Below are 111,464 nucleotides of genomic sequence, written 5' to 3'. Positions count from 1 at the left end.
CTGATCATCCTCTAAAACCAGCTATAGATCGTAGGCTTGGTAGGCCATTACCCCACCAACTACCTAATCTAACGCGGGCCGATCCTTTGGCGATAAATCTTTCCCCCGAAGGGCTCATACGGTATTACTCTCCGTTTCCAGAGGCTATTCCGTACCAAAGGGCACGTTCCCACGCGTTACTAACCCGTCCGCCGCTCACCCCGAAGGGCGCGCTCGACTTGCATGTGTTAGGCCTGCCGCCAGCGTTCGTTCTGAGCCAGGATCAAACTCTCAAGTTGAAAGGCCGTTGCCGACCTATCCTTGACGTTCGAACCTCTGCACATCCATCAGACCCGGCAAGGATCTGATGAGTCATCTGTTTGTCTGTGCTTCAGGTCTCCGAAGAAACCGAAAGCCGTACAAACAGTGAAGCTGACACTGGTCATCGGGCCGAAACCCTACCAGCGCGATATACAGACATCCAATCCGTCGAAACGAACCAAACCGCCCGCATATCTCTTCAGTTATCCAGCAATGTCAAAGAGCCATACACCCCAGAGAAAAAATCAGACCAACACGCAAATCCCTCTGCGCATCCGCCCAACAAATCCTCAAGATGCCCCAGTCTCTCCTGAGCGTCACAACCGTCTTTCCAGTCCGTCAGGCCGCCTCTCCAGCCCGTCACCACCGCCTCACCAGCGCCGGTGAAGGGGTATTTACGGATTAGGTCCGGGACCTGCAAGACCCATTTTCAAAAAACTTCCATTTTTTTCTCAGATGACGATTTTTCTATTAAATTACATTTAATTAGCGACTTCATCATGCAGCTTTCATCCAACCGTACGCCCATTTCGCCCCGAGAAACTTTCGCAAATGATGCCGCAGCGCGGAATCGCAGTGGGAATCCGCTGTCGGGACATGGGTCGGAGCATTCGCAGCAATACAAAAGGCCGCCCCGATCAATATCGGGGCGGCCTCCATGGGTCAGCGAACCTGCGGCTCAGACCAGGTCGAACCGGTCCGCGTTCATCACCTTGGTCCAGGCGGCGACGAAGTCAGACACGAACTTGCCGTCCGCATCCGCCTGCCCGTAAACCTCGGAAATCGCCCTCAGTTGCGAATTCGAGCCGAACACCAGATCGACGCGCGTGCCAGTCCATTTCACGTCGCCCGTGGCCCGGTCGCGGCCTTCATACACGCCCGGCTGGTCCTCCGCAGGTTTCCACTCGATTCCCATATCCAGCAGGTTGGTGAAGAAATCGGTGCTCAGCGCTCCGACCCGGTCGGTGAACACGCCATGCGTCGATCCGCCGTGGTTTGCACCCAGAACCCGCAGCCCGGCGACCAGAACGGTCATCTCGGGCGCCGACAGGGTCAAAAGCTGGGCCTTGTCCACCAGCAGGTCCTCGGGCGAGACGCTGTATTCCTGGCGCTGATAGTTGCGGAACCCGTCGACCATGGGTTCGAGCACCGAGAAGGATTCGACATCCGTCTGCTCCTGCGATGCGTCCGTGCGGCCCGGGGCGAAGGGGACCTCGACCTTGTGCCCGGCGGCAGCGGCGGCCTGTTCGACGGCGGCGACCCCGCCCAGAACGATCAGATCGGCCAGCGACACTTTCTTGTTTCCGCTTTGCGCCGCGTTGAACGCTGCCTGGATGCCTTCGAGGACCGAGAGCACCTGGGACAGCTTTTCCGGCTCGTTCACGGCCCAGTCCTTCTGCGGGGCCAGCCGGATCCGCGCACCGTTGGCGCCTCCGCGCTTGTCAGAGCCGCGGAAAGTCGAGGCCGACGCCCAAGCGGTCGAGACCAGCTGCGGGATCGTCAAGCCGCTGTCCAGAATCCGGGTCTTGAGGTCGGCGATATCCGCCGCGTCGATCAGGTCATGATCCACCGGCGGCACGTTGTCCTGCCAGATCAGCTCCTCGTCCGGCGCTTCGGGGCCGATATACCGGACCTTGGGACCCATGTCGCGGTGGGTCAGCTTGAACCAGGCGCGCGCGAAGGCATCGGCGAATTCTTCGGGGTTCTCGTGGAACCGCTTCGAGATCGGGCCATAGATCGGATCCATCCGCATCGCCATGTCGGCGGTCGACATGAAGATCGGAACCCGCTTCGACGGGTCTTCCGGATCGGGAGCCATGTCCTCGGGCTGGATGTCCTTGGGTGTCCAGACCCAAGCCCCGGCCGGGCTTTTGACCAGTTCCCAATCATATTTGAACAACACGTCGAAATAGCCGTTGTCCCACCGGATCGGGTTCGCGGTCCAGGCACCTTCCAGCCCGCTGGTGATAGTGTCGCGCCCTTTGCCCTTGCCGAAGGTGGACAGCCAGCCGAACCCCATCGCCTCGATCGGGGCGGCTTCGGGCTCGGGGCCCACATGGCTGGGATCGCCCGCGCCGTGCATCTTGCCGAAGGTATGGCCGCCCGCGGTCAGCGCCACCGTTTCCTCGTCGTTCATCGCCATCCGCGCGAAAGTCTCGCGGATGTCACGGCCCGAGGCCACCGGGTCCGGCTTGCCGTCGGGGCCTTCGGGGTTCACGTAGATCAGGCCCATCTGCACGGCGGCCAGCGGGTTTTCCAGCTCGCGGTCGCCGGTATAACGGCTGCCTTCGGTATCGCTGGTGGCCAGCCATTCGGCCTCGGGGCCCCAATAGATGTCTTCCTCGGGCGCCCAGATATCCTCGCGGCCGCCGGCAAAGCCGAAGGTCTTGCCGCCCATCGATTCGATGGCGCAGTTGCCGGCCAGAATCATCAGGTCGGCCCAGGAAATCTGGTTGCCGTATTTCTGCTTGATCGGCCACAGCAAGCGGCGCGCCTTGTCCAGGTTGCCGTTGTCGGGCCAACTGTTGAGCGGCGCGAACCGCTGGGAACCGGTCGAGGACCCGCCCCGACCATCCGCGGTACGATAGGTTCCGGCGCTGTGCCAGGCCATGCGGATGAACAGTCCGCCGTAGTGGCCATAGTCCGCCGGCCACCAATCCTGCGAATCCGTCATCAGATCATACAGGTCCTGCTTGAGCGCCTGGTAATCCAGCTTCTTGAACGCGTCGGCATAGTTGAAATCGGCGCCCAGAGGATTGCTGACCGGCTGGTGCTGATGCAGGATCGCCAGGTTCAGCTGTTCGGGCCACCAGTCCCGATTCGATCGGGTTCCGGCGCCGTGCATGATGGGGCATTGGCCCGTGTTGGGGGTGTCGCTTCCGTCCATCTCAATCTCCGATCCTGGCTGGTGTCAGTCTGTTTGCGAGGCAACCGTGCGAATGGCACGTCAAAAAGGGGCGGACCGCAGTCCGCTGGAATACCCCGAGTCATAGCAAATCCCAGCCATGAGAAAAAATTTTGTTTTCGGATTGATTTGATAGATATTGATTATGGCTCTGCCGGGTTCCTTCAAACCGATCCCCATCCACATGACGCGGCGTTCCCCAACGCCCAGATTGCCTTTTGCGGCCGGTGCTTCAAACTGCGGGCTGTGACGCGCGACACCGCGCGGGCCACAGGGGAGGATCGCCATGCAATTCGACTACGTCATCGTCGGCGGAGGGTCCGCGGGATGTGTGCTGGCCAACCGTCTGAGCGCCAATCCGGGCACGCGGGTCTGCTTGCTCGAGGCGGGCGGGGGCGGAAACGGCATTCTGGTCCGAATGCCCGCCGGGGTGGTCGCAATGCTGCCGGGGCGACCCAGGATCAACAACTGGGCCTTCGAGACGGTGCCGCAACCGGGGCTGGACGGCCGCAAGGGCTATCAGCCGCGCGGCCGGGCCCTGGGCGGATCCAGCGCGATCAACGCGATGCTCTATGTGCGCGGGCAACGGCAGGATTATGACGGCTGGGCCGATCTGGGCTGCGAGGGCTGGGACTGGGGCAGCGTTCTGCCCTATTTCAAACGGTCCGAGAACAACGAACGCGGCGCGGATGACCTGCATGGCGCCGACGGCCCGCTTCAGGTGTCCGATCAGAAAGAAGAACGCCCGATCACGCGCGCCTTCGTCGAGGCCGCCGCCCAGTTGCAGCACAAGGTGACCGACGATTTCAATCGCGGCGACAACGAAGGCGCGGGGCTGTACCAGGTCACCCAGTTCCATGACCCCGCCAAAAACGGCGAGCGGTGCTCGGCCGCCGCGGCCTATCTGTTTCCAGTCATGGACCGGCCGAACCTGACGGTCATCACCGGGGCGCAGGCGCGCGAGATCACCTTTGACGGCCACCGCGCCACGGGCGTGATCTATCGCCAGGGCAGTAAGGGCGCCGACCTCACCGTCACCGCCACGCGCGAGGTTCTGGTTTGCTCGGGCGCGCTGAAATCGCCGCAACTGCTGCAGCTGTCGGGCATCGGCGACCCCGAGGACCTGACGCCGCATGGCATCGCCGTCCGCCACGCGTTGCCAGGCGTGGGCAAGAACCTGCAGGATCACCTGGATTTCATCCTGGCCTACAAGACAAAGGACACAGACAATTTCGGCATCGGCGCCGCCGGTACGGTGGGGCTGATCAAACACCTCATGCGGTGGCGCAAGACCGGGGTGTCGATGGCTGCCACCCCCTTTGCGGAAGGCGCCGCCTTTCTGAAGACCTCTCCCGATCTGGACCGCCCCGACATCCAGCTGCATTTCACCATCGCGCTGGTGGACGACCACGCGCGCAAGCTGCATCTGGGCTATGGGTTCAGCTGCCATATCTGCAAGCTGCGCCCCGAAAGCCGCGGCACCGTCTCGCTGCACAGCGCCGACCCCTTTGCCGCCCCGGCGATCGACCCGGCCTATCTGTCCGACCCGCGCGATCTGGACACAATGATCAAGGGCGCGCGGATGACGCGCGAAATTCTCGAGGCTCCGGCCCTCGCCAAATACCGCCACAAGGAAATGTTCGGTACCGACACCGCCCGGACCGACGCGGATTGGGAAGGCCACATCCGCGCGCGGGCCGATACGATTTACCACCCCGTAGGCACCTGCAAGATGGGGGTGGATGACATGGCGGTGGTCGATCCACAGCTGCGCGTGCGTGGGTTGCAGGGGCTGCGGGTGGTCGATGCTTCGGTCATGCCGACGCTGGTTTCAGGCAACACCAACGCGCCCACGATCATGATCGCGGAAAAGGCCGCCGACATGATCCTGGCGGATGTGGCCTGATCAGTCGCCGTTCAACGCCTGATCCGCGTGCAGCGCCTCAAGGCCCACGCGATAGTTGGGGTATTTCAGCTTCACGCCCAGATCGGTCTTGATCCGGTCGTTCCGAACGCGCTTGTTCTCGTTGTAGAAGCTGCGGGCCATCGGCGTCAGGTCGGCCGTATCGAAATCCACCGCAGGCGGCAGCGGCAGCCCCTGAAGCTGCGCGGCATAGCCGATCACGTCCTGCGGCGGCACCGGTTCGTCATCGCAGACATTGTAGATCGCGCCCGGATCGGGACGGAGCATCGACGCCTCGAGCACCTGTGCGATGTCCTCGACATGAATGCGCGAAAACACCTGCCCCGGCTTGATGATCCGCCGCAGCCCGCCTTTCTTCAGCTTGGAAAACGGCCCCCGCCCTGGCCCGTAGATGCCCGCAAGGCGAAAGATGTGCAGCGGCAGGCCGGGAATTGCGGCCCAGTCCTGCTCGGCCTGCAACCGCCAGCGCCCGCGCTCGGCCGTCGGGGTCGCCGGCGTGGACTCATCGACCCAGCCCCCCTGGTGGTCGCCATAGACGGCGGTGGTCGACAGGTACCCGACCCAGTCGAACCGCCCGGCGCGGGCGGCGAGCTCATCCCGCAGGGCGACCAGAACCGGATCTCCCTTGGCCGTGGGCGCGGTCGAAATCAACAGATGCGTGACCCCGTTCAGATCGGGGTCCTCGCCCGGCCAGACCAGCGGTTCGGCCCCGGTGGCGCGGATGGCGTCTTTCTCGGCGGCATCGCGGGTGGTTCCGACGATGCGCCAACCCTTGGGGGCCAGCCAGCGCGACAGCGCGCGGGCGGTATAGCCGTGCCCGAATGAAAAAAGCGTTCCAGTCATGGCCCCTTGTTGATCGCGCCGCGGGCGGGATGCAAGCGCCGGATGGACGCACTTGATTCGAATCTCCGCCTGCGCCTTCATGGTGTGATGAGTGATGACAAACCCAGCCTGCACGCGGCCTATGCGCTGAAAACTCCGGCAGACAACAAACGGCTCTATGCCGAATGGGCGGGAGATTACGATCGCGGATTCGCCGCGCGCGAGGATTACCAGCTGCACATCCATACCGCCCGCGCCTTTGTCGGCGCCGGGGGGCAGGGTCCGGTGCTGGATGTGGGCGCGGGCACCGGCCTGTGCGGCGCGGTTCTGGCCGATCTGGGCGTGGGGCCGATCGACGCCACCGACATCAGCGCCGAGATGCTGGACAAGGCCATGCGCAAGGACATCTACCGCGACGCGATCGAGGCTGACCTGAACGAGGGCATCCCGGTTCCACGTGACAGCTATTCGGGCATCGTGTCGTCGGGCACCTTCACCCACGGCCATCTGGGCCCCGAGGTTCTGCCCGCCCTGCTGCGGGTGGCCCGGCCCGGGGCGCAATTCGGCCTGTCGATCAACGCCAAACACTTCGAGGCGCTGGGATTCGCAACCGCCTTCGACAATCTGCAGGCCGAGGGCCGGATGGAACATCTGACCCTGACCCCGGTCCGCATCTACGGCGACCTCGCCTCAGGCCCCAACAAGGGCGACACCGCCTATATCGCGCTGTTCGAAAAGGCCTGAGCGACGTCAGGCCAGTTCGTGTGCCGCTACTTCCCTTTCCAGACCGGGTCGCGTTTCTCGGCAAAGGCGCGGGCGCCTTCCAGATTGTCCTCGGAGCCATAGAGAACATCGACCGTGCGCAGCTGCCGCTTGGTGATGCGGTTCATGATGTCCTGGAACTTGGAATCCTCGGCCTCGCGCACGATCTCCTTGATCGCGGCATAGACCAGCGGCGGACCGCTGGCCAGCAGGCGAGCCAGCTCCCATGCACGGTCCATCAGCTGGTCGGCCGGGACGATCTCATTCACCAAGCCCCAGCGATGCGCCTCTTCGGCGTCGAACCAGCGGCCGGTCAGCAGCAGTTCCATCGCGATGTGGTAAGGTATGCGCTTGGGCAGCTTGACGCTGGCCGCGTCCGCCACCGTGCCCGAGCGGATTTCCGGCAGCGCAAAGGTGGCGTGATCGGCCGCCAAAATCATGTCGGCACTCAAGGCCAGTTCCAAACCGCCGCCGCAGGCAATCCCGTTCACGGCGGCAATCACCGGCTTGTTCATGTCCCGCAGCTCTTGAAGGCCACCGAAACCGCCGACCCCGTAATCCCCATCCACGGCATCGCCCTCAGCCGCGGCCTTCAGGTCCCAGCCGGGGCAAAAGAATTTCTCTCCGCCCCCCGTCAGGATCGCCACGCGTAGGCCCGGGTCATCGCGGAAGTCGCGGAACACTTCGCCCATCACCCGGCTGGTCGCCAAATCGATGGCATTCGCCTTGGGCCGGTCCAGGGTGACTGCCAGAATGGCGCCGTCGCGTTTGGTCTTCACTGGGTTCATGAGCTTGCCTTTCGGATCAGGGCATCAACCGCCACCGCGCCCGTCGCGGTGCAGATGAGGGGGTTGATTTCAACTTCGCTGACAGTGGCGGCATTGGCAATCACATAGGACTGCACCGCGTCGATGGCGTCGAGAATCGCCTCGAGATCGGCTGCGGACTTGCCGCGATAGCCCGCCAAAAGCGGGGCATAGGCCAGCTTGCCCAGCGCCGCCCGGGTTGCGTTACGATCCGAGGGCACCAGCAGCGACACGGTATCGCGCAGGATCTCGGTCAGGACGCCCCCGGCGCCGAGGGTCAGCACGAACCCATGCGCCGGATCGCGCGTGACACCGATCAGCAGTTCCGCAACACCGCCGGCCGCCATTTCCTCGACCAGCACGTCGGCGGTGCCCACCCGGCGGGCGGCGTCCGCGATTTCGCTCGCCTCCACGCCCAGCAGAACCGCGCCATGTTCGGATTTGTGCGCCAGCCCGACGCCCTTGACCGCGAAGGGGCCGGTCAGGTGGTGTGTCGCCTCTTCAGCCTGATCGGCCGGAAAGACCACGCTGCGCGGCACCGTCAGGCCGTGTTTCGCAAGCGCCTGTTTCGCCTCGGCCTCGGTCAGGGTTGTGTCCGCCTCCCGCTTACCGGGCAACTGGACAGGCGCGGCCGGCGCGGGCAGCGGGCGGGCGGCGGCCTCGGCTGCGGCCAACGCCTCGTGCAGGCCGGCAAAGGGAACCACGCCACCGTCCAGCAGTTTTTGCGCCACGTCTTCGGGCATCAGCTCGGGCAGGGTGGCCACCACGGCAAAGGGCCTGCCAGTTTCGCTTGAGCAGTTCAGCGCCGCCTGTGTTGCGCAGGCCCAGTCGGTGGCATCCGTATGCGGATAGTCCACAATCGACAGTGTCAGAGCCACATCCGGGCCCGTCATTCCTTTCCACGCCCGCGTCATCGCCTGAGTGTCTCGCCAAATATAGGTGTGGTAGTCGAGCGGATTTGCCAGCGCCACCATCGGACCCAGCGCCGTGCGCAGTTCTCTTCGCTGATCCTGTGTCAGCGGTGGAAAATGCAGATCCCGCCCGACCGCCATGTCGGCTCCCAGACTGGCTTCGCCCCCCGAACAGCTGATCATGCTCAGGCCGTTCCCGCGGAGCCTGCCGGCGACGTGGAACAGCTTGAGCGTTTCCAGGAAGCTTGGCACATCGCCCAGACGCGCGATTCCCAGCCGGTCCAGAAACGCCTGCGCCCCGGCATCACCGCCTGCCAGCGATGCCGTGTGCGAGATTGTTGCGGCTTGGGCATGTTCCGACCGACCCACCTTGAGCGCCACGATCGGCACGCCGCGCGCGCGCGCACGGGCGGCCAGCGCCTCCCATTTGCGCAGGTCGCCAAAGCCCTCGACATGCACACCGATGGCGGTGATCCGGTCATCCTCCAGCAGGGCCATGGCGATTTCGGCCTGGTGGGACTGTGCCTGATTCCCACAGGTCAGCATGAAAGCCAGCGGCAGCGCCCGGCGCTGCATGGTCATGTTGATGGCGATGTTTGAGCTTTGCGTCAGAATGGCGACGCCCCGCTCCACCGGGCGCATCCCGTGCTGGTCGGGCCAGATCGCCACCCGGTCCAGTCCGTTGACGAAGCCATAGCAGTTGGGGCCGAGGATCGGCATGTCCCCCGCTGCAGCCACAAGCTGCGCCTGCAAGTCCGGCCCGTCCGCATCCTCAGCCAGCGCCTCGGTAAAGCCCGAGGCGAAACACACCGCCCCGCCCGCGCCAATGCGGGACAGAACCTCGACCGCCTCGATGGTCGCGCGGCGGTTGATGCCGACAAAGGCCGCGTCGGGCGCTTGGGGCAGGTCTTCGATCGTGGCAAAGACGCGCTCGCCCGCCACCTCGTCGGCCTTGGGATGCACCGGCCAGACCGGACCGGTGAACCCCAGTTTCCGCACCTGCCGGATGACCTCGGCACACCAAGCGCCCCCGCCGATCACCGCCAGCGAACGAAACCCCAGCACCCGCCTCAGCGCGGCGAGTTTTCCCGGCGTGAGCACATCCGCCGCGCCGTTAAGACCCGGCGCCACGTTCATGCCCCCAACGCGCGCAGCAGGTCGCGGCTGATGATGTGGCGCTGGATCTCGCTGGTACCGTCCCAGATCCTCTCCACCCGGGCATCGCGCCAGAACCGTTCCAGCGGATAGTCATCCATCAGGCCCATCCCGCCATGCACCTGGATCGCCGCATCGGTCACCCGCGCCAGCATTTCCGAGGCAAAAAGCTTGGCCGAGGCGATCTCGCGGTTGGCGGGCAGGCCCTTGTCCAGCCGGTCGGCAGCGGCCAGGGTCAGCAGGTCGGCGGCGTCGATCTCGGTGATCATGTCGGCGATCTGAAAGCTGACACCCTGGAACTTGCCGATCTTCTGGCCGAACTGTTCGCGCGTGGCGGCATAATCCAGCGCATAGTCGAAGGCCCGCCGCGCGCGACCCACGCACATGGCGGCCACGGTGATGCGGGTGGCGTAAAGCCAGGTGTTCATCACCTCGAACCCGCCATCGACCTCGCCCAGCACCTGCGCGTCGGGCAGGCGGCAGTCGTCGAACTCCAGCACCATGTTCTTGTAGCCGCGATGGCTGACCGACTTGTAGCCGTCGCGGATGGTGAACCCCGGCGTGCCGCGATCGACCAGAAAGGCGGTGATGCGCTTCTTGGGGCCTTTCGGCGTCTGATCCTCGCCCGTGGCGATGAAGACGATGATGAAATCGGCGTGTTCCGCGCCCGAGATGAAATGCTTGGTGCCGTTCACCACCCAATCACCACCGTCACGTACGGCGGAACACTTCATGCCCCGCACATCCGAACCCGCGCCCGGTTCGGTCATCGCCAGCGCATCCATCTTCTCGCCGCGCACGGCGGGCATCAGATAGCGTTCGACCTGATCGCCCTGACAGGCCATCAGGATGTTCTGCGGCCGCCCGAAGAAATGGTTCAACGCCATCGACCCGCGGCCCAGTTCCCGTTCGACCAGCGCGAATTCCAGGTGGTTCAACCCAGCGCAACCCACGCTTTCGGGAAAGTTGCAGGCGTAGAAGCCCAGCTCGATCGTCTTGCGCTTGATCTCGTCGGCGATCTCTTTCGGCACCTCTCCGGTGCGCTCGACCAGCTCTTCGTGGGGATAGATCTCTTTTTCCACAAAGCTGCGGACGGTCGAGACGATCATTTCCTGTTCTTCGGACAGACCGAATTGCATGGCGGTTCTCCAAGTGCAGATGTTGCGAACAGCCTGACCCGTCTTGCGCGCGTTTTCATGCAGTAATAGACATTTAATATGCAGAAATGGACTAAATCGACCTCTGCGATGCAGCATTTCGGCGTGTTGCTGTTCGACGGGTTTTCGAACCACTGTTTGGCCAACACAGTCGAGCCGCTGCGCGCGGCCAACACGCTGTCGGGGCGCACGCTCTACAAGTGGCAGTTTCTGTCGCTGAACGCGGGGCCGGTGACCTCATCCTCGGGGCTGCAGGTGTCGCCGCATGACAGGCTCGGCAACGTGTCCGGCGACCTGCTGGCGGTCATGCCATCCTATGGCTTTCGCGATCACGGCGGCTGGCGCACGCAGGCCAGCCTGCGCGCCGCCGCGCAACGGTTCCGCATCTTGGCAGGCATGGACACGGGCAGCTGGCTGCTGGCCGAGGCCGGCTTGCTGGACGGGCATCGCGCGACCATCCACTGGGAGGAATTGACGGGGTTCTCGGAACGCTTCCCCGAGGTAGAGACCTGCCGCGAACGATACGTCATCGACGGAGACCGCATCACCTGCTCGGGCGCGATGGCGGCGTTTGACCTGGTGATGCACCTGATCGGGCGGGATCATGGACAGGCATTGGCGCTGGAGGTCGCGCAGCTGTTCATGACCCGCGATTCAGCCCGTTCACATATGGGCGGGGCCGGGTCGGCCAGCGCCTTCGTCAACAAAGCGTTGGCGCTGATGCAGGAACATCTGGAAACGCCCCTGCCCATCCCCGAGGTCGCACGGCGCGTCGGCCGCTCGCAAAAGGCGCTGGAATCGCGGATGCGGGCCGATCTGGGGGCCAGCCCCGCGCAGGTCTATCGCCGCCTGCGCCTGAACCTGGCCCGCAAGCTGGTATCCGAGACCGATCTGCCCATCGGCGAGATCGCCCTGCGCGCGGGCTATGACGACCCCAGCGCGATGACCCGCGCCTTCCGCGCCGAGTTCGGCACCTCGCCGCGCGCGATCCGGGCGGCCTCGTAACGCGGTCAGCCGCGCCCGCGATAGGTGGGAACGCCCTGATCGGGGATCCACACGCCCGGCAGCTCCGGCCCGGTCTGATAGAACACGTCGATCGGGATACCGCCGCGCGGATACCAATAGGCGCCGACACGTAGCCATTTCGGCTCCAGCACCTCTTCCAGCCGCTTGCCGATCGTGACACTGCAATCTTCGTGGAACGCGCCATGGTTGCGGAACGAACCCAGGAACAGCTTGAGCGACTTGCTTTCCACCAGCCAGTCACCCGGCACATAGTCGATCACGATATGCGCGAAATCCGGCTGCGCCGTCAGCGGGCAGAGCGAGGTGAACTCCGGCGCGGTGAAGCGCACGGCATAATCGGTGCCGGCCTGCGGGTTCGGCACCCGCTCCAGCACCGCCTCTTCGGGCGAGTTCGGCAGGTCGGTCTTGCTGCCCAGTTGGGTCAGGTTTGCGTAGATGTCTTGGTTTGCCATTGTTAGAGCCTCATACACCGCGCTTGTTGCCCCAGATCAGGACATGCAGCTGCGGCAGGATGGTGGGGGTGAACCAGCGGTCGCCGAGGGTCTTGTCGATCAGCCATTCATAGCGGGACATGATCCCGTCCATGTCGATCTCGGCATCCTCGGCGTCGGGTGGCGGCGGGGTGTGGTTGCCCGGTTGCAGATAGAGCGGCAGCGCCGGAAACCGCTCGGCCGCGGCGCGGGCCCAGCGGTAATCCTCATCATCGAAGACCACGATCTTCATGACGGTGGGCGCGCCGTCGGCCCGGGTGATGCAGTCCTCGAACCGCGCCCAGTCGACGGTTTCGCCGGACGAGGGCGGTTTCGGGCTGAGGATCAGGGTGGACAATTCGCGGAACCAGTCCTGCGCCACCGAGCCCTGGGTTTCCATCACGAAGTCATAGCCCTTGGATTTGCCCAGCGCGATCATCGGGCCGAAATCCTGAATGGCCGGGTTGCCGCCCGACAGCGACACGGTCAGGGGTGTGCCACCGGACAGGGCTTCGACCTGCGCCCAGATCTGTTCGGGGGTCATCGGCGTCCAGTCATGGCGATAGGCGCTGTCCACCGCATGCAGACTGTCGCACCATCTGCAGCGGTAATCGCAGCCACCCGCCCGCACGAAGACGGTCGGCACCCCGATCACGGCGCCTTCGCCCTGGATCGTGGGGCCGAAGATCTCGGCGATGCGCAGCGGTTTCACGGCCGATACTCCGCCCAGGTCTTGGGCGTCTCGCTGACCCGCACCGCGCTGGTCTGCGCCCAGCGCGCCTTGCAGAAGTCAAAGATCTCTTTCGCCAGTCGCTCCGATGTGACCATGTCATGCCCGAACACGTCGTTCAGGTGCCGGTGATCCAGTTCCTCGTCGATATAGGTCTTGAGCGGCTTCAGATCGCGGTAGTCCACCACGAAACCATTTGCATCCAGCTCTTCGGCGGCCAGTTCCACCTCGACGATGTAATTGTGCCCGTGCAGACGCGCGCAGGGGTGGTCGTCGGGCAGGTGGCACAGCTGATGCGAGGCCGAGAAGTGGAATTCCTTGGTGATACGGAACATCAGTGCCCCTCCACCGCGGCTTTCCAGAACTCGGGGTCGGCATAGACGGTCGGGTCTTCGACACCGGCGATGTGGAACGCCTCGCGCCGTTCGACACAGGTTCCACAACGGCCGCAATGGGTCTCGCCGCCCTTGTAGCAGGACCAGGTGTCGGCAAACGGCGTGCCGTGCTTTGCGCCCTCGGTCACGATGGCCGATTTCGGGATGTGGACGAAGGGCGTATAGAGTCTGACATTGGCATATCCGTCCAACGCCTTGGTCTGCATGACCTCGAAGGCTTCGGTGAATTCCGGCCGGCAGTCGGGGTAGATGAAGTGATCCCCGCCATGCACCGCCGTCGCCACGGCATCCGCCTGCTTGGCGGCGGCCACGCCAAAGGCGATGGCCAGCATGATGGCGTTGCGGTTCGGGACCACGGTGACCTTCATGTTCTCTTCGGCATAGTGCCCGTCGGGCACGTCGACGTCATCGGTCAGGGCCGAGCCCGACAGATGCTTGCCGATATGGCTCATGTCGATCAGGTCATGCGGCACGCCCAGCCGCTCCGCGCAGCGGGCGGCAAACTCGACTTCCTTGCGGTGACGCTGACCGTAGTCGAAAGAGATCAGGCCGATCAGGTCGTTTTCGGCGGCAACCTTGTGCGCCAGAGAAACCGAATCCAGTCCGCCCGAGCAGATGACGATTGTCTTCACTTTTCAGATCCTTGTTTTGTAAGCCGGGTAGGCTGCGACCGGCGCCCGGTTCATCCGGACCAGCGGCGTCTATCAGACCCCGCGCGGAAAGGTAAAGACCCTTCAAAACGGAAAGCCGCCCATCGGCGGCTTGTCCAGACGGTGTCACACCTTGAGTTTCGGCTGGTGCCCTTCAGCCGAACCGCCTTTTCTTGTAGGCGCGGGTGCGTTCCGTCGCCTCGGCCGAGCCGTCGTGATAGGTGCCGAACCACCGGTCGAAGGGAATCTCGGAAGTGCCATAGTTGCACTCGAAATACCGGTGGTGCAACTGGTGAAAAAAATCCCCCGCGCGCGCCGCTTCGGTTTTCCCCGCTTTCAGCTTCTCGAACCCCGAATGGGACAGGATCGGGCTGACCTGCTGGAAATAGACGTGAAACAGCAGATGCAGCGGGTGGGACGGCACGATCAGGTGGATGAAATAGGTCGTGAAATACAGCAGGTTCTCGTACCAGTGGTTCGAGATGCCCGACCACGGACCAACATTGACGTTCCGGTGATGCACGGCGTGCACATGCTTGAACAGTTTCGGATGATGCTCCAGCCGGTGCACCCAATAGAAGTGCAGCCCCGACCACATCGGGATGAACAGCATCCAGACCACGAACCAGACAGGTGCGCTGGCCCATGTGATGGTCGGCACCCAACCGTTGGCCATCACCCAGTAGATGCCCCATTGATAGACGGTCGCCACCGTCATCGCGCTGCCCAGGGTCCACCAGATGTTGTCCCAGACCTGGTTGTTGAAGGTGAAGATGCCGTTGTTGCGCGTCAGGTCGCGGCGGTCGAACTTCTTGTACATGCCCTGGCCCTTGCGGATGTAGAGCCACCAGTGCAGCCCACCCGCAACAAGGATCTGAGGCACCATGTTCAGCAGCCAGATGCGGAACATCCAACCAGGTGCGAAGCTCTGCATCGCCTCGAGCGGCGGCAGGAAAAGCACATAAGCTGTCAGCGCCAACACCATGCACAGGGTCAGCGCGGTGATCTGCAACCACGCACCGCTGTACCATTTCACTACCGCCATCGGTCTGGGCGGCCAGCTGAACAAAGGGTTCAACGCCACTGGATCAGATGGCCGATAGTGCCAGCGGGCAGCTTCGGGATCATGCGAGGCATCGGTCATGGCAAAACCCTCTAGGCGGCGTAATCCGAGCCTTCGGCATCCAGAACGGCCTTGATCTCGCGCAGATGGGCCTCGGCCTGCCCCGGATAGTTATCCAGCTCCTCCGCGGTCTTTTCGGCGATCTCGTCCGAAAGCAGCCGCAACGGCTGGCCCGTCTGAAGGGCGCGAACATAGGTCTCGGCGGCGCGCTCGAAATAATAGAGTCTATTGAAGGCATCTGCCGCATCGCTGCCGATCACCAACACACCGTGGTTGCCCATGATCATGACCTTCTTTTTCGGGTCGGACAGCATCGTGGCACAGCGCTCGCCCTCGCTTTCAAAGGCCAAACCGCCGAATTCCTCGTCGATGACATAGCGGTTGTAAAAGGTTGCTGTGTTCTGGTCGATCGGCGGCAGGGTGCTGTCGGCCAAGGAGGCCAGGACGGTGGCAAAGATCGAATGCACATGCATCACGCAACGCGCATGCGGGCAACTGCGGTGAATCGAGCCATGCAGACCCCATGCGGTGGGGTCCGGTGCGCCGGGCTTGCTCATCGTGTCGGGATCGTTGGCATCCAGCAGCAGAAGGTCCGAGGCACGGATGCGCGCGAAATGCATCTGGTTCGGGTTCATCAGGAACTGCGTGCCACCCTCGTTCACGGCAAGGCTGAAATGGTTGGCGACCGCTTCGTGCATGTTCAACCTTTCGGTCCAACGGAAGGCCGCCGCCATGTCCACGCGCTCCTGCCAATGGTCGATATTCGGCTTCAGATTGGTGACGCTCATCCGGAGGCTCCGTTCGGCTTGGGCAGAGGGCTGATACAAACCGTGCCGGGCCGGGGCGCAATTGACCAACGAAAAAATTGGCGTTTTGGCATTAGCTGAGCTTATGATTGGATTATGAAACCCCGGAACCCTCTTCCCCCGCTTGGCTGGCTGCGGACCTTTGAGGCCGCGGCCCGCCACCTGTCCTTCACCGGCGCGGCGAGCGATCTGAACATGACGCAAAGCGCCGTCAGCCAGCAGATCAAGTCACTCGAGGGTTATCTGGGCCAGCCCCTGTTTCACCGTCGCCCCCGCGCATTGGAACTGACCGAGGCCGGGATCACCTATCTGCCCGTGGTGCGCGAAGCCTTCCGGACGCTGGTACGCGGCACCCAGGCCGTGACCGGGCAACAGGAAAATACCGTTCAGGTGCAGTGCAACATCACCTTTTCGGTGAACTGGCTGGCCCCCCGCCTGCCCGCGTTCCGCGCGCTGCACCCCGATGTTCACCTGAACATCTTCACCGAATTGTGGGAGCCGCGCGAGATGGCCGAAGGCGCGGCGGTGGAAATCCGCTATTCCCTGCGCCCGGCCGACACGGTCCGAACCGAGCTTTTGCGCAGCGATCACTATTACCCGGTCTGCGCCCCCGGTTTCCCGGTCACGCTGGAGACCCTTCAGCGGCAACCGCTCTACGATTGCTCAAACCTGCTGTCGAACTGGGCCAGCTGGGCCGAAGATCAGGGTCTAAACTGGGGTAATCCACCGATCACCTATGCCACGACCTATATGGTCGGCCTGTCCGTTGCGATGGCCAGCGGCGGGCTGTGCCTGGCCCATGATACCATCGCAAAGCGCCTGCTGGACGAAGGCCGCCTGATCGCGCCGTTCGAGCATCGCGCGCCGATGCCCGAAGCCTACTACCTGCTGCTGTCGCCCCAGGCCGAGGAGACGCCGGGTGCCGTGGCCTTTGCCGAATGGATCCAGGCGGAAATCGCCGCCGAGCAACACCTCGCCTGACCTTCATCCGTCCTTGGGGCGGCTGGCAACCCAGGCATAGCCGTTCTCGCACAGGATATAGGTCTCGCGCAGGCCGTGGGGCTTGTCGCTCGGCTCCTGCAGCACGACCGCGCCAGCGGACCGGGCGCGCTCCGCCGCGTCGTCCGGGTCGGTATCGTACAGGTGGATCTCGATCCCGCCACCGCGCGGGGGCGTTTCGGGAACCAACCCAAGCAGCGGGTTGGAATGATAGGTGCCGTCCGAATGCAGCTGAAACACCTGATCGCCATAGGTGACGATGGCGAAATCCGCCGTCACCTGATGGGATTTCAGGCCAAAAACAGTCTCTAAAAAAGCACATTCCGCTGGCACGTCGCGCACCAGCAGGTTCAGCCCGATCCCGCGCAGGCTGCGGCCGAAACTGTCGGCATCCATGGTTTCGTAATCCATGCCCCTACCAGACCCCGCATCGCGGCGCGGATCAAGCATTTGCTGCCCCGCGCCCGGTCGGATGACGGTTTCATGAAGGTGGCACGGCAGGGGTTGCACCTTCCGATGCATTCGGGAAAGTTGTGCCATGGAATACGCACCCTTCCCCTCTTGGCCCGACGTCGCCCCCCGCCTGATCGCCGTTGCCGCCGGCCGCGAAGCCGCCGACATGGTCATTCGCGGCGGGATCTGGATCAACGTACACAGCCGCGAGGCGCTGCCCGATCATGCCATCGCCATCGCCGCCGGACGCGTGGCCTATGTCGGCCCCGACGCCAGCCACTGCATCGGCCCCGACACGCAGATCATCGAGGCCAAGGGCCGCTACATGATCCCCGGCCTGTGCGACGCGCATATGCACATCGAATCCGGCATGCTGACCCCGGCCGAGTTCGCCCGCGCTGTTATCCCGCATGGCACGACGTCGATGTTCACCGACCCGCATGAGATCGCCAACGTGCTGGGGCTGGACGGCGTGCGGATGATGCATGACGAAGCGCTGATGCAGCCGGTCAACATCTTTACCCAGATGCCGTCCTGCGCGCCCTCGGCGCCGGGTCTGGAAACCACCGGTTATGAGATCACCGCCGAAGACGTGGCCGAGGCCATGACCTGGCCCGGCATCATCGGGCTGGGCGAGATGATGAACTTTCCTGGCGTGATCCATGCAGACCCCAAAATGCTGGCCGAAATCGCCGCCACCCAGCGCGCGGGCAAGACCGTGGGCGGACACTATGCATCCCCTGATTTAGGGCCTGATTTTGCCGCTTATGTCGCCGGCGGCCCGGCCGATGACCACGAAGGCACCTGCGAGGCCGACGCCATTGCCCGGGTGCGGCAGGGGATGCGGTCGATGATGCGATTGGGCTCGGCCTGGTATGACGTAGAAAGCCAGATCACCGCCGTAACCGAAAAAGGGCTGGACCCGCGCAACTTCATCCTGTGCACCGATGACTGCCATTCGGGCACGCTGGTGAACGAGGGCCACATGAACCGCGTCGTCCGTCATGCCATCGCCTGTGGCTGCGACCCGCTGATCGCGTTACAGATGGCCACGATCAACACCGCCACCCATTTCGGGCTGGAGCGCGAGATCGGCTCGATCACGCCGGGCCGCCGGGCGGACGTGATCCTCAGTTCGGACCTGACCGACTTGCCGATCGAGATGGTCATCGCGCGCGGACAGGTGGTGGCCGAAAATGGCGCGATCAAGGTGGATTGCCCGCATTACGACTGGCCCGACCGGGCGCGCAACACAGTACATCTGGGCCATGCCCTGACCGCCGCCGATTTCGAGATCCCCGCGCCCGAGGGCGCCAACCGCGTCCGCGCCAACGTGATCGGCGTGGTGGAAAACCAGGCCCCCACTCAGGCGCTGAAGGCCGAGCTGCCCATCATCGGCGGGCTGGTCGAGGGCGAAGGCGATGTCTGCCAGATCGCGCTGGTCGAGCGGCACCGGGCCACGGGCGGCGTCACCAACGCCTTCGTCTCGGGCTTTGGCTATCAGGGCCGGATGGCCATGGCCTCGACCGTGGCGCATGACAGCCACCACATGATCGTGGTCGGCACCGACCGCGAGCAGATGGCGCTGGCCGCCAATCGTCTGGCCGAAGTGGGCGGCGGCATCACCATCTTCCGCGACGGTGAAGAGCTGGCGCTGGTCGAACTGCCCATCGCCGGCCTGATGTCCGACAGCCCGGCCTCCGACGTCGCGGCCAAGGCGCAAAAGATGGTCGAGGCGATGCAGACCTGCGGCTGTCAACTGAACAATGCCTATATGCAGCACTCGCTGCTGGCCCTTGTCGTGATCCCCGAACTGCGGATATCCGATCTGGGACTGGTGGATGTCCGTACATTCGAAAAAATTGACCTTCTGGAACCCCTCGCATGACAAAAATAACAACGCCCGAACCACGGGACCCCGAGATTTTCACCGATGCCGCCGCAGCCGTTGCCAGGCTGGAAGAGCTGTATAACGAGGCCACCGCCTTTCTGTGCGAAAGCTTTGCCGAGGCGATGGAAAGCGGCGCGCCCAAGGTCCGGTACAGAGCCTATTATCCGGAAATCCGTATCCGTACGGCGTCCTACGCGCATGTGGACAGCCGCCTGAGCTTTGGTCACGTGTCCGAGCCGGGGGTCCATGCCACGACGGTAACCCGGCCGGATCTGTTCCGGTCCTACCTCACGCAGCAGATCGCGCTGCTGATCAAGAACCACAACCAGCCGGTGACCATCGGCCCATCGACCACGCCGATGCCGGTGCATTTCGCCGTGGCCGGCAACCCCGATCTGGTGGTTCCGCATCAGGGTGCGGCGGGGTTCACCCTGCGCGACGTGTTCGACGTGCCCGATCTGACCACCACCAATGACGACATCGTCAACGGTGTGCACGAACCGCTGGATGGCGTCGGCCCGCTGGCCTTGTTCACAGCGCAACGCATCGATTACTCGCTGGCCCGGCTGGCCCACTACACAGCCACCGATCCGGACCATTTCCAGAACCACGTTCTGTTCACCAACTACCAGTTCTACGTCTCGGAATTCGAGAACTATGCCCGCGCGCAACTGGCCGACCCGGACAGCGGCTATACCAGTTTCGTTTCGACCGGGAATGTCGAGATCACCGACCCCGACGCGCCGCTGGACCAGCCGCTGAAGCTGCCGCAGATGCCGACCTATCACCTGAAACGCACCGACGGGTCGGGGATCACGCTGGTCAATATCGGCGTCGGCCCATCCAACGCCAAAACCGCCACCGACCACATCGCGGTGCTGCGCCCACATGCCTGGCTGATGGTTGGCCACTGCGCAGGGCTGCGCAACACGCAGGCCCTGGGCGACTTTGTGCTGGCCCATGCCTATCTGCGCGAAGACAAGGTGCTGGACGACGACCTGCCCGTCTGGGTGCCGATCCCGCCGCTGGCCGAAGTTCAGGTCGCGCTGGAACGCGCCGTGGCCGAAGTGACCGAGCTGGAAGGCTATGAGCTGAAGCGGATCATGCGCACCGGCACGGTGGCCTCGGTCGACAACCGCAACTGGGAACTGCGCGACCAATCCGGCCCGGTGCAACGGCTGAGCCAGTCGCGCGCCATCGCGCTGGACATGGAAAGCGCAACGATCGCCGCCAACGGCTATCGGTTCCGCGTGCCCTACGGTACCTTGCTGTGCGTGTCCGACAAGCCCCTGCATGGCGAATTGAAGTTGCCCGGCATGGCGTCCGAGTTCTATACAACTCAGGTCGGCCGCCATCTGGCGATTGGAATCCGGGCGATGGAACACCTGCGGGGCATGCCGCTGGAACGTCTGCACAGCCGGAAATTGCGCTCGTTCGACGAAACGGCCTTCCTCTGACGCAAAAAAGCAACGAAATCCCCATATTTTTTGGGGGTTCGGCGCTACTATTCGTTGTGTTCGCCCACAATATCCCGTTACAGTTACGCGGTGAGGCCCAATAGATCGGGCACGTTAAGGAGACCAAGAAATGGCAAAGCCTATGACGAAGACTCAGCTGGTTGCTGCTCTCGCTGAGGAAATGGGAACCGACAAGAAATCCGCGAACGCGGCGCTGGAAGCGATCACCAACCTGATCACCCGCGAAGTTTCGGCCGGTGGCGCCGTGACCCTGCCGGGCGTCGGCAAGATCTACTGCCGCGAGCGCCCCGAGCGTCAGGTGCGCAACCCGGCCACCGGTGAGACCTTTACCAAAGAGGCCGACAAGGTCGTGAAAATGACCATCGCCAAGGCCCTGAAGGACAGCGTCAACAGCTGATCCCACCCCAAGGTGGTACGAAACAGGGGCCGCGGTTTCGCGGCCCTTTTTCTATGCCGCACGGTGCCATCCGCCGGTTGCAGACCCAGAGAAAATCAGGAACAGTCGCCACGGAATTCAAACGAGGCTTGTCATGGATCTGCGCGCCATCGCCATGGGGCTGGCCTTTGCCTTCATCTGGTCGTCGGCCTTCACCTCGGCGCGGATCATCGTCGCGGATGCCTCGCCGCTGTTTTCGCTGGCCGTACGCTTTTTGATTTCCGGCATCCTGGGTGTCGCCATCGCCGCGGCCATGGGCCAGAGCTGGCGCCTGACGCGGTCGCAATGGTACGCGACCATCCTGTTCGGAATCTGCCAGAATGCCCTGTATTTGGGTCTGAATTTCTATGCGATGCAAACGGTCGAGGCCTCGGTCGCGGCGATCATCGCATCGACCATGCCTCTGCTGGTGGCGCTGGCCGGTTGGCTGCTGTTCGGGGAACGGTTGCGCCCGCTGGGTGTCCTGGGGCTGCTGGCCGGGTTCGCCGGTGTGGCCCTGATCATGAGCAGCCGGATCAGCGCCGGGATCGACCTGTTCGGCGTTGCCCTCTGCGGGCTGGGCGCGCTGGCTCTGACTTTCGCAACGCTGGCCGTGCGCGGGGCGACCTCGGGCGGGAACTTCATGATGGTCGTCGGCCTGCAGATGTTCGTCGGCTCGGCGGTTCTGTTCATCGCCGCCCCGCTGTTCGAGACGATTTATGTCCGCCCGACCTGGCCGCTGGCGCTGGCCTTCACCTACACGACCCTGTTCCCCGGCCTGCTGGCCACGCTGATCTGGTTCCTGCTGCTCAACCGGATCGGGCCGATCCGCGCGGCGACCTTCCATTTCCTCAACCCGGTGTTCGGGGTCACGATCGCCGCGATTCTTCTGGGTGAACGGTTGGGCGCAATGGATGCCGTCGGTGTTGCGGTCACCACGCTGGGCATTCTGGCCGTGCAGTTGTCACGCCAGCCGGTTCAGCGCAGCAGGGCCTCGACCTGACGGCGCAGCTTGCGGGAGTCCGGCCGCGTCGTCGACCCAAAGGTCGCCACGACCTCGCCTTCGGGGCTCAGCAAGATCTTGTTGAAATTCCAGTTGGGCACAAACCCGGTCTCGGCGGCAACCGCCTTGTAGAACGGGTGGGCCTGCGGGCCGGTCACGGGGGTGATGTCGGTCATGGGCAGGGTCAGGTCATAGTTCAACTCGCAGAACTCCTTGACCTCGCTGGCGGTTTCCAATTCCTGGTTGAAGGAATCCGACGGGACCGCCAGAACCACCAAACCCTCGGATCCATAGGTGTCCTGCAGCTTTTGCAGCCCAGCATATTGCCCGGTGAACCCGCATTGCGAGGCCGTGTTGACCACCAGAACCGGCTGGCCGCGCCAATCCGACAGCGACAGCGTGCCGCCATCAATTGAAGCGAACTCTCCGGACACAGGCGCGGCCTGCACCATCCGGCCGATCAGCAACAGGGCAGACAACAACAGCATTCTGAACATGGCTTGACCTCCTCTTTGTCATTGATACGCACGAAGAACGGCGGCAGATCACCCGCACGATCGCGCGAGCCGGGCAAAACAGGGCTTTGCTTTTGTCGCGGCGCACCCCAATTATCTCGGGAAAGGAATAAAGGAATAACGCCGGAGGACCCATGTCAAAATATACCAAAGATCCATCGGTTGTCGCCGCCCTCTCGCCCGAGGAATTCCACGTCACCCAGCGCAACGGGACCGAACGCCCCGGCACCGGCAAATACCTGCACCACAAGGAACCGGGCATTTATGTGGATGTCGTATCGGGTGAACCTCTGTTCGCCTCGACCCACAAATATGAATCGGGCTGTGGCTGGCCCAGTTTCACCAAACCCATCGTGCATGACCACGTCACCGAGCTTGAGGACCGCTCGCTGGGCATGATCCGGACGGAGGTCCGCTCGAAACACGGCGACAGCCACCTGGGCCATGTGTTTCCCGATGGTCCGCTGGACCAGGGTGGGCTACGCTACTGCATCAACTCCGCCGCGCTGCGGTTCATCCATCGTGACGACATGGAGGCCGAGGGCTATGGCGAATACCTCGATCAAGTGGAGGACCCGAAATGACCGAACAACGCGCCGTTCTGGCCGGAGGCTGCTTCTGGGGCATGCAGGATCTGATCCGCAAGCTGCCCGGCGTTCTGCGCACCCGCGTCGGATATACCGGCGGCGACGTGCCCAACGCGACTTATCGCAACCACGGCACCCATGCCGAAGGGATCGAGATCTGGTTCGACCCCGCGCAGATCACCTATCGCGATCTGCTTGAGTTCTTCTTCCAGATCCACGACCCGACCACCGTGAACCGCCAGGGCAATGACATCGGAATGAGCTATCGCTCGGCCATCTATTACTGCGACGAGACCCAGAAACAGATCGCGCTGGACACGATCGCCGATGTGGATGCCAGCGGGCTGTGGCCCGGCAAGGTCGTGACCGAGGTCGAACCCGTCGGCGATTTCTGGGAGGCCGAGCCCGAGCATCAGGACTACCTTCAGCGTATCCCCAATGGCTATACCTGCCACTTCCCGCGCCCGGACTGGGTTCTGCCCAAACGCAGCAGCGCTGCAGAATAGCGGTCAGCCGACGGCCACCCGCGGGCGGCCGCTGGCTTCGACGGTCAGCATCGCCTCGACAAAGACATCCTTGCCCTCGATCCGGGCGGTGCGGATGTCGCGGTTGACGATCACGCGGACATCCTGGGCACCGGCCTCGCGCACGGCGCTTTCGGTCTCGCGCCGCAGTTCAGCCTCCAGCAGGTCCAGCGCGGGTTCGGGCGTGGGGAAATCCTGCGGCCCGTCGTTCAGATGCACGCGGTACCGGCCTTCGGACGGAGCGGTCACGGTGCCCGCCCGGCGCATGGTCAACCGCCCCACGACGGCCCCGATCGCATTGGCCACCCCGGCATAGTCGGGCAGCACCATTGTACAGCGCAACCGCTCACCGACCGCAGGGTAATAGCTTGGCGCCGAGGCCCCCAGCCCGACCACATCCACGTTCAGCTTCGTATCCAACGCCAGCAGACCGCGATGCCCGCGCAACCCCCGCCGCGTCAGCACATGGCGCGCCAGATCCTCGGGCGGCAGGCCGAACTCCTCAGCCTCTTCCGCAAAAGCAGTCTCTAACAAGGTCAAAATCGTCTGTTCGGTCAACTGATCCACGATCATCCCGGCCAGTTCATCGGCCGAGCCCGCCAGTCGGTCGCCCGACCCCACACGCCGGCGCGCAATCAACTCCAGCGCCTTGCGCGCGGCATCGGCATCCCAATCGGACAGACGCCCCAGAACGTGGCTGGCATCCGACGGCGTCACCCCCGAGACCTGAACGATCCCGCGGTCCACCAGCCGGGTCAAAGCACCGTTTTCCATCCGGGTGCGCAAAAGGGCGCTCAGGGGAAGAACCTTGTCCCCCAGCCGCTCCAGCAGCCCCGCCTCACGCGGACCCAGACCCTCGGCATGGATGCCGGGCACGCGGCGGGCGAAACGGGTGTCGTGCTCGCCCACCGTGGTCGCGCGCAACTGCTCGTCCAGCGCGGCATGGACCACCTCGGGCGCCTGGGCCGCGATCAGAGACACCGGCAGCACCCGGCGCGGACCCAGAAAAACGCCGCCGCGCAGGCCCTCGGTCACCACATGCACCTGGCTGTCACCGCCTAGACCATGAGTGCGCATCGCCACCGCCTCGACCATGGTGCGGAACCCGCCAACCCGGGCGCCCGCCGGGTCGATCGCGGGTTTACCATCGCGGATCAGCGCCACATCGGTCGTCGTCCCTCCGATATCCGAAACCAGCGCGTCCTGAACTCCGGTCAGCCACCGCGCGCCCACGATCGAGGCCGCCGGACCGCTGAGGATGGTCTCGATCGGCCGTTCCCGCGCCTGCTCGGCGCTCATCAAGGCTCCGTCCCCACGCACCACCATCATCGGCGCGTCGATGCCCAGCTCGTGCAGAACATCCTGCGCCCGGCCGATCAAGCGGTTGATCATTCCGATCAGACGCGCGTTCAGCACCGCCGTCACCGCACGTTTCGGCCCGTTCAGCTTGGCCGACAACTGATGCGAGCAGGTCACAGGCGCGCCGGTCTTCTCGGTGATGATCCGCGCAACCTCAAGCTCATGCGCGGGGTTGCGCGTGGCGAACTGGGCCGCGACCGCAAACCCGGAAATCCCGGACTGCTGGTCCAGAAATTCGGTCAACGCCCTTGTATCCAACGGCGCGGCCTCGGCCCCGGCATGGCTGTGCCCGCCCGCGATCACCAGCGCCGGGTCGCCCTTCAGCGCATCGCGCAGCCCATGCCTGTCCAGATCACCATCCCGAAACCCGACATATATCAGCGCAACGCGCCCGCCCTGCCCCTCGACCAGCGCGTTCGTGGCCAGCGTCGTCGACAGCGACGCCATCGAGATCTGGCCGGGTGCGACCTGCGCCCGGTCCAGCACTGCCCGGATCGCCCGCCCGACGCCGATCGCAAGATCTTCGCGCGTGGTCAAGGACTTGGCCGAGGCGATCACCTCTTCCTCGTCCCGGATCAGCACCGCATCGGTGTAGGTTCCACCGGTATCCACGCCCAAAGCCAACGCCATCGGGGTCTCCATCCTGTTCGCAGTCACGGGTGTAGCGGATAGAACCGACGCGTCCAGCCTGTTTGCGGCATTCACGACAGTTGTTCGACCGCCCAGCGCGCCGCGTCGGCCACCGTCGGATCGGGATCCTCGGTCAGCGACTGCGCGACCGGAATCAACTCCGCCGACCCGGAATTGCCGATGGCATACAGAACGTTGCGCACGAACCGGTCGCGCCCAATCCGCTTGATCGGAGACCCCGAGAACTTGTCCCGGAACGCCGCATCGTCCAACCCGGCCAATTCCGCCAGCGGCGGCGCCATCAGGTCTTTGCGCGCGGCATAGCGGATGTCGCTGGCCGCCACCGCGAACTTGTTCCACGGACAAGCGGCCAAGCAATCATCACAGCCATAGATCCGGTTGCCCAGCTTGCCGCGCAGCTTTTGATCCACCGGCCCCTTGTGCTCGATGGTCAGATAGGAAATGCAGCGCCGCGCATCCAACTGATAGGGTGCCGGGAAAGCATCCGTCGGACAGGCATCCAGACAGGCCCGACACGACCCGCAATGATCCACTTCCGGTGGATCCACCGGCAGGTTCAAAGTGGTGAAAACAGACCCTAAAAAGGCCCAATTGCCCCAATCGCGGCTGACCAGATTGGTATGTTTGCCCTGCCACCCCAACCCGGCCGCATGGCCCAGTGCTTTCTCGGGCACCGGCGCGGTATCGACGAACACCTTTACCTCGCCGCCAGCCTCGGCAATCAGCCATCGGGCCAGCCGCTTCAGCCGCTTCTTGACCAGATCGTGGTAATCCCTGTTCTGCGCATAGACCGAGATCGCCCCGCGATCAGGTCGCCCCAGAACCTCGGTCGGATCATGATCCGGCGTGTAACTCTCGGCCAGCATGATGACCGAGCGCGCCTCGGGCCACAGCTTCGCCGGATCCCCCCGCCAATGGGTCCGCTCGGCCATCCAAACCATTTGCCCGTGATAGCCCGCCGCCAGAAAGGCGGCCAACCGCGCAGGCACCTCCGGTACGTCCCACGGGCGGCAGATCCGGCACGACACGAACCCCTCGGCCCGGGCCTGCGCCACCAACCTGTCCTTCAATGCTGTCGCGCTGTTCATCTGGCCCAAAATATCCTCGGGGGTGAATTGACCCAACGGGCCAAGAGGGGGCAGACAGCCCCCTGACCCAACCTATCAGAAATCAAGGTCAGCGTAATGGGCAGGCGGGCGGAATCCCGGTACTTGGTCCGCAAGGATCGATCGGAATGCCGGGCGTGATTTGATCTTGGCGTACCAGTCCTTGACCACCTGGCTGCGGTTCCAGTCCACGTCTGAAATATAGTCCAGCGCCGAAAGGTGCGCCGCAGCTGCAAAATCGGCCAAGGTCATCTGATCCCCCGCCAGCCAGCGCCGCTGATCCAGCAGCCAGGCCATGTAGTCCAGGTGGAACTTGATCGCCCGCGCGCCCTCTTTCACATTCCTGCTGTCCGGATAGCCCTGCCCGGTCATCTTCTTGTTCACCCGTTCGTACAACAGCTTCGACGTCACCTCATGGTGGAACTTGTCGTCGAACCAGTTGACCAGACGGCGCACCTCGTACCGGGCTTCGGGTTTGCGGGGCATCAGGGCGGGGTCCGGGCGGGTTTCCTCGATATATTCACAAATCGCGGTGCTTTCTGCCATGATCCGCCCATCCAGCCGCAGAACCGGGACTTTTCCGGCCGGGTTGCGACGCAGGAAATCCGGATCCTTCTCCCAATATTTCTCGGAGACCAGCTCAACCTCGATCTTCTTTTCGGCCAGCGCCAGACGGACCTTTCGGCAAAACGGGGAAAGGGGAACGTGAAACAAACGCGCCATGAGAGTCCATTCGATCCAGTGAATACCGCTCAGCAATAGCCGCTGAGCGGCAAGGGTTTCAATCCTCGAAACAATCGGCGCGGCCATCTGCGCGGATGGTGGCCGCCCCATCCAGTATCGCGGCGGCCCGCCGGCGGGTATAGACCGACGGGTCCGTCACCGATCGCGCGCGCGGCGCGGGCAGGATCGCGGCCAGGCGGGCGGCCTGCACCGGGCTCAGCTCCGCGGCGCTTACACCGAAATTGCGGCGCGCCGCAGCCTCGACCCCAAATAGCCCCTCACCGGTTTCGGCCACATTCAGATAGACTTCGAGGATCCGCTTCTTGCTCCAGAAAATTTCGACCACCGGGGTCAGCACCGTCTCCATCGCCTTGCGGACCCAGCTGCGCCCCTGCCACAGGAACACGTTCTTCACCACCTGCTGCGTGATGGTCGAGGCGCCGCGGTTGCCGCCATCCTCCAGCGCGTCTCGGATGGCGTTCACGTCGAACCCCCAGTGCAGGCAGAAATTGGCATCCTCGGCCGCCACGGCCGCACGGGCCATGACCGGGGCAATCTCCTCGATCGGCACCCAGTCGCGCTCGACCTTGCCCAGACGGCGCCATTCCGACCAGATCGTGTGGGTGATCGGCGGGTTCACCACCGAATAGATCAACACCAGCGCCAGAAAGACGCCGGCAACCGCCAAAGCGCCACGCACCGCCCATCGCCGGATACGAGGCAGGAGCGTCCAAGTCTTTTTCGGCCGGGTCGCCTGTTTCTTTTTGCCGCTGCTCTTGCGGGCCGCTTTCTTCGCCATGGGTCCGCTATACGCCGCGCAGCCGAATATTGGAACGGCTTTATCAGCCGATCAGCTGCGCATCGCGTGGGCGGATGACCGGGCGCGCGGTCTTCAACATGCCCAGATCCGCACGGTCGAGTTCGGGGAACAGATCGAAAAGCTCGCGGCAGGTATCCCGCTCGGATTGCGACAGGGCATGTCCGGGGTAATAGCTTTCGCTTCTGGCGCCATTTGCTGTCACGATCTCGTGCTGGTCGAACAACAGATGGTAATAGGTGACATCTCCACCCTCGGCTCGGGTCACGCTGGTGCCATTCACAAGGCAATGCGCCGCGATCAGGATCTCGGGATAGCCATAGAAGTACTCGGCCCGCCAGTCGTCGATCAACATTCGGTGCTGCGGCGAAACCAGTGTTTCGCGATCCAGCCCCAGAACACCGGCCGCAAACCGGATCGGTGCGGTCTTTCCGATGGCCGGCACGCAAGTCTTTCCGACCCACAGCAACGGTTTGGCACCGTTGTCGACGGTCAGAACCAGATCGCCGGCGCTCAGGTCCTGAACCGGCGTTGGGCCGTTTGGCGTCTCGATCAACGTATCGCGCGTGAAACAGGGCGGCCCCAGCTCACCGGGCACAGTCAGGGGACCTTGCGAAGAAACGAATGACGTGGACACCAATGTGCCCTGCTGCAGCACCTGCCCATCCGTCGGAGTGAACACGCGGCTGCCATCGGCCAGATAGAAGGTGATGCCGGTGTAAGTCACGTTCCCCGTGCCGGGCACGTTGACCGTGACTGTGTCGCCGGGCCACGAATTGGTGACATCCTGACCGTTGACCGAGTCATTGTCGAACCGGTCGATGTCTCCGTCATCATTCTGATCGATCAGATTGTATTTCTGGACCACCATAACAGTCCCTGCCGCAGGCGGGCTGAAGGGGTCAATGATAAAAAACTGATCGAGATAGGTGGTCGGCATTCCCAAGGCTCCTGCGATTTCTGCGACCTTATCGAACGATTGGCCCGATTTCACGATGATTTTGTGGCGCAATTCGCCCATAACCCCGCCTGCGAGGGCGGTCACCCGGACGTCTGTCCGCATGAAAACAAAGAACCCGCGCGCCGGGCTGCGGCGCGCGGGTCTTGTTCGGGGTCGGCCCGGGTTACTCGGCCGGAACCGCCGTCGCCTCGTGGCTGAGCGGATAGGTCAGCTTGTTCAGCATCTCTTTCGGGCAGATTTGCAGGAAATTGGCCTTTTCCACGTCCCAGTGCTGCAGGATGTCGGCGGCCTTGCGGCTGCCGGTTTCCGTGGCGTGGCGCTCGATCAGCGATTTCAGCTGCATCTCCCAATGCTCGACCGTAACGGGGCAGGTCACCAAGGTTTCCATGTTCATCAGCAGCTGCGCCTTGCCTTCGGGGTCGTACAGATAGGCCATGCCACCCGTCATCCCCGCGCCAAAGTTCGCGCCGATGTCCCCCAAGATCACCGCAACCCCGCCGGTCATGTATTCGCACCCGTTCGAGCCGCAACCCTCGACCACCACCTTGGCCCCCGAGTTGCGCACGGCGAACCGCTCGCCTGCCCGGCCAGCCGCGAACAGGTACCCGTCGGTCGCGCCGTAAAGAACCGTGTTGCCGATGATCGTGTTCCGGTCGGCCTGCAGCGGGCTGACCTGCGGCGGGCGCACGACGATGGTGCCGCCCGACAGGCCCTTGCCCACATAGTCGTTGGCGTCGCCCGACACCTCGAGCTTGAGCCCCGGCGCGGCGAAGGCGCCCAGCGACTGACCGGCCGAGCCCTGGAGTTTCACATGCAGGTGATCGGGCTGGAACGTATTGCGCATTCCGAAATTCTGCACGATGTGGCTGGACACGCGGGTGCCCACCGTCCGGTGCGTGTTCTGCACCGCATAGGACAGCTGCATCTTTTCGCCGTCCTTCAGGAACCGCGCCGCGTCGCGCACGATTTCGGCGTCCAGCGTGTGGGGCACCTCGTTGCGGGGCTTGTCGCGGTCATAGACGATGTTCTGGGCGCCATCGACGGTGATCAGCAGCGGATTCAGGTCCAGATCGTCCAGATGCGCCGACCCGCGGCTGACCTGCGCCAACAGATCCGCACGGCCGATGATCTCGTCCAGCGACCGCGCACCGATGCTGGCCAGAATCTCGCGCACTTCCTGCGCGTAGAAAGTGATCAGGTTCACAACCTTGTCGGCATTGCCGGTGAACTTGGCGCGCAAGCTCTCGTCCTGCGTGCAGACGCCGACGGGGCAGGTGTTCGACTGACACTGGCGCACCATGATGCAGCCCATCGCGATCAGGGCGGCGGTGCCGATGCCGTATTCCTCGGCCCCCATCATCGCCGCCATGACGATGTCGCGCCCGGTGCGCAGGCCGCCATCGGTCCGCAGGGTCACCCGGTCGCGTAGGTTGTTCATCGCCAGAACCTGATGCGCCTCGGTCAAGCCCATTTCCCACGGCAGGCCGGCATATTTGATGCTGGTCGCGGGCGATGCGCCCGTGCCGCCATTGTGGCCCGAGATCAGGATGATGTCGGCCTTGGCCTTGGCCACCCCGGCGGCGATCGTGCCGACGCCCGAGGACGCCACCAGTTTCACAGTCACCTTGCAGCGCGGGTTGATCTGTTTCAGGTCATAGATCAGCTGCGCCAGATCCTCGATCGAGTAGATGTCGTGATGCGGCGGCGGCGAGATCAGGGTCACGCCCTTGGTCGAGTGACGCAGGCGCGCGATCAGATCGGTGACCTTCATGCCGGGCAGCTGGCCGCCCTCGCCGGGCTTGGCGCCCTGGGCCACCTTGATTTCCAACTCTTCGCAGTGGTTGAGGTATTCGGCGGTCACGCCGAACCGGCCCGAGGCCACCTGCTTGATCTTGGCCGAGGGGTTGTCGCCATTCGGCTCGGGCACGAAATGTGCGGGATCTTCCCCACCTTCACCCGAGTCGGATTTCGCGCCGATCCGGTTCATCGCCACGTTCAGCGTCTTGTGCGCCTCGGGCGACAGCGCGCCCAGCGACATGCCCGGCGTGACGAACCGCTTGCGGATCGAGGTGATCGATTCGACCTCTTCGATCGGGATCGGCTTGCCCAGCGGTTTGAAATCCATCAGGTCGCGCAGATGGATCGGCGGGTTCGCCTGCATCTTGGCCGAATACTGCTTCCACAGCTCGTACGAGGCGCGGTTGCAGGCCATCTGCATCATGTGCATCGAGGTCGCTTCCCACGCATGGGTCTCACCGGATTTGCGGGCCTTGTAGAACCCACCGATGGGCAGAACGTCCAGGCCGCTCTCCCAGCCCTTGGCGTGGATTTCCTCGGCCTTGGCCTGAATGCCGGTGACGCCGATACCGGAAATCCGGCTGGTCATGCCGGGGAAATATTCGGCCACCATGGCGCGGCTCAGTCCCACGGCCTCGAAATTCAGGCCGCCGCGATAGGACGAGATCACCGAGATGCCCATCTTGGCCATGATCTTCAGCAGGCCCTGGTCGATCGCCTCGCGGTAACGCGCGACGTTTTCGGTCAGGCTGCCTTCCAGCAACCCGCGTTCGATCCGGTCGGCGAGCGAATCCTCGGCCAGATAGGCGTTGACCACGGTCGCGCCACAGCCGATCAGCACCGCGAAATAATGCGGGTCGATGCATTCCGCCGAGCGTACGTTCAACGAACAGAAGGTCCGCAGACCCTGACGGATCAAGTGCGAATGAACCGCGCTGGTGGCCAAGATCATCGGCATCGCCACTTTGCCGGGGCCGGAATACTGATCGGTCAGAACCAAGTGACCCGCGCCCGAGCGCACGGCCTCCTCCGCCTCGGCGCGGATTCGCGCCAGCGCGGCGCTCAGTGCGCCGGTGCCGGGTTCGAAGGTACAGTCGATCTCGGCCAGCGGCGCATCGAAATTCGCCACCAGTTCTTCCCACTGGGCATTGCCGACAAAGGGGCTTTCCAGCACGATGATCTCGGTCTGGCTGCTGTCCTCGTCCAGCACGTTCTTGAGGTTGCCGAACCGTGTCTTCAGCGACATCACACGGTATTCGCGCAGGCTGTCGATCGGCGGGTTGGTCACCTGGCTGAAATTCTGGCGGAAGAAATGGCTGAGCGGCCGGTACTGTTTGGACAGAACCGCCGAGGGCGTATCGTCGCCCATCGAGGCGATGGCCTCTTTGCCGTCCTCGGCCATAGGGGCAAGGATCTGCTCCAGCTCTTCGACCGTGTAGCCCGCCGCGATCTGGCGCTTGCGCAGCTCTTCACCGGTGAACAGCGGCTTTTCGGCGACCTTCGCCAGCTTTTCGTCCAGATCGTTGATCTTGCTGACCCATTCGCCGAACGGCAGGGCCGCGGCCAGCTTGTCTTTGATCTGCTTGTCGCGATACAGCTTGCCCTTTTTCATATCGACGGCCAGCATCTGGCCCGGACCCAGCGCGCCTTTCTCGACAACGCTGGCCTCGTCGATCGGGACCATGCCCGCCTCGGACCCGGCGATCACCAGACCGTCGCCGGTGACGACATAGCGCATCGGGCGCAGGCCGTTGCGGTCCAGCCCGGCGCAGACCCAGCGGCCATCGGTCATGGCCAGCGCGGCGGGGCCGTCCCACGGCTCCATCACCGAGTTGCAATAGGAATACATGTCGCGCCAGGACTGCGGCAGTTCCACCGCCTGTTTCGACCAGCTTTCCGGCACCAGCATCGTCTTTGCCATCGGGGCCGAGCGGCCCGCGCGCACCAGAACCTCGAACACCGAGTCCAGCGCCGCCGAATCCGACGATCCGCCTGCGATGATCGGCTTGATGTCTTCGGCATAGTCGCCAAAGGTTGCCGAGGCCATGCGGATCTCGTGGCTTTTCATCCAGTTGATGTTGCCCTTCAGCGTGTTGATCTCGCCATTGTGGGCCAGCATGCGGAATGGCTGCGCCAGCCACCATTGCGGGAAGGTGTTGGTGGAATAGCGCTGGTGATAGATCGCAAAGGCCGACTCGAAACGGTCGTCCATCAGGTCGGGGTAGAACACGGCGACCTGCTCGGCCAGCATCATGCCCTTGTAGATGATCGACCGGCAGCTGAGCGAGGCCAGGTACAGACCTGAAATCCCCGCGGCGGCGGCGGCTTTCTCGATCCGGCGGCGGATGACGTACAGCTCGCGCTCGAACGTGTCCTCGTCAACGCCCTTGGAATTCGAGATCAGGATCTGCTCGATCTCGGGCCGGGTCGCGTTGGCCTTTTCGCCCAGGCAGGTGACATCCACCGGTACGTGGCGCCAGCCATAGATGTAGTAACCCATCCGCAGAACTTCGGTTTCCACGATGGTCCGGCAGCGCTCCTGCGCGCCGAAATCGGTGCGTGGCAAGAACACCTGCCCCACAGCGATCAGCTGGTCCATCTTGGGCTCGTGCCCGGTGCGGCGGATCTGGTCATAGAAGAAGGGGGCCGGGATCTGCACATGGATGCCCGCGCCGTCGCCGGTCTTGCCGTCGGCATCCACCGCGCCGCGATGCCAGATCGCCTTGAGCGCATCGATCCCGGCCTCGACCACCTTGCGGCTTTTCTTGCCGTCAACCGAAACCACCAGGCCGACCCCGCACGAGGAATGCTCTTCCTGCTCGGAATAGAGACCGTTTTCGGCCATCCACTTGCGCTTGGCTTCCTCGGCCCGGACCCAATCGGCATCATATTTCGTCATTGGCTGTCTCCTTCTTCCGACGGGGCGTACATGGCCATGACCTCGGCTTCGGTCATCTGGCGGCGTTCACCTGCGAACGCGTATCCCTCGGGCTTCTTGTCGATGTAAAGTTCAAGTTTCAGCGTGTTGCCGGCCGCGTTGTCGAACAGGCCGGCCGCGATCTGTGTCTGGCCGTGCATCTCGCCCGGCAGCGTGATCCGGTACCACAGGGCCGAGCCGCAGTCCTCGCAGAAGGCGCGTTCGGCCCAGTCTGACGAGGTGAAGGTCTTGACCGGCCCCAGCGCCGCATAGCCCGGTTGTGCCGGAAAGGTGACCAGCGCACTGCTGGTCCAGCGGCGGCACATGTCGCAATGGCAGGCGCCCAGCGCGTCGCGGGCGGGGGTCGCGGTCACGGTGACCGCGCCGCACATGCATTGGCCTTGCAATTCGGGCATCCTGTCGCTCCTGTCGCTGGGCTGCGGTGTCACTCGGCCGCAAGCGCGGCCTTGCCGTTGAACCGGTCGATGATGGCCTGCGCGCAGTCACGCCCGTCGCGGATCGCCCAGACCACCAGCGAGGCACCGCGCACGATGTCACCGATGGCATAGACGCCGTCCATCTCGGTCTCGCCGGTCTCGAACGCGGCTTTGACGGTGCCCCAGCGGGTCACGGGCAGGTCGGGCTGGCCGAACAGGGTGGGCAGGTCCTCGGGCTCGAAGCCCAGCGCCTTGATGACCAGATCGGCCTCTTCGACGTAATCCGCGCCTTCGATTACTTCGGGAGTTTGGCGGCCAGTCGCGTCGGGTTGGCCCAGGCGCATCTTCTGCACAATTACACCGTTAACGCGCTCATCGCCCACGAACCCCTTGGGCGCGCTGAGCCATTCGAAGATCACGCCCTCTTCCTCGGCGTTCTGGGTTTCGCGCTGCGAACCTGGCATGTTCGCCCGGTCGCGGCGATACAGACATTTGACCGAGGTCGCGCCCTCGCGGATCGCGGTGCGCACGCAATCCATCGCGGTATCGCCGCCGCCGATCACGACCACCTTCTTGCCCTTGGCGTTCAGGCGGCCGCTGTCATATTCCGGCACCGTGTCACCAAAGCTTTTGCGGTTCGAGGCAGTCAGGAAATCGATCGCCTTTTCGATGCCAGGCAGACCGCTGCCGGGCATGGACAGATCCCGCGACTTGTAGACGCCCGTTGCAATGATCACGGCGTCATGCTTGGCGCGGATCTCGGCGAACTTGGCCGCATCCACGTTGCAGTTCAACTCAAAGGTCACGCCACCCTCGGCCAACAGTTCGTTGCGGCGTTGAACCACGTCCTTTTCCAGTTTGAAGCCCGGAATGCCATACATCAGCAACCCGCCCGCGCGGTCATAGCGATCATAGACCGTGACCTGGATCCCGGCCCGGCGCAGCATGTCCGCCGCCGCCAGACCGCCGGGGCCGCCACCGATGATACCCACGCTTTCGGGGCGCTCGGCGGCTGGCGAGACCGGCTTGACCCAACCTTTGTCCCACGCGGTGTCGGTGATGTATTTTTCGATCGCGCCGATGGTCACCGTTCCGTGGCCGGATTGTTCAATGACGCAGTTGCCCTCGCACAGGCGGTCCTGCGGGCAGATGCGACCGCAGATCTCGGGGAAGGTGTTGGTGGCCTGGCTGGTCTGATAGGCCTCCTCCAGCCGCCCCGTTGCGGTCAGGCGCAACCAGTCGGGGATGTTGTTGTGCAGCGGGCAGTGCGACTGGCAATAGGGCACCCCACACTGGCTGCAACGGCTGGCCTGTTCGGCGGCCTTTTCCGCGGCGAACTCGGCATAGATTTCGTGGAAGTCATCCTTGCGGTCATCAGCAGCACGCTTTTGGGGCATGTCACGATCGATCTGCACAAATTTCAGCATCGGTTGCTTGGCCACGGTCAGACTCCATGAATTGGCTTGGTCGAGTTTCTTTAGGCGACAGCTTTTCGAATGAAAAGTCAACTGTACTGACCTAAATTCAAAAAAATGCTGGAAATGCGCCGTGAGCACCCAGATTTTTTTGTTTTTTATGTCCGATTCGGACCCATCTCGGCGCTTTCCTTTTCATCATGCCAGATATACCCATTGCGGACAAAGAAAACGTGACAGCGGGCAGGTGTGCGGATGAGTCTTTTTCAGCTGATTCTGGTGGCGATCATCCAAGGTATCACCGAGTTTCTACCGATCTCGTCCTCGGGCCACCTGATCTTGCTACCCAGCCTCACCGGGATGGACGATCAGGGCCTGGCCATCGACGTGGCGGTGCATGTGGGCACCTTGGGCGCGGTGGTTCTGTATTTCTGGAGCGACGTTAAGCTGGCCCTTGCAGGCCTGCCCCGTGCGTTGCGCGGACGCATCGACACCCCGCAATCGCGATTGGCCTTGGCCTTGATCGTGGCCACCATCCCGACCGTCATCGTCGGTGCCATCCTGCACCTGACCGGGCTCAGCAGCACGATGCGGTCCGTGGCGGTGATCGGATGGACGATGCTGGGCTTCGGGCTGCTGCTGTACTGGATGGACCAGAAAGGCCCCCAGACCAAAGAGGCCGCCGACTGGGGGTTGCGCGATGCAATGATCTTGGGCCTGTGGCAGGTTCTGGCGCTGATTCCCGGCACCTCGCGGTCGGGGATCTGCATCACCGGCGCGCGCCATCTGGGCTATACCCGCGAGGACGGCGCGCGCATCGCGATGCTGATGTCGATCCCGACGATCCTCGCCTCGGGTGCTCTGCTGTCGCTGGACGTGATCGATCAGGCCGATACCCAACTGGCCAAGGACAGCGCGATTGCCGCCGTGTTCGCCTTCGTCTCGGCCCTGCTGGCGCTAAGCCTGATGATGCGGCTGTTGCGCAGCGTCAGCTTCACGCCCTATGTGATCTATCGCGTGATCCTGGGCGTTGTCCTGCTGAGCATCGCTTACGGCTGATCAGGCCCGCAAGTTTCGGGCCGAGTTCTGGATCTCGTCGTACTGTCCCGACGGGCGGAACTTCCACAGGTATTCCGGCAGCACCGATTCAAGCGTGGCCGGCTCGATCCCCAGATCGGCGAAACCTTTCGCCCCCTCCGACACGACATTGTCGCGGCGCAGATTCTTCAGTTGGTCGCGGGTCAGGATGTTGTTCGGAAACAGCTGGAAGCTGACGAATTTCACGATGTCCAGAACCCCGGCCATGATCCGCCCCACCCAGAACGGCAGGCCGATGATGATACGGCTGCGGTGGATCACCCCAAGCATCTGCTGCATCAGCTCGCGGAAGGTTTTGACCTCGGGGCCGCCCAGCTCGTAGTTCCCCGGCTCGGCCTGCCCCAACACGCCCTTGATCGCGGCCTGCGCCACGTCATCCACATAGACCGGCTGGAACCGGGTGTCGGCACCGAAAATCGGCAGAAACGGCGACATCCGGGTCATTCCCGCGAACCGGTTGAAGAACTGATCCTCGGGCCCGAAGATCACCGAGGGCCGCAGGATGACGGCGTCGGGCATATGGGTAAGAACGCCGGCCTCGCCCTGTGCCTTGGTGCGCGCGTATTCGCTGTCGGAATCGGGATCCGCGCCTATGGCCGAAATATGCACCATCCGCTTGATTCCCTGCTGCGCGGCCAGACGCGCGATCCGCTCGGCCCCTTCGGCCTGCACCGCCTCAAAGCCGTTCTTACCCAGATCGTTCAGAACACCGACGCAGTTCACCACCGCATCCGCGCCCCGCATTGCATTTGCTACCGAAGCGTCGTCGCGGACGTTGCACAGGATCGGCTCGACCTGCCCCACGACGCCATAGGTCTTGACGAAAATGGCCTCGTTCGGGCGCCGAACCGCGACGCGGACGCGCCACCCCTCATTCGCCATGCGCCGCGCGACATAGCGACCGACGAATCCCGATCCACCGAAAATCGTGACCAGTTTGGACATGACAGCGCTCCTACTGTGTGGGTCTTGATGTGATCTAACGTCCGCAAGCGCTGCAAACAAGGCGCAATAACGCCGCGCAAGCGACGAAAACCCCGCATTTGGCCCAGGGGTCCCGAACCGATTTCGGCGGCGGCAAAAAAACTTTCAAAAATCTGTTCGAATCCTGTTGACGCCCCCCGCGACTAGGCTTAAACGCCCCTCCACGACACCTGCCCAGGTGGCGGAATTGGTAGACGCGCTAGCTTCAGGTGCTAGTGTCCGTATGGACGTGGAGGTTCGAGTCCTCTCCTGGGCACCATTCCCCTATAACGAAAAATTTCCCAAAACGCGGTATTGCCGCAAGCTGTCTTGATGTGGCCACACAGGCTTGTTGATCGGGAAATCATTGTTCTATCGGACTGGCGGCTCAAGATGCGCTGGTGATCGAACCGGACACGGGCGGAGCCCTCCGCACCGTCATGGTAGCTGGGGTGGGTCTGAAGGGTTCCGGAGCCTGATTGCCTCCAGTGACGCGATCCGGGGCGACGTGTCAAATCAGGGGGTGACGGGGAGCGGATGGCGAGCAGCTCGAGCGCAAGATGATTCCTCTCAACACATTGTTTTTAATATATATTTCCTGCGGAAAGCCGGCCATCGCACCATCCGGCCAACCACCTTGCGCGCTCTATTTCGTTCTTTTGCGCGGACAGTTGGCTATTTTGACAACATTTTGATTTTTCTGGCGACCCCGGCAGGATTCGAACCTGCAACCTGCCCCTTAGGAGGGGGCTGCTCTATCCAGTTGAGCCACGGGGCCGCGCGGCGCCTTCTCTAGCCGGGTTTTTCCCGCTTGTCATGACCTTTGCACAACAGTTGAACAGATTGCCCCGTTCGCGCTAGCATCGGGGTAAACAACAATGCAGGTATCCCCGTGACAACAGAAACGAAACGCCCGCTTACCCTCCGTGATGTCTCTGAAGCGTCCGGTGTGTCGGAAATGACGGTCAGCCGGGTCCTGCGCAATCGGGGCGATGTGTCCGAGGCCACCCGAACCCGGGTTCTGGCCGCCGCGAAAGAGCTGGGGTACGTGCCCAACAAGATCGCCGGTGCACTGGCCTCGAGCCGGGTGAACCTGGTGGCGGTGATCATCCCGTCGCTGTCGAACATGGTCTTCCCCGAGGTGCTGACCGGCATCAACCAGGTGCTCGAGGATACCGAGCTGCAGCCCGTGGTCGGCGTCACCGACTATCTGCCGGAAAAAGAGGAGAAGGTTCTGTACGAGATGCTCTCGTGGCGTCCCTCGGGCGTGATCATCGCCGGGCTGGAACACACCGAGGCCGCGCGGGCCATGCTGGATTCGGCGGGCATTCCGGTGGTCGAGATCATGGATACGGACGGCAAGCCTGTGGACGCGATGGTGGGCATTTCGCATCGCCGGGCCGGGCGCGAGATGGCGCAGGCGATCCTGAAGGCCGGGTATCAGCATATCGGCTTCATGGGCACCAAGATGCCGTTGGACCACCGCGCGCGCAAACGGTTCGAGGGCTTCACCGAAGTTCTGGGCAAGCACGGAATCGAGATCGAGGACCGAGAGTTCTATTCCGGCGGTTCGGCCCTGGCCAAGGGGCGCGAGATGACAAAGGCCATGCTTGAACGCACCCCGGATCTGGATTTCCTGTATTACTCCAACGACATGATCGGCGCAGGCGGGCTGCTGTACCTGCTTGAGCAAGGTATCGATGTGCCCGGGCAGATCGGTCTGGCCGGATTCAACAACGTTGAGCTGCTGCAGGGTCTGCCGCGCAAGCTGGCGACGATGGATGCCTGCCGATTGGAAATCGGGCGCAAGGCGGCCGAAATCATCGCCGCCAAGCGGGCCGATCCCGACGCCGAGATCGAGACCCGCATCACCCTTACGCCCAAGATCAGCTATGGCGACACGCTCAAGCGGCGCTGAGGCACCCGCGCGACCCCGGCTGGACAACCGAACCGCCCGTGCGTTGTTCATGGACCGCCACGCGCTGGCGGAACAACCCGCAGGTCCGGCCAAGGGGCCCGACCTGCTGCACCTGATCCACCGGCTGGGGTTCGTGCAGCTCGACAGCATCAACACCGTTGCCCGCGCTCATGACATGATCCTGTTCTCGCGCCGCCCGTCCTATCGGCCGAACGACCTCAAGCGCTTGTACGAGCGCGACCGCGGCCTGTTCGAACACTGGACCCACGACGCCGCCGCGATCCCGATGGCGTTCTATCCGCATTGGCATCTGCGCTTCCAGCGCGACGCCGAGATGCTGCGGGCCCGCTGGCGCAACTGGCGGCGCGACGGGTTCGAACAGCAGTTCGAGACCGTGCTGCGGCACATCCGCGACCACGGTCCGGTATGCTCGGCCGATCTGGGTCAGGATGAGAAAAAGAGCTCGGGCGGCTGGTGGGATTGGCACCCCTCGAAAACGGCGCTGGAATACCTGTGGCGCTCGGGCGCGCTGACGGTGGTGGGGCGCCGAGGGTTTCAAAAGCAATACGACCTGACCGAGCGCGTGATCGATGCCCATCTATGCCCCGGCGTGATGGAGTGCGACCATCACGCGACGGTGGACTGGCTGTGCCGCGCGGCGCTCGACCGGTTGGGCTTTGCCACCTCGGGCGAACTGGCCGCCTTTTGGGATACGGTCACCCCTGCCGAGGCGAAAGAGTGGTGCAAACAGGCTCTGACACGGGGTGATCTGCAGGAAATCGAGGTGGAATGTGCCGATGGTCGAATGCGCCGCGTGTTTGCGCGTCCCGATTTGACGGACCGGGCTGCCGACCCTGCCCCCGCGCCGGGGCGGATCCGTGTGCTCAGCCCGTTCGACCCGATGCTGCGCGACCGCAACCGCGCCCAGCGCCTGTTCGGCTTCCACTACCGGATCGAGGTCTTCGTGCCCGAGGCCAAGCGCACCTATGGGTACTACGTCTTTCCGCTGCTCGAGAAAGACCGTCTGATCGGACGGATCGACATGAAGGCCCATCGCGACGAAGGCACCTTGCGGGTCCGCGCCCTGTGGCCCGAGCGCGGGGTCCGGTGGTCGCACGCCCGCACCCGGCGGCTCGAGGCCGAGCTGGACCGGGTGCGCCGGTTTGCCGGGCTGGATCGGGTCGTCTTTGACGCAGACTGGCTTCGCGCGCCTGTTTGAGCAGCTGAAAAACCCTTCTTAGGGTCTATTCCGCCGGCCCGAGGGTTAGGCGGACGGGGTCCAGCCCGTCGATACCGCCGGTCAGCACGTCTCCGGCGACAACCGGGCCGACACCGGCGGGCGTTCCGGTCAGGATCAGGTCGCCGGGCCGCAGGTGATAGAACCGGGACAGGTGCATGACGATCTCGTCGATCTGCCAGATCAGTTCGGACAAGGTGGCGTCCTGCCGGACCTCACCGTTGACGCTCAGATGGATGCGAATGTCATCTGTCGCCGCCCAATCGGCGGCTCGGGTCAGCGGTGCGAAGACCGCGCCGTTTTCCACATCCTTGCCCAGATCCCAGGGGCGCTGCTTGTTGCGCTCGCGGATCTGCAGGTCGCGCCGTGTCATGTCCAGCGCGCAGCAATATCCGAACACGGCATCCCAAGCCTGCTGCGACGTCGCCTGAAACACCGGGCGACCGATGGCCAAGGCCAGTTCCATTTCGTGATGATAATTCTCTGTTCCCGGCGGGTAAGGCACGGTCTGCCCGGTCAGAATGGCGTTCTGCGGGGACTTGGTGAAATAGAACGGCGCCTCACGGTCGACCTCGTTTCCCATCTCGGCCGCATGGGCGGCATAGTTCCGGCCGACGCAAAAGATGCGCCCAACCGGATAGGTGGTATCTTCGCCTGATACAGGGATCGCCAAGGGGTCGGGCAGGGAAAACAGAGGTCGGGTCATGGCGTGTCCGTTTGTGGCCGTTGCCCGCAGCATAGACACCACACCCGGACGTTCAAGCATTCCGGGCAGTGGTGCGCGAGGGGCTGTTCGGAATTTCGATTGACCTGCGCCGCAGCGTGTCCATCACTGTCACGGAAACCACGCACGAAGATCGGAAGGGCGCGCGATGCAATGGAGTGAATTCTCGGACTGGGGCAAGCGGGTGGCCGAATGGGCACAGCATTATCACCAGACCGTCGGCGATCACCCCGTGCGCGCCCGGACCCGGCCGGGCGACGTGCTGAACGCCCTGCCCCCCGCCCCACCCGAAACCGGCGAGCCGATCGAGGGGATATTCGAGGATTTCGAGCGGATCGTGATGCCCGGCATCACTCATTGGCAGCACCCGCGCTTCTTCGCCTATTTCAACTCGAATGCCTCAGCGCCGTCGGTGCTGGCCGAGTTTCTGGCCAGCGCGATCGCCCCGCAATGCATGTTGTGGCAAACCTCGCCCGCGGCGACTGAGATGGAAACCCGGATGATGGACTGGCTGCGGCAGGCGCTGGACCTGCCCGAAGGGTTTGCCGGTGTGATCCAGGATTCGGCCTCTTCGGCTACGCTGGCCGCCGTTCTGACCATGCGGGAAAAGGCGCTGAACTGGCAGGGCAACCGTCAGGGCCTGTTCGGGCAGAAACCCTTGCGCGTCTATTGCTCGTCCGAGGTGCACACATCGGTCGACCGCGCCATCTGGGTCGCCGGGATCGGGCAGGACAACCTGGTGCGCGTCCCGATCAAGGGTGACTGGCGCGGCATGGACCCTGCGGCGCTCGAGGCCACGATCCGGGCCGATCTGGACGCCGGCCTTCACCCCGCGGGGGTGATCCTGTGCGTCGGCGGCACCGGAACCGGCGCGACCGATCCGGTGGATGAGTGCCTGAAAGTCGCGCAGAAATACGGGCTGTATACGCATGTAGATGCGGCCTGGGCCGGGTCGGCGATGATCTGCCCCGAATACCGCCACTATTGGCCGGGGATCGACCGGGCCGACAGCATCGTTTTCAACCCGCACAAATGGTTGGGGGTTCAGTTCGACTGCTGCGCGCATTTCCTGAAAAACCCCGACGATCTGGTGCAGACGCTAGCGATCAGCCCCGAATACCTGAAAACCCATGGCCAGGACGGGATTATCAACTATTCGGAATGGTCGGTGCCGCTGGGCCGCCGGTTCCGGGCGCTGAAACTGTGGTTCGTGATCCGCGCCTACGGGCTGGAAGGGTTGCGCGCGCGGCTGCGCAACCACGTCAACTGGTCGCGCGACCTGCATGACCGGCTGGCGGTCGAGCCGGATTTCCGGATCGTCACCCCGCCCATGTGGTCCCTGTGGACTTTCCGCTATGAGCCACCCGGCACAGCGGATCTGGACGACCTGAACCTGCGGCTGGTCAACGCCATCAACGATGACGGCCGCATCTATCTGACCCAGACCCGAGTCGATGGCGACATCGTCATCCGTTTCCAGGCCGGCCAGTTCGAAACCACCGAGGAGGACGTCCGGATGGCCTTTGACGTTATCACCCAAATCGCCCGCACCTTGCCCACACCCCCGAAGGAGGACAACTGATGCCCGCCCCCAAAAACCCGTTCAAACAGGCTCTGACACAGGGCGAAATGCAGATTGGCTGCTGGATGAGTTTTGCCGAGCCCGTCACCGCCGAAATCATGGGAACCGCCGGGTTCGACTGGCTGGTGATCGATGGCGAACATGCCCCAAACGACATCCGCTCGATCCGCGATCAGCTGATGGCGCTGGCCGGCAGCCGCTCGCACCCGGTGGTGCGGGTGCCCGTGGGCGAGACCTGGCTGATCAAGATGGTGCTGGATGCCGGCGCCCAGACCGTTCTGGTACCGATCGTCGAAAGCGCCGACCAGGCGCGCGAACTGGTGCGTGCCTGCCGCTATCCGCCGACAGGCGCGCGCGGCGTCGGGGCGGCGGCGTCGCGGGCAACGATGTACGGTCAGGTCGGCGACTATGTGCAGACCGCCGATGACGAGATCTGCCTGCTGGTGCAGGTGGAGAACCGGGCTGGCCTGGCCGCGCTGGACGAGATCCTGCAGGTCGAGGGTGTGGATGGTGTGTTCATCGGCCCGGCCGATCTGTCCACCGACATGGGATACAAGGGCGACAGCACCGCGCCCGAGGTCCGCTCGGCCATCGCCGATGCGCTGAAACGGATCCGGGCCGCAGGCAAGGCGCCCGGCATTCTGGGTACCAATGACGAAGCGGTTCAGACCTATCGCGACATGGGCGCGCAGTTTCTGGCGGTCGGCATCGACGTGATGCTTCTGGCGCAGGCGGCGCGCGGGCTGGCCGCGAAGTGGAAGGCCTAGAGCCGGCTCAACCCCGCATCGCGGCGGCAGCCCGTGCATAGCCGCCCGAGGCGCCATCGACGAAATGCACATGATCGTCGCGGGTGGCGGCGGGGACGACGCAGGTCATCATCGCCTCGTGCTGGGAATGGATGCCGTACCGAACCTTGCCGCGCCCGCGCGCATCGTCGAGCAGCCGGGTGATCCGCGACAGGGTCTCGCCGTCGCAATCCAGCGTCATCTTCAACCCGTCATCGAATTTGCGGAAATCCGCATTTCGGCTGACCATGGTCTTGTAGTGGCCCGGCTCAAACTCGCCCAGTCTCTTGCCCGTTTTGAACAACAGCCAGATCAGCAGGTTCTGTACCAGCAGCGCGGCCTTGCGCACCGCCAGGTTGCGCCCCGCGCGCGAGACATGAGCATCGAGCGCCAGCCCCGGCGGCGGCCATTTCATTGGCGGCCCTCCGGCCGGCACGGGATGACCCGCGCGCTCCAGCGCCTCGGCGGCGGACAGGACCGATTGGGCCAAATCGGCAAAATCGCGTTCGGTCGCGCGGGCGGTCGGCTGGATGACCAGCGACACGATCTGCCCGTGCCGCGCCGGGCTGTTGGACCAGCGGCAGGACAGGCCCGTCAGGTCGGGCTGCGCCTCGGGCCCGGCGGGCGGAACCTCGTACCGACCGGCCTTCATCTGCGCCTCGGCCCAGGCCAGCCCGCCGCCGGTGAACATGGCGTAGTCCACCCCTGAGGACGGCGCATGGCGTGCCACCCGCAGGTCGTGCCCTGCCGCGCGCAGGTCGGACACGGGCACCAGGGCCGCGCGCAGGGCGATGTCGAACTCGGCCGCGGCCCAGCTGCGCAGCGCCGCCAGCGTGGCGCGTGCCTTGGATTCGTGTTCGGGCGCGACGGCGAATCCGGCCCCGTCGCCGCCGAATACATACGGGAAATTCTGACCGCCCAGCGCGTTGATCATGCCCGAGATCACCGCCGCACCCACCGTGTTCACGGTTTTGTAGCGGCCACGGGCGATTTCGCCGGTCGAGTCCACGATATCGGCCACGCCAACGATCCAGCCGTCCGGAACCGGCGTGAACCGCGCCGGGTCGGACAGGGCAAGAAAATCGCGCGTGACGGGAATCCGGTCATAGAATCCCAGATCGGCGTCCTTCATCGTCCCTCCCATTACCTCAAGATCATGTTAGCGCAGTCCGTGTGGCTGTCCCGACATTGCAACATATCACACGCGCTTGTGCATGGCATCGGGACGTGCCAAGCATCCTGCCAAAGCGGACGTTAGGGAGACTGACATGCAGGCAGGTTTGGTGATCTTGTGTCTGGCCTATGTCCTCAGCCAGTTCTTCCGCGCGTTCCTTGCGGTTCTGACCGCCGATCTGGCGCGCGACATCGGCGCCACGCCCGAGGACCTGGCCTGGGCCTCGGGCCTGTGGTTTCTGGTCTTTGCGGCCATGCAGATCCCGGTGGGCTGGGCGCTGGACCGGGTTGGCCCGCGGCAGACGGCGGCGGTTCTGCTGCTGATCGGCGGCGCGGGTGGGGCCGCGGTGTTCGCGCTGGCCACGACGCCCCTGCACGTGGCGTTGGCGATGGCGTTGATCGGGGTCGGGTGTTCGCCGGTTCTGATGGCCTCGTATTTCATCTTTGCCCGCGAGTATCCGCCCGCGAAATTCGCGACCCTGGCCGCGGTGATGCTGGGCGTGGGGTCGGTTGGCAACCTCGTAGCTTCGTATCCCACGGCGCTGGCGGTCGAGCTGATGGGGTGGCGCGCGACGCTGGCCGGGCTGGCCGCGATCTCGGGCGCGGTGGCCTTGGGCATCTGGGTGACGGTCAAAGACCCCGCGCGGGTGGTGTCCGAGCAGAAAGGGTCGGTTCTGGACCTGCTGCGCGAGCCAGCTCTGTGGGCGATTTTGCCGTTGATGCTGGTGGCCTATGCGCCCTCGGCCGCGCTGCGGGGGCTGTGGGCCGGCCCCTATCTGCTGGACGTGTTCGGGCTGAGCGCCACCCAGATCGGGCAGGCCACGCTGGTCATGGGCGCCGCGATGATCGCGGGCACCTTTGTCTATGGGCCGCTGGACCGGCTGCTGAACACCCGCAAATGGGTGATCTTCGGCGGCAACGCGCTGGCGGTACTGGCGCTGGGGCTGTTGGGGCTGTGGGTCGCGGACGCCGTCTGGCTGTCGGTTCTGCTGATGTCGCTGATCGGGTTTCTGGGGGCATCCTTCCCGGTGATCATGGCGCATGGGCGCGCCTTCATCCCGGCGCACCTGGTGGGGCGCGGCGTGACCCTGCTGAACCTGTTCGGGATCGGCGGCGTGGGGCTGGCGCAATTCGCCACCGGCCGCATCCATGCGGCGACGGTGGACATGGGACCAACCGCACCCTACACAGCGATATTCGCCTTCTTTGCCGCCACGCTGGCGATCGGCTGCGTGATCTACCTGTTCAGCCGTGACAGCATGGAGTGAGACCCCGCCGGAGCGCATCCCGTGAAAGACCCCGTTGTCCTTGCCCCCAACCTGAAACGCCGCCTGTCGGGCGTGACCGCCACGATCGCACGGCTGGTGCCGTTGCAGGCGCAGTGGATCGACATCGCCGCCACCGGCCCGGGCTTGCCTGAGGACATCCCGCACATCCCGCTGGGCCACCTGCCCTTTCTGTCGCGCAAGACGCTGCGGGTCTGGCACGCCCGCCGCAACACCGAGATGCTGCTGGGCCTGATCCTGCGCGACCTGCTGCGGCTGCGGTTGAAACTGCTGTTCACCAGCGCCTCGCAGCGGGCGCATACAGGCTATACCAAGTGGCTGATCGGCAAGATGGACGCGGTGGTGGCGACCTCGCGCAAGACGGCCGGGTACCTTGAGCGGGACGCGCAGGTGATCATGCACGGGATCAATCTGCAGGATTTCACCCCTCCGCAGGACAAGGCGGCGCTGCGCCAGAAGCTGGGGCTGCCCGACGGGCTGCTGCTGGGCTGCTATGGCCGCATTCGGCACCAGAAGGGCACCGACGCCTTCGTCGATGCTATGATCGACCTGTGCGGGCAAGTCCCCGACGTGCATGGCATCGTTATGGGCCGCGCGACCGAGAAACACGGTGCTTTCCTGACCGAACTGAAGGACAAGGTGGCCCAAGCCGGCCTTTCCGACCGCATCCTGTTCAAGCCCGAGGTCACCGTGGACAAGATCGCCCAATGGTACCAGGTGCTGGACCTGTTCATCGCCCCCCAACGCTGGGAGGGGTTCGGACTGACGCCGCTGGAGGCGATGGCCTGCGGCGTGCCCGTGGTGGCCACAGATGTGGGCGCGTTTTCCGAGATCGTGACCGACCCCGCGTTGGGTCGGGTGGTGCCTCCGGGCGACATTCCGGCGCTGGCCGCAGCCGCGTCCGAGATGCTGACGGACCGTGATTCCCTGGCCCGCGCGGGTCAGGCCGCCCGCGCCCATGTTGAACGGAATTTCGACATCAACGGCGAGGCGCAGGCGCTTGTTGCGCTCTATCGGCGGCTGCTGGCCGGCTGAGGTGCCGCAAAACTGCGTCAAACGGTCAATTCCGCCGCGAAGACCCTTTTTTCTTTTCGGTTTCGCGGCTATGAACGCGCGTCCTTAATTCAGGAGACTAGACATGGGCTATCGCGTCGTTGTCGTCGGCGCCACGGGGAACGTGGGCCGCGAAATGCTGAACATCCTGGCCGAGCGCCAGTTCCCGGTTGACGAAATCGCCGCTCTGGCGAGCCGCCGTTCGCTGGGCACCGAGGTCAGCTTTGGCGACAAGACACTCAAGACCCAGGATCTGGACACGTTCGATTTCACCGGCTGGGACATGGCGCTGTTCGCCGTGGGGTCCGCCGCGACCAAGGATTACGCCCCCAAGGCGGCGGCCGCGGGCTGCGTGGTGATCGACAACTCGTCGCTCTATCGCTACGACCCCGAGATCCCGCTGATCGTTCCGGAAGTGAACCCGCAGGCAATCCACGACTACAAGAACAAGAACATCATCGCCAACCCCAACTGCTCGACCGCGCAGATGGTGGTGGCGCTGAAGCCGTTGCATGACCGCGCCAAGATCAAGCGCGTCGTGGTCTCGACCTATCAATCGGTCTCGGGCGCCGGCAAGGAGGGCATGGACGAGCTGTGGGACCAGACCAAGGCCGTCTACAACCCGATCAACGATGTGCCGCCGAAGAAGTTCACCAAGCAGATCGCTTTCAACGTCATTCCGCATATCGACGTCTTCATGGAAGACGGCTCGACCAAAGAAGAGTGGAAGATGGTCGCCGAAACCAAGAAGATCGTCGATCCGTCGATCAAGCTGACCGCCACCTGCGTGCGCGTGCCGGTCTTCGTGGGCCACTCCGAGGCGATCAACATCGAGTTCGAGGAATTCCTGGACGAGGACGAGGCCCGCGACATCCTGCGCGAGGCCCCCGGCCTGATGGTGATCGACAAGCGCGAGGACGGTGGATACGTCACGCCGGTCGAATGCGCGGGCGATTTCGCCACCTTCATCAGCCGCATCCGTCAGGATTCGACCGTGGAAAACGGCCTGAACCTGTGGTGCGTATCGGACAACCTGCGCAAGGGCGCAGCCCTGAACGCCGTCCAAATCGCCGAGCTGCTGGGCCGCGAGGTTCTGAAAAAGGGCTGACATCCGGCCCTGATGCAATTGCAAGGCCGCCTCCGCCGAGGCGGCCTTGCGTGTTTTCGGGACGGGCGCCCGTGGGCAGCCATTATTGTGGCAGCGGGTCTGGACGCGAGGCGGGTCAGAGCGCATATCCTGACCTGACCGTAGACCCGGGGCGTTGAATGCAGGCATTGACCGGAAAAGCCATCTTGCGGCGCTTGATTGCGTTGTGCGCCGCGCTGTTGGCGGGCATCGTCCTGATGGGATTCACCGGGCGCTATCTGGCCGTGGGGGATTCGCTGGCCTTGCTGCGCCCTCAGGCCGGGGCCTTGCTGATGGTCTGCGCCTTGGTGCTGGCGCTGGTCCGGGCCTGGCGGCTGGCTCTGGTCTCGATGGCGTTTTCACTGGTCGCCGCTGCATCGATCGCGCTGGGCTACGCGCCGGCCGACACCAGCTGTGACGACGGCTGCCTGACCTTCTATCAGAAGAACCTCATGCGGAAGGCATGGCCTCGATACGAGCTGGCCGAGGACATTATCGCATCCGGCGCCCGGATCGTGACGCTGCAGGAGGTCTCGAGCCACAACCGAAAATACATGCACACCCTGTTCGAGCACTACCCTACTGCGGTGTACTGCAGGTTTCGCCCCGAACAGAACGTGGCGGTTCTGACCGATCTGCCCGCCATCGACGGGTCGGACTTCTGCCTGTCAGGGTTGGGTGCGGCCGGGATCAAGGTGCTGACCCCGGACAACGGGCCGGTCTGGGTGGTCTCGATCCACATGCAGTGGCCGTTTCCGTATGACCAGTTCAACCAAAGCCGCAAAATCGCCGAATATATCGAAAACCTGGATGGCCCGGTTCTGGTCGGTGGCGATTTCAACATGGTGCCCTGGGGCGGCAGCGTGGCGCGAATCCGCTCGGCCACCGGCAACCGGAATTTCGGAATGGTGCTGAACACCCATTCCCTGGGCAGCTGGATGATGCCGATGCCCATCGACAACCTCCTTTTCCCCATGGGCACGACCGGCACGGTGCATCTCCGCCCCTATCTGGGGTCGGACCATCTGGGCATACTGGCGCGGATTCGCCTGCCCTGACCCGCCGGGTCGAATCGGCCGGGTGCGCGCGTACGCGCCGATCAGACCAAGGCGAACTTCTTCTCCTTGGGGTCGTAGAATTCCAGCGCGCCCTCGCCGATATCTGTCCACAGCCCGTGGATCGACATCTCGCCGGCTTTCACGGCGCTTTCGACGAAGGGAAAGGTCATCAGGTTCTCGAGCGAGGCGACGACCGCCTGCCGCTCGAACTGGCGGGCCTGTTCAGTACTGTCGTCAACATCGGCGACCAGATCGAACCGGGGCTTGAGGATGTCCATCCAGCGGCCGACAAAGCTTTCCTTGGCCTCCAACTGCGGAGCGTTGCCCTTGCACATGTCGATGCAGCCCTGCACGCCACCGCATTGCGAATGGCCCAGCACAATCAGATGCGCCACCTTCAGCGCCGTCACCGCATATTCGATCGCCGCGCTGGTGCCGTGGCGCTCGCCGTCGGGCTCGTAGGGCGGAACCAGGTTGGCGATGTTGCGGTGGATGAAGAACTCGCCCTGATCGGCGCCGAAGATCGAGGTGACATGCACCCGGCTGTCACAGCACGAAATCACCATGGCGCGCGGGCGTTGCCCCTCGGTTGCCAAGCGTCGGTACCAGGCCTGGTTCTCGGAATAGGTGGTGGCCTTCCAGCCGTGATACCGCTGAACCAGATAGCTCGGCAGAGGTTTGGCAAATTGCATTGGGCTGTCCCTGATAGTCTTTCTGGCGGCCGCTGTAACCCAAATTCAGGAAAAATTCGAGCGATTTTGCCGGTTGGCCTCAAGGAATTGCAAAGGTTCAGTGTGGCAGGGTCACCGGTGCCGTGGGGGCATGAAGATTGGGGTGAATGTGGTGGACAAGATTGTCACGCTTGAACAGAAGGAATCCGTCCGTCTGGACCCGGACTGCCTGAGCGGGCTGTACCGGCAGCTGGGCGACCAGAACGCGATGGACGTGCTGTGCCGCACGGTCGAGGAACTGGCCGTGCGTCTGTCGAATTGCGAGCGGCACTGGCGTCAGCGCAACTGGACCGACCTGCGCAAATGCGCCAGGTCTCTGATCGCGATCGCCGAACAGGTGGGCATGACCCTGCTGGCCCGTGTAGCCGCGGACGTGACCCGGGCCGTAGATGCGGGCGATGCGGTGGCCGCCGGCGCCACGCTTAACCGGCTGATCCGGGTGGGCGAACGGTCGCTGACCGCCGTGTGGGACCAGCAGGATCTTTCGATCTGACGGGGGTTGCGGGCGCCATACCTGTCGCTAGTCTGTGCACGAACCTGATCAGACCGAGGCGCCCATGACCCTGACATTCGCTTCCCCCGACCAACCGGCCACTGCGCTGCATGTCATCGACCAGGACGCACGCGATGGGTGGCTCGAAGCGCAGCCGCCGCAGGTTCAGGCCTGGGTGGCGGCGAACAAGTTCACCGGGGCGTTGGGGCAGGTGTTGCTGATCCCGGGTGCTGAAGGGGCGCCCGATCGTGCACTGGCCGGCTATGGCACCGCCGACCGGCGCGCGCGGGTTCGGTTCCCGCTGGCCGCCGCGGCCGAGGCGCTGCCCGAGGGCACCTATGCCATCGCTTCGGGCCTGCCCGCCGACCGCGCCGAGGTCGAGGCGCTAGGCTGGTTGCTGACCGGCTATGCCTTTGACCGATATGCCACGCAATCGGCCGCCAAGGCCAGGCTGGTCGCGCCGGACGGGGTGAACGCCGCGCGGGTCGAGATCATGGCCAATGCCGAGGCGCTGATCCGCGATCTGGTCAACACGCCCGCGGCCGACATGGGCCCCGATCAGCTGCAGGCCGCGGCCGAGGCGCTGGCCGGGGAGTTCGGCGCCCAGTGTTCGGTGACGCAGGGCGACGCGCTGCTGCAACGGAATTTCCCGATGATCCACGCCGTGGGCCGGGCCGCCGAACAGGCCCCGCGCCTAATCGAGATGACCTGGGGCACATCCGGCCCGAAACTGACCCTAGTCGGCAAAGGCGTCTGTTTCGACACCGGCGGGCTGGATCTTAAGCCCGCCGCCGCGATGGGTTTGATGAAAAAGGACATGGGCGGCGCGGCGAACGTGCTGGGGCTGGCGCGCATGATCATGGCGCTGGATCTGCCTCTGCAATTGCGTGTGCTGATCCCGGCGGTGGAAAACGCGGTGGCGGGCAACGCGTTCCGGCCGGGCGACATCCTGACCTCACGCAAGGGCCTGACGGTCGAGATCAACAACACCGATGCTGAAGGGCGGCTGGTGCTGGCCGATGCGCTGGCGCTGGCGGATGAGGGCGCGCCGGATCTGGTGATCTCGATGGCGACGCTGACCGGGGCGGCGCGGGTGGCGGTGGGGGCGGATCTGGCCCCGTTCTACACCAATGACGATGCCGCCGCGCAGGCCTTGGCGCAGGCCGCTGTTCAGGCGGCTGACCCGGTCTGGCGGATGCCGTTCCACACGCCCTACGAAACGTTGATCGAGCCGGGCATCGCCGATCTCGACAACGCGCCGGCGGGCGGGTTCGCCGGGTCGATCACCGCGGCGTTGTTCCTGCGGCGGTTCGTGGAAAACAGCCGGTACATGCATTTCGACATCTATTCCTGGCAAAAAGCCAAAGAGCCCGGCCGCAGCAAGGGCGGGTTGGGGCAAGGGCCGCGCGCCCTGCTGACCGCCCTGCCGGGGTTGCTGGGCCTGTGAACCGCGCGCGCGTCATCCGCCCCGTCGTGGACCTGCTGCGCAGCCCCAAGGGCTCGCGTGACCGGCAGCTGCTGTATGGCGACGGCCTTGACGTCACCGAACAGTCCGGCGGCTGGTACCGGGTGGTTTCCGACAAGGATGGGTATCAAGGCTGGCTGCGCGCGGACCAGCTGGGCCCGGATGCCCCGGCCACGCATTGGATCTGGGCCCCGGCGACCCATGCCTATTCCGAACCCGAAATCAAAAGCCCCGACCGGGTCAGCCTGAGCTTTGGCAGCCGGATCGTGGCGCTGTCGCAACAGGACCGCTTTGTCGAGACCGAGCTTGGGTTCATCCCCGCAGTGCATGTCAAACCGGTCGGAACACTGCTGAACGACCCGGTGGCGGTGGCCGAACTGTTTCTGGGCACGCCCTATCTGTGGGGTGGCAACAGCCGGTGGGGGCTGGATTGTTCGGGCCTGGTGCAGGCGGGGCTGCTGGCCTGCGGTGTGGCCTGCCCCGGCGACAGCGGCGATCAAGAGCGAGACCTGGGGACCGCATTGCCTCAAGGCTCCCCGGCGCAGCGTGGCGATCTGCTGTTTTGGAAAGGCCATGTGGCCTGGGTGTCCGGTGACAACCTGCTGCTGCATGCCAATGCCCACCACATGGCCGTGGTATTCGAGCCGATGGATCAGGCCATCGCCCGGATCGAGGCCCAGGGCGACGGGCCGGTCACGGCGCACAAGCGGCTCTAATCCGGGTCGACCGAGCGGATCAGCTTGCGCTCAAGCACCCGCAGGACGGCGCGCAGGTCGTGCCCGCGTTTCAGGATGCGTCCGTCCATGCCCACCACCGAGAACATGCCCTGTTTCTGCCGCAGACGCGGGTGTTTCTCGATGCGGTAGATCGGGTGTTCGGCGGTGCGCCGGAAGACCGAAAAGATCGCCACGTCGCGCAGGTTGGATATTCCGTAATCGCGCCATTCTCCGGCGGCGACCATCCGTCCATAGACGGAAAGAATCAATGACATCTCTTGCCGGTTGAAGGCCACCGGCATCTGGGTCGGCCCTGCAGGGTTCCGGCTGGGAGGCTGCATGTTCATGTCTTCAGCCTTGCCGGAAACGGAGATCAGATCAAGTCTGTCACGACAGGGTGTGGTATTTTTGAACCGCCGGTCAGGGCTTGCGACCCACCTGGCGGCAGATCAGGATCACCGGCAGCAGCCCCACGGCCAGGATCACCAGCGACGGAACGGCGGCGCCCTCCAACCGTTCGTCCGAGGCCAGCCGATAGGCCTGCACCGCCAGCGTATCAAAGTTGAACGGCCGCATGATCAGCGTGGCCGGCAGTTCCTTCATCACGTCCACGAACACGATCAGCAGCGCCGTCAGCAACGACGGCGTGAGGATCGGCAGATGCACCCGCCTCAACGTGCCCAATGGTGTCTGCCCCAAGGACCGGGCAGCGGCGTCCATATTTGCATGCACCGTGCTCTGGCCACTTTCATAGGCGCTGAGCGCGGCGGCCAAAAAGCGCACCATGTAGGCCGCCACCAACAGCCAGATCGAGCCGGTGACCAGCAACCCGGTCGACACGCCGAAGGACTGCCGCATCCAGGCGTCCAGCGCATTGTCGAATCCAGCAAAGGGCACAATCAGCCCCACCGCGATGACCCCGCCCGGCACGGCGTAGCCCAACCGCGCCACATAGGCCGCCATGGCCGAGCCGCGCCCGGGCCGCAGCCGTTGATAGAACCCCACGCAGACCGCCGCGCAGACGGTGATCACCGCCGCCGTTCCCGCCAGCGTCAGAGAATTGCGAATGAACCCCAGATAGCGGGCCGACAGCAGGTCCTGTTCGGACTCCAGCCCCATCTGCACCAGAACGACGACCGGCAACAGAAACCCCAAAAGAACCGGGATGGCACACAGGACCCACGCCGCCACGGCCTGCCAACCGGACAATTGCGCCGCCGGCAAGGCCGAATGGCGTTTGCCCGGCTGGTAGTATTTGGCTTTGCCGCGCTGGGTGCGCTCGGTCACGGCCATCACCAGCGCAAAGGCCAGAAGGCACAGCGCCAGCTGCGCTGCCGCCGCGCGGTCGGCCATCGAAAACCAGCTAGTATAGATGCCGGTGGCAAAGGTCTGAACCCCGAAATAGGCGACCGTGCCGAAATCGGCGATGGTCTCCATCACCGCCAGCAGTACGCCTCCGGCGATGGCGGGTCGCGCCATCGGCAGCGAGACACGCCAGAAGGCCGACCACGGGCTGCTGCCCAGCGCCCGCGCCGCCAGAAAGGCGGTGGCGCTTTGTTGCAGAAAGGCCGCGCGGGCCAACAGATAGACATAGGGGTACAGCACCAGGATCAGCATGACTGCCGCACCCTCGGTCGAGCGGATCTCGGGGAACCAATAGTCGCGCGGGCCCCAGCCGGTCACCTGGCGCAGCGTGGTCTGAACGATGCCGGGGTGATCGAGGATGAAGGTATAGGCATAGGCCAGCACATAGGCCGGAAAGGCCAGCGGCAGCACCAGTGCCACTTCGAACAGGCGTACCCCGGGAAAACGGGTCATGGTGACCAGCCACGCGGCCCCGACCCCGATGGCGAAGGTGCCGGCCGAGACCAGAACCACCAGAATAGCCGTGGTGGTGGCATAGCCGGGCAGGACCGTGTCCAGCAGATGCCGGATCGTGTCGGTACCGCCGGTGACGGCCGCCAGCACCACGGCGACCATCGGCAACAGGCAGGTTGCCGCCACCAGATAGGCCAAGGCCCCGACGAACCGCGTGCCCAAGGCCCCGCGGTTGCGCGATCCATGTTCTGAAAATTCGATCTGGGCCATGGCCTCGGGTCGACAAAGGTTGCGGTTCCCCTTTAATCGACCAAAAAACTCGGAAACGCCAGTGGGCAGGCACAGGATTCTGCGGCGTAATTGGCCGCAGAATCCAGGGCCGGATCAATCGTAGACGCGCTGATCCTCGATCACCAGCCCGTCCTTGGGCAGCGAGCCGGGCGGCACCACCTGAACCGCACCCTTCAACTTGAGCACTTCGACCACAGATTTGGCATAGGTATCGGCATCGCCGCCTGGGCTTTCGATCTGAACGGTCATCGTGTCCATCTCGCCCTGCCGGGCGGCGATCACGCGGGCCTTGACGATCTCGTCATGCTTGGCGACTAGCGCGGCCACCTGTTCGGGGCGCACGAACATGCCCTTGATCTTGGTGGTCTGGTCGGCACGCCCCATCCAGCCCTTGATGCGCAGGTTGGTGCGACCACAGGGCGACCGCCCGGGCAACACCGCCGACAGATCACCGGTGGCAAAGCGGATCAGGGGATAGTCGGGGTTGAGGGAGGTCACCACGACCTCGCCGACCTCGCCTTCCGCCACCGGTGTTCCGGTACCGGGGGTCACGATTTCGACGATGACATGCTCGTCGATGATCATGCCCTCCATCGCGGCGCTTTCATAGGCGATATTGCCCAGATCGGCCGTGGCATAGCACTGCAGACAGGAGATGCCCCGATCGGCATAGGCCTGGCGCAGGCTGGGGAACAGAGCCCCGCCGCCCACGACGGCCTTCGAGAAGTTCAGCGAAACGCCCATCTCGTCGGCCTTGTCCAAGATCACCTTCAGGTAATCGGGCGTGCCGGCATAGGCGGTGCAGCCCACGTCGCGCGCGGCGGTCACCTGAAGTTCGGTCTGGCCGGTGCCGGCGGGCAGCACGGCTGCGCCCACGGCACGGGCGCCGTTTTCAAAGATCATGCCCGCGGGTGTCAGGTGATAGCCAAAACAGTTCTGCACGATATCGCCCTGGCCCACGCCCGCCGCATGCAGGAACCGGCCCATGCGCCACCAGTCGTGATCGACTCCGCCGGGTTCATAGATCGGCCCCGGCGACTGGAACACATGGGCAAAGCCATGCGCAGGCTTGACGGTAAAGCCACCAAAGGGCGGGTGCTGACCCTGCGCCTTGGTCAGGTCGGACTTGCGCAGAACCGGCAGCCTGGGCAGATCGGCGATGGTCTGGATCGCATCCAGATCGACATCGGCGAAATGGGCCGCGAAACCGGGCGCGGATTTCGCCCGCGCCAACTGTTCGCGCAGACCGGCCGATTGCTCGGCGGCGCGCTGGTCGGCCGAACGGGTTTCCAGAGCATCGTAGAATGTCATCGCCAGATCCTCCATCCGCTCACAGCCACCTTTTGCGGCGACGATAGGACCGCACGTCGCGGAAGCTCTTGCGGCCTTCGTCGGACATGCCGAGGTAGAATTCCTTGACGTCCGGGTTCTCGCGCAGCTCGGCGGCGGGGCCGTCCATCACCACGCGTCCCGATTCAAGGATGTATCCGTAATGGGCAAAGCGCAGCGCCACGTTGGTGTTCTGCTCGGCCAGCAGGAAGGACACGCCTTCCTGTTCGTTCAGGTCCTTCACGATGGTGAAGATCTCCTCGACCAGCTGCGGCGCAAGGCCCATCGAGGGCTCGTCCAGCAGGATGGTTTCCGGGCGGGACATCAGCGCGCGGCCCATGGCCACCATCTGTTGTTCCCCGCCCGAGGTATAGCCCGCCTGGCTGCGGCGCCGCTCTTTCAGGCGGGGGAAATAGTTGTAGACCATCTCGAGGTCCTGCTGGATGGCGGCCTTGCCGTCCTTGCGGGTATAGGCCCCGGTCAGCAGGTTTTCCTCGACAGTCAGGTGTTCGAAACAGTGGCGGCCTTCCATCACCTGGATGACGCCCTTCTGCACCAGATCGGCCGGGTCGCGCTCGTGCACGTTCTGGCCGCGATACTTGATCGAGCCTTTGGTCACCTCACCACGCTCGGATTTCAGCAGGTTCGACACCGCCTTGAGCGTCGTCGTCTTGCCGGCCCCGTTGCCGCCCAGAAGCGCGGTGATCCCGCCCTTGGGCACGGTCAGGCTGACGCCCTTCAGCACGAGGATCACGTGGTTGTAGATCACCTCGATATTGTTGACCTCAAGCAGGGTTTCCGCCTGCACGTCAGTGGTTTGTGCCGCATCCAGCATCAGCGCGTGTCCTCATGCCTGCCCCGTTCGGGGCTTGTCCGGTTCGGGGCGGCGGTCAGCCGCCGCCCCGGTGTTCGTGCCGCTCAGTTGCAGCGCGATTCGATGTTGTTCTCGGCGGCATAAGCGGCCGAGTCTTCCTCGATCAGCGCACCGATCACGTCGCCATCGGTCGGCTTGAAGTCCGAGATCAGCGACCAAGTCTTGGTGTCCGCATCCCACTGGGTCACACCCACCATTCCGTTGCCGCCGTGGTTTTCACAGCTCACGGTGAAGGTCGGGCCGAAATTCGGCAGTCCCAGTTCGGCCATCTTTTCTTCGGTCATCTCAAGCGCTTCCATACCGGCCCGCATGTCGGCACCGGTGATGTCGGCCTTGCCCGAGATTTCCTGTGCCTTCTTGGCGGCTTCGGCGGCCAGCATCGCAGCATAGAGACCGCGGTTGTACAGGACCGTACCGACCTGATCGCCGGCGCCAGCGGCCTTGCCAGCGTCGATGACGTATTTCTGCAGGTCGTCATACAGCGGATAGTCCGAGCCGACGTTGTGGAAGGTCAGCGCCTTGTAGCCATTCGCGGCCGCACCGGCGGGCATCACGTCATGTTCAGCGCCCGACCACCAGATGCCGATGAAGTTCTCCATCGGGAACCGGATGTTCGCGGCTTCCTGGATGGCCACCTGGTTCATCACGCCCCAGCCCCACATCAGGACATAATCGGGACGATCGCGGCGGATCTGCAGCCACTGCGATTTCTGCTCCTGGCCGGGGTGGTCGACCGGCAGGGCCACCAGCTCGAAGCCATGCTTCTTGGACAGCTCTTCCAGCGTGCGGATCGGCTCCTTGCCGTAGGCCGAGTTGTGATAGACCAGCGCGATCTTCTTGCCGCTCAGATCACCGCCGTTTTCCTCGAGCAGATAGTTGACCGCACCCGAGGCACCGTCCCAGTAGTTGGCCGGGTAGTTGAACGTGTGGCTGAACACCTTGCCGTTCTTGGCCGAGGTGCGGCCATATCCCATAGTGTGCATCGGGATGTCGTCAGCGGTGGTTTTCGGGATCAGCTGATAGGTGATACCGGTCGACAGCGGCTGATACACCAGCGCACCTTCGCCCTTGGTCGATTCATAGCATTCCACACCCTTCTCGGTGTTGTAGCCGGTTTCGCACTCGATGACCTTGGCCGGAACACCACCGATGCCGCCGTCCCGCTCGTTGAGCAGAGTGAAATAGTCCGCGTAGCCATCCGCGAAGGGGATGCCGCCCGCGGCGTAAGGCCCGGTGCGGTAGCTGAGCGACGGGAACACGAGGTCGGCCATTGCCGGACCTGCGGCCATCAGCGCACCCAGCGCCATTGTTGCCAGTTTCTTGTTCATCGGGTGTCTCCTCCCTTGGTTTGTCCGATGTTGGTTCGGGCTTTGCGCCCCTTTCTTGATTGGGCCGGTCCCTAGTGCGGGAAAGGCCAGAGTCTCAATTTCTCCTTCGCGACGCGCCACAGCTGCGCCAGACCGTGCGGTTCGAGGATAAGGAACAGGATGATCAGCCCGCCCACGATCACCAGCTGCAGATGCGCAACGATATCGGTGGGCCAGCCCAGCATGTCCGCTCCCACGACCTTGAGCACCACTGGCAGCAGGACCAGGAAGGCCGCGCCGGCAAAGGATCCGAAGATCGAGCCCAGCCCGCCGATGATGACCATGAACAGCACCAGGAAGGATTTCTGGATGCCGAAGGCCTCGCCCACCTCGACCGCGCCCAGGTAGATGGCGAAGAACAGCGCCCCCGACACGCCCACGAAGAACGAGCTGACGGCAAAGGCGCTGAGCTTGGCGCGCAGCGGGTTCACACCGATGATTTCCGCTGCGATATCCATGTCGCGGATCGCCATCCAGGTGCGCCCGGTGGTGCCGCGGGTCAGGTTGCGGGCGATGATCGCGCAGGCGGTCAGGAAGATCAGGCAGAACAGATAGGTCGCCCAGGCCGGCGCGTTGGGGCCGGTGATGATGATGCCGAACACGTCACGTTCCGGCGCGTTGATCTGCCCCGAGGCCGAATAGTTGTAGAACCATGGCACCCGGTTGAACAGCCACACCAGAAAGAACTGCGCTGCCAGCGTCGCCACCGCCAGATAGAACCCCTTGATCCGCAGGCTGGGCAGGCCGAACAGCACGCCCACGATGGCAGTGATGCCGCCGGCCAGGATCACATGGATGAACATCGACACGTCGGGAAAGGCGGTCATCAGCTTGTAGCAGGCATAGGCGCCCACGGCCATGAACCCCCCGGTGCCCAAGGAAACCTGCCCGCAATAGCCCACAAGAATGTTCAGCCCGATCGCCGCGATCGCATAGATCAGGAAGGGCAGCAGCAGCGCGTTGGCCCAATAGTCGTTGATGATGAACGGAATTATCCCGAACGCCACCGCCAGCACCACATAATACCGATACCGGTCGAACTTGATCGGGAAAGTCTGGTTGTCGTCCCTGTAGGAGGTCTTGAAGTCTCCTGCCTCACGATAGAACATGTCTTACTTTCCCCATTGTTCCTGCGCCCGGTTGCGGGCTTCGACGTCCAGTTGGTTGGACCGTTTGGCATATCCGCTCGCCTCCGAGGCGCGCACCAGTTTCATGTAAGCCAGAACGCCCATGACCAGCCCGGCAAAGGCCAAAAGCGCGGCCACGGTCAGCTGATTGGCGGTCAGATCGTCCGAGGTTAGGGCGATGTACCCAAAGGCCCAGAACCCCGCCCACGCGATCACGTTGATGATGGCGATCAGCTTGGTCATGGCCTACACCCTTTCGATGATCTTCTCGCCGAACAGGCCCTGCGGCCGGAACACCAGGAAGATCAACGCCAGCACGTAGGCGAACCAGTTCTCGGTCGCGCCACCCACCAGCGGGCCCACGGCGAACTCGAACAGCTTCTCGCCCACACCGATAATCAGCCCGCCGACGATGGCGCCGGGGATCGAAGTGAACCCACCCAGCATCAGAACCGGCAATGCCTTGAGCGCGATCAGCGACAGCGAGAACTGCACGCCCGACTTGGTGCCCCACATGATGCCCGCGACCAGCGCCACGAACCCGGCCACCGACCAGACCATGATCCAGATGAAGTTCAGCGAGATACCGACCGACAGTGCGGCCTGGTGGTCGTCGGCCACGGCCCGCATGGCCCGGCCCTGCTTGGTGTACTGGCTGAACGCAACCAGTGCCGCCACCAGAAGCGCCGCGATGACCGTCGCCACGATGTCCAGATTGTCGATGAAGAAGCCGTAGCCGAAGATGTTGTAGGTGGTCTCGTCGATCCACAGGTTGATGCCCTGCGGCAGACCCACGTCCAGTGTCTTGATCTCGGACCCCCACATCAGGTCGGCCACGCCTTCCAGGAAATAGGCAAGGCCGATCGTGGCCATGAACAGGATGATCGGCTCCTGCCCGACCAGGTGGCGCATGACAAAGCGCTGCACCGCCCAGGCCAGCAACACCATTACCGCCATCGTCAGAATGATCGCCAGAAACGCCGGAACGGTCCAGCCGAACGTATAGACATGCGTGCCGAAAATGGCGTTGATCAGATGGGCAAAGGGCACCTGCCCGTTCATGATCCCCACCAGCGTCATCGCCGCAAACAGGGCCATAACCCCCTGGGCATAATTGAAGATCCCAGACGCCTTGTAGATCAGAACAAAGCCCAGCGCGACCAGCGCATACAGCACCCCGGCCATGAGGCCGTTCAGAAAGACCTCCATCGCGAAAATCAACTGATCAGGCATCTGCGCCTCCCCTCAATTCTGTACGGTGCTCAGTCATGGCTGACCCCCAGATAGGCGTCGATGACTTCCTGGTTGTTGCGCACCTCGTCCGGCGTGCCGTCCCCGATCTTCTTGCCGTAATCCATCACGACCACGCGGTCGCTCAAGTCCATCACCACGCCCATGTCATGCTCGATCAGGGCAATGGTCGTGCCGAATTCGTCGTTCACATCCAGGATAAAGCGGCTCATGTCCTCTTTTTCCTCGACGTTCATGCCCGCCATCGGCTCGTCCAGCAGCAGCAGCTTGGGTTCGGCGGCCAGTGCGCGGGCCAACTCGACGCGTTTCTTCAGGCCATAGGGCAGCCGCGCCACCGGTGTCTTGCGGATGTGCTGGATTTCCAGAAAGTCGATGATCTTTTCCACCGCCTCGCGGTTTTCCACCTCTTCCGCCTCGGCCTTGCCGCGCCAGATCGCCTGCTGCACGATGTTGGTCTTCATGAAATTCAGGCGGCCTGTCATCACGTTGTCCAGAACGCTCATGCCTTCAAACAGGGCGATGTTCTGAAAGGTCCGGGCGATGCCCTGCCGGGCCACCTCATAGGGTTTCATCGGCGGGCGCTTCGCCCCGTGGAACCAGACCTCGCCCTCCTGCGGGACGTAGAAGCCGGAAATCACGTTCAGCATCGAGGACTTGCCCGCACCGTTGGGCCCGATGATCGCGCGGATCTCGCCCTGGCGAATGTCGAACGAGATGTCCTTGATAGCCACCACGCCGCCGAACCGCAGGGTGATGTTCTTCATCTCCATCACCACGCCGCCAATCTTGCGGCCATCCTCGGTGACATATCCGTCGTCGGATGCATCCAGCATCGTCTACTCCTCAAACTGCGGGTGAACGGGACGGCGGGCGGGGCGATGGCCGCAGGCCGAGCGGCGCGCGACCGGCCTCATTCCGCGGCCACCTTCTGATGCGACACCGGCGCGACCGGCACGTCGACGATCTGCAGCGTGGCGCTGATGGATCCCTTGCGTCCGTCCTCATAGGTCACCTCGGTCGTGGTCGAGACCGTCTCGGACCCGTCATAGAGCGCGGCGATGATGTCGGCGTATTTGTCCTCGACGAACTTGCGGCGCACCTTTCGGGTGCGGGTGATCTCGCCATCATCGGGGTCCAGTTCCTTGTGCAGCACCACGAACCGGTGCACCTGGCAACCCGACAGCATCTCGTCGGCGGCAACCGACTTGTTGACCTCTTCCACGTGGCTGCGGATCGTCTCCAGCACCCGCGTATGGCCCGCCAGTTCCTGGTACGAGGCATAGGCGATGTTGTTGCGCTCGGCCCAATTGCCCACCGCCGTCAGGTCTATGTTGATGAACGCCACGCAACGGTCGCGACCATTGCCGAACAGCACCGCTTCGAGGATGTCGGGATAGAACTTCAGCTTGTTCTCGACATATTTCGGCGCAAACATCGAGCCATCGGCCATCTTGCCCACGTCCTTGGCGCGGTCGATGATCCGCAGGTGGCCGCTGCTTTCCTCGATGAAGCCCGCGTCGCCCGTGGCCACCCAACCTTCGGGGTCTTTGGTCGAGGCGGTGGATTCGGGGTTCTTGAAATATTCGACGAACACGCCGGGCGAGCGATAGAAGATCTCGCCATTCTCGGCGATCTTAAGCTCGACATCGGGGGCCGGGACGCCCACCGTGTCGGCCCGAACCTCGCCGTCGGGCTGGACGGTGATGAACACCGTCGCCTCGGTCTGGCCATAAAGCTGTTTGAGGTTGATCCCCAGCGAGCGGTAGAACTCGAAGATTTCGGGCCCGATCGCCTCGCCCGCGGTGTATCCCACGCGAATGCGGCTATAGCCCAGCGTATCCTTGAGCGGCCCATAGACCAGCACGTTGCCGATCGCGTATTTCAAACGGTCCATGAAACTGACCGGCTTGCCGTCCAGGATGCGTCCACCGACCTTCTTGGCGTGATCCATGAAATAGCGGAACATCCGCTGCTTCATCGGGCTGGCATCCTCCATCCGGATCATCACGTTGGTCAACTGGGTCTCGAACACCCGCGGCGGCGCGAAGAAATAGGTCGGCCCGATCTCGCGCAGGTCGGTCATCATCGTGTCGGCGCTTTCGGGGCAGTTCACGCAGAAGCCGCACCAATAGGCCTGACCGATCGAGAAGATGAAGTCTCCCACCCAAGCCATCGGCAGATAGGACAGGATATCCTCGTTCTGGGTCAGGTGGTCGAATTCGGCCGAGTTCTTTGCGCTTTCGATCACGTTGCGGTTCGACAGAACCACGCCCTTGGGCTTGCCCGTGGTGCCCGAGGTATAGAGCATCACGCAGGTGTCGTCATAGGTGATCTCGGCGATGCGGCGGTCCAGCTCGGCATCGAACCGGTGATGCCCGGCGCGCCCCTCGGCCATGATGTCGCTCAGCGCGTTCATCTGGCTGTGGTCGTATTTCCGCATGCCGCGCTTGTCTGTGTACAGGATGTGCTTGACCTGGTGCAGGTCCTGCTGGATCTCGATGACCTTGTCGACCTGTTCCTGGTCGCCGCAGACCACGTATTTCGCGCCGCAGTGCTCCAGCACATAGGCCATCTCTTCTGCGACCGAGTCCTGATACAGCGGCACCGGCACCGCGCCCACCATCTGGGCCGCGACCATCGACCAGTAATGCGCCGGGCGGTTGCGCCCGATCACGGCGATATGGTCGCCCTTTTCAACGCCAAGCTCCAGGAACCCCAACGCCAGCGCACGAATCTCGGCGGCTGTTTCCGCCCAGGTCCAGCACTGCCAGATCCCGAATTCCTTTTCGCGGTAGGCCGGGGCATCCCCGAACTGCGTCGCATTGCGGTGTAGCAGCGCCGGAAGGGAGTGCATCCCCTCGGCGCCCGACTGCGTCTGAGCCAATTCTATCTCTCCTCCCCATCCGACCCCGGTTTGGGCCGGAACGACGTCGCCGGGTCAGACCCGCGCGCCGCTGCCCCGATTAAGGACAAGGAGGACGATCAGCGTCAACTTTTTCGTGATGTTTTCCGGAATCTTACGAATTGTTACAGCCAATCCCGCAGGATCGGGATCAGTGGAACATCTGCCGCCGGCATCGGATAGTTGCGCAGGTCGTTCGCGCGCACCCATTTCAGCGCCTGACCTTCTTTCGACTGCGGGATGCCCTGCCATTTCCGGCATGCGAACAGAGGCATCAGCAGGTGGAAATCGTCATAGCTGTGGCTGGCAAAGGTCAGCGGCGCCAGGCACGAGGCCCAGGTGTCGATGCCCAGTTCCTCGTGCAATTCGCGGATCAGGGCGGCCTCGGGGGTTTCACCCGGCTCGATCTTGCCGCCGGGAAATTCCCACAGCCCGGCCATGGACTTACCCTCCGGGCGCTGCGCCAGCAGCACCCGCCCATCCACGTCGATCAAGGCGACGGCAGAGACGAGAACCGTTTTCATTGTCGCAGTCCCGGACGCAAAACCGGGCTCCACTTCTGCTGGAATTGCTCTGATGTCACGACCGGTAGTCCGCGTTGATCTCGATGTACCCGTGCGTCAGGTCGCAGGTCCAGACAGTGGCCTTGCCCGCGCCCAGCCCCAGATCGACCGCGATCACCAGTTCCTGGCCTTTCATATAAGCGGCGGCGTGTTCCTCGCGATAGGTTGGGCTGACCCAGCCGTTTTCGGCCACGAGGATATCGCCGAAGGAAATGCTGAGCGTGTCGCGATCGGCCGCCGCGCCGGATTTGCCGATCGCCATGACGACACGGCCCCAGTTCGGATCCTCGCCCGCGATGGCGGTCTTGACCAGCGGTGAATTGGCGATGGCCATACCGTGGACCTTGGCATCGGCGTCCGAGGCGGCGCCGGTCACGCGGATCTCGACGAATTTGGTGGCGCCTTCGCCGTCCTTCACCACCTGATGCGCCAGATCCAGCATCACCGATTCCAGCGCCCGCGCGAAATCGGCATTGCCGGTGGCCTCCACCCCTGACGCGCCCGTCGCGCACAGCAGCAGGCTGTCCGAGGTCGAGGTGTCGCTGTCCACGGTGATGCAGTTGAAGGTCCGATCGGTCTGCTCGGCCAGCAACCGTTGCAGCGCCGGTTGCTCGATCTTCGCATCGGTGAAGATATAGACCAGCATCGTCGCCATGTCGGGCGCGATCATGCCCGACCCTTTGGCAATCCCCGCAATAGAGACTGTTTTGCCGTCAATCTCCACCTGCGCGCTCGCGCCTTTGGGGAAGGTGTCGGTGGTCATGATCGCCCGCGCCGCCTCTTCCAACGCGTCGGCGCGCAGGCCGGCGGTCAGTTCGTCCAGCCGGGCCACGATCCGGTCATGCGGCAGCGGCTCGCCGATCACCCCTGTGGACGAGGTGAACACGCGGCTCTGCGCCACACCGGTCGCCTGCGCCACGGCTTCGGTGATCTGCTCGACCGACGCCTGCCCGTACTGCCCGGTAAAGGCGTTGGCGTTGCCCGAGTTCACCAGGATCGCCGCCGCCCCGTCGCTGGGCCCGCCGATCTTGTCCTGGCAATCCAGCACCGGCGCCGCACGGGTGGCCGAGCGGGTGAATACCCCCGCCACCGCGGTGCCCGGATCGAGCACCGCCAGCATCACGTCGGTGCGGCCCTGATACCGCACCCCGGCGGCGACCGTGGCGAATCGCGCACCGTCGACAACCGGCAGATCAGGAAAGGCCGCGGGGGCCAGCGGAGACACCTTGGTGATCTTGGCCAATGGGGTTTACTCCTGAACCAGGTCCAGCTTACGGACCACGTCCGGGGTCAGGCCCTCGACATCGGGGCGCTCGACGCTGCCCGCCTGGGTCAGCTCGTCGATCCTGGCCTGAATGGCCTCCTGACGGACGGACTGGGCCAGCTCGTCGCGCACCTCGGCCAGCTCGGGCGCTTCGGATTTGCGTTTGTCGTTCAGAATCACGACATGCCATCCGAACTGGGTCTGCACCGGGTCCGAAACCTGACCTTTTTCCAGCCCGATCACGGCCTGTTCGAACTCGGGCACCATCTGGCCCTTGCCGAACCAGCCCAGCGCGCCGCCATTGGGACCGGACGGACCGGTGGATTTCTCCTTGGCCAGCTCGGCAAAATCGGCGCCGTCATCCAGTTGCGCTTTGATCTCTTTGGCCTCGTCCTCGGTCGCAACAAGGATGTGGCTGGCGTTGAACTCGTCCTCGCCCTGGAACTCGGCGAACTGCGCGTCATAGGCGGCCTGGATCGCGTCGTCGGTCACCTGGGCATCGGTGATCTGGTTCACCGTCTGCACCGCCTTCAGCGAGCGCGCCTCGTTTTCCAGCATCAGCGCGTTCAGGCGGGTCAGGTCTTCCTGCTCTTGGCTCAGCAGCTGCTGCTGTATCAGCTGCTCGACGATGAACTGGTACAGCACCTCGTCATCCAGCTGCTGATATTGCGGCGGCAGGCTGGCCGCGGTGGCGATGACATGGCCCAAAGTGATCTCGTCGCCGTTGACGCGCGCCACAACCGTGTCGGCCGAAGGTTCGGTTTCGGCGGCAACCGGCAGGGCCATCATGGCCGCAAGCGCCAGCGATGGCAGAAAAGTGAGACCTTTGGGCATGAATTCATCCTATATTCTGGCCGCGACAGGGCGTGGCGTTGACACTCTGGAACCTGCCGCTTACATCGCTTGAAGCCTTTGACAGGACCATCTTTCCTCCCAGCTATCTATGGGTTGCGCGCAAGGTGGGCAAGCCTGTCGCAACCAAGACAAGAAAAGATCCGCTGGAGTGAACATGCTGGGACTCGGTACGCTTGCCAAAAAGGTGTTCGGAACACCGAACGACCGCAAGATCAAGGCAACCCGCCCGCTGGTCGAAAAGATCAACGCGCTGGAGCCGGAGTTCGAGAAGCTCTCGGATGACGATCTGAAGGCCAAGACCGACGAGTTGCGCAAACGCGCCAAGGAGGGAGAGAGTCTGGACGACCTGCTGCCCGAAGCCTTCGCCAACGTCCGCGAGGGCGCAAAACGGGCTCTGGGTCTGCGGGCCTTCGACGTGCAGCTTCTGGGCGGTATCTTCCTGCATCAGGGCAACATCGCCGAGATGAAGACGGGCGAAGGCAAGACTCTGGTCGCCACCTTCCCCGCCTATCTGAACGCACTGACCGGCAAGGGCGTGCATGTGGTCACGGTCAACGAATACCTGGCCAAGCGCGACGCCGAATGGATGGGCAAGGTGTTCGGCGCCCTCGGCATGACGACCGGTGTGATCTGGTCGGGTCAGCCCGATGCCGAGAAAAAGGCCGCCTATGCCTGCGACATCACCTATGCCACCAACAACGAGCTGGGCTTCGACTATCTGCGCGACAACATGAAGTCGGACCTGGCGGACGTCTACCAGAAGTACCACAATTTCGCGATCGTGGACGAGGTCGACTCGATCCTGATCGACGAGGCGCGCACGCCGCTGATCATCTCGGGGCCGTCGCAGGACCGGTCGGATCTGTACACCGCCATCGACGCGCTGATCCCCGAGCTGCAGGAAGATCATTATACGATCGACGAAAAATCCCGCAGCGTGACGTTCACAGATGAAGGCAACGAGTTCCTGGAAGAACAGCTGCAGGCCCGCGGCCTGCTGCCCGAGGGCCAGTCGCTGTACGACCCCGAAAGCACCACGGTGGTGCACCACGTCAACCAGGGCCTGCGCGCGCACAAGCTGTTCCAGCGCGACAAGGACTACATCGTCCGCGACGGCAACGTGGTTCTGATCGACGAATTCACCGGGCGCATGATGCCGGGCCGCCGCCTGTCCGAAGGTCTGCACCAGGCGATTGAGGCCAAGGAAGGGGTGCCGATCCAGCCCGAGAACGTGACCCTGGCCAGCGTGACCTTCCAGAACTATTTCCGCCTGTACGACAAGCTGGCCGGCATGACCGGCACCGCCCTGACCGAGGCCGAGGAATTCGCCGAGATCTATGGCCTGGGCGTTGTCGAGATTCCGACCAACAAGCCGATCGCTCGCGTGGACGAGGATGATCAGGTCTATCGCACCGCGGCCGAGAAATACGCGGCCATGATCGAAGAGATCAAGAAAGCCAACGCCAAGGGCCAGCCGGTTCTGGTTGGCACGACCTCGATCGAGAAGTCCGAGATGCTCAGCCAGATGCTGACCAAGGAAGGCATCAAGCACAACGTCCTGAACGCCCGCCAGCACGAGCAGGAGGCCCAGATCGTGGCCGAGGCCGGACGTCTGGGCGCGGTGACCATCGCCACCAACATGGCCGGCCGCGGCACCGACATCCAGCTGGGCGGCAACGTGGACATGAGCGTGATGCAGGCGCTGGCCGAGAACCCCGACGCCGACCCGGCGGAGCTGCGTGCCCGGGAAGAATCTCGCCACGCCGAGGAAAAGCAGAAGGTGCTGGAGGCCGGAGGTTTGTTCGTTCTGGCCTCGGAACGCCATGAAAGCCGCCGCATCGACAACCAGCTGCGCGGCCGCTCGGGCCGTCAGGGCGACCCGGGCCGCACCGTGTTCTTCCTCAGCCTGGAAGACGACCTGATGCGCATCTTCGGCTCGGAACGGCTGGACAAGGTTCTGACCACGCTGGGCATGAAAGAAGGCGAGGCGATCGTGCACCCTTGGGTGAACAAATCGCTGGAGCGCGCGCAGGCCAAGGTCGAAGCCCGCAACTTCGACATGCGCAAGAACGTCCTCAAGTTCGACGACGTTATGAACGATCAGCGCAAGGTGATCTTCAGCCAGCGCCGCGAGATCATGTCCTCCTACGATCTATCCGACATCGTGTCAGACATGCGCGAGCAGGTGATCGACGACCTGATCGACCAGTATATGCCGCCCAAGAGCTATGCCGACCAATGGGATACCGAGGGGCTGCACGCGGCGGTCAAGGACAAGCTGAACATGGATGCCCCGGTTCAGGACTGGGCCGCCGAAGAAGGCGTGGACGATGAAGCCATCCGTGAGCGCCTGATCAAGGCCGCCGACGAGATGATGGCCCAGAAGGCCGTCGCCTTCGGCCCCGAGAACATGCGCAACATCGAAAAGCAGGTGCTGCTGCAGACCATCGACAGCAAATGGCGCGAGCACCTGCTGACGCTGGAGCATCTGCGCTCGGTCATCGGGTTCCGCAGCTATGCCCAGCGCGACCCGCTGAACGAATACAAGACCGAGGCGTTCCAGCTGTTCGAGAACATGCTGGACGGCATGCGCGAGACGGTGACCCAACATCTGGCACGTGTGCGCCCGCTGAGCGAGGAAGAGCAGCGCGAGATGCTGGCCCAGATGCAGGCGCAGCAGGCCCAGATCCAGAAGGCCGCCGAACGGGCCGAAGCGGTGGCCGAAGCCAAGGCCTCGGGCGATGCGCGCCCCGGCTTCGTCGAGGACGACCCGTCAACCTGGGGCAATCCCTCGCGCAACGATCAATGTCCCTGCGGATCGGGCAAGAAGTTCAAGCATTGCCATGGCCGGCTGGTCTGACCCGGCCCAATTTCCGACACAATGACTCCGCGTCGCGGCCACAGATTGGCCGCGATCTTTAACGACAGTCTCCCTCGCTCCTTTAACTGGGGAGGGTGTCTTGTTCGTGATTCGAAACTATGTGACCACCGGCGGTACGGTCGCGTGCGCGCTGGCCATCGGGTATCTGATGCAGTACGGCCCAGCGGCGCAGTCGGCCGCATCCCCCTCTGCGGGCCAGACTGCTGTTGCCGAAAGTACGATGATCGCCGGGCTCGAGGACATCGTCCTGACCTCCGCCTCTCCGGCCACCGGCGACACCCCAACCCCGGACACCGCGCGCCCTGCCCCCGCCGACGCGACCGCCGCGGCCGATTGCGGGCTGCGTGCCCGGGCGACGACCGTGCCACTGGCTTCCGCCCATGTCGTCGTGACGGCGCCATGCCATCCGAACCAGACAGTCGAACTGCTGCACAGCGGCATGGTCTTCACCGGACAGACCGATCAGGACGGGCGGCTGGATCTGACCATCCCCGTTCTGGCCGAGTACGCGATTTTCCTGATCTCGTTCGATGACAAGCTGGGCACGGTGGCCACCACCCATGTGCCCGAGATCGCCGGGTTCGACCGTGTGGCCCTTCAATGGTCGGGCAACACCGAGCTGCAGCTGCATGCGCTGGAATTCGGTGCGTCGTATGGCGAAGCCGGGCATGTCTGGTCGAACGCGGAAGCGCAAGGCACAGGCCGGGTGGACCACTATGGCACCGGCGGCGGCCGCAAGGTCGAAATCTACTCGATTCCCAAGAACGGCAACGGAACCGACGGATCAGTCGCTCTGACCGTCGAGGCCGAAATCACCCCCGCGAACTGCGGGCAGGAGCTGAGCATGCAATCGCTCGAGCTGCTGAGCGACCAGGAACTGCGGTCTCGCGAATTGTCGCTTGTTCTACCCGCCTGCGACAGCGGGCAGGATTTTCTGGTGTTGAATAATCTGTTCCAAGACCTGAAAATCGCCGCAAACTAATCGGCAGGCGGGTCAACGGGATTAATGACATTTCTTCGCGCGGCGGTGACGGCGGTGTCGCTGTTCACGGGTGTATCGGGCGCCCTGGCACAAGACATCACACTGACCTCGCATGACGGTCAGGTCGAGATCACGGGCACCCTTCTGGGATATGACGGCGAGTTCTACCGCGTCGGGACCCGGTTCGGAGAGCTGACGGTGGACGGCTCGGGGGTGACCTGCGATGGCCCGGCCTGCCCCAACCTGACCGATTTCGTCACCGAACTGCACCTGTCGGGCGCCCCGGTGATGGCCGAAACTCTGTTTCCTGCGCTGATCGAAGGCTTTGCCGAACGAGAAGGGCTGATGCTGATACGCACCGACCTGGGCGCCGACCGGTTTCAACTGGCCCTGCATCGGGCCGGACGCGATGCGCCCATGGCCCGATTTACCCTGCACGCCACCCCTACCGGCCAGGCGTTTGCCGATCTGATCGCCGATGAAACCGATATCGCCTTGGCGCTGCGCGAGATCCGCGCGCCCGAGATCGCTGCGGCCCGTGATGCCGGTCTTGGCGACCTGACCCGGCCGCGCCGCTCGCGGGTGGTGGCGCTGGACGCGCTGGTGCCGGTGGTGGCACAGGACAATCCGTTGACGCAGATCTCGCCGGCGGACTTGGCGCGCGTGTTCAGCGGCGCGGTGACCAACTGGGCCGAACTCGGCGGCCCGGACGCGCCGATTTCCCTGCATCTGCCCGATGCGGGATCAGGCCTGGCGCAGGCCGTGCAGGACCAGCTGTTACAACCCGCCCAGGCACAACCCGCCGACACCGCGATCCGCCATGCACGGGGCAGCGATCTGGTCGCGGCCATCGCGCGCGATCCCTTTGCCATCGGAATCGCCACCTTGGCCCAGGTCCGCGGGTTGCGCGCCCTGCCGCTGGCGGGAGGCTGCGGTCACGCGATGCGGGCCACCCGCCCGGCCATCAAGACCGAGGACTACCCCCTGACCCTGCCGATGTTCCTGTATTTGCCACAGCGGCGCCTGCCCAAGATCGCCCGACAGTTTCTGGCCTATGCCCTGGGTCCCGAGGCGCAGATGGTGATCCGCAAAGCCGGGTTCACCGACCAATCGCACGAGGCCGTTCAGATCGGGCTGCAGGGGGACCGGCTGGCCAATGCCATCACTTCGGGCGGGTCCGAAGTGGGGCTGCAGGAGCTGCAACGCATGGTCGAAACCCTGCGCCCCCTCTCGCGCCTGTCGCTATCGTTCCGGTTCGAGCCGGGATCGTCGCGGCCGGACGCACAGTCACGGTCGAACATCCAGCAATTGGCGCAGGCGCTGGAGGCCGGCCAATATGACGGGCGCAAGCTGGTCTTCGTCGGCTTCAGCGACGGCGACGGACCGGCCGAGTCCAATGCCCGGATCGCCCTGCGCCGGGCGCAGACCGTGCGCAACGCGGTTCTGGCAGCGGTGCAGACATCGGTGCCCGACTCCGTCGACATCTCGGTCGAGGGGTTCGGAGAGGCGATGCCCCTGGCCTGCGACGACACCGACTGGGGCCGCAAGGCCAACCGTCGTGTCGAAGTCTGGGTGCGCTAGCGGTTAGAGATAACCTTCTGAGCGGAAGCTCAGTTCGGTCGATTTCCCGATGATCAGGTGGTCGTGCAAGGTCAGCCCAAGTGCGGCGCAGGCATCGTTGATGCGGTTGGTCATGTCGATATCCGACTGCGACGGCGTCGGGTCGCCCGACGGGTGGTTGTGCACCAAGATCAGCGCCGAGGCGTTCAGCTCCAGCGCGCGTTTGGCGACCTCGCGCGGGTAGACGGGTACGTGATCGACGGTGCCCTTGGCCTGCTCCTCATCCGCGATCAGCACGTTCTTGCGGTCCAAGTAGAACACGCGGAACTGCTCGATCTCGCGATGGGCCATGGTGGTGTGGCAATAATCCAGCAACGCGTCCCAGCTGGAGATCACATGCCGCTGCATCACCCGGGCGCGGGCCATGCGATGGGCGCAGGCCTCGAGGATCTTGAGGTCGGTGATGACGGTATCGCCCACGCCCTTGATCTGGCGCAGACGCTCGACCGGGGCGGTCAGCACCCGGTTGAAATCGCCGAACGTATCCAGCAGCCGCCGCGCCAGCGGCTTCACGTCCTGCCGGGGGATCGAGCGGAACAGGACCAGTTCCAGCAGCTCGTAATCCGGCATCGCCCCCGCGCCACCCGACATGAACCGTTCGCGCAGGCGCTTGCGGTGGTCCTTGATATACGAGGGCAGACGACCCGTGGGCAGCGGCGTGACCGGCGCTTCGTCACTTTCGAACAGCGATGGGGCTTCGGCAAAGGCGTCCTTGGTCATGCGCCCATGATTGCCGCAGAATCGGTTTCCGAATGGTTAACGCGCCTCACCGGCCATGCGGGCTGTGGCGCGGCGCACAACCAGATGCAGCAGGATCGAGAACACCCCCAGCGTCAGCATCGCGGCGAACATCAGGTCGGTCTTGGCGCGGCCATTGGCCAGCAGCATCAGGTATCCCAACCCCTGAGACGAGCCGACCCATTCGCCGATCACGGCCCCGATCGGCGCATAGACCGCCGCCAGCCGCATCCCCGAGGCCAGCGAGGGCAGCGCTGCCGGGATGCGGATATGCCACAACACGCTGCGTGAGCTGGCCTGCATGGTGCGGGCCAGGTCCAGATAACCGGGCGGCGTGCGCATCAGCCCGTCGAAAAACGACGCGGTGATGGGGAAATAGATGATCAGCACGGCCATCGCGACCTTGGACCACAGCCCATAGCCCAGCCACAGGGTCAGCAATGGCGCCAGCGCAAAGACCGGCAGTGCCTGGGTGAACACAAGCATCGGCTGCACCAGCACCCGCGCGGCGCGGGAATTGGCTAGCTGCAGCGCCGTTATGACACCCAGCACCGTTCCAAAGGCCAGGCCGATCAGCACCTCGATGGCGGTGATCCAGGTGTGCTCGGCGATCAGCCAGCGGTTCTGCCACCAGGTCTCGGCCACCAATGCCGGGCCAGGCAGGATGAATTTCGGCAGGCCGGTCAGGGTGACGATCGCCTGCCAGAGGGCCAGCGCAAACAGCGTCGCGGCAAGGGCCGAGAGCGTCTTCATGCCACCTCCTCCCGCAGCAGCTTCAGCAGCGCCCCCTGCGTTTCAAGCGTCTCGAGATCGTCCACCTTGCGCGGCACCGGCGCATGGGGCGGCTGACACGGGGTCAGGCCACTGCGCGTCATCACCATGATCGACTGACCCAGACGCGCGGCCTCGGCCGGGTCGTGGGTGACCAGCAGGACGGTGCGTCCCTGCAACGCTTCGGCGGCCAGGTCCTGCATGTCAGCGCGGGTGCGCGCATCCAGCGCCGAGAACGGCTCGTCCAACAGGATGATTGGCTTGTCCTCCATCAGGGTGCGGGCCAGCGCCACGCGCTGACTCTGCCCGCCGGACAGTTCCGAGGGCTTCTTGGTCATGTGATCCCGCAACCCCATCCGTTCGATCAGCCGGGCGCGGCGGTCCTCGTCGATCCGTTCGCCGCGCAACCGGGCACCCAGCGCCACGTTCTGCGCGACCGTGGCCCAAGGCAGCAGCAGATCGTCCTGCGCCATGTAGGCGACGCGCTCGGCCACCGGCAGCCCGTCGCTGGCGCGGATCTCGCCGGTGAACTCGGCCCCCGTCGCCAACCCGGCGATCAGGCGCAGAACCGTGGTCTTGCCGACCCCCGATCCGCCCAGCAGACAGGTCCACTGCCCCGCCTTCAGCGACAGGGTCAGCGGCGCGAACAGCGGCGCGCCGTCGATGCTGGCCTGTCCGCTGAGGATCAGATCGGGGGGCGGGGTCATGGGGTCAGACCCATCTGCCAGAAATTCACTTCGAGCTCGGTCGCGGTGCGGAAGGTCTGGCACAGGCGATCCCAACGCGGTGTGGTACGGAAATCCGCCCCAAGCCGTCGTGTCAGAGCCGAATCCAGCAACTCACCCACGGCCCGGCAGGCTTCCTGATATTCACTGCTGGAATAGGCGTCGATCCAATCGCGATAGGTGTCCGAGGTGGCCTCGGCCGCCAGCCGGGTGCCGATTTCCCCGTATCCCATCACGCAGGGCGCCAGCGCCGCCAACAGGTCCAGCAGATCACCGCTGTAGCCGGCCTCGAGCACATAGCGGGTATAGGCCAGGTTCTCGGGGCGTTCGGGCGTGGCGAACAACTCGTCCTGGCCGATGCCCTCGGCCTCGCAAATGCCGATATGCAACTTCATCTCTTCGCTGATCAGACTGTTCACCGTGCGCGACGCGGCCAGCATCTCGGCATGGGTTTCCGATTTCACCACCGCCAGCGCCCAGGCGCGCGAGAAGTGGATCAGGAACACGTAATCCTGCCGCAGGTAATGCAGGAACGCCGCGCGCGGCAGGGTGCCGTCCTTCAGTCCCTCGACAAAGGCGTGGCGGGTATAGTCCCGCCACGGCCCGTGCGCCGCGTCGCGCATCAGTGCGAAGGCTTTGCCGTACTCGCTCATTGCGCGGTCACGTCGATGGTGATGTCGCTGACCGGGTTGATACTGTCGATCATGCCGGACTCTTTCAGAAAGGCCTCGAACCGGGCATAGCGGCCGGCATCGAATCCCGCCGGGCGCAGTGCGAAACGCGGCAGGGTATCGACCCAGGCGCGGGCGTTCAGCTCGTCCTGCAACTCGGGCGAGGTGGCGGCGAAGATCTCCCAGCTTTTTTCCGGATTGTTCACGATGAACTGCGTGGCCTTCTCGGTCGCGGCCAGGAAACGGGCGATCATGTCCTTGTCCATCGTTTCGGGGTTGGCCACATAGATCAGCTCGTCATAGGGCGGCACGCCTTCTTCCTCGATGTAGAAGCAGCGGCCCGGAACGCCTTCGATATCCATCTGGTTCAGTTCGAAATTGCGGAAGGCGCCGATCACGGCGTCCACCTGCCCGGTCATCAGCGACGGCGACAGCGAGAAGTTGACGTTGATCATCTCGATATCGTCCAGCGACACGCCATGCGCGTTCAGCATCGCGGTCAGGATCGCCTCTTCGACACCGGCAACCGAAAAGCCGATCTTCTTGCCCTTGAGATCGGCCAGCGTGTTGATCGGGCCATCCTCGAGCACCAGAAGGCAGTTCAGCGGCGTGGCGACCAGCGTCCCGACCCGTTTCAGCGGCAGGCCCTCGTGGATCTGCAGGTGCAGCTGCGGCTGGTAGGACACGGCCAAATCGGCCTGACCGGCGGCCACAAGGCGCGGCGGGGCGGACGGATCGGCGGGCGGAACGATTTCGACCTCAAGCCCCTGTTCGGCGAAATATCCGTTTTCCTGCGCCACGATGATCGGCCCGTGGTCGGGGTTCACGAACCAGTCCAGTAGAATGGTCATCTTGTCCTGCGCCCAGGCGGGCGCGGCGGCCAGCAAGGCAAGGGCGGCGATCAGTTTCTTCATGGTCTGCGTTTCCTTTTGCTTCACGACGTTGCGGCGGCGACCAGAACGATCCGGCCGGGCCAATGGGGGTGGAGTTCCTCTGCCGCGCGCCAGGCGCGCAGCCCGGTGGCACAGCAGAGGGCCAGCGATTTTCCTTTGTTAGGATCTGTTTTCAGCGCTTCGACCGTCAATCGGCGAGCGTTGGGGTGAATCGGCTGGGGGGCCTCATCGACGCTGCGCAGATCGACAACCAGGTCGTTCGGGGTCAGTTGCGAGGGAGCAACAAAGGGGAAATGGCCGTCCGGTTCCGGCGCGGTGTCAAAGCGAAAGCCGCTGCTGATACAGCTGCGCCCGTCCACCTGCACCATTTGGCCCAACGGCGAAGGCTCGAGGCCCAGGATCACGCCCAGCGCCATCTGCGCCTGCATCGCGCCGATCATCGCTACGACCGGGCCTAGAACGCCCGCGGTGGCACAACTGGCGCCACTGTCCGGCGCGTCGGGAAAAACCGCGCGCAAGGAGGGCGCACGGCCGCAGAACCCGCCGACATACCCCGACAGGCCCAAAACCGAGGCGCTGATCAGCGGCTTGCCCTGCGCCAGGCAGGTATCCGACAACGTATAGCTGGCCGCGTAACTGTCCGCGCAGTCCAGAACCAAATCGGCCTCGGCCACCAATTCAGCTGCATTTGCAGGCGTTAGAGTCTGTTTTCGCGCTGCAACGGTAATCTCGCTGTTCAGTGCCCGGCAGCGTTCGGCGGCCGCTTCGGCCTTGGGGCGGCCGCAATCGGACTCGGCAAACAGCGTCTGGCGATGCAGGTTCGACAGGTCCACTGTATCGGGATCGACGATGGTCAGATGCCCCACCCCAACCCCGACCAGCAGCGGAAGCACGGGCGCGGCAAGCCCGCCGGCGCCGACGACCAAAACCCGCGCGCGGGCAAGCCGGTTCTGCCCCACGGCCCCGACCTCGGGCAGGATCATCTGGCGGGCATAGCGGCTCATCGCGTAACCTCGATCCACTGGCGCACCCGCGCTTCGGGGTCGGCGTTCAGGGTGATGTCGGTCACGGCCGAGACGATGTCGGCCCCGGCCTGAAACACGCCCGGCGCGCGCTCGACGCTCATACCGCCGATGCCCACCAGAGGGATGTCACCCACGCGCCGTTTCCACTCGGTCACCCGCGGCAGGCCCTGTTGGTGCCATTTCATCTTTTTAAGGATGGTCGGATAGACCGGCCCCAATGCCACATAGTCCGGGTCCATCGACAACACGCGTTCAAGCTCGTCATCGTCATGCGTGGACACGCCCAGTTTCAGCCCGGCCTTGCGGATGGCAGGTAAATCGGCGTCGTCCAGATCCTCCTGCCCCAGGTGGATCCAATCGCAGCCCGCGTCGATGGCGGCCCGCCAATAGTCGTTCACCACCAGCACCGCGCCGTGGTCGCTGCACAGGGCCTGCGCGGTGGCGATCTCCGCGCGTACCACCGCGTCGGGCTGATCCTTGATGCGCAGCTGCACCAACTTTACGCCCAGGGGCAGCATCCGCCGCAGCCAGTCGGTGTGATCGAAGATCGGATAGAAGCGGTCGAGCATCATGACAGAAAGGCCTTTCCGATCACGGGGGTCGAGGGTTCGGCCATGTCGCGCGGCTCGATCGGGTCGGCCTGATGCGCCAATTGCCCGGCCCGCACCGCCAGCGCCATGGCCTGCGCCATCGCCACCGGATCGCCCGCGCGGGCAACGGCGGTGTTCAGCAGAACCGCGTCATAGCCCAGCTCCATCGCGTGGGCGGCGTGGCTGGGCAGGCCGATGCCCGCATCCACCACCAGCGGCACGTCGGGAAACTCGGCCCGCATCGCGCGCAGGGCGTATTCGTTGTTCAAACCCCGCCCCGACCCGATCGGCGCGCCCCAGGGCATCAGCACCTGGCACCCGGCGGCCAGCAGACGCTCGGCCACGATCAGGTCTTCGGTGGTGTAGGGAAACACCTGGAACCCCTCGTCGGTCAGGATCCGCGCGGCCTCGACCAGTTGGAACACGTCGGGCTGCAGGCTGTCGGTGTGGCCGATCAGTTCCAGCTTGATCCACGGTGTGTCGAACACCTCGCGCGCCATGTGGGCGGTGGTGACGGCCTCTTTGACCGTGTGACAGCCGGCGGTGTTGGGCAGGATCAGCACGCCCAGATCGCGGATCATCGACCAGAACGCCTGACCCGCCCCGCCCGCGCCCTCGCGCCGCAATGACACCGTAGCCACGCCCGCGCCGCTGGCTTGGAAGGCCTGTTCCAGGATCGCCGGGCTGGGATATTGCGCGGTGCCCAGCATCAGCGGGTTGGGCAGTTCGGTGCCGTAAAACGTTTTCATCCTCAGCCCCCTTGCATCGGTGCAACGACCTCGACCCGGTCGCCCTCGGCCAGTTTGTGGGCGATGCGCAGGCCCGAGGGCACAAATTCCTCGTTCACCGCAGTGGCGACTCGGCCGGAAAACCCGCATTCCGCCAGCAATTCACCAAGGGTTTCGGCGCGCACCTCGCGCGGTTCGCCATTAAGCACGATCTTCATCGACCATCTCCGAATGTGTGTTCTCGAGCGCCAGATCGGCCACGCCCCGGGCCAAGGCCGGGGCCAGCAGGTAGCCATGGCGATAGAGGCCATTGGCATAGATCGTCCGCCCCAGCCGGCGGATGCGCGGCAGGTTGTCGGGAAAGGCCGGGCGCAGATCGACCCCGATTTCCAGCACCTCGGCCTCGCCGAAGGCCGGGTTCAGCGCATAGGCCGCGCTGAGCAGTTCCAGCATCGAGCGCGCAGTGATCCGGCTGCTGTCCTCGGATTCGATCATCGTGGCGCCCAGCATGTAGACGCCCTCGCCCCGCGGCACGACATAGAGCGGCATCCGAGGATGTAGAAGCCGCACGGGACGGGTCAGCGTCACGTCGGGGCAGCGGATCACCAGCATTTCCCCCTTCACGCCGCGCAGGTCGTGAAGGATGTCGCGCGCGTGCAGGCCACGGCAGTCGATGGCGTTGTCCAGCCGCGACGGAGCCAGCTTGCGATGGAATGCGACGCCCTTATCCTGAAGGCCGCGATACAGGTCCTGCAGCGCGCGGCGAGGGTCCAGATGGGCCTCATCTGCGAAGAACAGGCCTTGGGAAAAACCGTGCAAATCAGGCTCTAATTCAGCAATTTTCGCTTGATCGACCAGCGTGAACCCCTCAGTCCGGCGGGCAAATCGGCGCAGGTCGGGCAGGTCTCGCATGTTGGCCACAACCAGCGTTCCTTGCCGCGTGACCGGAGTGCGGGCTGCCCACCAGTCGATGGCCTGTTGCCCCAGTCGCAGCACGGGTTCCTCGGCATTTTCATATTCGCACCAGGGCGCCAACATGCCACCGGCCCACCACGAACAGCCATGCGGACCGGGAGGCCCGCCGGGGTCAAACACCCGTACCTGCGCACCCCGCGCGACCAGTTCCGAGGCCACGGCCAGCCCGGCCACCCCGGCACCTATGACGGACCAGACCGTCACGCCTCCCAGACCCGATAGAAATGGTGAACGGGGCCATGCCCGTGCCCGACTGCAAGACCGTCCGCCGCCGCAATTGCGCCCTGAAGATAGGAATGTGCCTGTGCAGCGGCATCCGCCAGCCCCAGCCCCTTGGCCAATCCCGCCGCGATGGACGAAGACAGGGTGCAACCCGTGCCATGCGTGTTCTTCGTGTTCACCCGCGGGGCCTCGAACTGAGCGACGACCCCATCCTGAGATACCAGCAGATCCCGGCAGACATCGCCCTTGCCATGCCCGCCCTTCATCAGAACCGCGCCCGCACCCAGATCGCACAGGGCATGGCCTTGCGCGGTCATTTCGTCTGTGGTCTCCGCAACCATCTGATCCAGCAGGCAGGCCGCCTCGGGCAGGTTCGGGGTCAGGACGGTGGCGCGGGGCAGCAGCACTTCGCGCAATGTCTGCACCGCCTCGCGCGCCAGCAGCGCATCGCCCGATTTGGCGATCATCACAGGGTCCAGCACGATGGGCCCGGCAAAGCCGGAAAGGCCGTCGGCGACGGTCTGGATGATCTCGGGCGTGGCCAACATGCCGATCTTGACCGCGCGCACGTCCAGATCGGACAGAACCGCATCGATCTGCGCGGCGATCATGTCCAGCGGGATGCCATGTACGGCGGTGACCGCCTGCGTGTTCTGGGCGGTGACGGCGGTGATGACACTGGCACCGAACACACCCAGCGCCGACATCGCCTTGAGGTCGGCCTGAATGCCGGCCCCTCCGCCGCTGTCGGATCCCGCGATGGTCAAAGCGATATGCGCCATCTCGTTGCTCCATTCATCTTGGGCAACGCGGGCATGGAAAACGTCTGAGTGTTTTAGACCGTTCCCTCCGCCGGTATTGCCCGGATCAGGTTCGATGGGTTGGCTCGCGCGCCTCTCAGCCCCGGGTTCGGGGCACCCCAACGGTTGGGCGAACATTCTCAAGGCTGGGGCGAGGAATCAAGGGCCAATTCCGCGCAGTTTCGGACCAAACTGGACTCAGAACGAAAAAGGCCGGCGATGTTTCGCCGGCCCTTGGCTGTCTGAAACACTGGGATCAGCTTTGCATCCGCTCCCAGAAGGATTTGACGGATGAGAAGAAGCTCTTGGATTCCGGGTGGTTGTCTTCGCCCAGCTCGTCAAACTCCTTCAGCAGTTCTTTCTGCCGCGCGGTCAGGTTGACCGGGGTCTCGACCGCCAGTTCGATGAACATGTCCCCGACACCGCCGCCCCTCAGCGCAGGCATGCCCTTGCCGCGCAGACGCATCTGCCGGCCCGACTGGCTGCCGGCCGGAATCTGCACCCGGCCGCGGCCACCGTCGATGGTGGGCACTTCGATCGAGCCGCCCAGCGCCGCCTTGGCCATGCTGACCGGGACCCGGCAATACAGGTTCATGCCATCCCGCTCGAAAAGCTTGTGCGGCGTCACCTCGACAAAGATGTAGAGGTCGCCCGGAGGACCGCCGCGCATGCCGGCTTCGCCTTCGCCCGCCAGGCGGATGCGGGTTCCGGTTTCGACACCTGCCGGAATGTTGACCGACAGCGCGCGTTCCTTCTCGACCCGACCCGAGCCGTGGCAGGATTTGCAGGGGTTCTTGATGATCTGGCCCAGGCCCGCACAGGTCGGGCAACTGCGCTCGACGGTGAAAAAGCCCTGTTGCGCGCGCACCTTACCCATGCCCGAACAGGTCGGGCAGGTGGTGGGTTCGACCCCGCCTTCGGCGCCGGTGCCTTCGCAGGACGAACAGGCCACGGCGGTCGGCACGTTGATGGTTTTCTGCAGCCCCGAGTAGGCCTCTTCCAAGGTCACGCGCAGATTGTAGCGCAGGTCGGACCCCCGCGCGGCCCGGCGCCCACCGCCCTGCCGGCCGCCCATGAAATCGCCGAACAGATCGTCGAACACGTCGGAAAAGGCGCTGGAAAAATCGCCCGAGCCAAAACCGCCACCCGGGCGCGCACCGCCGGTGCCGTTCTCAAAGGCCGCGTGACCGAACCGGTCATAAGCGGCTTTCTTGTCGGCATCGCGCAGGATGTCATAGGCCTCGTTGGCCTCTTTGAACAGTGCCTCGGCCTCTGGGTTGTCCTTGTTGCGGTCGGGATGCAGCTCCTTCGCCTTTCGGCGAAAGGCCTTCTTGATCTCTTCCGCCGAAGCGCCCTTGGATACGCCGAGCACTTCGTAATAGCAGCGTTTTGACATCGGTGTTTCCTTCTGCCTCAACGTAAAACGGGCCGGCCCGGTATCCGGACCGGCCCGAACTGGCCCGGTTAGCCGTTAGGTGCGCTTGTCATCGTCCAGATCTTCGAACTCGGCATCGACGATGTCGTCATCGCCGGGGCCCGCATCGGCGGCGGTCGGTTCTTCGCTGGCCTCTTCAGACTGCGCCTTGTAGATCGCCTCGCCCAGCTTCATGGACGCTTCGGTCACGTTCTGGATGCCCGACTTGATCTTGTCGGCATTGTCCGATTCCAATTCGTCCTTAAGCGCGGCCACGGCCAGTTCGATCGCCTCGATGGTCGACGGATCGACCTTGTCGCCATGCTCCTCGATCGATTTCTCGGTCGCATGGATCAGGCTTTCGGCTTGGTTCTTGGCCTCGACCAGCTCCTTGCGCTTGCGGTCGGCCTCGGCGTTCTCTTCAGCATCCTTGACCATCCGTTCGATGTCGTCTTCCGACAGACCGCCCGAAGCCTGGATGGTGATCTTCTGCTCTTTGCCGGTGCCCTTGTCCTTGGCCGAAACCGAAACGATGCCGTTGGCGTCGATGTCGAAAGTCACCTCGATCTGAGGCATGCCGCGCGGAGCCGGCGGGATGTCTTCAAGGTTGAACTGACCCAGCAGCTTGTTGTCGGCCGCCATTTCGCGTTCACCCTGGAACACCCGGATGGTCACCGCGTTCTGGTTGTCCTCGGCGGTCGAGAATACCTGAGACTTCTTGGTCGGGATCGTGGTGTTGCGGTCGATCAGACGGGTGAACACGCCGCCCAGGGTTTCGATGCCCAGCGACAGCGGGGTCACATCCAGCAGGACCACGTCCTTGACGTCGCCTTGCAGAACGCCGGCTTGGATAGCAGCACCCATGGCCACGACTTCATCAGGGTTCACGCCCTTGTGGGGCTCTTTGCCGAAGAACTTGGTCACCTCTTCGATGACCTTCGGCATCCGGGTCATACCACCGACCAGAACCACCTCGTCCACGTCGCTGGCCGAGATGCCGGCGTCTTTCAGAGCGGCCTGGCACGGCTTGAGCGATTTCTTGATCAGGTCACCGACCAGCGATTCCAGCTTGGCACGGGTCAGTTTCATGACCATGTGCAGCGGCTGGCCGTTCGAACCCATCGAGATGAACGGCTGGTTGATCTCGGTCTGGGTGGTCGAGCTGAGCTCGATCTTGGCCTTTTCTGCGGCTTCCTTCAGACGCTGCAGCGCCATCTTGTCCTGGCTCAGGTCGACGCCGTGTTCCTTTTTGAACTCTTCGGCCAGGTAGTTGACGATGCGCATGTCAAAGTCTTCACCACCCAGGAAGGTGTCACCGTTGGTCGACTTGACCTCGAACAGGCCGTCGTCGATTTCCAGGATGGTCACGTCGAAAGTACCACCGCCAAGGTCATAGACCGCGATGGTCTGGCTGTCTTTCTTGTCCAGGCCATAGGCCAGCGCGGCGGCGGTAGGCTCGTTGATGATCCGCAGCACTTCCAGGCCGGCGATCTTGCCGGCATCCTTGGTGGCCTGACGCTGGGCGTCGTTGAAATAGGCCGGAACGGTGATGACGGCCTGCGTGACTTCCTCACCCAAGTAGCTTTCAGCAGTTTCCTTCATCTTGCCCAGGATGAAAGCCGAAATCTGGCTTGGGGAGTACTTTTCGCCGCGGGCTTCGACCCATGCGTCGCCGTTGCCGCCGTCGATGATGCGATAGGGCACCATTTTCTTGTCTTTTTCGACCTCGGGGTCGTCGACCCGGCGGCCGATCAGGCGCTTGACGCCGAAAATCGTGTTTTCAGGGTTGGTGACCGCCTGGCGTTTTGCCGGCTGTCCGACCAGTCGCTCATTCTCGGTGAAGGCGACGATCGAGGGCGTGGTCCGCGCCCCTTCTGCGTTTTCGATGACCTTCGGCTGCGAGCCGTCCATGATGGCCACACACGAGTTGGTGGTCCCGAGGTCAATCCCGATTACTTTTCCCATTATTTCGATCCCTTTCTTTTCAAGGCGATGTCCCGAGGCCAGAACCCGTTATGGCATCCCAGCCCCGATCTGTTGGGCGCGGTGGCTCTACACCCTCGCGCGTCCCGGCGTATATAAGGGCGAGGCCCAAGGCCTGCAAGCACTGTGAAATGCAGGTTTTCGGGAATCTTGGGCCTTTTTTGGCAAGGATTTCGAAAGGAATGAGGTTTCTGCCGTGACGCGCCTGAATTTACGCGGATTCGACATCAGAAAAGGTCATCTGGACGGCGCCGCCCAGCAACAGCTGGTCGACGCCTTGCGACCGGTTCTGAAAGCCGCGCCGCTGTTTCATCCCAGCACGGCCTCGGGGCGCAAAATGTCGGTGCGCATGACCTCGGCCGGGCCGTTGGGCTGGGTGTCGGACGGCCGCGGATACCGCTACCAGGGCGCGCACCCCAAAGGCATGCCCTGGCCGGACATCCCGCAGCCGATCCTGACCATCTGGCGCGAGGTGACCGCGCTGGACCGCGACCCGGACTGCTGCCTGATCAACTATTACGGCGAAGGCGCCCGCATGGGCCTGCACCAGGACAGGGACGAGGCCGATTTCTCGTGGCCGGTCGTGTCAATCTCATTGGGGGATGACGCTCTGTTCCGCATCGGCAACACCACCCGCGGCGGAAAAACCGAATCCGTGTGGCTGAACTCGGGCGACGTGGTGGTCATGGGCGGCCCCGCACGGCTGGCCTATCACGGAATCGACCGGATCCGGTTCGGGTCGTCGCGCCTGCTGCCCCGGGGTGGCCGCATCAACCTGACCCTGCGCGTGGCGACCTAGCGCCGGGCGTCCCAGCTTTTCGAGATGTGCTTGCGTGTATAGAATTCACCCAGCAGGCCGATCATCATCAGCGCGATGCCGACCCAAAGCGCATATTCCCAGCTGGTGTTGCGCGGGAAATAGTTGCGAAAGATGAACCCGCGGCACTGATCGATCGCGTGGAACAGCGGGTTCCAGGCAAACATCGCCAGCAAATAGCCGCCCAACGCGTTGGCGACGAACATCTTGCCGGAAAACACCATGTTCAACCGCCGATAGACGTTGCTGAGCATCAGGGACACCGTCGGCAGCCACGGCTTGAGCGCCATGAACACCAGCCCCACGGAACAGCCCGTGTACCAAGCCAGCACCAACATCGCGAAGGCGCCGCCGGGGTCCTGCATCTCGATCGGGGTAACCGCCACGCTGTAGACGAACAGGATCACCAGGATCGACACGATCTGCGTATACAGCGCGCCGAAAGCCGCCGCCAGCAGCAGCACCATCATGTTCATCGGCGAATGCAGCATCATCGGGTTGTTGGTGCCCCCCAACGAGGCGATCGCGCCCACCGCCTTGATATGGGTCATGAACAGGAAAATGCCCGACAGCAGGTACAGGATGAACTCGCCGCGGATCTTGGCCACCCGGGCACCCATGAAAGACATGATCAGGTAGAATACGCTGGCCAGCAGCACGACCTGCAGGATGTTCATCACGATGGCCAGAACGGCGTTGCTGTGCTGCGAGCGGATGTTGCGCACGACGGCGTGGAACACCAGTTCCGCCGTGGTGAAGGCGCTGCCAAGCAGACTGCTGCTGCGCTTGTAATAGAACACTCGAACGCTCTTTCCCGGGTTTGTTCCGACAGCCTGGCACGAATTCCTTGCCGTTCCGTATCCGGCACAGCATAAGTTCGTCAGGTTTTCGGATCAACAAACCATGGAAACGGAGCATTTTTGTGACCTATGACGACCTCATCCCCGTGATCAGACGCCTGGCCCTGGAAGCGGGCGACAAGATCATGGAGATCTACGATGCCGATGATTTTGACGTGAAGGTCAAATCCGATTCCAGCCCAGTGACCGAAGCTGACGAAGCCGCCGATGCGCTGATCTCGGCCGGGCTGCGCGCCGCCTTCCCCGACATCCTGCTGGTGACCGAGGAACAGGCCGCGTCGCACAGCCAGCAAGGCGACACCTTTCTAATCGTCGATCCGCTGGACGGCACCAAGGAATTCATCAACCGGCGCGGGGATTTCACCGTGAACATCGCGCTGGTCGAAAACGGCGTGCCCACCCGCGGCGTGGTCTATGCCCCGGCCCGCGGGCGCATGTTCTATACCCTGGCCGATGGCCGCTCGGTCGAGGAGACCGACGCCTTGGACAAGGACAAACCAGGTGAGGTCACGCCGATTTCAGTCTCTGATCCGGACAATTCGGCGCTTTTGGTGGTGGCCTCGAAATCGCATCGCGATCAGGCCACGGATGACTACATCAACAAATACCAGGTCAAAGACAGCAAGTCGGCGGGCTCGTCGCTGAAATTCTGCCTGGTGGCCACGGGCGAGGCCGACCTCTACCCGCGTGTCGGGCGAACCATGGAGTGGGACACCGCCGCAGGCCACGCGGTGCTGGCCGGAGCCGGGGGCCATGTGGTGCGTTTCGACGACCACACGCCGCTGACCTACGGCAAGGAGGGTTATGCCAACCCGTTCTTTATTGCCTATGCCCCGGGCGTCGAACTCAAGGAGGCCTGATGTCGGTTCTGATCGCGATCCCCGCCCGCTATGCCTCGACCCGCTATCCGGGCAAACCGCTGGTGCCGCTGACCGGCGCAACGGGAAAGCCTATGACCCTTATCGAGCGGTCCTGGCGCGCGGCCATGTCGGTCTCGGGCGTCGACAGGGTGGTGGTGGCCACCGATGACGACCGCATCCGCGCTGCGGCCGAGGGCTTTGGCGCCGAGGTGGTGATGACCTCAGAAAGCTGCGCCAACGGCACCGAACGCTGCGCCGAGGCGCATGACAGGCTGGGCGGCGGATACGAGATCGTGGTCAACCTGCAAGGCGACGCCCCCCTGACCCCGCATTGGTTCATCGAGGATTTGGTCAATGGCCTGCGCGCTGCGCCTGAGGCCGGCGTGGCCACGCCGGTGCTGCGGTGCGACGGCGAGGCGCTGAACGGGCTGCTGAACGACCGCAGGCACGGCCGGGTGGGCGGCACCACGGCCGTCTTCGCGACCGATCACAGCGCGCTCTATTTCTCGAAGGAAGTGATCCCCTTCACCGCCGACACCTATGCCGGGTCGGATCCGACGCCGGTGTTCCATCATGTGGGCGTCTATGCCTACCGCCCCGACGCGCTGGCCGCCTATCCGGGTTGGCCGGTCGGGCCGCTGGAACGGCTCGAGGGGCTGGAACAGCTGCGGTTCATGGAAAACGGACGCAAGGTTCTGTGTGTCGAGGTCGAGGCAAAAGGCCGCCAGTTCTGGGAGTTGAACAATCCGCAGGACGTGGCCAAAATCGAAAGTATGATGGCCGCGATGGGGTTGGAATAGGCGCAGATTCCCCGTTCCGCGCGGGCAGCGCAGCAATTTGCCCATGAGCGGCAGACATTCGGCAGGACCACGGATGACAAACATACTCGTGACCGGCGGTGCCGGATATATCGGATCTCATGCCTGCAAGGCGCTGGCGCAGGCGGGCTATGTGCCCGTGACCTATGACAACCTTGTCACCGGCTGGCAGGATGCGGTGAAATTCGGCCCGTTCGAACAGGGCGATCTGCTGGACCGCGCGCGGCTGGATCAGGTCTTTGCCAAGTACCAACCGGCGGCGGTGATGCATTTCGCCGCGCTCAGCCAAGTCGGCGAAGCCATGAGCGAGCCGGGCCGGTACTGGCGCAACAACGTAACCGGATCACTGAACCTGATCGAGGCGGCCGTGGCCGCCGGTTGCCTGGATTTCGTTTTCTCGTCCACCTGCGCAACCTATGGCGACCAGGACAACGTGGTGCTGGACGAAACCACGCCGCAACACCCGCTGAACGCCTATGGCTCCTCGAAACGTGCGATTGAGGATATCCTGCGCGATTTCGAACAGGCGCACGGGCTGAACCACGTGATCTTTCGCTATTTCAACGTGGCTGGTGCCGACCCTGACGGCGACGTGGGCGAGTTCCACCGCCCCGAGACCCATCTGGTTCCGCTGCTGTTGGACGCGATCGACGGCAAGCGCGACGCGCTGACCGTCTACGGCACAGATTACGACACGCCCGACGGCACCTGCATCCGCGACTATGTCCATGTCTGCGACCTTGTGGATGCGCATGTACTGGGCCTGCGCTGGCTGGAACAGAGCAAGGGCAGCCGAGTGTTCAATCTGGGCACCGGCACCGGGTTTTCAGTAAAAGAGGTGATCGCGCAGTCGCACAGCGTGACCAACCGCGAGGTGCCCTTCAATGTCGGTCCGCGCCGGGCGGGCGACTGCACCAAGCTGGTTTCAGGCTCGACCCGGGCCGAGGCCGAACTGGGCTGGCGGCCCAAACGGTCGCGGCTGGAAGTGATGATCGCCGATGCCTGGCGCTGGCATCAGAATGGCCATTACGAAAAGTGATCGTGCCATGGGCGCCGCGCACCATCATGACGAAAACGCCCCGGGCTGGATTCGCAGATACCGCCTGCGCCTGAAACGCAAGCGCCTGTTGTGGCGGTCCTTCCGCAGCCGCCACGCGCTGACGCCGGTTTCGGACAAGACCCGGCTGATCGCGCCCACCGACATTCTGGCCTTTACCACCCTACGCAACGAGATGGAGCGCCTTCCTTGGTTCCTGCGCCACTATCGCCGGCTGGGGGTCGATCATTTCCTGATGGTCGACAACGGCAGCAATGACGGCTCGGTCACCTACCTGCTCAACCAGCCGGACGTTTCGCTGTGGCAGACCGGGGCCAGCTATCGCGAGGCGCGGTTCGGGCTGGACTGGCTGACCTGGTTGCAGATGCGCTATGGCCATGGCCACTGGACCCTGATGGTGGATGCCGACGAACTGCTGATCTATGCCCATCACGACAGCCGCACCCTGCATGACCTGACCCGATGGCTGGACGGAAACGGGCAGCTGGCTTTCGGCGCGCTGATGCTCGACCTTTATCCCAAGGGACCGCTGGGCAGCCAGACGCACGACCCCGATACCGACCCGACCGAGACCCTGCCCTGGTTCGACCCCGGCCCCTATCGCGTGCGGCGGCAACAGCCGCTGGGCAATTTGTGGGTGCAAGGCGGGGTGCGTGACCGGGTTTTCTTTGCCGACCGGCCCGAGCGGGCGCCGACGTTGAACAAGATCCCCTTGGTCAAGTGGAACCGCCGGTTCGCCTATGTGAATTCCTGCCACTCGGCGCTGCCCCGGCATCTGAACCATGCCTATCACGGGCCGGGGGGCGAGGCGCCTTCGGGGGTGCTGCTGCACACCAAGTTCCTGCCGCAGGTCGTCGCCAAATCGCAGGAGGAAAAGCGCAGGCGCCAGCATTTTCACGATCCCGACCAATTCGGGCCATACTATGATGGCATCATCGCCGGACCTGACTTGTGGACCGCCCGTTCCGAGCGCTTTGCGGGCTGGGCGCATCTGCAGGCGTTGGGGCTGATGTCTTCGGGCGGCTGGCGTTGAAGGGGGAACTCCGCACCCGGAAAACCCCTGTCTGGATAACGCCATTTAAATAGATTGCCTTGCAAGGTGCGAAAATGTCATAAAACGTCATTGCCCGGCACCACTCTGGCCGCAACCAGCCCCGGGCATGCTCGCGTAAGGAAAAAGGTTGGGCAGTCGCGTGAGCCTTTTGGATTCCTATCGGATGAGACTGCGGCGCAAGCGCCGTCTGTTGCGTTGCGCCCGCCGCGGCCGCGATCTGAAACCCGTTCAGGACAAGACCCGCCAGATCCGCTCGGACGACATCCTGTTGATGAGCGTGGTGCGCAACGAAAAGATCCGCCTGCCCTGGTTCCTGTCCTACTACCGCAAGCTGGGCATCGACCACTTTCTGTTCGTGGACAATGACAGCGATGACGGCACGCTGGAATACCTGGCACAGCAGCCCGACGTCTCGGTCTGGCATACGGCGGCCAGCTATCGCCGGGCCACATTCGGGGTTGACTGGTCCAACCACCTGCTGCGCCGATACGCGCATGGCCACTGGGTCCTGACCGTCGATCCGGATGAGTTCTTCGTCTATCCCTTCTGCGACACGCGCCCGCTGCGCGCGCTGACCGACTGGCTGGACGGCACCGGGGTGCGCAGCTTCGGCACCATGCTGTTGGACATGTACCCCGAAGGCCCGATCCAGGAGGCCCCGTATCACGAAGGTCAGGACCCGTTCGAAATCGCGCCCTGGTTCGACTCGGGCAACTATGTGATCAGCAAAAACCCCGTGTACGGCAACCTCTGGATCCAGGGTGGCCCGCGCGCGCGCATGTTCTTCCGGGACCGGCCGGAAAAGGCCCCGGCCCTGAACAAGATCCCGCTGGTCAGATGGGACCGGCGATATGTCTATGTCAGTTCGACCCATGCCTTGCTGCCGCGCGGCCTGAACCAGGTCTATGACGAATGGGGCGGAGAAAAGGCCAGCGGCGCCTTGCTGCATGCCAAGCTGATCGACACCCTGGGAACCAAGGTGCAGGAAGAGCTGCGGCGGGGCCAGCACTATCGCGGGTCGGCGGAATACAAGGCCTATCTGGCCGAGCTGGAAAACCGGCCTGTCTTCTGGTGCAAATGGTCCGAGAAATACATCAACTGGCGCCAGCTCGAGATTCTGGGCCTGATGTCCAAGGGGAACTGGGCATGAATGGCAGCTTGGGCATCATCATGCTGGTCCATACCGCGCTGGGCCGGGCCGAACAGGTGGCCCGGCACTGGACGGCTGCGGGATGCCCTGTGGTGATCCATGTCGATCGTAAGGTCGCCCGACAGGTGCATGACGATTTCGTGTCGGCCTGCGCCGATGATCCGCTGATCGTGTTCTGTGACCGCCATGTCTGTCACTGGGGCGGCTGGGGGATCGTCGCGGCCACCCAGACGGCCGCGGAACTGATGCTGGACCGCTTCCCGGGCGTGCGTCACGTCTTTCTGTCCTCGGGCGCGTGCCTGCCGCTGCGCCCGGTACAGGACCTGATCGACTATCTGGCTGACCGGCCGCGCGCGGACTTCATCGAAAGCGCCACCACCGCCGATGTCAGCTGGACCGTGGGCGGGCTGGATGCCGAGCGGTTCACGCTGCGGTTTCCGTTCTCGTGGCGCAAGCACCGCAAGCTGTTCGACCGGTTCGTAAAGCTGCAACGCGCAGTCGGCTACCGGCGGCGAATCCCCGACGGGTTGGTGCCCCACATGGGCAGCCAGTGGTGGTGCTTGACCCGCCAGACGCTGTCGGCGATCCTGCAGGACCCGAAACGCCCGATTTACGATCGCTATTTCCGGCATGTCTGGATTCCGGACGAAAGCTATTTCCAGACACTGGCGCGGCTGTATTCCACTCAGATCGAAAGCCGTTCGCTGACCCTGTCTAAATTCGACTACCAGGGCCGGCCGCACATCTTCTATGACGATCACCTGCAGCTGCTGCGCCGGTCCGACTGTTTCGTCGCCCGCAAAATCTGGCCACAAGCCGACCGGCTGTACCAGGCGTTCCTGTCCGACCAGCCCGGCGCGCTGAAACCTGCCGAACCCAATCCGGGCAAGATCGACCGGGTGTTTTCCCGCGCGGTCGAGCGTCGCACCCGCGGACGCGACGGGCTGTACATGCAAAGCCGCTTTCCCCGCCACGGCAGCGAGAACGGGCTGACCGCGTTCCCCTATTCGGTGTTTCAGGGATTTTCGGAGCTGTTCGTCGATTTCGAGGACTGGCTGTCAAACACCACCGGCGCGCGGGTCCATGGCCATCTGTTCGCACCCGAGCGGGCCGAGTTCGCAGGCCGGGAAACCCTCATCAACGGCGCGCTCAGCGACAGCGCGACGCTGCGTGACTACAACCCAACCGCCTTTCTGTCGAACCTGATCTGGAACACCCGCGGCGAGCGGCAGTGCTTTCAGTTCGGCCCCGCCGATACGCAAAAGATCAACTGGTTCCTGGCGCGGGACAAGAACGCGCAGGTTTCGGTCGTTACCGGCGCCTGGGCGGTGCCCCTGTTCCGGTCGAACCAGAATTTCGGGGAAATCCGCGCCCAGGCCGCGCGGCTGCAGAAGATCGAGAGCGAGCAGCTCGAGGTGCTCGATTCCGTCTGGACCAAGGCACGGGTGCGAATCTGGTCGATGGCAGAATTCCTCGAATCCCCGATCGAGCATCTGCAGACCGTCATCGACGAGATGGGCGTGTCGCAGCCGGGCCACCTGATCGAAGCGCCCAGGATGGTCGATCTGACCGGGTTCGGAAAATTCCTGCAGAACCTAAAGAACCAAGGCATGCACCCCTTCCTGATGGGGGATTTTCCGGTCGACGACGTGTTCGGCGGCCAGACCCGGTCTTATCACAAGCCCTATCTGGTGCAATGATCCGGAATGCCCAGCCCGTTTGACCATTTCATCATCCTGGCCGACATGCGCACCGGCTCGAACCTACTTGAGACGCATTTGAACGCGTTGGACGGCGTGACCTGCCATGGCGAGCTGTTCAACCCGCATTTTATCGGGTACCCGAAAGAGACCCATGTTCTGGGTTTCTCCATCGACCAGCGCGACCAGGACCCCGCCGCGGTGATCCAGGCCGTGCGCAGGGCACCGGGCGGCCTGCACGGGTTCCGGTTTTTTCCGTCGCACGACCCGCGCGCGCTGGCGCTGGCGCTGGACGATCCGCGCTGCGCCAAAATCATCCTGACCCGCAACCCGCTGGACAGCTACATCTCGTTGAAGATCGCCCGCGCCACCCAGCAGTGGAAGCTGACCAACGTGAAACAGCGGCGCGATGCGACGGTGCCCTTCGATCCGCAGGAATTCGCCGACTATCTGGACCGGAGACAGGAGCATCGCCTTGCGGTCTTGAACCACCTGCAACGCACCGGACAGGTTGCCTTCCACATCGGATATGACGACCTGTCGGATCTGGAGGTTCTGAACGGGCTGGCCGCCTGGCTGGGTGTGGCTGCGCGGCTGGATCGGCTGGCCCCCGACCTAAAACCGCAGAATCCGGCACCCGCCCTGTCCAAGGTCTCGAACCCCGAGGAAATGCAACAGGCGCTGCGCGACACCGATTGGTTCAACCTGCACCGCCCACCAAGCTTCGAACCGCGCCGCGGCCCCGGCGTGCCCCGCTATGTCGCGGCTCCGGACACGCCGCTGATATATCTGCCGGTGCGCGGCGGACCCGAGCAGGCGGTGACCCACTGGCTGGCCGCGCTGGACGGCTGCCCGCCCGACGGGCTGCTGACCCGACGCAACCAGCAACAGGTGCGCCGCTGGATGAAGACGCGCCCGGGGCATCGCAAATTCACCGTGCTGCGACACCCGCTGGCCCGCGCCCATAGTACATTCTGCAACAAGATCCTTGCCACCGGGCCGGGCAGCTATGCCGCCATCCGCGCCACGCTGCGCAATCGGTTCAAACTGCCCATTCCGGGGCAGCTGCGCGAACAGAATTATACGCTGGATCAGCATCATGCGGCCTTTGCCGCGTTTCTGGAGTTTCTGAAGCTGAACCTCGCGGGGCAGACCCCGATCCGGGTGGATGGGCTGTGGTGCAGCCAGGCGCAGGTGCTGGAGGGCATCGCCGCCTTTGTCCAGCCTGACCTGATCCTGCGCGAGGATGAGATGGCAACCGCCCTGCCGGATCTTGCGCGCAGGTTTGGCCACGGCGCACCGCCCGCGCCGCCCTCGTCAGAGCCGGATGCACCCTATCGGCTGGAACAGATCTACGATGCCCGGCTCGAGGCGCTGGCGGCCGATGCCTATCAGCGCGACTATGTCCAGTTCGGTTTCGGCGACTGGCGGCCGGTCACGGACGCAGCGTGATGACCGTGCCGGGCTTGACCATGGCATAGATCTCTTCGATCTCGTCATTCTTGACGGCGATGCAGCCTGCGGTCCAGTCCGGGGTCTTTTTCGCGCGCTTGCGCTCTTTGCGCAGGTTCGGCTGGCCGTGGATGAAGATGTCGCCGCCGGGATCGACCCCCATCGACTTGGCCTTGGCGACGTCCTGCGCGTTTGGATAGGAAATTCCGACCGACAGGTGATATCGGCTGCGAGGGTTGCGGCGGTCGATCAGATAGGTGCCTTCGGGTGTGCGGCCGTCTCCGCGCTTGACCTTTGTGCCGCTTGGAGCGAAGCCAAGCTCGACATCATACTCGCGCAAGATCTGCTCGTGATGCAGCAGGTACATCTTGCGCGCGCCCTTGTTCACAACGATGGATGTCACCTCGGGTCCGTTGTAGGTCAGAAATCGAGGGCCCCCACTTCCACAAGCCGAAAGGCTCAGTGTTGCCAGTGCACCCAATCCAAATGCTCGACGATCCATGATTTCACTGCCTGCTCGTTTTGCAGCATCATGCCAAAATCCGGCGGAAACGGAAATCACTTTTTGCTGTTCATATGTTCGGTCAGGCGGCGTTCGATCGAGTCCAGCCGCTCGAGCACCTCGTCCCGATAGGCATCGGTCCTGACGCCTTCCTCGGCGTGGTGGGCATCCTGCATCGAATTCACGATCAGACCGACCAGCAGGTTCACCACCGCGAAGGTTGTGACCATGATGAATGGCACGAAAAACAGCCAGGCATAGGGATAGACCTCCATCACCGGGCGCACGATGCCCATCGACCAGCTTTCCAGCGTCATGATCTGGAACAGGGTATAGGCTGAGCGGCCGAGGTCTCCGAACCAGTCGGGGAAGCTGTCGCCGAACAATTTGGTCGATATCACCGCGCCGATATAGAACAGGATCGCCATCAGCAGGAACACGCTGCCCATGCCCGGCAGCGCCTGGATGAACCCTTCGACCACCCGGCGCAGACGCGGCGCGACCGAGATCACCCGCAGCACCCGCAAGATCCGCAACGCGCGCAGAACCGAAATGCCGGCGCCGCCGGGGACTAGGGCGATGCCGACGATCACGAAATCGAAAATGTTCCAGCCATTGAGGAAAAACCGGCGCCCGTTGGCCACCAGTTTCATCGCGATCTCGGCCACGAAGATGGTCAGGCAGATGGTATCGAGCAGCACGATCACCGGCCCGAACTTCGCCATCAGCGTGTCCGAGGTTTCCATGCCCAGCAGAACCGCGTTAACCAGAATGACGCCGGTGATGAATTGCGCAAATCGCGGGTTTTCGACAAAGGCCTGCAGGCGCTGCCGGATCGTCATGCGAAGGGTCTCCTGTCGGGTCATGGGTTCTCTGCCAGTTTGAAGCTGCCCACCAGTTCGCTGTGGGATGACCATCGAAATTGGTCAACCACTTGGACCCATTCAAGGGCATAGCCCGCCTTAACCAGAATTTTTGCATCCCGCGCGAAGGTCACAGGGTTGCAGGACACATAGGCGATGACCGGACGGCGGGCCTGAGCCAGCTCGGCCACCTGGGCCTCGGCGCCGGCGCGTGGCGGGTCCAGAACCACGGCGTCGAAGCGGCGCAGCTCGTCCGGCATCAAGGGGCGGCGGAACAGGTCGCGCGTCTCGGTCGTGACCTGTTTCAACCCCGTGGACTTGCGCCAGCCCTGGTCCAGCGCGCGGGTCATATCAGCCGCGCCTTCAACGGCATTAACCTCAGCCAGTTGCGCCAGCGGCAACGAGAACGTGCCGCAGCCCGCGAACAGATCAACCACACGCTTGGCTGGGCCAACAATCTCCAAAACTGCCAGTGTTAGAGCCTGTTCTCCATCTTTTGTAGCCTGGAGGAAAGCCCCCGGCGGCGGGACCACCGTGGCCGGACCAAAACGCTGTGCGGGTGGGTTGCGCATGGCGATCACCTCGCCATCCCAGGCCAGCCGCGCCAAGCCGTGCTGCTCGGTCGCCTGCGCAAGCGCCAGTTCCAGCGGGCCGTCCAGAGGTTTGCCGCCCTGCACCGCCACGTCCAGCCCGGCTTCGGACAGGGTCAGGGTGACCGACAACACGCCCTTGCGGCTGCCGCCCAGTTCGGCCAGCGCCTTGGCCACGGGGATGGCGGCGGTCAGCGCCGGGTCCAGCAGCTGGCAATCAGGAATCTCGGTGATCACGTCCGAGGCGCGGCCGTGGAACCCCGCCAGCGCGCCCTTCTTGGTGCGGCGCACCGCGATGGTGGCGCGGCGACGCGACTGCGGCGGCGACGTCAGGATCGGGCGCATCTCGGCCTGCAGCCCCTGAGCAGCCAGCGCGGTACGCACCACCTCGACCTTCCAATCGGCCACGAAGGCGTCCGAGGCGTGCTGCAACTGGCAGCCGCCGCAGCTTTTGTAGTGGCGGCACGGCGGTTTGACCCGATCGTCCGACGGCGTCAGCACCTTGATATCGGTCAGCTCCGAGCCGTCCAGCAGGCCGCTGACCCGCTCGCCAGGCAGCGTTCGGGGGGCATAGACCGGGCCCTCGGCGATGCCGTCGCCCTGATGCCCGAGGCGGAGAATGGTGTATTCCTGCGTCATGGCCTGCCTGATAGCCGGGCTGATGCGCCAACAAAACCCTTATTCGGCGGCCTCGGTCTGGATGAACCCGCCCGACTGGCGGTGCCAGAACCGCGCATACAGCCCGCCCTGCGCCAGCAGGGTGTCATGCGGCCCGCTCTCCACGATGCGCCCGTGATCCAGAACGATGATCCGGTCCATCTCGCTGAGGGTGGACAGGCGGTGGGCGATGGCCAGAACGGTCTTGCCCTCCATCACCCGGTGCAGCGCGGTCTGGATCGCGGCCTCGACCTCGGAGTCCAGCGCCGAGGTCGCCTCGTCCAGCACGAGGATCGGCGCGTCCTTGAGGATCGCGCGGGCCAGCGCGATGCGCTGCCGCTGGCCGCCGCTCAACTTGACGCCGCGCTCGCCCAGATGCGCGTCATATCCCTTGCGCCCCTGCCCGTCCTGCAGATCGAGGATAAAGTCATGCGCTTCGGCCTTTTGGGCCGCGGCGATCATCTGGTCTTCGGTGGCATCGGGTCGGCCGTATAGGATGTTGTCGCGGGCCGAGCGGTTGAACATCGCGGTTTCCTGCGTGACCATGCCGATCTTGCGGCGCAGGCTGTCCTGCGTGACGCGGGCGATGTCCTGCCCGTCGATCAATATCTGGCCATTTTCCCTGTCGTAGAGCCTGAGAAGCAGCGAAACTAGGGTGGATTTGCCCGCCCCCGAGGCGCCGACGATCCCCAGCTTCTCCCCCGGCTGCACCTTTAGCGTCAGGTCCGAGACCCCGCCCACGTCGCGACCATAGGCAAAGCTGACATCGCGGAACTCGATCCGGCCCTCGGGCACTGCCAGCTCGATGGCGTCCGGCGCATCCTCGACCCGGTCGGGCCGCGCCAGGGTTTTCATGCCGTTCTCGATCTCGCCCACATGGGCGTAGATCCCCATCAGGGTGAAGCTGACCCAGCCCGTCATCTGTGCGATGCGGATCGAGATGGCGCCCGCCGCCACGATATCCCCGGTGGTCGCCGACCCGACCTGCCAAAGCCACAAGGTGGCGCCCAAAAGCAGAACCGGCAGAAGCCCGGCCAAGGTCATCAAAATGAACCGGAAACTGGCCGACAGCTTGCCGAAGGCCAGCGACTTGTCGCGCAGCGCAACCATCGAGTCGCGGGCGGCCTGATCCTCGAACTCGGAATGGGCAAACAGCTTGACCGTCTTGATGTTGGTGATCGTGTCCACTACCTGCCCAGACACCATCGCCCGCGCCCCGGCCCGCGCGGCCGAGCGTGTGCGAATGCGCGGCAGGTACCAGCGCACCAGCAGGAAATACACCGCCAGCCAAGCCACGAAGGGCAGCATGACCAAGGGGTGAATAGACCCTAACAAAAGCAAAGATCCGACAAGCGAGGCGAGGGCAAAGACGATGGCGCTGATGGTCTCCGATACGACCGATGTCAGCGCATTGGCCGTCTGCATCTGTTTCTGCGCGATGCGGCCGGCAAAATCGTCGTCGAAATAGGCGACCGACTGGCCCAGCGTCCAACGGTTCAGCTTTGCCAGCACCAGCGGCGGGATGTTGGGCATGACGATATAGTTGTTCGACACCGAGGACAGCCCGAACAGCAGCGGTCGGATCAACATGAAGAACGCCACAGCCCCCAGGATCATCCACAGGTTTCGCGGTGTCAGAAAGTTTTCGGGCCCACTGGCAGTCGCCATGTCGATCACCCAGCCCAGAATCCAGGCGGTTCCGGCCTCCATTGCACCTGCAAGGGCCGAAAACAGCGCAGCGGCGAACAACATGGGCCAGGCCCCTGTCAGGCACCAGCGAACGAACGCCCCCAGCCTTTGCGGCGGGGGCGTCTGGGTGGGTTCAAACGGTTTGATCAGGTCTGCGACCGTCATTCTGCTGCCTCGTCCGCGGCCCCGGGGTTCATGAAGCCGCCAGATTGGCGCGCCCAGAACTGGGCGTAAAGACCGCCCTGCTCCAAAAGATCGGCATGGGTGCCTTCCTCGACGATCCGGCCTCCGTCCATCACCAGGATGCGGTCCATCTGGGCGATGGTGCTGAGCCGGTGCGCGATGGCGATCACGGTCTTGCCCTGCATCATGCCGTACAGCGTCTCCTGGATTGCGGCTTCGACCTCGGAATCTAGGGCGGATGTGGCCTCGTCCAACAACAAGATCGGCGCGTCCTTCAGGATCACCCGCGCCAGCGTCACCCGCTGCCGCTGCCCGCCGCTCAGCTTGACGCCGCGCTCGCCCACATGGGCGTCATAGCCGGTGCGGCCCTGCGGGTCCTGCAGGTCGAGAATGAAGTCATGCGCCTCGGCCTGTTTGGCGGCGGCGATCATCTGGTCTTCGGTGGCATCGGGCCGGCCATACAGGATGTTGTCGCGCACCGAGCGGTGCAGCAGCGCACTGTCCTGCTGAACCATGCCGATATTGCGGCGCAGGCTGTCCTGGGTGACGGTGCGGATGTCCTGCCCGTCGATCAGGATCGCGCCGCTTTCCACGTCGTAGAACCGCAGTAACAGCTTGACCAAGGTCGACTTCCCGGCCCCCGACCGCCCGATCAAGCCGACCTTTTCGCCCGGCTGGATGGTCAGATTGACATGATCCAGCCCGCCGGTCTCGCGGCCATAGTGGTGCGACAGGTCGCGGATCTCGATCCGGCCATCGGTCAGTTGCAGCGGCTTGGCGCCCGGCGCATCCAGCAGGTCGACGGGCTGGGCGATGGTCTCCATCCCCTCGGCCACGACGCCCAGCTGGCGGAAGAAGCTGGTCAATGCCCACATGATCCAGCCGGTCATGGCATTCAGCCGCAGCGTCAGCGCGGTGGCCGCCGCCACCACCCCAACCGAGGCACTGCCCTGCATCCACAGGTAAATGGCCCAGCCGACCACACCGATGATCAGCACGCCGTTCAGCGCGACCAGAACGGCATCCATGATGGTGAAGATACGCATTTCGATCTGGAAGGTGCGCCGGGTCTCCTCGATCGCTTCGCGCGCATAATCGAGTTCCTGCTTGGCATGGGCGAACATTTTCACCGAATGGATGTTGGTATAGCTGTCCACTACCCGGCCCGTCACCGTGGACCGCGCATCGGACGCGGCCTGCGAGGCCGGTCCCACCCGCTGAACCGTCCAGCGCACCAGCAGCGCATAGAGCGCGAACCAGATCAGCAGCGGCAGCAGCAGGCGTGGATCGGCGGCCATCAGCAGGATCGCCGCGCCGATCAGATAGGCCAGCGAGAACGAAATCGCATCGAACACTTGAAACACCACCTCGCCCGCAGCGGGCGGGGTCTGCATGATGCGGTTGGCGATGCGCCCGGCAAAATCATTCTCGAACCAACCAACCGACTGGCGCAGAACGTGCTTGTGCGCCCGCCAGCGGATCAGTGTGCCAAAATTGGGCAGGATCGCGTTGTTCAGCAACAGCACGTCCAGCACATGCAGGATCGGGCGCAGGAACAGGATGAACAGCGCGACCAGAACCAGCTCGGTCCCGTGGGCCTGCCAGACCTCGGACGGCGATCCGCCCAGCAGATCGACGACCCGGCCCATGTAATAGATCAGCCCGATCTCGACCGCGGCCACGATGATCGACATCAGCGCGGCCCAGAAGAAGACGCGCCGAAAAGGGCGGGAATAATCCAGCATGAAGGGCCACAGCCGTGTCGGCGGCGTGTCGACCTCTTCATAGGAAACAAAAGGGTCAACGAGGTTTTCGAAATAGCGAAACATGGAGGTGCTCCGATCGAGCAGGAAAATTGAAAACGCGAAAGCAGATGGCGCCAAAACACCACCCGTACGGGTCAGGCGTTCTGGCTTTAGCCGAACCAGATCCCGTAATACATTCGCAGTCCTCCATCCATGAGACAGGCGCACCCTAGCCGGAAACCCAAGGACTTGTCATCCCCTTTTGAGACTTCCCGTCAATCTTGCAGCAACGCGTCCCGGTCCAGCGTGAAATGCGAGTCGATCCAGCGGCTTTCCAGTTCGGCCAGTTTCGCGCCCAGCGCCGGGCCAGAGTAACGCCCGAGCAGATCGGCGGCCCTGACCGGGAAGGTCGCTGACGCCCCTTTTTCGACGGCCGCGCTCGTTTCAGCCGTCCAGGGCTGTTCCAGAAAGGCGAAGCGCAGCAGGGCCGCGTCCTGTCCGTCTGGTTGGCCCAGCCGATATCCCAATTCGGCCGCCCCGGCACCGCCCTGCGCGCCGTCTCGGATCCGGGTCAGGCGGGCCAGTTGCGCCTTGCTGAGGCGCAGAGTCCCGGCAACCTCGGGCCCTGCGATGACCGCGAGACGGCGCAGCGCGTCGGGGGCAAGCCCGGCCTGCGATTCAAGATGGATCAGGATCGGCAGCGCCCGATCGTCGGCGCCGGGCAGCAGATGCGCCAGAACGCCGATGCTGCGCATGGCGGCCACCGATGGGGCCGGGTCGGGCGCGGCCAGAAGTTTCAGCATCTCGGCCCCGACCCGCTCGCGCGACAGCCGGTCGAGCCCGTCCAGATCGGCCGCAATCGCCGCCAGCGCATCCGGGTCCATTCCGGCCTGCGCGTCGCCATACCAGGAGTGGAACCGGAAATACCGCAACGAGCGCAGATAGTCCTCGCGGATGCGATCCCCGGCCGTGCCGATGAACCGCACGCGCCGCGCCTGCAGGTCAGGCAGGCCGCCCAGCGGGTCCAGAATGCTGCCGTCGGGGCGGGCATAGAGCGCGTTCATGGTGAAATCGCGACGGGCGGCGTCCTCTTCCACCTGGTCGGAAAAGGCAACGACCGCGCGCCGCCCGTCGGTTTCGACGTCGCGGCGAAAGGTGGTGATTTCATGCGGTATGCCGTCGCTGACCACGGTCACGGTGCCGTGATCAATCCCCGTCGGAATCGCCTTCAGCCCGGCCCGTTCGGCCAGTTCCATCACCTGCTGCGGCCGGGCATCGGTGGCGATGTCGAGATCCGAGACCGGTGCCCCCAACAGCGCATTGCGCACACAGCCCCCCACGAACAACGCCTGCGCACCGCCCTCGGTCAGCGCTGCACACACGTTCTGTGTGGCCGGGTTCGTGATCCAGTCTTCGGTGATCCGCATCATTCGCTCATCCGTGCCGCCAACCCGCGCAACATGCGGGCCGTGGCGCCCCAGATGTAGTAGGGGCCAAAGGGCACCGCGAAGTAATACCGCCGTGTTCCGCGCCAGATGCGCGATTCAACCACATAATTCGCAGTGTTCAGCACATGCGCAAGCGGAACCGAAAACACCTCGTCCACCTCGCCGGGTTCGGACACCGGGTCAAAGCCGCGCTCCAGAACCGCGACCACCGGTGTCACGGCGAATGACGTGACGGTTTCATGCACCGGCAATGTGCCCAGAATGCGCGGCAGGTCCGGCGGCAGGCCGATCTCTTCCTGCGCCTCGCGCAGGGCCGTGGCGGTCACATCCGCATCGGTGTCGTCCTGCTTGCCGCCCGGAAATGCGATCTGCCCCGGATGATGTTTCAGGGCCGAGGACCGCTTGGTCAGGATCAGGCGCGGATCGCCACGGACCAGGTCCACGGCGACCAGAACACCTGCGGGGCGCAGCTTGCGCCCCGCAGGCAGAACCGTGCTGGGATTGAGGTCGAAGTCGCTGGACCCGTCACCCGGACGGGCAAGCGCTTCGCTCAGACGCGGGATCAGGTCAGCCGTCATCCGGGTCTTCGGCCTCGAACCCGACCGATTTCGGATCCAGCACGTAATGCGCGCCACAGAACTGGCAGTCGGCGGTGACGGTGCCTTCGTCGGTGGTCATCTTCTCAATGTCCTGGGCCGAGTAGATCGACAGGCTTTGACGCACGCGATCCTCGGAGCAGGTGCAGCCGAACTGCACCGACTGGGCCTCGTACACGCGGGGCTGTTCCTCGTGGAACAGGCGCACCAGCAGGTCGGTCGGCGCCACGGACGGCCCGATCATTTCCAGATCCTCGACCGTATCCAGCAGGATGTTCACGCGGTCCCAGTTTTCGCCTTCATTGCCATCCACCAGGTCCGACGCCGTCAAGATGTCGCCGGTACCGTCATTCGTGGCCACGAAGGGCGAGGCCTTGGGCATGTGCTGCAGCATGATGCCGCCTGCCCGCCAGCGTTCGCCGGCTCCGGGTTCGGTCGATTTTCCGAAACTCAGCGAGAACCGCGTCGGCAACTGCTCGGACTGCGCGAAATAAGACTCGGCGCAGGCCTTCAGCGATCCGCCGGTCAGCGGCGTGATCCCCTGATAGGGCTGCGTTCCCTTGCCTTGGTCGATGAGGATCGCGAAATACCCCTCGCCCACCTGATCGAAAGGCGCGCCATCGGTCAGCCGGTCGCGGTCAAAGCTGGCATAGGCCCGGATCTGCGCGGGCTGGCCCTCTTCGCGCGGGGCATAGTAATCTGTGGCGATCATCCGCACCGGTCCGTTCGACTGCACCTGCAGCGACAGCTTCCAGCGCAGCGCGACGGTCTGGCCAATCAGCGCGGTCAGCAGGGCCATCTCGGCCACCAGCGCCTCGACCTGTTCGGGATAGTCGTGCTGTTTCAGGATGCCGTCCAGCACCCCGTCCAGCCGCGCCACACGGCCGCGCATATCCGAGACATCGAGTTGAAAGGGCAGGACGGTATCGTCCCACGCGATTTTCGTTCCAAAAGACATGGGGTTTCCTTAAACGCCACGGGTTGGCATACCGCCACCATATAGGTCGAAGATCCAGAGTTGAAAGGGCTCTTACATGATCAGGCGGTTCGGCGAAACCCCGGAACCGGGGCGCAGATATACTCGGCGCGTAGGAGTCTATGCGCTGCTGCCCCGGGGAGGCAGCCTGCTGCTGACCTGCCAGATCGAGCCCGGCCCCGACCTGCAGCTGCCCGGCGGCGGCATCGACCCGGGCGAATCCCCGGTCGCCGCCCTGCATCGAGAAGTGTTCGAGGAAACCGGCTGGTCGATCGCCTCCCCCCGCCGGGTCGGCGCGTTCCGGCGCTTTACCTACATGCCTGAATACGACCTGTGGGCCGAAAAGATCTGCCTGATCTATCGCGCCCGCCCGGTGCGGCGCCAGGGGCCGCCGACCGAAGCCTTTCACGAGGCGGTCTGGATGAACGCGGGCGATGCGGTCCAGATGCTGGGCAATGCCGGCGACCGCCATTTCGCCCGCTTGCACCTTTCGGAGCGTTAATTCCCGTTGAACTCGAAAAACACGGCCGAGACGTCATCATCCATCGTTTCGCCGGGCGGCATCGACTGGGTGAGCCGCCAGAACATGTCGTCCAGAAACTCGGGGCCGTTGTGCTGGGCCAGACAGTCCCCCGCCAGCCTGCACAGCCCATCTTCGTCAAGCAGCCCGCCATCGGCCACTCGGCATTCGGTGAACCCGTCGGAATACAACAGCAACCGGTCGCCCGGTTGCATGTAGAAGTCGATCTTTCGGAAGGTCGCCCCATCGATCAGGCCGATCGGCAGACCGCCGTCGCCCATGAACTGCATCGAACCATCCGCACGGATCAACAACGGGTGCGGGTGGCCGGCCTGAACCATCTTCACATGGCCATACCGAAGATCGACGATCGCATAGACCATCGTGAAATATTCCTCGATCCCGGTATCGGCCATCAGGCGGGCATTCAGCGTCTCGGCCACCTGTTCGGGGGGCAGCAGTGCATAGAACTTGTTGAACCGCTTCTCCATCGCCACGTTCTGGTCAAAATGCTGGCTGGTCAGGTACCCACCCAACCGCGCGGTCATCATGGCCGAGGTGATGCCGTGCCCGGACACGTCGATGCTGTAGAACCCGATCCGGTTCGCACCGGGCGAGAACATGCCCACGAGGTCGCCGCCGATATGACCGCAGGGCTTGAGCAACAGGCTGACGCGCGAGCGGCCAAACTCCCGGGTCAGCTCGGGCACCAGCGATTCCTGGATGCTGCGGGCCTGCATGAGATCCTTGTCGATCAAGTCATGTGCGGCGCGCAGTTCGGACAAGGCCTTTTCGATCAGCCGGTTCTTTTCCGACAATTCACGCTGCATGCCCAATATCCGCGCACCGGCCGAAATCCGCGCGCGCAGTTCGTCTGCCTCGAGCGGCTTGATGAGGAAATCATCCGCCCCCGCGTCCAGGCCGCGCGCCACCTCCTGCTTTTCGCTCTTGGACGTCAAAAGGATGAAGTAGGTGTACGCGTCTTTTTCCAGCTGTCGGAAGGCGCGGCAGAACTCCAGCCCGCCCATCCCCGGCATCACCCAGTCGCTGAGCACCAGATCGGGCAGACCTTGCCTGCACAGGTCGAGCGCCTCTTCACCGCTGTCCGCCTCGATGACGGTGAACCCCCATCTCTTGAGCGATGCCACGAGGATCCGGCGCTGAAGGCGGCTGTCATCCACCACCAGCACGTTCTGGATGGCACCAAAATCCAGATCAGACTTGATCTCTGGTTGGCTGGGCAATCGCACGCCGACCTCTGCGCTTCCTATTCGGGGTGTAGAAACGCTAAGCGTCCAATCTTAACAACCGGTGAAAAACCGGCACCACCACACAGGGACCGACTTAACGTGCTCTTTACCCGATCCCGGTAGTCAGGTCACAAACGGGTCAATGCGGAGAACGGGCATGATAAACTGGCCCAGGGTGCGCCAATTGCGGGATGAGGTCGGGCCCGACGAGTTCGATGAGGTCGTTCACATCTTTCTGGACGAGGTGGGCGAGGTCATCGACCGCCTGCAGGCCGATACCGAACGGCGCGAGCTTGAGCAGAACCTGCATTTCCTGAAGGGCAGCGCACTGAGCCTCGGGTTCGAAACCTTCTCCAGACTGTGTCAGGACGGTGAGCGGCGGGCCGCCGCGGGCCAGGGCTCCGAGGTGGATCTGGACGCGCTCCTGGCCGCCTTCGACGAGTCGCGCAAGACGTTCCTGGCCGAACTGGCGCAGAGCCTGTGAGCGGTCAGATCACGAACTGGGCCAGTGTCTCGTCCTCGGTGATGTCGGTATAGACGAAACCGGCATCGTCCAGATGGGCGAACAGGCGCAGAAAGTTCTCGGGCTTGGCGGTTTCGATCCCGATCAGGACCGAGCCGAAATTGCGCGCCGATTTCTTCATGTATTCAAACCGGGCGATGTCATCTTCGGGGCCGAGGATGTTCAGAAATTCCTTCAGTGCTCCGGGGCGCTGCGGCAGGCGCAGGATGAAGTACTTCTTGATGCCCGAGTAGCGCTGCGCGCGTTCCTTGACTTCGGGCAGCCGTTCGAAATCGAAATTCCCGCCCGAGGTGACGCAGACGACCGTCTTGCCGCGTACAAAGCTTTGGACATCGCCGACCGCCTCGATCGCCAGGGCGCCGGCGGGTTCCAGCACGATGCCTTCTACGTTCAGCATCTCGATCATGGTGGTGCAGATGCGGTCCTCGGGCAGAACGATCACATCCGACAGGTGCCGGTCGCGCAACAGCCGGAACGGCTTGTCGCCAATCCGGCCCACCGCCGCGCCGTCGACAAAATTGTCCACCTTGTCCAGCGACACCGGATGGTCCGCCGCCAGCGCCGCGCGCAGACAGGCCCCGCCTGCGGGTTCGACAAACAGGCAGTGAGTGCGGTCGCCGAACCACGTCGCCACGCCCGAGGACATGCCGCCCCCGCCCACCGGCAGCACCACGTGATCGGGCAGGCCGCCCAGCTGCTCCTCGATTTCGACGGCCAATGAGGCCTGCCCCTCGATCACGTCGTCATCGTCGAAGGGCGACAGGAAATACCCACCCTGCTGCGCGCACCAGTCCTGAGCCGCGGCAAGCGTGTGGTCGAAATAGTCGCCGGTCAGGTGGATCTGGATGTTGTCGCCGCCGAACATCCGAGTTTTCTGGATCTTCTGCTGAGGCGTGGTGACCGGCATGAAGATCACGCCCCGCACATCCATGTGCTTGCACATGAACGCCACGCCCTGCGCGTGGTTGCCGGCGCTGGCGCAGACGAACAGGTCCTGCCCCTGCTGCTTGCGCATGGCATTGAACGCGCCGCGGATCTTGTAGGACCGCACCGGGCTGAGGTCTTCACGTTTCAGCCAGATGTCGGCGTCGTATTTCTTTGACAGATGAGTATTGCGCTGCAACGGGGTTGCAGGAAACACGGTGCGCATCGCCTGTTCGGCGGCGCGGGCGCGGGTCATGAAATCACTCATGCCGCATTCCCTGCCCCATCAGGCCGACAAGGGCAAGGAATACATCGGTGTACGGACGATCAGCCCAGTTCGCGTTTTTCGATGAACACGCCATACATCGTGGTCAGGATGCTGACATTGATCATGGGCAGGATCACCATGCCGAAGAACACGGCGATCAGAACCCCCATTACCGGAATCATCGACAGAACGCCGCCGGCCAGCTGCACCAGGAACTGGAACAGGATCGAAACCAGAACCAAAACGAGGATGGCGCCCCAAGTGCGTTGGGTGTTGCTCCACGCATCGCCCAGCGTGATCGGATGGCCGATGGCGGCCGCAGGCAGGATGATGGATAACCGATAGAAGCAGACGGTCAGGAACACGATGTAAAGGATCGTCAGAAAGATCGAAACCGCGATCGCGCCCTCGCCCAACATTCCGATCATCACAAGCATCGGCAGGTATCCGATCGCAAACAGGAGTATCAACATCAGCCCGCGCCCGAAATAGGCCAAGATGCGGTCGAACCGGAAGGTCGGCAGAAGCCCACTGGGATACTCCTCGAGCAGGATGAAGCGGTGCCACGCCACGGCGATCCAGCCCATGGTGACAAGCATCACGATCGCCAAAAGTATGATGAACAGGATGAATGATGCCGGATTCACCTCGGGCGGCAATCCTGTATCGCTGTCGTCAAAGGCTTCGACCGGAATGCCGGACACCAGAAACAACCCGATGACTACGACGGTTCCGATCACGGCCGGACCAAGTACGATTTGCAGAACCTGCGGCAGATTGCCGAACACCATCCGCAGCGAATGGGCGAAAATTTTCCATCCAAGCATTCAAAAAACCCCTTTGACAATCTTTGGTTGTCTCTGGTGTGCGCTTATTCGCAGCGCCCGGTCAACCCACTGCTTCTTGCCCCCACGTCGAAAACCCGCTAGGGGCCAATCGTCTTACGCATAAGGGGAAGTCAGATGTCCGCGCCCAAGAAAGTTGTTCTGGCCTATTCCGGTGGCCTTGATACCTCGATCATCCTGAAATGGCTGCAGACCGAGTACGGCTGTGAGGTCGTGACCTTCACCGCCGATCTGGGTCAGGGCGAAGAGCTTGAGCCCGCCCGCCAGAAGGCCGAGCTGCTGGGGATCAAGCCCGAGAACATCTATATCGAGGACATCCGCGAGGAGTTCGTCCGCGATTTCGTCTTCCCGATGTTCCGCGCCAATGCGCAGTACGAGGGGCTGTATCTGCTGGGCACCTCGATCGCGCGTCCGCTGATCTCGAAGCGCCTGATCGAGATTGCCAAGGAAACCGGCGCCGACGCCGTGGCGCATGGCGCCACCGGCAAGGGCAACGACCAGGTGCGGTTCGAACTGGCGGCCTATGCGCTGAACCCCGACATCAAGGTGATCGCGCCCTGGCGCGAATGGGACCTGACCAGCCGCACCAAGCTGCTGGAATTTGCCGAGGCGCACCAGATCCCGATCGCCAAGGACAAGCGCGGCGAGGCGCCCTTCTCGGTGGACGCAAACCTGCTGCACACCTCGTCCGAGGGCAAGGTTCTGGAAGACCCCGCCGTTCAGGCGCCCGATTATGTCTATCAGCGCACCGTCCACCCCGAGGACGCCCCGAACGAGCCTGAATATATCGAGATCGGCTTTGAAAAAGGCGACCCGGTCAGCATCAATGGCGAGGCGATGAGCCCCGCCACCCTGCTGACCAAGCTGAACGAATATGGCGGCAAGCACGGCATCGGCCGTCTCGATCTGGTCGAGGGCCGGTTCGTGGGCATGAAATCCCGCGGCATCTACGAAACACCGGGCGGCACCATCCTGCTGGAAGCGCATCGCGGCATCGAATCCATCACCATGGACCGCGGCGCGATGCACCTGAAGGACGAGCTGATGCCGAAATACGCCGAGCTGATCTACAACGGCTTCTGGTACAGCCCCGAGCGCGAGATGCTGCAGGCCGCCATCGACAAGAGCCAGGAACATGTCACCGGTACGGTGCGGGTGAAACTCTACAAGGGTCTGGCATCGACGGTCGGCCGCTGGTCGGATCACTCGCTGTATTCCGAGGCGCATGTGACTTTTGAGGAAGACGCTGGCGCCTATGACCAGAAAGACGCCGCGGGCTTCATCCAGTTGAACGCGCTGCGGCTGAAACTGCTGGCGGCACGCGACAAGCGGTTGTCCAAGTGACCGAGGACGACGGCCTGGACGACGAACTGGAAATGTTCATCGAAGCGCAGGACACGGTCTGGTCCGATGTCCTGCGCGAACTGGAACAGGGGCAGAAAACCAGCCACTGGATGTGGTTCGTCTTTCCGCAACTGGCGGAACTGGGCCAGTCGCACATGGCGCAGCTTTACGGGATCGAGGATCTGGACGAGGCTGCCGCCTATCTGGCCCACCCCGAACTGCGCCGCCGCCTGACCGAGGTGGCCCGGCTGATGCTGACCCATGCGGGCAAGGACCCGGCCGAGATTCTGGGCAAGGTGGACGCCAAGAAGCTGCGGTCGTCCATGACCCTGTTTTCCGCCGTGCCCGATGCTCCGCCCGAATTCCAGGCGGTTTTGGATGCGTTCTATGACGGGCAGCCCTGCCCGCGCACGCAGCAGATCTTGGGTTAAGCGGTTTCCCGTAAGGTCACGCTTGCCCCGGCCCCTGCCCTCTGTCACCCCGAACGCAAGTGCGAAACAGGGAGGCAGGGATGCTGCAGGAGATCGCCGAGGGAATCCAGAAAGGGCTGGCCGACAAACGCTTTGACGGCTCGTTGAAATTCGATTGCGGTGCCGATGGCGTGATCGTTCTGGCCGACAACACGGCCACAACCCAGGACCGCGAGACCGATTGCACCATCCGCATCTCGCGCGAAAACCTGAGCAAACTGCTGACCGGCAAGCTGAACCCGATGACCGGGGTGATGATGGGCAAGCTCAAGATCTCGGGCGACATGGGCGTCGCGATGAAGCTGGGGCAGCTTCTGGGCTAGGCGATAAACTCGTCTCACCACCGCGTGACAAACGGTTTCAGCCGATTGTCAGCCCCCCCAATGCGCGGCAGCCTGAGGCGAAAAGGAGGTCCGCCATGACCCGTTGCCTCGACCAGATCAAGCTGACCCTTCTGTTTGCGCTGATTGCGCTGGCGCTGATCCTGCGCGCTCAGCCGGCCCCGGCGACCGGGACCGAGACGCTGACCGTGGCGGGCGGCTGTTTCTGGTGCGTCGAAGCCGATTTCGAGTCCGTACCCGGCGTGATCGAGGCGGTTTCGGGCTATTCCGGCGGCACGACCCCGAACCCCACCTACAGCCAAGTCACGAGCGGCGGCACCGGCCATTACGAGGCGGTGCAGATCACCTTTGACCCGGCCCGCGTTTCCCGTGAAACTTTGCTGAACCTGTTTTTCCGCTCGGTCGATCCCACCGATGCCGGAGGCCAGTTCTGTGACCGGGGCGACAGCTATCGCACCGCGATTTTCGTCTCTAACACAGGCGAAAAAGCTTTAGCCGAACGCAGCAAAGCCGAAGCGAATCGTGCGCTGGGTCAGGCCATCGTGACTCCGATCCTGCCGCTTGGGGTGTTCTATCCGGCAGAGGCCTATCACCAAGATTACTACAAGGGCAAAAAGCTGGTGTTCACCCGGTTCGGGCCGAAACGCCAGCTGAATGCCTACAAGGCGTATCGCAAGGCCTGCGGCCGCGATGCGCGGGTCCGGCAGCTGTGGGGCAGCGCCGCGCCGTTTGCCGGATCTTAATCCAGCGCGGCCTCGCGCACCTCTTTCAGGTCCGGAATGACGTCTGCCGTGCCGGGCCGCATCACCATCAACGCCGCCGCCCGGTTGGCTTGGGTGATGGCCTGCGCCATCGGCATCCCCCGGTCCATTCCGGCCAGGACATATCCGGTAAAGGTGTCCCCGGCCCCGGTCGTGTCCACGGCCTTGACCTTGTGGGCGGGAAACTCAACAGCCGACTGGCCGCGTTGATGATATCGGGCGCCTTTTGACCCCAGCGTGACGATCACATGTTCGACCGGCAGATCGGCCGGGGCCAGCCCCGTGGCCTGTTGCAGCTGGGCCGCCTCGACCTCGTTCAGGATCAGGAAATCCAGATAGGGCAGCACCGCCTGCACCGCCGGCGCGCTGAAGGGGGCTGCGGCATAGCACACCGTCAGACCCCGCTCGCGGCCCAGCTTCGCTGCTTCGACCTGTGCGGTGGTCTCGTTCTGGAAAACCAGAATATCGCCCGTGTCAGAGTCTGTCAGCGCGGCGGAAACCTGATCGGCCCCGATCGCGTGGTTGGCGCCGGGGTACAGGATGATCAGGTTTTCCCCCTGCGCATCCACGGCGATGATCGCATGGCCCGTGGGCTGATCGACCTGCGCGATGTGCCGCGTGTCGACCCCGTATTCGGTCAACCGGTCGCGCGCCCACAGCCCGTCGGACCCCACGGCGCCGATGTGGCGCACATGCGCCCCGGCCCGTGCCGCCGCAACCGACATGTTCGCGCCTTTGCCGCCCAGAAACCGCTGCAACCCGCTGGCCGCCAGGGTTTCACCCGGCGCCGGCAGGTGCGGCAGCGCATAGACCGTGTCAGCATTGATCGAGCCAAGGTTCCAGATTGCCATTAGATCACGCCATGTCGCACGAGGCCAGGATGGCCATGTTCAGGATGTCATTCGCGGTCGAGCCGGTCGAACAGATCTGGATCGGCTTGTCGATGCCGGTCAGGATCGGGCCGATCACCGTGGCCCCGGCCATTTCCTGCATCAGCTTGGTGGAAATCGACGCCGAGTGCCGCGCAGGCACGATCAGGATGTTGGCCGGCCCGGTCAGGCGGCAGAAGGGATAGGCCTCTTGCTGGTGGGCGTTCAGCGCGACGTCGACGGTCATTTCGCCTTCGTATTCGAAATCGACGCCG

The 111,464-nt window shown here is 63.8% G+C and carries 104 protein-coding genes, 2 tRNA genes, 1 rRNA gene and 1 riboswitch (1 of these 108 cut by a window edge); of the genes, 40 read left to right on the top strand and 67 right to left on the bottom strand.

Annotated elements, in window-relative coordinates:
• Together AC2FME_RS11465 and katG are read right to left on the bottom strand one after the other, a co-directional pair.
• Positions 1-278, bottom strand: a 16S ribosomal RNA gene (locus AC2FME_RS11465); the annotation flags it as partial.
• Positions 279-979: 701 nt separating this feature from the next.
• Positions 980-3,187: a catalase/peroxidase HPI gene (katG, locus tag AC2FME_RS11460; protein WP_496800491.1), complete on the bottom strand. Its 2,208-nt coding sequence runs from the start codon at positions 3,185-3,187 to the stop codon at positions 980-982.
• Between the two features lie 304 nt (positions 3,188-3,491).
• Here katG and AC2FME_RS11455 point away from each other — a divergent pair, with 304 nt between their 5' ends.
• Entirely contained in the window at positions 3,492-5,111 is a 1,620-nt protein-coding gene (locus tag AC2FME_RS11455) for a GMC family oxidoreductase (RefSeq protein WP_496800490.1), read from the top strand.
• Here the strand turns inward: AC2FME_RS11455 and AC2FME_RS11450 are convergent, their stop codons facing one another.
• Positions 5,112-5,972, bottom strand: coding sequence for an SDR family oxidoreductase (locus AC2FME_RS11450; protein ID WP_496687684.1), 861 nt, complete (start codon positions 5,970-5,972; stop codon positions 5,112-5,114). It lies immediately after the preceding gene.
• An 87-nt stretch (positions 5,973-6,059) separates the two neighbouring features.
• Here AC2FME_RS11450 and AC2FME_RS11445 point away from each other — a divergent pair, with 87 nt between their 5' ends.
• Entirely contained in the window at positions 6,060-6,695 is a 636-nt protein-coding gene (locus AC2FME_RS11445; protein WP_496800489.1) for a class I SAM-dependent DNA methyltransferase, read from the top strand.
• A gap of 26 nt (positions 6,696-6,721) precedes the next feature.
• Here the strand turns inward: AC2FME_RS11445 and AC2FME_RS11440 are convergent, their stop codons facing one another.
• The 3 genes from AC2FME_RS11440 to AC2FME_RS11430 are packed head-to-tail and all read right to left on the bottom strand — an operon-like array spanning position 6,722 to position 10,724.
• Complete coding sequence (locus AC2FME_RS11440; protein WP_496800488.1) at positions 6,722-7,501, bottom strand: carnitinyl-CoA dehydratase; 780 nt, start codon at positions 7,499-7,501, stop codon at positions 6,722-6,724.
• The gene (locus AC2FME_RS11435; RefSeq protein ID WP_496800487.1) at positions 7,498-9,567 is read right to left on the bottom strand and encodes an acetate--CoA ligase family protein; all 2,070 of its coding nucleotides are present in this window, start codon (positions 9,565-9,567) and stop codon (positions 7,498-7,500) included. Before AC2FME_RS11435 ends, AC2FME_RS11440 begins: the two co-directional genes overlap by 4 nt.
• Positions 9,564-10,724 (bottom strand): acyl-CoA dehydrogenase family protein, encoded by a 1,161-nt coding sequence (locus AC2FME_RS11430; RefSeq protein WP_496795134.1) that lies wholly within the window; start codon positions 10,722-10,724, stop codon positions 9,564-9,566. The genes AC2FME_RS11435 and AC2FME_RS11430 overlap by 4 nt, the downstream gene beginning before the upstream one ends.
• A 78-nt stretch (positions 10,725-10,802) precedes the next feature.
• Here AC2FME_RS11430 and AC2FME_RS11425 point away from each other — a divergent pair, with 78 nt between their 5' ends.
• Positions 10,803-11,747: a GlxA family transcriptional regulator gene (locus tag AC2FME_RS11425; RefSeq protein WP_496800486.1), complete on the top strand. Its 945-nt coding sequence runs from the start codon at positions 10,803-10,805 to the stop codon at positions 11,745-11,747.
• Positions 11,748-11,752: 5 nt separating this feature from the next.
• Here AC2FME_RS11425 and queF read toward each other — a convergent pair whose 3' ends face one another.
• From queF to AC2FME_RS11395, 6 genes are all read right to left on the bottom strand, one after another.
• Positions 11,753-12,220: a preQ(1) synthase gene (queF, locus tag AC2FME_RS11420; RefSeq protein ID WP_068347314.1), complete on the bottom strand. Its 468-nt coding sequence runs from the start codon at positions 12,218-12,220 to the stop codon at positions 11,753-11,755.
• 10 nt (positions 12,221-12,230) lie between these two features.
• Positions 12,231-12,950: a 7-carboxy-7-deazaguanine synthase QueE gene (gene queE, locus AC2FME_RS11415; protein ID WP_496800485.1), complete on the bottom strand. Its 720-nt coding sequence runs from the start codon at positions 12,948-12,950 to the stop codon at positions 12,231-12,233.
• Positions 12,947-13,303 (bottom strand): 6-carboxytetrahydropterin synthase QueD, encoded by a 357-nt coding sequence (gene queD, locus AC2FME_RS11410; protein ID WP_496683158.1) that lies wholly within the window; start codon positions 13,301-13,303, stop codon positions 12,947-12,949. The genes queE and queD overlap by 4 nt, the downstream gene beginning before the upstream one ends.
• Positions 13,303-13,995 (bottom strand): 7-cyano-7-deazaguanine synthase QueC, encoded by a 693-nt coding sequence (gene queC, locus AC2FME_RS11405; protein ID WP_496800484.1) that lies wholly within the window; start codon positions 13,993-13,995, stop codon positions 13,303-13,305. Before queC ends, queD begins: the two co-directional genes overlap by 1 nt.
• A gap of 172 nt (positions 13,996-14,167) precedes the next feature.
• Positions 14,168-15,157 carry a sterol desaturase family protein gene (locus AC2FME_RS11400; protein ID WP_496800483.1) on the bottom strand — a complete coding sequence of 330 codons (990 nt, stop codon included), beginning with the start codon at positions 15,155-15,157 and terminating at the stop codon, positions 14,168-14,170.
• 11 nt (positions 15,158-15,168) lie between these two features.
• Positions 15,169-15,924 (bottom strand): class II aldolase and adducin N-terminal domain-containing protein, encoded by a 756-nt coding sequence (locus tag AC2FME_RS11395; RefSeq protein ID WP_496800482.1) that lies wholly within the window; start codon positions 15,922-15,924, stop codon positions 15,169-15,171.
• A gap of 114 nt (positions 15,925-16,038) precedes the next feature.
• On the opposite strand from AC2FME_RS11395, the gene AC2FME_RS11390 reads away from it, so the two are divergent.
• The gene (locus AC2FME_RS11390; protein ID WP_496800481.1) at positions 16,039-16,923 is read left to right on the top strand and encodes a LysR family transcriptional regulator; all 885 of its coding nucleotides are present in this window, start codon (positions 16,039-16,041) and stop codon (positions 16,921-16,923) included.
• A gap of 3 nt (positions 16,924-16,926) precedes the next feature.
• Here AC2FME_RS11390 and AC2FME_RS11385 read toward each other — a convergent pair whose 3' ends face one another.
• Entirely contained in the window at positions 16,927-17,352 is a 426-nt protein-coding gene (locus AC2FME_RS11385) for a VOC family protein (protein ID WP_496712464.1), read from the bottom strand.
• A gap of 127 nt (positions 17,353-17,479) precedes the next feature.
• Here AC2FME_RS11385 and ade point away from each other — a divergent pair, with 127 nt between their 5' ends.
• From ade to AC2FME_RS11365, 4 genes are all read left to right on the top strand, one after another.
• A complete protein-coding gene (ade, locus tag AC2FME_RS11380) occupies positions 17,480-19,282 on the top strand; it encodes an adenine deaminase (protein WP_496797714.1) in 1,803 nt (600 codons plus the stop codon).
• Positions 19,279-20,742 carry an AMP nucleosidase gene (locus AC2FME_RS11375; protein ID WP_496800480.1) on the top strand — a complete coding sequence of 488 codons (1,464 nt, stop codon included), beginning with the start codon at positions 19,279-19,281 and terminating at the stop codon, positions 20,740-20,742. The genes ade and AC2FME_RS11375 overlap by 4 nt, the downstream gene beginning before the upstream one ends.
• 130 nt (positions 20,743-20,872) lie before the next feature.
• Positions 20,873-21,160: an HU family DNA-binding protein gene (locus AC2FME_RS11370; protein ID WP_005979685.1), complete on the top strand. Its 288-nt coding sequence runs from the start codon at positions 20,873-20,875 to the stop codon at positions 21,158-21,160.
• 133 nt (positions 21,161-21,293) lie between these two features.
• Positions 21,294-22,181: a DMT family transporter gene (locus AC2FME_RS11365; protein ID WP_496712466.1), complete on the top strand. Its 888-nt coding sequence runs from the start codon at positions 21,294-21,296 to the stop codon at positions 22,179-22,181.
• Here the strand turns inward: AC2FME_RS11365 and AC2FME_RS11360 are convergent.
• Positions 22,157-22,678 carry a glutathione peroxidase gene (locus AC2FME_RS11360; RefSeq protein ID WP_496683174.1) on the bottom strand — a complete coding sequence of 174 codons (522 nt, stop codon included), beginning with the start codon at positions 22,676-22,678 and terminating at the stop codon, positions 22,157-22,159. The genes AC2FME_RS11365 and AC2FME_RS11360 overlap by 25 nt on opposite strands.
• 152 nt (positions 22,679-22,830) lie before the next feature.
• On the opposite strand from AC2FME_RS11360, the gene msrB reads away from it, so the two are divergent.
• The gene (msrB, locus tag AC2FME_RS11355; RefSeq protein WP_496683177.1) at positions 22,831-23,280 is read left to right on the top strand and encodes a peptide-methionine (R)-S-oxide reductase MsrB; all 450 of its coding nucleotides are present in this window, start codon (positions 22,831-22,833) and stop codon (positions 23,278-23,280) included.
• Positions 23,277-23,789 (top strand): peptide-methionine (S)-S-oxide reductase MsrA, encoded by a 513-nt coding sequence (msrA, locus tag AC2FME_RS11350; protein WP_170391424.1) that lies wholly within the window; start codon positions 23,277-23,279, stop codon positions 23,787-23,789. Before msrB ends, msrA (AC2FME_RS11350) begins: the two co-directional genes overlap by 4 nt.
• Positions 23,790-23,792: 3 nt before the next feature.
• Here msrA (AC2FME_RS11350) and AC2FME_RS11345 read toward each other — a convergent pair whose 3' ends face one another.
• The 8 genes from AC2FME_RS11345 to AC2FME_RS11310 form a co-directional block, all read right to left on the bottom strand.
• Positions 23,793-25,796: a hydantoinase/oxoprolinase N-terminal domain-containing protein gene (locus tag AC2FME_RS11345; RefSeq protein ID WP_496800479.1), complete on the bottom strand. Its 2,004-nt coding sequence runs from the start codon at positions 25,794-25,796 to the stop codon at positions 23,793-23,795.
• Between the two features lie 71 nt (positions 25,797-25,867).
• Positions 25,868-26,905, bottom strand: coding sequence for a tRNA epoxyqueuosine(34) reductase QueG (queG, locus tag AC2FME_RS11340; RefSeq protein WP_496800478.1), 1,038 nt, complete (start codon positions 26,903-26,905; stop codon positions 25,868-25,870).
• 75 nt (positions 26,906-26,980) lie between these two features.
• Positions 26,981-27,646 carry an FtsZ-binding protein FzlA gene (fzlA, locus tag AC2FME_RS11335; RefSeq protein ID WP_496683184.1) on the bottom strand — a complete coding sequence of 222 codons (666 nt, stop codon included), beginning with the start codon at positions 27,644-27,646 and terminating at the stop codon, positions 26,981-26,983.
• A gap of 58 nt (positions 27,647-27,704) precedes the next feature.
• Positions 27,705-28,445 carry a monofunctional biosynthetic peptidoglycan transglycosylase gene (gene mtgA / locus AC2FME_RS11330; protein ID WP_496800477.1) on the bottom strand — a complete coding sequence of 247 codons (741 nt, stop codon included), beginning with the start codon at positions 28,443-28,445 and terminating at the stop codon, positions 27,705-27,707.
• 43 nt (positions 28,446-28,488) lie between these two features.
• The gene (locus AC2FME_RS11325) at positions 28,489-29,403 is read right to left on the bottom strand and encodes a Hint domain-containing protein (protein ID WP_496800476.1); all 915 of its coding nucleotides are present in this window, start codon (positions 29,401-29,403) and stop codon (positions 28,489-28,491) included.
• 184 nt (positions 29,404-29,587) lie between these two features.
• Complete coding sequence (gene gltB / locus AC2FME_RS11320; protein WP_496800475.1) at positions 29,588-34,120, bottom strand: glutamate synthase large subunit; 4,533 nt, start codon at positions 34,118-34,120, stop codon at positions 29,588-29,590.
• Entirely contained in the window at positions 34,117-34,554 is a 438-nt protein-coding gene (locus AC2FME_RS11315) for a GFA family protein (RefSeq protein WP_496800474.1), read from the bottom strand. The genes gltB and AC2FME_RS11315 overlap by 4 nt, the downstream gene beginning before the upstream one ends.
• A gap of 29 nt (positions 34,555-34,583) precedes the next feature.
• Positions 34,584-36,017 carry an NAD(P)-dependent oxidoreductase gene (locus AC2FME_RS11310; RefSeq protein ID WP_496800473.1) on the bottom strand — a complete coding sequence of 478 codons (1,434 nt, stop codon included), beginning with the start codon at positions 36,015-36,017 and terminating at the stop codon, positions 34,584-34,586.
• Between the two features lie 228 nt (positions 36,018-36,245).
• Between AC2FME_RS11310 and AC2FME_RS11305 the strand changes: the two genes are divergently transcribed.
• Complete coding sequence (locus tag AC2FME_RS11305) at positions 36,246-37,049, top strand: undecaprenyl-diphosphate phosphatase (protein WP_496800472.1); 804 nt, start codon at positions 36,246-36,248, stop codon at positions 37,047-37,049.
• Here the strand turns inward: AC2FME_RS11305 and AC2FME_RS11300 are convergent, their stop codons facing one another.
• A complete protein-coding gene (locus AC2FME_RS11300) occupies positions 37,050-38,033 on the bottom strand; it encodes a complex I NDUFA9 subunit family protein (protein WP_496800471.1) in 984 nt (327 codons plus the stop codon).
• Between the two features lie 211 nt (positions 38,034-38,244).
• On the opposite strand from AC2FME_RS11300, the gene AC2FME_RS11295 reads away from it, so the two are divergent.
• A tRNA-Leu gene (locus AC2FME_RS11295) sits at positions 38,245-38,331 on the top strand.
• A 421-nt stretch (positions 38,332-38,752) separates the two neighbouring features.
• Here the strand turns inward: AC2FME_RS11295 and AC2FME_RS11290 are convergent.
• Positions 38,753-38,829, bottom strand: a tRNA-Arg gene (locus AC2FME_RS11290).
• Between the two features lie 114 nt (positions 38,830-38,943).
• On the opposite strand from AC2FME_RS11290, the gene AC2FME_RS11285 reads away from it, so the two are divergent.
• Both AC2FME_RS11285 and AC2FME_RS11280 read left to right on the top strand, forming a co-directional pair.
• Complete coding sequence (locus AC2FME_RS11285; protein ID WP_496680977.1) at positions 38,944-39,969, top strand: LacI family DNA-binding transcriptional regulator; 1,026 nt, start codon at positions 38,944-38,946, stop codon at positions 39,967-39,969.
• Entirely contained in the window at positions 39,944-41,188 is a 1,245-nt protein-coding gene (locus tag AC2FME_RS11280; RefSeq protein ID WP_496800470.1) for a winged helix-turn-helix domain-containing protein, read from the top strand. Before AC2FME_RS11285 ends, AC2FME_RS11280 begins: the two co-directional genes overlap by 26 nt.
• Positions 41,189-41,213: 25 nt before the next feature.
• On the opposite strand, the gene AC2FME_RS11275 is transcribed toward AC2FME_RS11280, so the two are convergent.
• Positions 41,214-41,912 (bottom strand): fumarylacetoacetate hydrolase family protein, encoded by a 699-nt coding sequence (locus tag AC2FME_RS11275; RefSeq protein ID WP_496800469.1) that lies wholly within the window; start codon positions 41,910-41,912, stop codon positions 41,214-41,216.
• A 166-nt stretch (positions 41,913-42,078) separates the two neighbouring features.
• Here AC2FME_RS11275 and AC2FME_RS11270 point away from each other — a divergent pair, with 166 nt between their 5' ends.
• Positions 42,079-43,512 carry a pyridoxal phosphate-dependent decarboxylase family protein gene (locus AC2FME_RS11270; protein ID WP_496800468.1) on the top strand — a complete coding sequence of 478 codons (1,434 nt, stop codon included), beginning with the start codon at positions 42,079-42,081 and terminating at the stop codon, positions 43,510-43,512.
• Positions 43,512-44,279 (top strand): HpcH/HpaI aldolase family protein, encoded by a 768-nt coding sequence (locus AC2FME_RS11265; RefSeq protein WP_496800467.1) that lies wholly within the window; start codon positions 43,512-43,514, stop codon positions 44,277-44,279. Before AC2FME_RS11270 ends, AC2FME_RS11265 begins: the two co-directional genes overlap by 1 nt.
• Before the next feature lie 7 nt (positions 44,280-44,286).
• On the opposite strand, the gene AC2FME_RS11260 is transcribed toward AC2FME_RS11265, so the two are convergent.
• Entirely contained in the window at positions 44,287-45,429 is a 1,143-nt protein-coding gene (locus tag AC2FME_RS11260; RefSeq protein ID WP_496680989.1) for a DUF3095 domain-containing protein, read from the bottom strand.
• A 136-nt stretch (positions 45,430-45,565) separates the two neighbouring features.
• Here AC2FME_RS11260 and AC2FME_RS11255 point away from each other — a divergent pair, with 136 nt between their 5' ends.
• The 4 genes from AC2FME_RS11255 to AC2FME_RS11240 all read left to right on the top strand — a co-directional run bounded on the left by AC2FME_RS11255 (position 45,566) and on the right by AC2FME_RS11240 (position 49,993).
• Complete coding sequence (locus tag AC2FME_RS11255; protein ID WP_496798908.1) at positions 45,566-46,738, top strand: MFS transporter; 1,173 nt, start codon at positions 45,566-45,568, stop codon at positions 46,736-46,738.
• Positions 46,739-46,759: 21 nt separating this feature from the next.
• Complete coding sequence (locus tag AC2FME_RS11250) at positions 46,760-47,791, top strand: glycosyltransferase family 4 protein (protein ID WP_496800466.1); 1,032 nt, start codon at positions 46,760-46,762, stop codon at positions 47,789-47,791.
• 103 nt (positions 47,792-47,894) lie between these two features.
• Positions 47,895-48,917, top strand: coding sequence for an aspartate-semialdehyde dehydrogenase (locus AC2FME_RS11245; RefSeq protein WP_496687765.1), 1,023 nt, complete (start codon positions 47,895-47,897; stop codon positions 48,915-48,917).
• Positions 48,918-49,075: 158 nt separating this feature from the next.
• A complete protein-coding gene (locus AC2FME_RS11240; protein ID WP_496800465.1) occupies positions 49,076-49,993 on the top strand; it encodes an endonuclease/exonuclease/phosphatase family protein in 918 nt (305 codons plus the stop codon).
• Positions 49,994-50,034: 41 nt separating this feature from the next.
• Here the strand turns inward: AC2FME_RS11240 and AC2FME_RS11235 are convergent, their stop codons facing one another.
• Positions 50,035-50,685 (bottom strand): carbonic anhydrase, encoded by a 651-nt coding sequence (locus AC2FME_RS11235; protein WP_496681001.1) that lies wholly within the window; start codon positions 50,683-50,685, stop codon positions 50,035-50,037.
• A gap of 142 nt (positions 50,686-50,827) precedes the next feature.
• Here AC2FME_RS11235 and AC2FME_RS11230 point away from each other — a divergent pair, with 142 nt between their 5' ends.
• The 3 genes from AC2FME_RS11230 to AC2FME_RS11220 all read left to right on the top strand — a co-directional run bounded on the left by AC2FME_RS11230 (position 50,828) and on the right by AC2FME_RS11220 (position 53,398).
• Complete coding sequence (locus AC2FME_RS11230) at positions 50,828-51,217, top strand: hypothetical protein (protein WP_005979954.1); 390 nt, start codon at positions 50,828-50,830, stop codon at positions 51,215-51,217.
• Between the two features lie 64 nt (positions 51,218-51,281).
• On the top strand, positions 51,282-52,664 hold the full coding sequence (locus tag AC2FME_RS11225; RefSeq protein WP_496800464.1) for a leucyl aminopeptidase family protein: 1,383 nt from the start codon (positions 51,282-51,284) through the stop codon (positions 52,662-52,664).
• Positions 52,661-53,398 carry a C40 family peptidase gene (locus AC2FME_RS11220; protein ID WP_496800463.1) on the top strand — a complete coding sequence of 246 codons (738 nt, stop codon included), beginning with the start codon at positions 52,661-52,663 and terminating at the stop codon, positions 53,396-53,398. Before AC2FME_RS11225 ends, AC2FME_RS11220 begins: the two co-directional genes overlap by 4 nt.
• Here the strand turns inward: AC2FME_RS11220 and AC2FME_RS11215 are convergent.
• The 13 genes from AC2FME_RS11215 to AC2FME_RS11155 form a co-directional block, all read right to left on the bottom strand.
• The gene (locus AC2FME_RS11215) at positions 53,395-53,745 is read right to left on the bottom strand and encodes a DUF2794 domain-containing protein (protein ID WP_496681005.1); all 351 of its coding nucleotides are present in this window, start codon (positions 53,743-53,745) and stop codon (positions 53,395-53,397) included. The genes AC2FME_RS11220 and AC2FME_RS11215 overlap by 4 nt on opposite strands.
• Positions 53,746-53,818: 73 nt before the next feature.
• Positions 53,819-55,486 carry an ABC transporter permease gene (locus AC2FME_RS11210; protein WP_496800462.1) on the bottom strand — a complete coding sequence of 556 codons (1,668 nt, stop codon included), beginning with the start codon at positions 55,484-55,486 and terminating at the stop codon, positions 53,819-53,821.
• Between the two features lie 114 nt (positions 55,487-55,600).
• Positions 55,601-56,818 (bottom strand): phenylacetate--CoA ligase family protein, encoded by a 1,218-nt coding sequence (locus tag AC2FME_RS11205; protein WP_496742910.1) that lies wholly within the window; start codon positions 56,816-56,818, stop codon positions 55,601-55,603.
• 19 nt (positions 56,819-56,837) lie between these two features.
• Positions 56,838-57,671 carry an ABC transporter ATP-binding protein gene (locus tag AC2FME_RS11200; protein WP_490361275.1) on the bottom strand — a complete coding sequence of 278 codons (834 nt, stop codon included), beginning with the start codon at positions 57,669-57,671 and terminating at the stop codon, positions 56,838-56,840.
• Between the two features lie 83 nt (positions 57,672-57,754).
• Positions 57,755-59,038 carry an ABC transporter substrate-binding protein gene (locus AC2FME_RS11195; RefSeq protein WP_496800461.1) on the bottom strand — a complete coding sequence of 428 codons (1,284 nt, stop codon included), beginning with the start codon at positions 59,036-59,038 and terminating at the stop codon, positions 57,755-57,757.
• 71 nt (positions 59,039-59,109) lie between these two features.
• A complete protein-coding gene (locus tag AC2FME_RS11190; protein ID WP_005979938.1) occupies positions 59,110-60,186 on the bottom strand; it encodes a branched-chain amino acid ABC transporter permease in 1,077 nt (358 codons plus the stop codon).
• Positions 60,187-60,189: 3 nt separating this feature from the next.
• Positions 60,190-60,447, bottom strand: a complete 258-nt coding sequence (locus AC2FME_RS11185) for a hypothetical protein (protein WP_170443918.1) — start codon at positions 60,445-60,447, stop codon at positions 60,190-60,192.
• Positions 60,448-60,450: 3 nt separating this feature from the next.
• Positions 60,451-61,437 (bottom strand): branched-chain amino acid ABC transporter permease, encoded by a 987-nt coding sequence (locus AC2FME_RS11180; protein ID WP_170443916.1) that lies wholly within the window; start codon positions 61,435-61,437, stop codon positions 60,451-60,453.
• 29 nt (positions 61,438-61,466) lie between these two features.
• Positions 61,467-62,288 carry an ATP-binding cassette domain-containing protein gene (locus tag AC2FME_RS11175; protein ID WP_490361278.1) on the bottom strand — a complete coding sequence of 274 codons (822 nt, stop codon included), beginning with the start codon at positions 62,286-62,288 and terminating at the stop codon, positions 61,467-61,469.
• 77 nt (positions 62,289-62,365) lie between these two features.
• Positions 62,366-64,309: an AMP-binding protein gene (locus AC2FME_RS11170; protein ID WP_496800496.1), complete on the bottom strand. Its 1,944-nt coding sequence runs from the start codon at positions 64,307-64,309 to the stop codon at positions 62,366-62,368.
• Positions 64,310-64,482: 173 nt separating this feature from the next.
• Positions 64,483-64,881, bottom strand: a complete 399-nt coding sequence (gene mutT / locus AC2FME_RS11165; protein ID WP_496681018.1) for an 8-oxo-dGTP diphosphatase MutT — start codon at positions 64,879-64,881, stop codon at positions 64,483-64,485.
• 55 nt (positions 64,882-64,936) lie between these two features.
• Positions 64,937-66,163 carry a bifunctional glutamate N-acetyltransferase/amino-acid acetyltransferase ArgJ gene (argJ, locus tag AC2FME_RS11160; RefSeq protein ID WP_496800460.1) on the bottom strand — a complete coding sequence of 409 codons (1,227 nt, stop codon included), beginning with the start codon at positions 66,161-66,163 and terminating at the stop codon, positions 64,937-64,939.
• A 6-nt stretch (positions 66,164-66,169) separates the two neighbouring features.
• Complete coding sequence (locus AC2FME_RS11155) at positions 66,170-67,018, bottom strand: peptidylprolyl isomerase (protein ID WP_496710993.1); 849 nt, start codon at positions 67,016-67,018, stop codon at positions 66,170-66,172.
• 175 nt (positions 67,019-67,193) lie between these two features.
• On the opposite strand from AC2FME_RS11155, the gene secA reads away from it, so the two are divergent.
• The 3 genes from secA (at position 67,194) to AC2FME_RS11140 (ending at position 72,483) form a co-directional block, all read left to right on the top strand.
• Positions 67,194-69,899, top strand: a complete 2,706-nt coding sequence (gene secA / locus AC2FME_RS11150) for a preprotein translocase subunit SecA (RefSeq protein ID WP_496800459.1) — start codon at positions 67,194-67,196, stop codon at positions 69,897-69,899.
• A 106-nt stretch (positions 69,900-70,005) separates the two neighbouring features.
• Positions 70,006-70,902, top strand: coding sequence for a hypothetical protein (locus AC2FME_RS11145; RefSeq protein ID WP_496800495.1), 897 nt, complete (start codon positions 70,006-70,008; stop codon positions 70,900-70,902).
• 24 nt (positions 70,903-70,926) lie between these two features.
• Positions 70,927-72,483 carry a phosphate ABC transporter substrate-binding/OmpA family protein gene (locus AC2FME_RS11140; RefSeq protein WP_496681027.1) on the top strand — a complete coding sequence of 519 codons (1,557 nt, stop codon included), beginning with the start codon at positions 70,927-70,929 and terminating at the stop codon, positions 72,481-72,483.
• Positions 72,484-72,486: 3 nt separating this feature from the next.
• Here AC2FME_RS11140 and radC read toward each other — a convergent pair whose 3' ends face one another.
• The 13 genes from radC to dnaK form a co-directional block, all read right to left on the bottom strand.
• Entirely contained in the window at positions 72,487-73,242 is a 756-nt protein-coding gene (gene radC / locus AC2FME_RS11135) for a RadC family protein (RefSeq protein ID WP_170457055.1), read from the bottom strand.
• 36 nt (positions 73,243-73,278) lie between these two features.
• Positions 73,279-74,013 (bottom strand): ABC transporter permease, encoded by a 735-nt coding sequence (locus AC2FME_RS11130; protein ID WP_496800458.1) that lies wholly within the window; start codon positions 74,011-74,013, stop codon positions 73,279-73,281.
• Positions 74,010-74,738 (bottom strand): ABC transporter ATP-binding protein, encoded by a 729-nt coding sequence (locus AC2FME_RS11125; protein ID WP_496687800.1) that lies wholly within the window; start codon positions 74,736-74,738, stop codon positions 74,010-74,012. Before AC2FME_RS11125 ends, AC2FME_RS11130 begins: the two co-directional genes overlap by 4 nt.
• Complete coding sequence (gene tenA / locus AC2FME_RS11120) at positions 74,735-75,409, bottom strand: thiaminase II (protein ID WP_496800457.1); 675 nt, start codon at positions 75,407-75,409, stop codon at positions 74,735-74,737. Before tenA ends, AC2FME_RS11125 begins: the two co-directional genes overlap by 4 nt.
• Complete coding sequence (locus AC2FME_RS11115) at positions 75,406-76,341, bottom strand: ABC transporter substrate-binding protein (protein ID WP_496800456.1); 936 nt, start codon at positions 76,339-76,341, stop codon at positions 75,406-75,408. Before AC2FME_RS11115 ends, tenA begins: the two co-directional genes overlap by 4 nt.
• A gap of 20 nt (positions 76,342-76,361) precedes the next feature.
• Positions 76,362-77,324 (bottom strand): ThiF family adenylyltransferase, encoded by a 963-nt coding sequence (locus AC2FME_RS11110; protein ID WP_496800455.1) that lies wholly within the window; start codon positions 77,322-77,324, stop codon positions 76,362-76,364.
• Complete coding sequence (locus AC2FME_RS11105; protein ID WP_496800454.1) at positions 77,321-77,917, bottom strand: thiamine phosphate synthase; 597 nt, start codon at positions 77,915-77,917, stop codon at positions 77,321-77,323. Before AC2FME_RS11105 ends, AC2FME_RS11110 begins: the two co-directional genes overlap by 4 nt.
• Complete coding sequence (locus AC2FME_RS11100; RefSeq protein ID WP_496800453.1) at positions 77,914-78,684, bottom strand: thiazole synthase; 771 nt, start codon at positions 78,682-78,684, stop codon at positions 77,914-77,916. The genes AC2FME_RS11105 and AC2FME_RS11100 overlap by 4 nt, the downstream gene beginning before the upstream one ends.
• A gap of 2 nt (positions 78,685-78,686) precedes the next feature.
• Positions 78,687-78,881 (bottom strand): sulfur carrier protein ThiS, encoded by a 195-nt coding sequence (gene thiS, locus AC2FME_RS11095; RefSeq protein WP_496687813.1) that lies wholly within the window; start codon positions 78,879-78,881, stop codon positions 78,687-78,689.
• Positions 78,865-79,842, bottom strand: a complete 978-nt coding sequence (locus AC2FME_RS11090; RefSeq protein ID WP_496800452.1) for an FAD-dependent oxidoreductase — start codon at positions 79,840-79,842, stop codon at positions 78,865-78,867. The genes thiS and AC2FME_RS11090 overlap by 17 nt, the downstream gene beginning before the upstream one ends.
• Positions 79,839-80,642, bottom strand: coding sequence for a bifunctional hydroxymethylpyrimidine kinase/phosphomethylpyrimidine kinase (gene thiD, locus AC2FME_RS11085; protein WP_496800451.1), 804 nt, complete (start codon positions 80,640-80,642; stop codon positions 79,839-79,841). Before thiD ends, AC2FME_RS11090 begins: the two co-directional genes overlap by 4 nt.
• 45 nt (positions 80,643-80,687) lie before the next feature.
• Positions 80,688-80,792: riboswitch (TPP riboswitch) on the bottom strand.
• Positions 80,793-80,916: 124 nt separating this feature from the next.
• Positions 80,917-82,056 (bottom strand): molecular chaperone DnaJ, encoded by a 1,140-nt coding sequence (gene dnaJ / locus AC2FME_RS11080; protein ID WP_496681560.1) that lies wholly within the window; start codon positions 82,054-82,056, stop codon positions 80,917-80,919.
• Between the two features lie 75 nt (positions 82,057-82,131).
• Complete coding sequence (gene dnaK, locus AC2FME_RS11075; RefSeq protein ID WP_496681563.1) at positions 82,132-84,039, bottom strand: molecular chaperone DnaK; 1,908 nt, start codon at positions 84,037-84,039, stop codon at positions 82,132-82,134.
• Between the two features lie 214 nt (positions 84,040-84,253).
• Between dnaK and AC2FME_RS11070 the strand changes: the two genes are divergently transcribed.
• Entirely contained in the window at positions 84,254-84,856 is a 603-nt protein-coding gene (locus AC2FME_RS11070) for an alpha-ketoglutarate-dependent dioxygenase AlkB family protein (protein WP_496687820.1), read from the top strand.
• On the opposite strand, the gene AC2FME_RS11065 is transcribed toward AC2FME_RS11070, so the two are convergent.
• Positions 84,853-85,674, bottom strand: a complete 822-nt coding sequence (locus AC2FME_RS11065) for an ABC transporter permease (RefSeq protein WP_496681567.1) — start codon at positions 85,672-85,674, stop codon at positions 84,853-84,855. The genes AC2FME_RS11070 and AC2FME_RS11065 overlap by 4 nt on opposite strands.
• A 122-nt stretch (positions 85,675-85,796) precedes the next feature.
• Here AC2FME_RS11065 and cysQ point away from each other — a divergent pair, with 122 nt between their 5' ends.
• From cysQ to AC2FME_RS11030, 7 genes are all read left to right on the top strand, one after another.
• Positions 85,797-86,594, top strand: a complete 798-nt coding sequence (cysQ, locus tag AC2FME_RS11060) for a 3'(2'),5'-bisphosphate nucleotidase CysQ (RefSeq protein WP_496681569.1) — start codon at positions 85,797-85,799, stop codon at positions 86,592-86,594.
• On the top strand, positions 86,594-87,394 hold the full coding sequence (locus tag AC2FME_RS11055; protein WP_496681572.1) for a 3-deoxy-manno-octulosonate cytidylyltransferase family protein: 801 nt from the start codon (positions 86,594-86,596) through the stop codon (positions 87,392-87,394). The genes cysQ and AC2FME_RS11055 overlap by 1 nt, the downstream gene beginning before the upstream one ends.
• A 73-nt stretch (positions 87,395-87,467) precedes the next feature.
• The gene (gene galE, locus AC2FME_RS11050; protein ID WP_496800450.1) at positions 87,468-88,451 is read left to right on the top strand and encodes a UDP-glucose 4-epimerase GalE; all 984 of its coding nucleotides are present in this window, start codon (positions 87,468-87,470) and stop codon (positions 88,449-88,451) included.
• Between the two features lie 7 nt (positions 88,452-88,458).
• The gene (locus AC2FME_RS11045; RefSeq protein ID WP_496800494.1) at positions 88,459-89,502 is read left to right on the top strand and encodes a glycosyltransferase family 2 protein; all 1,044 of its coding nucleotides are present in this window, start codon (positions 88,459-88,461) and stop codon (positions 89,500-89,502) included.
• A 184-nt stretch (positions 89,503-89,686) separates the two neighbouring features.
• On the top strand, positions 89,687-90,673 hold the full coding sequence (locus AC2FME_RS11040) for a glycosyltransferase family 2 protein (RefSeq protein WP_496711008.1): 987 nt from the start codon (positions 89,687-89,689) through the stop codon (positions 90,671-90,673).
• Positions 90,670-92,373: a DUF5927 domain-containing protein gene (locus tag AC2FME_RS11035; RefSeq protein WP_496800449.1), complete on the top strand. Its 1,704-nt coding sequence runs from the start codon at positions 90,670-90,672 to the stop codon at positions 92,371-92,373. The genes AC2FME_RS11040 and AC2FME_RS11035 overlap by 4 nt, the downstream gene beginning before the upstream one ends.
• A gap of 6 nt (positions 92,374-92,379) precedes the next feature.
• Complete coding sequence (locus AC2FME_RS11030) at positions 92,380-93,825, top strand: nodulation protein NodH (RefSeq protein WP_496800448.1); 1,446 nt, start codon at positions 92,380-92,382, stop codon at positions 93,823-93,825.
• On the opposite strand, the gene AC2FME_RS11025 is transcribed toward AC2FME_RS11030, so the two are convergent.
• The 8 genes from AC2FME_RS11025 to hslO form a co-directional block, all read right to left on the bottom strand.
• A complete protein-coding gene (locus tag AC2FME_RS11025) occupies positions 93,809-94,327 on the bottom strand; it encodes a L,D-transpeptidase family protein (RefSeq protein ID WP_496681582.1) in 519 nt (172 codons plus the stop codon). The genes AC2FME_RS11030 and AC2FME_RS11025 overlap by 17 nt on opposite strands.
• Before the next feature lie 56 nt (positions 94,328-94,383).
• Positions 94,384-95,169: an ion transporter gene (locus AC2FME_RS11020; protein WP_496681584.1), complete on the bottom strand. Its 786-nt coding sequence runs from the start codon at positions 95,167-95,169 to the stop codon at positions 94,384-94,386.
• 20 nt (positions 95,170-95,189) lie between these two features.
• Positions 95,190-96,419 carry a class I SAM-dependent RNA methyltransferase gene (locus AC2FME_RS11015; RefSeq protein WP_496800447.1) on the bottom strand — a complete coding sequence of 410 codons (1,230 nt, stop codon included), beginning with the start codon at positions 96,417-96,419 and terminating at the stop codon, positions 95,190-95,192.
• A gap of 39 nt (positions 96,420-96,458) precedes the next feature.
• The gene (locus tag AC2FME_RS11010) at positions 96,459-98,291 is read right to left on the bottom strand and encodes an ABC transporter ATP-binding protein (protein ID WP_496800446.1); all 1,833 of its coding nucleotides are present in this window, start codon (positions 98,289-98,291) and stop codon (positions 96,459-96,461) included.
• Positions 98,288-100,138 carry an ABC transporter ATP-binding protein gene (locus AC2FME_RS11005; RefSeq protein ID WP_496800445.1) on the bottom strand — a complete coding sequence of 617 codons (1,851 nt, stop codon included), beginning with the start codon at positions 100,136-100,138 and terminating at the stop codon, positions 98,288-98,290. Before AC2FME_RS11005 ends, AC2FME_RS11010 begins: the two co-directional genes overlap by 4 nt.
• A gap of 191 nt (positions 100,139-100,329) precedes the next feature.
• A complete protein-coding gene (locus AC2FME_RS11000; protein WP_496800444.1) occupies positions 100,330-101,484 on the bottom strand; it encodes a CCA tRNA nucleotidyltransferase in 1,155 nt (384 codons plus the stop codon).
• A complete protein-coding gene (locus AC2FME_RS10995; protein WP_496800443.1) occupies positions 101,481-102,080 on the bottom strand; it encodes a CoA pyrophosphatase in 600 nt (199 codons plus the stop codon). Before AC2FME_RS10995 ends, AC2FME_RS11000 begins: the two co-directional genes overlap by 4 nt.
• Complete coding sequence (gene hslO / locus AC2FME_RS10990) at positions 102,070-103,056, bottom strand: Hsp33 family molecular chaperone HslO (RefSeq protein ID WP_496681592.1); 987 nt, start codon at positions 103,054-103,056, stop codon at positions 102,070-102,072. The genes AC2FME_RS10995 and hslO overlap by 11 nt, the downstream gene beginning before the upstream one ends.
• Before the next feature lie 76 nt (positions 103,057-103,132).
• On the opposite strand from hslO, the gene AC2FME_RS10985 reads away from it, so the two are divergent.
• Entirely contained in the window at positions 103,133-103,576 is a 444-nt protein-coding gene (locus AC2FME_RS10985) for an NUDIX hydrolase (protein ID WP_496711014.1), read from the top strand.
• On the opposite strand, the gene AC2FME_RS10980 is transcribed toward AC2FME_RS10985, so the two are convergent.
• Positions 103,573-104,838 (bottom strand): PP2C family protein-serine/threonine phosphatase, encoded by a 1,266-nt coding sequence (locus tag AC2FME_RS10980; protein WP_496681649.1) that lies wholly within the window; start codon positions 104,836-104,838, stop codon positions 103,573-103,575. The two genes, AC2FME_RS10985 and AC2FME_RS10980, sit on opposite strands and share 4 nt — an antisense overlap.
• 163 nt (positions 104,839-105,001) lie before the next feature.
• Here AC2FME_RS10980 and AC2FME_RS10975 point away from each other — a divergent pair, with 163 nt between their 5' ends.
• Complete coding sequence (locus tag AC2FME_RS10975; protein WP_496687842.1) at positions 105,002-105,328, top strand: Hpt domain-containing protein; 327 nt, start codon at positions 105,002-105,004, stop codon at positions 105,326-105,328.
• 4 nt (positions 105,329-105,332) lie between these two features.
• Here AC2FME_RS10975 and ilvA read toward each other — a convergent pair whose 3' ends face one another.
• Complete coding sequence (gene ilvA / locus AC2FME_RS10970) at positions 105,333-106,559, bottom strand: threonine ammonia-lyase IlvA (protein WP_496800442.1); 1,227 nt, start codon at positions 106,557-106,559, stop codon at positions 105,333-105,335.
• A gap of 59 nt (positions 106,560-106,618) precedes the next feature.
• Positions 106,619-107,386 carry a hypothetical protein gene (locus AC2FME_RS10965; protein ID WP_496800441.1) on the bottom strand — a complete coding sequence of 256 codons (768 nt, stop codon included), beginning with the start codon at positions 107,384-107,386 and terminating at the stop codon, positions 106,619-106,621.
• A gap of 135 nt (positions 107,387-107,521) precedes the next feature.
• Between AC2FME_RS10965 and AC2FME_RS10960 the strand changes: the two genes are divergently transcribed.
• The 4 genes from AC2FME_RS10960 (at position 107,522) to msrA (AC2FME_RS10945) (ending at position 110,302) form a co-directional block, all read left to right on the top strand.
• Complete coding sequence (locus tag AC2FME_RS10960) at positions 107,522-108,748, top strand: argininosuccinate synthase (RefSeq protein ID WP_496800440.1); 1,227 nt, start codon at positions 107,522-107,524, stop codon at positions 108,746-108,748.
• 32 nt (positions 108,749-108,780) lie between these two features.
• A complete protein-coding gene (locus AC2FME_RS10955) occupies positions 108,781-109,179 on the top strand; it encodes a DUF1810 domain-containing protein (RefSeq protein WP_496800493.1) in 399 nt (132 codons plus the stop codon).
• An 80-nt stretch (positions 109,180-109,259) separates the two neighbouring features.
• Positions 109,260-109,541 carry an SCP2 sterol-binding domain-containing protein gene (locus AC2FME_RS10950; RefSeq protein WP_496800439.1) on the top strand — a complete coding sequence of 94 codons (282 nt, stop codon included), beginning with the start codon at positions 109,260-109,262 and terminating at the stop codon, positions 109,539-109,541.
• Between the two features lie 95 nt (positions 109,542-109,636).
• On the top strand, positions 109,637-110,302 hold the full coding sequence (gene msrA / locus AC2FME_RS10945) for a peptide-methionine (S)-S-oxide reductase MsrA (protein ID WP_496800438.1): 666 nt from the start codon (positions 109,637-109,639) through the stop codon (positions 110,300-110,302).
• On the opposite strand, the gene AC2FME_RS10940 is transcribed toward msrA (AC2FME_RS10945), so the two are convergent.
• Both AC2FME_RS10940 and AC2FME_RS10935 read right to left on the bottom strand, forming a co-directional pair.
• Entirely contained in the window at positions 110,299-111,171 is an 873-nt protein-coding gene (locus AC2FME_RS10940) for a ribokinase (protein ID WP_496800437.1), read from the bottom strand. The two genes, msrA (AC2FME_RS10945) and AC2FME_RS10940, sit on opposite strands and share 4 nt — an antisense overlap.
• A 4-nt stretch (positions 111,172-111,175) precedes the next feature.
• Positions 111,176-111,464, bottom strand: the final stretch of a protein-coding gene (locus AC2FME_RS10935; RefSeq protein WP_496681606.1) for an NADP-dependent malic enzyme. Its footprint extends 1,967 nt past the window's final position; only the last 289 of its 2,256 coding nucleotides appear in the window; its start codon lies beyond the right edge, outside the window; it ends in the stop codon at positions 111,176-111,178.

The sequence above is a fragment of the Ruegeria sp. BHSC026 genome, from assembly GCF_059613065.1.
Note: the sequence above shows the minus strand (reverse complement) of the source record. Positions and strands in the feature narration are given on the sequence as shown.

What these genes read in the sequence shown, in the direction of transcription:
- dnaK (WP_496681563.1), bottom strand. Translation starts at nt 84,039, where the DNA reads ATGGGAAAAGTAATCGGGATTGACCTCGGGACCACCAACTCGTGTGTG.
- queG (WP_496800478.1), bottom strand. Translation starts at nt 26,905, where the DNA reads ATGAACAGCGCGACAGCATTGAAGGACAGGTTGGTGGCGCAGGCCCGG.
- AC2FME_RS11300 (WP_496800471.1), bottom strand. Translation starts at nt 38,033, where the DNA reads ATGTCCAAACTGGTCACGATTTTCGGTGGATCGGGATTCGTCGGTCGC.
- AC2FME_RS10965 (WP_496800441.1), bottom strand. Translation starts at nt 107,386, where the DNA reads ATGCTTGGATGGAAAATTTTCGCCCATTCGCTGCGGATGGTGTTCGGC.
- hslO (WP_496681592.1), bottom strand. Translation starts at nt 103,056, where the DNA reads ATGTCTTTTGGAACGAAAATCGCGTGGGACGATACCGTCCTGCCCTTT.
- AC2FME_RS11020 (WP_496681584.1), bottom strand. Translation starts at nt 95,169, where the DNA reads ATGACGATCCGGCAGCGCCTGCAGGCCTTTGTCGAAAACCCGCGATTT.
- AC2FME_RS11110 (WP_496800455.1), bottom strand. Translation starts at nt 77,324, where the DNA reads ATGAGCCGCTATGCCCGCCAGATGATCCTGCCCGAGGTCGGGGCCGTG.
- AC2FME_RS10950 (WP_496800439.1), top strand. Translation starts at nt 109,260, where the DNA reads ATGCTGCAGGAGATCGCCGAGGGAATCCAGAAAGGGCTGGCCGACAAA.
- AC2FME_RS11195 (WP_496800461.1), bottom strand. Translation starts at nt 59,038, where the DNA reads ATGAACAAGAAACTGGCAACAATGGCGCTGGGTGCGCTGATGGCCGCA.
- AC2FME_RS11115 (WP_496800456.1), bottom strand. Translation starts at nt 76,341, where the DNA reads ATGAAGAAACTGATCGCCGCCCTTGCCTTGCTGGCCGCCGCGCCCGCC.
- AC2FME_RS11175 (WP_490361278.1), bottom strand. Translation starts at nt 62,288, where the DNA reads ATGCTGGATGCATCCGACGACGGATATGTCACCGAGGATGGCCGCAAG.
- AC2FME_RS11425 (WP_496800486.1), top strand. Translation starts at nt 10,803, where the DNA reads ATGCAGAAATGGACTAAATCGACCTCTGCGATGCAGCATTTCGGCGTG.
- AC2FME_RS11445 (WP_496800489.1), top strand. Translation starts at nt 6,060, where the DNA reads ATGAGTGATGACAAACCCAGCCTGCACGCGGCCTATGCGCTGAAAACT.
- AC2FME_RS11455 (WP_496800490.1), top strand. Translation starts at nt 3,492, where the DNA reads ATGCAATTCGACTACGTCATCGTCGGCGGAGGGTCCGCGGGATGTGTG.
- AC2FME_RS11235 (WP_496681001.1), bottom strand. Translation starts at nt 50,685, where the DNA reads ATGCAATTTGCCAAACCTCTGCCGAGCTATCTGGTTCAGCGGTATCAC.
- AC2FME_RS11180 (WP_170443916.1), bottom strand. Translation starts at nt 61,437, where the DNA reads ATGCCTGATCAGTTGATTTTCGCGATGGAGGTCTTTCTGAACGGCCTC.
- AC2FME_RS10985 (WP_496711014.1), top strand. Translation starts at nt 103,133, where the DNA reads ATGATCAGGCGGTTCGGCGAAACCCCGGAACCGGGGCGCAGATATACT.
- AC2FME_RS11200 (WP_490361275.1), bottom strand. Translation starts at nt 57,671, where the DNA reads ATGCTGGATGCGGCACAAACCACTGACGTGCAGGCGGAAACCCTGCTT.
- galE (WP_496800450.1), top strand. Translation starts at nt 87,468, where the DNA reads ATGACAAACATACTCGTGACCGGCGGTGCCGGATATATCGGATCTCAT.
- tenA (WP_496800457.1), bottom strand. Translation starts at nt 75,409, where the DNA reads ATGAGCGAGTACGGCAAAGCCTTCGCACTGATGCGCGACGCGGCGCAC.
- AC2FME_RS11360 (WP_496683174.1), bottom strand. Translation starts at nt 22,678, where the DNA reads ATGTTCAGAATGCTGTTGTTGTCTGCCCTGTTGCTGATCGGCCGGATG.
- AC2FME_RS11245 (WP_496687765.1), top strand. Translation starts at nt 47,895, where the DNA reads ATGGGCTATCGCGTCGTTGTCGTCGGCGCCACGGGGAACGTGGGCCGC.
- AC2FME_RS11265 (WP_496800467.1), top strand. Translation starts at nt 43,512, where the DNA reads ATGCCCGCCCCCAAAAACCCGTTCAAACAGGCTCTGACACAGGGCGAA.
- AC2FME_RS11390 (WP_496800481.1), top strand. Translation starts at nt 16,039, where the DNA reads ATGAAACCCCGGAACCCTCTTCCCCCGCTTGGCTGGCTGCGGACCTTT.
- AC2FME_RS11365 (WP_496712466.1), top strand. Translation starts at nt 21,294, where the DNA reads ATGGATCTGCGCGCCATCGCCATGGGGCTGGCCTTTGCCTTCATCTGG.
- AC2FME_RS11440 (WP_496800488.1), bottom strand. Translation starts at nt 7,501, where the DNA reads ATGAACCCAGTGAAGACCAAACGCGACGGCGCCATTCTGGCAGTCACC.
- dnaJ (WP_496681560.1), bottom strand. Translation starts at nt 82,056, where the DNA reads ATGTCAAAACGCTGCTATTACGAAGTGCTCGGCGTATCCAAGGGCGCT.
- AC2FME_RS11305 (WP_496800472.1), top strand. Translation starts at nt 36,246, where the DNA reads ATGAGTCTTTTTCAGCTGATTCTGGTGGCGATCATCCAAGGTATCACC.
- AC2FME_RS11325 (WP_496800476.1), bottom strand. Translation starts at nt 29,403, where the DNA reads ATGCCGACCACCTATCTCGATCAGTTTTTTATCATTGACCCCTTCAGC.
- AC2FME_RS11040 (WP_496711008.1), top strand. Translation starts at nt 89,687, where the DNA reads ATGAGACTGCGGCGCAAGCGCCGTCTGTTGCGTTGCGCCCGCCGCGGC.
- AC2FME_RS11400 (WP_496800483.1), bottom strand. Translation starts at nt 15,157, where the DNA reads ATGACCGATGCCTCGCATGATCCCGAAGCTGCCCGCTGGCACTATCGG.
- AC2FME_RS11375 (WP_496800480.1), top strand. Translation starts at nt 19,279, where the DNA reads ATGACAAAAATAACAACGCCCGAACCACGGGACCCCGAGATTTTCACC.
- msrA (WP_170391424.1), top strand. Translation starts at nt 23,277, where the DNA reads ATGACCGAACAACGCGCCGTTCTGGCCGGAGGCTGCTTCTGGGGCATG.
- AC2FME_RS11055 (WP_496681572.1), top strand. Translation starts at nt 86,594, where the DNA reads ATGTCGGTTCTGATCGCGATCCCCGCCCGCTATGCCTCGACCCGCTAT.
- AC2FME_RS11450 (WP_496687684.1), bottom strand. Translation starts at nt 5,972, where the DNA reads ATGACTGGAACGCTTTTTTCATTCGGGCACGGCTATACCGCCCGCGCG.
- AC2FME_RS11130 (WP_496800458.1), bottom strand. Translation starts at nt 74,013, where the DNA reads ATGAAGACGCTCTCGGCCCTTGCCGCGACGCTGTTTGCGCTGGCCCTC.
- AC2FME_RS11045 (WP_496800494.1), top strand. Translation starts at nt 88,459, where the DNA reads ATGGGCGCCGCGCACCATCATGACGAAAACGCCCCGGGCTGGATTCGC.
- msrB (WP_496683177.1), top strand. Translation starts at nt 22,831, where the DNA reads ATGTCAAAATATACCAAAGATCCATCGGTTGTCGCCGCCCTCTCGCCC.
- gltB (WP_496800475.1), bottom strand. Translation starts at nt 34,120, where the DNA reads ATGACGAAATATGATGCCGATTGGGTCCGGGCCGAGGAAGCCAAGCGC.
- AC2FME_RS11005 (WP_496800445.1), bottom strand. Translation starts at nt 100,138, where the DNA reads ATGTTTCGCTATTTCGAAAACCTCGTTGACCCTTTTGTTTCCTATGAA.
- AC2FME_RS11155 (WP_496710993.1), bottom strand. Translation starts at nt 67,018, where the DNA reads ATGCCCAAAGGTCTCACTTTTCTGCCATCGCTGGCGCTTGCGGCCATG.
- mutT (WP_496681018.1), bottom strand. Translation starts at nt 64,881, where the DNA reads ATGAAAACGGTTCTCGTCTCTGCCGTCGCCTTGATCGACGTGGATGGG.
- AC2FME_RS11315 (WP_496800474.1), bottom strand. Translation starts at nt 34,554, where the DNA reads ATGCCCGAATTGCAAGGCCAATGCATGTGCGGCGCGGTCACCGTGACC.
- katG (WP_496800491.1), bottom strand. Translation starts at nt 3,187, where the DNA reads ATGGACGGAAGCGACACCCCCAACACGGGCCAATGCCCCATCATGCAC.
- AC2FME_RS11140 (WP_496681027.1), top strand. Translation starts at nt 70,927, where the DNA reads ATGACATTTCTTCGCGCGGCGGTGACGGCGGTGTCGCTGTTCACGGGT.
- AC2FME_RS11435 (WP_496800487.1), bottom strand. Translation starts at nt 9,567, where the DNA reads ATGAACGTGGCGCCGGGTCTTAACGGCGCGGCGGATGTGCTCACGCCG.
- AC2FME_RS11215 (WP_496681005.1), bottom strand. Translation starts at nt 53,745, where the DNA reads ATGAACATGCAGCCTCCCAGCCGGAACCCTGCAGGGCCGACCCAGATG.
- AC2FME_RS11000 (WP_496800444.1), bottom strand. Translation starts at nt 101,484, where the DNA reads ATGATGCGGATCACCGAAGACTGGATCACGAACCCGGCCACACAGAAC.
- queF (WP_068347314.1), bottom strand. Translation starts at nt 12,220, where the DNA reads ATGGCAAACCAAGACATCTACGCAAACCTGACCCAACTGGGCAGCAAG.
- thiD (WP_496800451.1), bottom strand. Translation starts at nt 80,642, where the DNA reads ATGGCGCATATCGCTTTGACCATCGCGGGATCCGACAGCGGCGGAGGG.
- AC2FME_RS11100 (WP_496800453.1), bottom strand. Translation starts at nt 78,684, where the DNA reads ATGAAAACGTTTTACGGCACCGAACTGCCCAACCCGCTGATGCTGGGC.
- queD (WP_496683158.1), bottom strand. Translation starts at nt 13,303, where the DNA reads ATGTTCCGTATCACCAAGGAATTCCACTTCTCGGCCTCGCATCAGCTG.
- AC2FME_RS11240 (WP_496800465.1), top strand. Translation starts at nt 49,076, where the DNA reads ATGCAGGCATTGACCGGAAAAGCCATCTTGCGGCGCTTGATTGCGTTG.
- AC2FME_RS10960 (WP_496800440.1), top strand. Translation starts at nt 107,522, where the DNA reads ATGTCCGCGCCCAAGAAAGTTGTTCTGGCCTATTCCGGTGGCCTTGAT.
- AC2FME_RS11105 (WP_496800454.1), bottom strand. Translation starts at nt 77,917, where the DNA reads ATGATGCTCGACCGCTTCTATCCGATCTTCGATCACACCGACTGGCTG.
- AC2FME_RS11275 (WP_496800469.1), bottom strand. Translation starts at nt 41,912, where the DNA reads ATGACCCGACCTCTGTTTTCCCTGCCCGACCCCTTGGCGATCCCTGTA.
- secA (WP_496800459.1), top strand. Translation starts at nt 67,194, where the DNA reads ATGCTGGGACTCGGTACGCTTGCCAAAAAGGTGTTCGGAACACCGAAC.
- AC2FME_RS11030 (WP_496800448.1), top strand. Translation starts at nt 92,380, where the DNA reads ATGCCCAGCCCGTTTGACCATTTCATCATCCTGGCCGACATGCGCACC.
- AC2FME_RS11395 (WP_496800482.1), bottom strand. Translation starts at nt 15,924, where the DNA reads ATGAGCGTCACCAATCTGAAGCCGAATATCGACCATTGGCAGGAGCGC.
- AC2FME_RS11190 (WP_005979938.1), bottom strand. Translation starts at nt 60,186, where the DNA reads ATGTTCTATCGTGAGGCAGGAGACTTCAAGACCTCCTACAGGGACGAC.
- thiS (WP_496687813.1), bottom strand. Translation starts at nt 78,881, where the DNA reads ATGAAGATCGTGCTTAATGGCGAACCGCGCGAGGTGCGCGCCGAAACC.
- AC2FME_RS11170 (WP_496800496.1), bottom strand. Translation starts at nt 64,309, where the DNA reads ATGCACTCCCTTCCGGCGCTGCTACACCGCAATGCGACGCAGTTCGGG.
- AC2FME_RS10955 (WP_496800493.1), top strand. Translation starts at nt 108,781, where the DNA reads ATGTTCATCGAAGCGCAGGACACGGTCTGGTCCGATGTCCTGCGCGAA.
- fzlA (WP_496683184.1), bottom strand. Translation starts at nt 27,646, where the DNA reads ATGGCGCGTTTGTTTCACGTTCCCCTTTCCCCGTTTTGCCGAAAGGTC.
- AC2FME_RS11035 (WP_496800449.1), top strand. Translation starts at nt 90,670, where the DNA reads ATGAATGGCAGCTTGGGCATCATCATGCTGGTCCATACCGCGCTGGGC.
- radC (WP_170457055.1), bottom strand. Translation starts at nt 73,242, where the DNA reads ATGACCAAGGACGCCTTTGCCGAAGCCCCATCGCTGTTCGAAAGTGAC.
- AC2FME_RS11345 (WP_496800479.1), bottom strand. Translation starts at nt 25,796, where the DNA reads ATGGCGTTGGCTTTGGGCGTGGATACCGGTGGAACCTACACCGATGCG.
- AC2FME_RS11255 (WP_496798908.1), top strand. Translation starts at nt 45,566, where the DNA reads ATGCAGGCAGGTTTGGTGATCTTGTGTCTGGCCTATGTCCTCAGCCAG.
- AC2FME_RS11225 (WP_496800464.1), top strand. Translation starts at nt 51,282, where the DNA reads ATGACCCTGACATTCGCTTCCCCCGACCAACCGGCCACTGCGCTGCAT.
- AC2FME_RS10975 (WP_496687842.1), top strand. Translation starts at nt 105,002, where the DNA reads ATGATAAACTGGCCCAGGGTGCGCCAATTGCGGGATGAGGTCGGGCCC.
- AC2FME_RS11280 (WP_496800470.1), top strand. Translation starts at nt 39,944, where the DNA reads ATGGCGACACGCTCAAGCGGCGCTGAGGCACCCGCGCGACCCCGGCTG.
- ilvA (WP_496800442.1), bottom strand. Translation starts at nt 106,559, where the DNA reads ATGAGTGATTTCATGACCCGCGCCCGCGCCGCCGAACAGGCGATGCGC.
- AC2FME_RS11205 (WP_496742910.1), bottom strand. Translation starts at nt 56,818, where the DNA reads ATGACATTCTACGATGCTCTGGAAACCCGTTCGGCCGACCAGCGCGCC.
- msrA (WP_496800438.1), top strand. Translation starts at nt 109,637, where the DNA reads ATGACCCGTTGCCTCGACCAGATCAAGCTGACCCTTCTGTTTGCGCTG.
- AC2FME_RS11370 (WP_005979685.1), top strand. Translation starts at nt 20,873, where the DNA reads ATGGCAAAGCCTATGACGAAGACTCAGCTGGTTGCTGCTCTCGCTGAG.
- AC2FME_RS11015 (WP_496800447.1), bottom strand. Translation starts at nt 96,419, where the DNA reads ATGACGCAGGAATACACCATTCTCCGCCTCGGGCATCAGGGCGACGGC.
- AC2FME_RS11025 (WP_496681582.1), bottom strand. Translation starts at nt 94,327, where the DNA reads ATGGATCGTCGAGCATTTGGATTGGGTGCACTGGCAACACTGAGCCTT.
- mtgA (WP_496800477.1), bottom strand. Translation starts at nt 28,445, where the DNA reads ATGGCGAAGAAAGCGGCCCGCAAGAGCAGCGGCAAAAAGAAACAGGCG.
- AC2FME_RS11185 (WP_170443918.1), bottom strand. Translation starts at nt 60,447, where the DNA reads ATGACCAAGCTGATCGCCATCATCAACGTGATCGCGTGGGCGGGGTTC.
- AC2FME_RS11385 (WP_496712464.1), bottom strand. Translation starts at nt 17,352, where the DNA reads ATGGATTACGAAACCATGGATGCCGACAGTTTCGGCCGCAGCCTGCGC.
- ade (WP_496797714.1), top strand. Translation starts at nt 17,480, where the DNA reads ATGGAATACGCACCCTTCCCCTCTTGGCCCGACGTCGCCCCCCGCCTG.
- AC2FME_RS11125 (WP_496687800.1), bottom strand. Translation starts at nt 74,738, where the DNA reads ATGACCCCGCCCCCCGATCTGATCCTCAGCGGACAGGCCAGCATCGAC.
- AC2FME_RS10940 (WP_496800437.1), bottom strand. Translation starts at nt 111,171, where the DNA reads ATGGCAATCTGGAACCTTGGCTCGATCAATGCTGACACGGTCTATGCG.
- AC2FME_RS11010 (WP_496800446.1), bottom strand. Translation starts at nt 98,291, where the DNA reads ATGACGGTCGCAGACCTGATCAAACCGTTTGAACCCACCCAGACGCCC.
- AC2FME_RS10995 (WP_496800443.1), bottom strand. Translation starts at nt 102,080, where the DNA reads ATGACGGCTGACCTGATCCCGCGTCTGAGCGAAGCGCTTGCCCGTCCG.
- AC2FME_RS11260 (WP_496680989.1), bottom strand. Translation starts at nt 45,429, where the DNA reads ATGAAGGACGCCGATCTGGGATTCTATGACCGGATTCCCGTCACGCGC.
- AC2FME_RS11430 (WP_496795134.1), bottom strand. Translation starts at nt 10,724, where the DNA reads ATGCAATTCGGTCTGTCCGAAGAACAGGAAATGATCGTCTCGACCGTC.
- AC2FME_RS11210 (WP_496800462.1), bottom strand. Translation starts at nt 55,486, where the DNA reads ATGGCCCAGATCGAATTTTCAGAACATGGATCGCGCAACCGCGGGGCC.
- AC2FME_RS11270 (WP_496800468.1), top strand. Translation starts at nt 42,079, where the DNA reads ATGCAATGGAGTGAATTCTCGGACTGGGGCAAGCGGGTGGCCGAATGG.